105 protein-coding genes and 1 pseudogene (2 of these 106 cut by a window edge) are annotated in these 115343 nt (G+C 39.0%); 75 read left to right on the forward strand and 31 right to left on the reverse strand.

Features of this window, described 5'->3' with window-relative positions:
• On the forward strand, positions 1 to 1906 hold the 3' portion of the coding sequence (locus tag ACRRSQ_RS14350) for a hypothetical protein (protein WP_440876447.1). It extends 62 nt beyond the left edge of the window; 1906 of the gene's 1968 nt are visible here — the last part of the coding sequence; its start codon lies off the left edge, out of view; its stop codon occupies positions 1904 to 1906.
• A 417-nt stretch (positions 1907 to 2323) separates the two neighbouring features.
• Here ACRRSQ_RS14350 and ACRRSQ_RS14355 read toward each other — a convergent pair whose 3' ends face one another.
• Positions 2324 to 3184: a hypothetical protein gene (locus tag ACRRSQ_RS14355; protein WP_440876448.1), complete on the reverse strand. Its 861-nt coding sequence runs from the start codon at positions 3182 to 3184 to the stop codon at positions 2324 to 2326.
• A gap of 491 nt (positions 3185 to 3675) precedes the next feature.
• On the opposite strand from ACRRSQ_RS14355, the gene ACRRSQ_RS14360 reads away from it, so the two are divergent.
• Entirely contained in the window at positions 3676 to 4644 is a 969-nt protein-coding gene (locus ACRRSQ_RS14360) for a DUF438 domain-containing protein (RefSeq protein WP_440876449.1), read from the forward strand.
• 296 nt (positions 4645 to 4940) lie between these two features.
• The gene (recA, locus tag ACRRSQ_RS14365; RefSeq protein ID WP_440876450.1) at positions 4941 to 5969 is read left to right on the forward strand and encodes a recombinase RecA; all 1029 of its coding nucleotides are present in this window, start codon (positions 4941 to 4943) and stop codon (positions 5967 to 5969) included.
• Positions 5970 to 6045: 76 nt separating this feature from the next.
• On the opposite strand, the gene ACRRSQ_RS14370 is transcribed toward recA, so the two are convergent.
• Positions 6046 to 6855 (reverse strand): hypothetical protein, encoded by an 810-nt coding sequence (locus ACRRSQ_RS14370; protein ID WP_440876451.1) that lies wholly within the window; start codon positions 6853 to 6855, stop codon positions 6046 to 6048.
• A gap of 710 nt (positions 6856 to 7565) precedes the next feature.
• On the opposite strand from ACRRSQ_RS14370, the gene ACRRSQ_RS14375 reads away from it, so the two are divergent.
• The 6 genes from ACRRSQ_RS14375 to rplS all read left to right on the forward strand — a co-directional run bounded on the left by ACRRSQ_RS14375 (position 7566) and on the right by rplS (position 14542).
• A complete protein-coding gene (locus ACRRSQ_RS14375) occupies positions 7566 to 8528 on the forward strand; it encodes a homoserine O-succinyltransferase (protein WP_440876452.1) in 963 nt (320 codons plus the stop codon).
• Positions 8518 to 12222, forward strand: coding sequence for a methionine synthase (gene metH / locus ACRRSQ_RS14380; RefSeq protein WP_440876453.1), 3705 nt, complete (start codon positions 8518 to 8520; stop codon positions 12220 to 12222). Before ACRRSQ_RS14375 ends, metH begins: the two co-directional genes overlap by 11 nt.
• Before the next feature lie 314 nt (positions 12223 to 12536).
• Positions 12537 to 12785: a 30S ribosomal protein S16 gene (gene rpsP / locus ACRRSQ_RS14385; protein WP_440876454.1), complete on the forward strand. Its 249-nt coding sequence runs from the start codon at positions 12537 to 12539 to the stop codon at positions 12783 to 12785.
• A gap of 39 nt (positions 12786 to 12824) precedes the next feature.
• A complete protein-coding gene (rimM, locus tag ACRRSQ_RS14390) occupies positions 12825 to 13355 on the forward strand; it encodes a ribosome maturation factor RimM (protein ID WP_440876455.1) in 531 nt (176 codons plus the stop codon).
• A gap of 36 nt (positions 13356 to 13391) precedes the next feature.
• Positions 13392 to 14153 carry a tRNA (guanosine(37)-N1)-methyltransferase TrmD gene (trmD, locus tag ACRRSQ_RS14395; RefSeq protein WP_440876654.1) on the forward strand — a complete coding sequence of 254 codons (762 nt, stop codon included), beginning with the start codon at positions 13392 to 13394 and terminating at the stop codon, positions 14151 to 14153.
• A gap of 35 nt (positions 14154 to 14188) precedes the next feature.
• Complete coding sequence (gene rplS / locus ACRRSQ_RS14400; RefSeq protein WP_440876456.1) at positions 14189 to 14542, forward strand: 50S ribosomal protein L19; 354 nt, start codon at positions 14189 to 14191, stop codon at positions 14540 to 14542.
• Between the two features lie 129 nt (positions 14543 to 14671).
• On the opposite strand, the gene ACRRSQ_RS14405 is transcribed toward rplS, so the two are convergent.
• Entirely contained in the window at positions 14672 to 15427 is a 756-nt protein-coding gene (locus tag ACRRSQ_RS14405) for a substrate-binding periplasmic protein (protein WP_440876457.1), read from the reverse strand.
• A 782-nt stretch (positions 15428 to 16209) separates the two neighbouring features.
• Between ACRRSQ_RS14405 and ACRRSQ_RS14410 the strand changes: the two genes are divergently transcribed.
• The 3 genes from ACRRSQ_RS14410 to ACRRSQ_RS14420 all read left to right on the forward strand — a co-directional run bounded on the left by ACRRSQ_RS14410 (position 16210) and on the right by ACRRSQ_RS14420 (position 19236).
• The gene (locus tag ACRRSQ_RS14410) at positions 16210 to 17292 is read left to right on the forward strand and encodes a 3-deoxy-7-phosphoheptulonate synthase (protein ID WP_440876458.1); all 1083 of its coding nucleotides are present in this window, start codon (positions 16210 to 16212) and stop codon (positions 17290 to 17292) included.
• A 37-nt stretch (positions 17293 to 17329) separates the two neighbouring features.
• Complete coding sequence (tyrA, locus tag ACRRSQ_RS14415; protein WP_440876459.1) at positions 17330 to 18463, forward strand: bifunctional chorismate mutase/prephenate dehydrogenase; 1134 nt, start codon at positions 17330 to 17332, stop codon at positions 18461 to 18463.
• 281 nt (positions 18464 to 18744) lie between these two features.
• Complete coding sequence (locus ACRRSQ_RS14420; protein ID WP_440876460.1) at positions 18745 to 19236, forward strand: TlpA family protein disulfide reductase; 492 nt, start codon at positions 18745 to 18747, stop codon at positions 19234 to 19236.
• Positions 19237 to 19356: 120 nt separating this feature from the next.
• Here the strand turns inward: ACRRSQ_RS14420 and ACRRSQ_RS14425 are convergent, their stop codons facing one another.
• Together ACRRSQ_RS14425 and ACRRSQ_RS14430 are read right to left on the reverse strand one after the other, a co-directional pair.
• Entirely contained in the window at positions 19357 to 19965 is a 609-nt protein-coding gene (locus ACRRSQ_RS14425; protein ID WP_440876461.1) for a hypothetical protein, read from the reverse strand.
• A 209-nt stretch (positions 19966 to 20174) separates the two neighbouring features.
• A complete protein-coding gene (locus ACRRSQ_RS14430; protein ID WP_440876462.1) occupies positions 20175 to 20798 on the reverse strand; it encodes a hypothetical protein in 624 nt (207 codons plus the stop codon).
• 375 nt (positions 20799 to 21173) lie between these two features.
• Here ACRRSQ_RS14430 and ACRRSQ_RS14435 point away from each other — a divergent pair, with 375 nt between their 5' ends.
• Entirely contained in the window at positions 21174 to 21575 is a 402-nt protein-coding gene (locus ACRRSQ_RS14435) for a hypothetical protein (RefSeq protein WP_440876463.1), read from the forward strand.
• A 61-nt stretch (positions 21576 to 21636) separates the two neighbouring features.
• On the opposite strand, the gene ACRRSQ_RS14440 is transcribed toward ACRRSQ_RS14435, so the two are convergent.
• The 3 genes from ACRRSQ_RS14440 to ACRRSQ_RS14450 all read right to left on the reverse strand — a co-directional run bounded on the left by ACRRSQ_RS14440 (position 21637) and on the right by ACRRSQ_RS14450 (position 25939).
• On the reverse strand, positions 21637 to 22812 hold the full coding sequence (locus tag ACRRSQ_RS14440; protein ID WP_440876464.1) for a chorismate mutase: 1176 nt from the start codon (positions 22810 to 22812) through the stop codon (positions 21637 to 21639).
• Positions 22813 to 23089: 277 nt separating this feature from the next.
• Positions 23090 to 23479, reverse strand: coding sequence for an MAPEG family protein (locus ACRRSQ_RS14445; RefSeq protein ID WP_440876465.1), 390 nt, complete (start codon positions 23477 to 23479; stop codon positions 23090 to 23092).
• Positions 23480 to 23557: 78 nt separating this feature from the next.
• A complete protein-coding gene (locus tag ACRRSQ_RS14450) occupies positions 23558 to 25939 on the reverse strand; it encodes a penicillin acylase family protein (protein WP_440876466.1) in 2382 nt (793 codons plus the stop codon).
• Between the two features lie 407 nt (positions 25940 to 26346).
• Here ACRRSQ_RS14450 and ACRRSQ_RS14455 point away from each other — a divergent pair, with 407 nt between their 5' ends.
• A complete protein-coding gene (locus ACRRSQ_RS14455) occupies positions 26347 to 27168 on the forward strand; it encodes a PEP-CTERM sorting domain-containing protein (protein WP_440876467.1) in 822 nt (273 codons plus the stop codon).
• Between the two features lie 294 nt (positions 27169 to 27462).
• On the opposite strand, the gene prsT is transcribed toward ACRRSQ_RS14455, so the two are convergent.
• Positions 27463 to 30270, reverse strand: coding sequence for an XrtA/PEP-CTERM system TPR-repeat protein PrsT (gene prsT, locus ACRRSQ_RS14460; protein WP_440876468.1), 2808 nt, complete (start codon positions 30268 to 30270; stop codon positions 27463 to 27465).
• 268 nt (positions 30271 to 30538) lie between these two features.
• Between prsT and ACRRSQ_RS14465 the strand changes: the two genes are divergently transcribed.
• From ACRRSQ_RS14465 to ACRRSQ_RS14495, 7 genes are all read left to right on the forward strand, one after another.
• On the forward strand, positions 30539 to 31090 hold the full coding sequence (locus ACRRSQ_RS14465) for a DUF2058 domain-containing protein (RefSeq protein ID WP_440876469.1): 552 nt from the start codon (positions 30539 to 30541) through the stop codon (positions 31088 to 31090).
• Between the two features lie 57 nt (positions 31091 to 31147).
• Entirely contained in the window at positions 31148 to 31510 is a 363-nt protein-coding gene (locus tag ACRRSQ_RS14470) for a glutaredoxin family protein (protein WP_440876470.1), read from the forward strand.
• A gap of 485 nt (positions 31511 to 31995) precedes the next feature.
• Positions 31996 to 33003, forward strand: coding sequence for a protein-methionine-sulfoxide reductase catalytic subunit MsrP (gene msrP, locus ACRRSQ_RS14475; protein WP_440876471.1), 1008 nt, complete (start codon positions 31996 to 31998; stop codon positions 33001 to 33003).
• 36 nt (positions 33004 to 33039) lie between these two features.
• Positions 33040 to 33639, forward strand: coding sequence for a protein-methionine-sulfoxide reductase heme-binding subunit MsrQ (msrQ, locus tag ACRRSQ_RS14480; RefSeq protein WP_440876472.1), 600 nt, complete (start codon positions 33040 to 33042; stop codon positions 33637 to 33639).
• 253 nt (positions 33640 to 33892) lie between these two features.
• Positions 33893 to 35272, forward strand: coding sequence for an amidohydrolase (locus ACRRSQ_RS14485; RefSeq protein ID WP_440876473.1), 1380 nt, complete (start codon positions 33893 to 33895; stop codon positions 35270 to 35272).
• An 11-nt stretch (positions 35273 to 35283) separates the two neighbouring features.
• Positions 35284 to 36537, forward strand: a complete 1254-nt coding sequence (locus tag ACRRSQ_RS14490) for an amidohydrolase family protein (protein ID WP_440876474.1) — start codon at positions 35284 to 35286, stop codon at positions 36535 to 36537.
• 224 nt (positions 36538 to 36761) lie between these two features.
• Entirely contained in the window at positions 36762 to 37658 is an 897-nt protein-coding gene (locus ACRRSQ_RS14495; RefSeq protein WP_440876475.1) for a D-hexose-6-phosphate mutarotase, read from the forward strand.
• Positions 37659 to 37766: 108 nt separating this feature from the next.
• Here ACRRSQ_RS14495 and mutH read toward each other — a convergent pair whose 3' ends face one another.
• Entirely contained in the window at positions 37767 to 38435 is a 669-nt protein-coding gene (gene mutH / locus ACRRSQ_RS14500) for a DNA mismatch repair endonuclease MutH (protein ID WP_440876655.1), read from the reverse strand.
• 142 nt (positions 38436 to 38577) lie between these two features.
• Between mutH and rppH the strand changes: the two genes are divergently transcribed.
• The 9 genes and pseudogenes from rppH to ACRRSQ_RS14545 all read left to right on the forward strand — a co-directional run.
• On the forward strand, positions 38578 to 39084 hold the full coding sequence (rppH, locus tag ACRRSQ_RS14505) for an RNA pyrophosphohydrolase (RefSeq protein WP_440876476.1): 507 nt from the start codon (positions 38578 to 38580) through the stop codon (positions 39082 to 39084).
• A 102-nt stretch (positions 39085 to 39186) separates the two neighbouring features.
• The gene (gene ptsP, locus ACRRSQ_RS14510; RefSeq protein WP_440876477.1) at positions 39187 to 41460 is read left to right on the forward strand and encodes a phosphoenolpyruvate--protein phosphotransferase; all 2274 of its coding nucleotides are present in this window, start codon (positions 39187 to 39189) and stop codon (positions 41458 to 41460) included.
• A 174-nt stretch (positions 41461 to 41634) separates the two neighbouring features.
• Positions 41635 to 42474 (forward strand): prolipoprotein diacylglyceryl transferase, encoded by an 840-nt coding sequence (gene lgt / locus ACRRSQ_RS14515; protein ID WP_440876478.1) that lies wholly within the window; start codon positions 41635 to 41637, stop codon positions 42472 to 42474.
• On the forward strand, positions 42474 to 43325 hold the full coding sequence (locus tag ACRRSQ_RS14520) for a thymidylate synthase (protein WP_440876479.1): 852 nt from the start codon (positions 42474 to 42476) through the stop codon (positions 43323 to 43325). Before lgt ends, ACRRSQ_RS14520 begins: the two co-directional genes overlap by 1 nt.
• Positions 43326 to 43353: 28 nt before the next feature.
• On the forward strand, positions 43354 to 43527 hold the full coding sequence (locus tag ACRRSQ_RS14525; protein ID WP_440876480.1) for a hypothetical protein: 174 nt from the start codon (positions 43354 to 43356) through the stop codon (positions 43525 to 43527).
• Positions 43528 to 43699: 172 nt separating this feature from the next.
• Positions 43700 to 44956: an HlyD family efflux transporter periplasmic adaptor subunit gene (locus ACRRSQ_RS14530; RefSeq protein WP_440876481.1), complete on the forward strand. Its 1257-nt coding sequence runs from the start codon at positions 43700 to 43702 to the stop codon at positions 44954 to 44956.
• A 195-nt stretch (positions 44957 to 45151) separates the two neighbouring features.
• Positions 45152 to 45331: a hypothetical protein gene (locus ACRRSQ_RS14535; protein ID WP_440876482.1), complete on the forward strand. Its 180-nt coding sequence runs from the start codon at positions 45152 to 45154 to the stop codon at positions 45329 to 45331.
• A gap of 620 nt (positions 45332 to 45951) precedes the next feature.
• Positions 45952 to 48126 carry a peptidase domain-containing ABC transporter gene (locus ACRRSQ_RS14540; protein WP_440876483.1) on the forward strand — a complete coding sequence of 725 codons (2175 nt, stop codon included), beginning with the start codon at positions 45952 to 45954 and terminating at the stop codon, positions 48124 to 48126.
• 87 nt (positions 48127 to 48213) lie between these two features.
• Positions 48214 to 48501, forward strand: a pseudogene (locus tag ACRRSQ_RS14545) (thymidylate synthase); the annotation flags it as partial.
• Positions 48502 to 48649: 148 nt separating this feature from the next.
• On the opposite strand, the gene napH reads toward ACRRSQ_RS14545, so the two are convergent.
• Both napH and napG read right to left on the reverse strand, forming a co-directional pair.
• Entirely contained in the window at positions 48650 to 49492 is an 843-nt protein-coding gene (gene napH / locus ACRRSQ_RS14550; RefSeq protein ID WP_440876484.1) for a quinol dehydrogenase ferredoxin subunit NapH, read from the reverse strand.
• Entirely contained in the window at positions 49489 to 50238 is a 750-nt protein-coding gene (napG, locus tag ACRRSQ_RS14555) for a ferredoxin-type protein NapG (protein ID WP_440876485.1), read from the reverse strand. The genes napH and napG overlap by 4 nt, the downstream gene beginning before the upstream one ends.
• 298 nt (positions 50239 to 50536) lie before the next feature.
• Between napG and ACRRSQ_RS14560 the strand changes: the two genes are divergently transcribed.
• The 21 genes from ACRRSQ_RS14560 (at position 50537) to ACRRSQ_RS14660 (ending at position 68164) form a co-directional block, all read left to right on the forward strand.
• Positions 50537 to 51256, forward strand: a complete 720-nt coding sequence (locus ACRRSQ_RS14560) for a beta-ketoacyl synthase chain length factor (RefSeq protein ID WP_440876486.1) — start codon at positions 50537 to 50539, stop codon at positions 51254 to 51256.
• Positions 51253 to 52020, forward strand: a complete 768-nt coding sequence (locus ACRRSQ_RS14565; RefSeq protein ID WP_440876487.1) for a lysophospholipid acyltransferase family protein — start codon at positions 51253 to 51255, stop codon at positions 52018 to 52020. Before ACRRSQ_RS14560 ends, ACRRSQ_RS14565 begins: the two co-directional genes overlap by 4 nt.
• A complete protein-coding gene (locus ACRRSQ_RS14570) occupies positions 52017 to 52277 on the forward strand; it encodes a phosphopantetheine-binding protein (RefSeq protein WP_440876488.1) in 261 nt (86 codons plus the stop codon). Before ACRRSQ_RS14565 ends, ACRRSQ_RS14570 begins: the two co-directional genes overlap by 4 nt.
• Before the next feature lie 10 nt (positions 52278 to 52287).
• A complete protein-coding gene (locus tag ACRRSQ_RS14575) occupies positions 52288 to 52536 on the forward strand; it encodes an acyl carrier protein (protein ID WP_440876489.1) in 249 nt (82 codons plus the stop codon).
• Positions 52536 to 53105 carry a hypothetical protein gene (locus tag ACRRSQ_RS14580; protein ID WP_440876490.1) on the forward strand — a complete coding sequence of 190 codons (570 nt, stop codon included), beginning with the start codon at positions 52536 to 52538 and terminating at the stop codon, positions 53103 to 53105. Before ACRRSQ_RS14575 ends, ACRRSQ_RS14580 begins: the two co-directional genes overlap by 1 nt.
• The gene (locus ACRRSQ_RS14585; protein ID WP_440876491.1) at positions 53092 to 54432 is read left to right on the forward strand and encodes an AMP-binding protein; all 1341 of its coding nucleotides are present in this window, start codon (positions 53092 to 53094) and stop codon (positions 54430 to 54432) included. The genes ACRRSQ_RS14580 and ACRRSQ_RS14585 overlap by 14 nt, the downstream gene beginning before the upstream one ends.
• Complete coding sequence (locus ACRRSQ_RS14590; protein ID WP_440876492.1) at positions 54425 to 54784, forward strand: ApeI family dehydratase; 360 nt, start codon at positions 54425 to 54427, stop codon at positions 54782 to 54784. Before ACRRSQ_RS14585 ends, ACRRSQ_RS14590 begins: the two co-directional genes overlap by 8 nt.
• Complete coding sequence (locus tag ACRRSQ_RS14595) at positions 54785 to 55516, forward strand: glycosyltransferase family 2 protein (protein ID WP_440876493.1); 732 nt, start codon at positions 54785 to 54787, stop codon at positions 55514 to 55516.
• Positions 55516 to 56472 (forward strand): LpxL/LpxP family acyltransferase, encoded by a 957-nt coding sequence (locus ACRRSQ_RS14600; protein WP_440876494.1) that lies wholly within the window; start codon positions 55516 to 55518, stop codon positions 56470 to 56472. The genes ACRRSQ_RS14595 and ACRRSQ_RS14600 overlap by 1 nt, the downstream gene beginning before the upstream one ends.
• Before the next feature lie 11 nt (positions 56473 to 56483).
• Entirely contained in the window at positions 56484 to 58019 is a 1536-nt protein-coding gene (locus tag ACRRSQ_RS14605; RefSeq protein WP_440876495.1) for an HAL/PAL/TAL family ammonia-lyase, read from the forward strand.
• Positions 58012 to 58446: an acyl-CoA thioesterase gene (locus ACRRSQ_RS14610; RefSeq protein ID WP_440876496.1), complete on the forward strand. Its 435-nt coding sequence runs from the start codon at positions 58012 to 58014 to the stop codon at positions 58444 to 58446. The genes ACRRSQ_RS14605 and ACRRSQ_RS14610 overlap by 8 nt, the downstream gene beginning before the upstream one ends.
• Positions 58428 to 59000, forward strand: a complete 573-nt coding sequence (locus tag ACRRSQ_RS14615; RefSeq protein ID WP_440876497.1) for a LolA family protein — start codon at positions 58428 to 58430, stop codon at positions 58998 to 59000. Before ACRRSQ_RS14610 ends, ACRRSQ_RS14615 begins: the two co-directional genes overlap by 19 nt.
• 9 nt (positions 59001 to 59009) lie before the next feature.
• Positions 59010 to 61247: an MMPL family transporter gene (locus tag ACRRSQ_RS14620; RefSeq protein ID WP_440876498.1), complete on the forward strand. Its 2238-nt coding sequence runs from the start codon at positions 59010 to 59012 to the stop codon at positions 61245 to 61247.
• Entirely contained in the window at positions 61244 to 62485 is a 1242-nt protein-coding gene (locus ACRRSQ_RS14625) for an NAD(P)/FAD-dependent oxidoreductase (RefSeq protein ID WP_440876499.1), read from the forward strand. The genes ACRRSQ_RS14620 and ACRRSQ_RS14625 overlap by 4 nt, the downstream gene beginning before the upstream one ends.
• A gap of 3 nt (positions 62486 to 62488) precedes the next feature.
• Complete coding sequence (locus tag ACRRSQ_RS14630; protein ID WP_440876500.1) at positions 62489 to 63055, forward strand: DUF3261 domain-containing protein; 567 nt, start codon at positions 62489 to 62491, stop codon at positions 63053 to 63055.
• Position 63056: 1 nt separating this feature from the next.
• Positions 63057 to 64244, forward strand: a complete 1188-nt coding sequence (locus ACRRSQ_RS14635) for a beta-ketoacyl-ACP synthase (RefSeq protein ID WP_440876501.1) — start codon at positions 63057 to 63059, stop codon at positions 64242 to 64244.
• The gene (locus tag ACRRSQ_RS14640) at positions 64244 to 64699 is read left to right on the forward strand and encodes an ApeP family dehydratase (RefSeq protein ID WP_440876502.1); all 456 of its coding nucleotides are present in this window, start codon (positions 64244 to 64246) and stop codon (positions 64697 to 64699) included. The genes ACRRSQ_RS14635 and ACRRSQ_RS14640 overlap by 1 nt, the downstream gene beginning before the upstream one ends.
• A complete protein-coding gene (gene fabG / locus ACRRSQ_RS14645) occupies positions 64696 to 65421 on the forward strand; it encodes a 3-oxoacyl-ACP reductase FabG (RefSeq protein WP_440876503.1) in 726 nt (241 codons plus the stop codon). The genes ACRRSQ_RS14640 and fabG overlap by 4 nt, the downstream gene beginning before the upstream one ends.
• The gene (locus ACRRSQ_RS14650; RefSeq protein ID WP_440876504.1) at positions 65421 to 66647 is read left to right on the forward strand and encodes a beta-ketoacyl-ACP synthase; all 1227 of its coding nucleotides are present in this window, start codon (positions 65421 to 65423) and stop codon (positions 66645 to 66647) included. Before fabG ends, ACRRSQ_RS14650 begins: the two co-directional genes overlap by 1 nt.
• 3 nt (positions 66648 to 66650) lie before the next feature.
• Positions 66651 to 67463 carry a MipA/OmpV family protein gene (locus ACRRSQ_RS14655; protein ID WP_440876505.1) on the forward strand — a complete coding sequence of 271 codons (813 nt, stop codon included), beginning with the start codon at positions 66651 to 66653 and terminating at the stop codon, positions 67461 to 67463.
• A gap of 68 nt (positions 67464 to 67531) precedes the next feature.
• Complete coding sequence (locus ACRRSQ_RS14660; protein ID WP_440876506.1) at positions 67532 to 68164, forward strand: hypothetical protein; 633 nt, start codon at positions 67532 to 67534, stop codon at positions 68162 to 68164.
• 60 nt (positions 68165 to 68224) lie between these two features.
• Here ACRRSQ_RS14660 and ACRRSQ_RS14665 read toward each other — a convergent pair whose 3' ends face one another.
• Entirely contained in the window at positions 68225 to 68605 is a 381-nt protein-coding gene (locus tag ACRRSQ_RS14665) for a hypothetical protein (RefSeq protein WP_440876507.1), read from the reverse strand.
• Between the two features lie 308 nt (positions 68606 to 68913).
• On the opposite strand from ACRRSQ_RS14665, the gene ACRRSQ_RS14670 reads away from it, so the two are divergent.
• Both ACRRSQ_RS14670 and ACRRSQ_RS14675 read left to right on the forward strand, forming a co-directional pair.
• The gene (locus ACRRSQ_RS14670) at positions 68914 to 69552 is read left to right on the forward strand and encodes a 4'-phosphopantetheinyl transferase family protein (protein ID WP_440876508.1); all 639 of its coding nucleotides are present in this window, start codon (positions 68914 to 68916) and stop codon (positions 69550 to 69552) included.
• Positions 69549 to 70292, forward strand: coding sequence for a hypothetical protein (locus ACRRSQ_RS14675; protein ID WP_440876509.1), 744 nt, complete (start codon positions 69549 to 69551; stop codon positions 70290 to 70292). Before ACRRSQ_RS14670 ends, ACRRSQ_RS14675 begins: the two co-directional genes overlap by 4 nt.
• A gap of 273 nt (positions 70293 to 70565) precedes the next feature.
• Here the strand turns inward: ACRRSQ_RS14675 and ACRRSQ_RS14680 are convergent, their stop codons facing one another.
• Positions 70566 to 71399 (reverse strand): LysR family transcriptional regulator, encoded by an 834-nt coding sequence (locus tag ACRRSQ_RS14680; RefSeq protein ID WP_440876510.1) that lies wholly within the window; start codon positions 71397 to 71399, stop codon positions 70566 to 70568.
• A gap of 190 nt (positions 71400 to 71589) precedes the next feature.
• Here ACRRSQ_RS14680 and ACRRSQ_RS14685 point away from each other — a divergent pair, with 190 nt between their 5' ends.
• The 8 genes from ACRRSQ_RS14685 to ACRRSQ_RS14720 all read left to right on the forward strand — a co-directional run bounded on the left by ACRRSQ_RS14685 (position 71590) and on the right by ACRRSQ_RS14720 (position 80995).
• On the forward strand, positions 71590 to 73113 hold the full coding sequence (locus ACRRSQ_RS14685) for an arylsulfatase (protein WP_440876511.1): 1524 nt from the start codon (positions 71590 to 71592) through the stop codon (positions 73111 to 73113).
• Positions 73114 to 73179: 66 nt separating this feature from the next.
• Entirely contained in the window at positions 73180 to 74511 is a 1332-nt protein-coding gene (locus tag ACRRSQ_RS14690) for an anaerobic sulfatase maturase (protein ID WP_440876512.1), read from the forward strand.
• Between the two features lie 114 nt (positions 74512 to 74625).
• On the forward strand, positions 74626 to 75621 hold the full coding sequence (locus ACRRSQ_RS14695; protein ID WP_440876513.1) for an AAA family ATPase: 996 nt from the start codon (positions 74626 to 74628) through the stop codon (positions 75619 to 75621).
• Positions 75622 to 75635: 14 nt separating this feature from the next.
• Complete coding sequence (locus ACRRSQ_RS14700) at positions 75636 to 76580, forward strand: DUF58 domain-containing protein (protein ID WP_440876514.1); 945 nt, start codon at positions 75636 to 75638, stop codon at positions 76578 to 76580.
• On the forward strand, positions 76580 to 77083 hold the full coding sequence (locus tag ACRRSQ_RS14705) for a DUF4381 domain-containing protein (RefSeq protein WP_440876515.1): 504 nt from the start codon (positions 76580 to 76582) through the stop codon (positions 77081 to 77083). Before ACRRSQ_RS14700 ends, ACRRSQ_RS14705 begins: the two co-directional genes overlap by 1 nt.
• Positions 77083 to 78099 carry a vWA domain-containing protein gene (locus ACRRSQ_RS14710; protein ID WP_440876516.1) on the forward strand — a complete coding sequence of 339 codons (1017 nt, stop codon included), beginning with the start codon at positions 77083 to 77085 and terminating at the stop codon, positions 78097 to 78099. Before ACRRSQ_RS14705 ends, ACRRSQ_RS14710 begins: the two co-directional genes overlap by 1 nt.
• Before the next feature lie 2 nt (positions 78100 to 78101).
• A complete protein-coding gene (locus ACRRSQ_RS14715) occupies positions 78102 to 79760 on the forward strand; it encodes a vWA domain-containing protein (RefSeq protein WP_440876517.1) in 1659 nt (552 codons plus the stop codon).
• A gap of 8 nt (positions 79761 to 79768) precedes the next feature.
• The gene (locus ACRRSQ_RS14720) at positions 79769 to 80995 is read left to right on the forward strand and encodes a hypothetical protein (RefSeq protein ID WP_440876518.1); all 1227 of its coding nucleotides are present in this window, start codon (positions 79769 to 79771) and stop codon (positions 80993 to 80995) included.
• A 132-nt stretch (positions 80996 to 81127) separates the two neighbouring features.
• Here ACRRSQ_RS14720 and ACRRSQ_RS14725 read toward each other — a convergent pair whose 3' ends face one another.
• The 4 genes from ACRRSQ_RS14725 to ACRRSQ_RS14740 form a co-directional block, all read right to left on the reverse strand.
• Positions 81128 to 81376 (reverse strand): YfhL family 4Fe-4S dicluster ferredoxin, encoded by a 249-nt coding sequence (locus ACRRSQ_RS14725; RefSeq protein WP_440876519.1) that lies wholly within the window; start codon positions 81374 to 81376, stop codon positions 81128 to 81130.
• Between the two features lie 205 nt (positions 81377 to 81581).
• Positions 81582 to 82049: a bacterioferritin gene (gene bfr / locus ACRRSQ_RS14730; protein WP_440876520.1), complete on the reverse strand. Its 468-nt coding sequence runs from the start codon at positions 82047 to 82049 to the stop codon at positions 81582 to 81584.
• A gap of 1 nt (position 82050) precedes the next feature.
• Entirely contained in the window at positions 82051 to 82524 is a 474-nt protein-coding gene (gene bfr, locus ACRRSQ_RS14735) for a bacterioferritin (RefSeq protein WP_440876521.1), read from the reverse strand.
• A 297-nt stretch (positions 82525 to 82821) separates the two neighbouring features.
• A complete protein-coding gene (locus ACRRSQ_RS14740) occupies positions 82822 to 83016 on the reverse strand; it encodes a (2Fe-2S)-binding protein (protein ID WP_440876522.1) in 195 nt (64 codons plus the stop codon).
• Between the two features lie 188 nt (positions 83017 to 83204).
• Between ACRRSQ_RS14740 and ACRRSQ_RS14745 the strand changes: the two genes are divergently transcribed.
• Together ACRRSQ_RS14745 and ACRRSQ_RS14750 are read left to right on the forward strand one after the other, a co-directional pair.
• Positions 83205 to 83636, forward strand: coding sequence for a hypothetical protein (locus ACRRSQ_RS14745; protein WP_440876523.1), 432 nt, complete (start codon positions 83205 to 83207; stop codon positions 83634 to 83636).
• 89 nt (positions 83637 to 83725) lie between these two features.
• Positions 83726 to 84049: a hypothetical protein gene (locus ACRRSQ_RS14750; RefSeq protein WP_440876524.1), complete on the forward strand. Its 324-nt coding sequence runs from the start codon at positions 83726 to 83728 to the stop codon at positions 84047 to 84049.
• Between the two features lie 124 nt (positions 84050 to 84173).
• Here ACRRSQ_RS14750 and trhP read toward each other — a convergent pair whose 3' ends face one another.
• Positions 84174 to 85532, reverse strand: coding sequence for a prephenate-dependent tRNA uridine(34) hydroxylase TrhP (gene trhP, locus ACRRSQ_RS14755; RefSeq protein WP_440876525.1), 1359 nt, complete (start codon positions 85530 to 85532; stop codon positions 84174 to 84176).
• A 237-nt stretch (positions 85533 to 85769) separates the two neighbouring features.
• On the opposite strand from trhP, the gene ACRRSQ_RS14760 reads away from it, so the two are divergent.
• Positions 85770 to 86612 (forward strand): HDOD domain-containing protein, encoded by an 843-nt coding sequence (locus tag ACRRSQ_RS14760; RefSeq protein ID WP_440876526.1) that lies wholly within the window; start codon positions 85770 to 85772, stop codon positions 86610 to 86612.
• Positions 86613 to 86730: 118 nt separating this feature from the next.
• Here ACRRSQ_RS14760 and rdgC read toward each other — a convergent pair whose 3' ends face one another.
• Together rdgC and ACRRSQ_RS14770 are read right to left on the reverse strand one after the other, a co-directional pair.
• Entirely contained in the window at positions 86731 to 87654 is a 924-nt protein-coding gene (gene rdgC, locus ACRRSQ_RS14765) for a recombination-associated protein RdgC (RefSeq protein ID WP_440876527.1), read from the reverse strand.
• Positions 87655 to 87799: 145 nt separating this feature from the next.
• Positions 87800 to 89557 (reverse strand): ATP-binding protein, encoded by a 1758-nt coding sequence (locus ACRRSQ_RS14770; protein ID WP_440876528.1) that lies wholly within the window; start codon positions 89555 to 89557, stop codon positions 87800 to 87802.
• A gap of 353 nt (positions 89558 to 89910) precedes the next feature.
• On the opposite strand from ACRRSQ_RS14770, the gene ACRRSQ_RS14775 reads away from it, so the two are divergent.
• The 4 genes from ACRRSQ_RS14775 to ACRRSQ_RS14790 all read left to right on the forward strand — a co-directional run bounded on the left by ACRRSQ_RS14775 (position 89911) and on the right by ACRRSQ_RS14790 (position 94343).
• Positions 89911 to 90900 carry a porin gene (locus ACRRSQ_RS14775; RefSeq protein WP_440876529.1) on the forward strand — a complete coding sequence of 330 codons (990 nt, stop codon included), beginning with the start codon at positions 89911 to 89913 and terminating at the stop codon, positions 90898 to 90900.
• 230 nt (positions 90901 to 91130) lie between these two features.
• Entirely contained in the window at positions 91131 to 91823 is a 693-nt protein-coding gene (gene phoB / locus ACRRSQ_RS14780) for a phosphate regulon transcriptional regulator PhoB (RefSeq protein WP_440876530.1), read from the forward strand.
• 108 nt (positions 91824 to 91931) lie between these two features.
• The gene (gene phoR, locus ACRRSQ_RS14785) at positions 91932 to 93239 is read left to right on the forward strand and encodes a phosphate regulon sensor histidine kinase PhoR (protein WP_440876531.1); all 1308 of its coding nucleotides are present in this window, start codon (positions 91932 to 91934) and stop codon (positions 93237 to 93239) included.
• A gap of 162 nt (positions 93240 to 93401) precedes the next feature.
• Entirely contained in the window at positions 93402 to 94343 is a 942-nt protein-coding gene (locus ACRRSQ_RS14790; RefSeq protein ID WP_440876656.1) for a PstS family phosphate ABC transporter substrate-binding protein, read from the forward strand.
• Positions 94344 to 94584: 241 nt separating this feature from the next.
• On the opposite strand, the gene ACRRSQ_RS14795 is transcribed toward ACRRSQ_RS14790, so the two are convergent.
• The 9 genes from ACRRSQ_RS14795 to ACRRSQ_RS14835 all read right to left on the reverse strand — a co-directional run bounded on the left by ACRRSQ_RS14795 (position 94585) and on the right by ACRRSQ_RS14835 (position 105081).
• Entirely contained in the window at positions 94585 to 96129 is a 1545-nt protein-coding gene (locus ACRRSQ_RS14795) for a Ppx/GppA phosphatase family protein (protein ID WP_440876532.1), read from the reverse strand.
• A gap of 16 nt (positions 96130 to 96145) precedes the next feature.
• Complete coding sequence (gene ppk1, locus ACRRSQ_RS14800) at positions 96146 to 98254, reverse strand: polyphosphate kinase 1 (protein ID WP_440876533.1); 2109 nt, start codon at positions 98252 to 98254, stop codon at positions 96146 to 96148.
• An 88-nt stretch (positions 98255 to 98342) separates the two neighbouring features.
• Positions 98343 to 98843, reverse strand: a complete 501-nt coding sequence (locus ACRRSQ_RS14805; RefSeq protein WP_440876534.1) for a glycine cleavage system protein R — start codon at positions 98841 to 98843, stop codon at positions 98343 to 98345.
• A gap of 54 nt (positions 98844 to 98897) precedes the next feature.
• Positions 98898 to 99260, reverse strand: a complete 363-nt coding sequence (locus ACRRSQ_RS14810; protein WP_440876535.1) for a PilZ domain-containing protein — start codon at positions 99258 to 99260, stop codon at positions 98898 to 98900.
• Positions 99261 to 99402: 142 nt separating this feature from the next.
• Positions 99403 to 101082 (reverse strand): energy-dependent translational throttle protein EttA, encoded by a 1680-nt coding sequence (gene ettA, locus ACRRSQ_RS14815; RefSeq protein WP_440876536.1) that lies wholly within the window; start codon positions 101080 to 101082, stop codon positions 99403 to 99405.
• A gap of 151 nt (positions 101083 to 101233) precedes the next feature.
• The gene (locus ACRRSQ_RS14820) at positions 101234 to 102838 is read right to left on the reverse strand and encodes a diguanylate cyclase domain-containing protein (RefSeq protein WP_440876537.1); all 1605 of its coding nucleotides are present in this window, start codon (positions 102836 to 102838) and stop codon (positions 101234 to 101236) included.
• Positions 102831 to 103265, reverse strand: coding sequence for a hypothetical protein (locus ACRRSQ_RS14825; protein WP_440876538.1), 435 nt, complete (start codon positions 103263 to 103265; stop codon positions 102831 to 102833). The genes ACRRSQ_RS14820 and ACRRSQ_RS14825 overlap by 8 nt, the downstream gene beginning before the upstream one ends.
• Positions 103262 to 104485, reverse strand: a complete 1224-nt coding sequence (locus ACRRSQ_RS14830; protein WP_440876539.1) for a hypothetical protein — start codon at positions 104483 to 104485, stop codon at positions 103262 to 103264. The genes ACRRSQ_RS14825 and ACRRSQ_RS14830 overlap by 4 nt, the downstream gene beginning before the upstream one ends.
• Positions 104486 to 104640: 155 nt before the next feature.
• Positions 104641 to 105081 (reverse strand): CBS domain-containing protein, encoded by a 441-nt coding sequence (locus ACRRSQ_RS14835; protein ID WP_440876540.1) that lies wholly within the window; start codon positions 105079 to 105081, stop codon positions 104641 to 104643.
• Positions 105082 to 105347: 266 nt separating this feature from the next.
• Between ACRRSQ_RS14835 and ACRRSQ_RS14840 the strand changes: the two genes are divergently transcribed.
• The 7 genes from ACRRSQ_RS14840 (at position 105348) to ACRRSQ_RS14870 (ending at position 114675) form a co-directional block, all read left to right on the forward strand.
• Complete coding sequence (locus tag ACRRSQ_RS14840) at positions 105348 to 106793, forward strand: coniferyl aldehyde dehydrogenase (protein WP_440876541.1); 1446 nt, start codon at positions 105348 to 105350, stop codon at positions 106791 to 106793.
• Positions 106794 to 106884: 91 nt separating this feature from the next.
• Positions 106885 to 109113 (forward strand): ABC transporter permease subunit, encoded by a 2229-nt coding sequence (locus tag ACRRSQ_RS14845; RefSeq protein WP_440876542.1) that lies wholly within the window; start codon positions 106885 to 106887, stop codon positions 109111 to 109113.
• A gap of 23 nt (positions 109114 to 109136) precedes the next feature.
• Positions 109137 to 110774, forward strand: a complete 1638-nt coding sequence (gene pstA, locus ACRRSQ_RS14850; RefSeq protein WP_440876543.1) for a phosphate ABC transporter permease PstA — start codon at positions 109137 to 109139, stop codon at positions 110772 to 110774.
• A 78-nt stretch (positions 110775 to 110852) separates the two neighbouring features.
• Positions 110853 to 111677: a phosphate ABC transporter ATP-binding protein PstB gene (gene pstB, locus ACRRSQ_RS14855; RefSeq protein ID WP_440876544.1), complete on the forward strand. Its 825-nt coding sequence runs from the start codon at positions 110853 to 110855 to the stop codon at positions 111675 to 111677.
• A gap of 43 nt (positions 111678 to 111720) precedes the next feature.
• Positions 111721 to 112422: a phosphate signaling complex protein PhoU gene (gene phoU / locus ACRRSQ_RS14860; RefSeq protein ID WP_440876545.1), complete on the forward strand. Its 702-nt coding sequence runs from the start codon at positions 111721 to 111723 to the stop codon at positions 112420 to 112422.
• A gap of 297 nt (positions 112423 to 112719) precedes the next feature.
• The gene (locus ACRRSQ_RS14865) at positions 112720 to 113400 is read left to right on the forward strand and encodes a TIGR00153 family protein (RefSeq protein WP_440876546.1); all 681 of its coding nucleotides are present in this window, start codon (positions 112720 to 112722) and stop codon (positions 113398 to 113400) included.
• Between the two features lie 9 nt (positions 113401 to 113409).
• Positions 113410 to 114675, forward strand: coding sequence for an inorganic phosphate transporter (locus tag ACRRSQ_RS14870; protein WP_440876547.1), 1266 nt, complete (start codon positions 113410 to 113412; stop codon positions 114673 to 114675).
• A gap of 245 nt (positions 114676 to 114920) precedes the next feature.
• Here ACRRSQ_RS14870 and suhB read toward each other — a convergent pair whose 3' ends face one another.
• A protein-coding gene (gene suhB, locus ACRRSQ_RS14875) for an inositol-1-monophosphatase (protein ID WP_440876548.1) crosses the window boundary here: on the reverse strand, positions 114921 to 115343 show its 3' portion. The gene runs 381 nt beyond the window's last position; only the last 423 of its 804 coding nucleotides appear in the window; its start codon lies beyond the right edge, outside the window; the stop codon is at positions 114921 to 114923.

Below are 115343 nucleotides of genomic sequence, written 5' to 3' on the forward strand. Positions count from 1 at the left end.
CCTTGATAAGCAGAGACCAATATTTTTACGAATTGATTGCTCTGAGTCGCTCACAAAAGCTCAAGTAGAAAATCAGATTAAAACAGCGACTAATCAGCCTTTGTCTCAGCTGATCTTCCTTTTCAGCACAAAAGCGGACGAAGAGGTGTATTTCATCATTTTTGATAACATAAAGAGCAAAATGAATGCAGACGCTCTTATGTATCTCGCCAACTTACCTGACTCGCTTCCTGAATTTGGTAAAAACATTTTTTTCATTTTTTCATCAAGTGTTACCATAAAGCAGTTCAGAAATTTTCATGTAGAGTTAGAGGCACTTACTTTGCACGAGAGTCAGCTGATTTTGAACGATAGATTTGACTGGGCACAGTTTACTCAATCGCAAGTAGCGCAGATCCATGACCGATCCGAGGGTGTAACTGATAAGCTTGAACAAATAATGGATTTCCTTGAGAATAGCTCTGTAGAAGAAGTTCTGGCTCATGATGATATCTTTGATGATGATTTTCACCTTGCTCACATTCCTAAAACAACGCTTAACCAGATAGATATACTGTTTACTGAACCATCGAAAGAGTTGACACTGAAGATGTTAAATATTCTTTCAATTTTGAAAAGTGGAGAGACTTTAACCAATCTTACGAGAGACAAGCTGGGTGCTGGACTCAACCCTAAACATGTACAGGAATTGGTTAGGTTTGAGTTAGCCACGACTTTCAGGATTGATTCTTCGACCACCATCATCAAAATTAACCCTATCATTAAAGACTACATACTTAGCAAAATGTCTAAAGAAGATATTTTCAGAATCTCCACTGCTTACTTGAAAGTGACTGTAATTCCCACAAAGTCTGGAGTAAAACTTAGCTCACTCAATCGAAAGGTCTACCAAACTGGCTACAGCACAGAAGAAGATAATACAGGTACATTGCTTCTTTACAATATTGAATCTTGCTTGCAGAACATGAGATACAACGAAAGAGTAGGAGATAGTAATGAGATGAACGAAAGGAGGTTAAATAAACTCCGTTTCTATAGTAGCTCTTATATTTACATACTACGTAATTCCGATCGCTATTCTGAAACGATTTCGGCTGCAGAACTATTGCTCGATACTGTCAAAGAAATCGATCAAGACAATCTATACAAGTATTACATGCATATGGCTTCAGCGTACAGGATGAAGGCAAACTATACTGAAGCAAAGAAGTATCTAGACCTCTGTGAAGAGCTATGTCCTGATGATGATAAAGGGACACTTGATACTATTTTCATTGAGCGTTTATATCTCCTTGAAAGTACGGATATTGACGCGGCGATTGCTTTCGCCAAAACACACAAAAGCGAATATCACAAGACATCAGTAGCCTTCATCTTATCCGATGTAATTCTTGCTGAAACGAAAGGTGCCGATGAACGATTTAAAACTTTAGTCAGATTGGAGAAACGTGCAAGAAAACTTAAGCATTTCACTTTAGCCAACAACATCTTGTTCACAATTAACAATGAGCGCAGCAATGTTGAAAAAATCAAGCAACTAGATAAGGCTATCGAGTCAGATAGGAGTGGTTACAATTTCTGTCGGGCAACTATTTACAAGCATCAAGCGCTGGTGGAAAGTGGTATGTATGATCGTATCAAAGATCAAGATATCAATGACTTATCTAATATCTATAATTACTTATTTAGGCAGAAATTCGATACACTGTTCACCAAGTGCCATAAACTATTGTGGGATATTGCAGCCTATCGTCAGCGCCAAGATATTATCTACACGATTTATTATAAAGGTACGATTGTTTGGAGACTGAACTCAGACCTTAAAAATGAAGAAAAGTACCTTACTCTATTTCAAGATTTTGAAGCGATGACACCGCTAAATGGTTTAGCACACAAGACTGGATGATTCTGGCAGAATACTCTTTTACCTTTTTCTAGGGTGTTTTCATATTTAAATTAAGTGATAGATTATTTTTTGACTCAATTTTTCCAAACGTGCTAGGGCTAAGATCCGCAGTTCGCCAGAGCTGCTTGTCAGATTAGATAAACCTGCTCATCAAAACTTTTTGTTTTTTATCTATATAAATTTTAATGTGTAGGTGTAAGTGTGTGTTTTCTAGGTTTTTATTTTAAGTTATTGTTATTTAATGGGTTTGCTCCTGCGCATCATAGGTGTGTGTGAAGATAAATCGGGTGTTGAAATAGTCATGAATAAATGAGCAAAGTCTTTTAATTATTAGCAAATGCAATGGGTAATTATGCCACAGCCAAGCGAATAAAATCATCGCTAATTGTGTTTAATCACTCGATAAAATGTCGCAATTTAATTTATTGCCATTGAGTTGTTAGCGAAGTTGACCCAAAGTTCGGTTCGTTGTCGTGGTAGGTCTTCTATAATTAAAGGGTTTTTCAGGTGGATAGCAGTTCTTTTTTGCGCGCTAACTTTACTGACAATATCGCCATAATAGTGATTAAATAACTGCTGAAAACTGCCGTCATTGATTGCCATTTCAAAACCAAGTGCAATATCGCTAGCAAGTTCGTTATTGTCTTTGTTTACGTAAAACACTGACGCGGTAGGGTAATGGATTAAAACATGGGGCTCGATGGCTATTTGAAGATCTTGATGCGCATCATATTCCCAAAATACTTCTAATACTGAGCGAGGAAAATAATCAAAACGCTTCTTATTTAGCATGTGAAATAAGCCTACATAATCGCTGCCTTTTTCGACGCGAATATTGTTATGTTCAATTATTTTGGTGTCGGACCAACTGTGTAATTGTCCGGGGATATATTTTTTAAACTGTGATAGTGATGGCGCAGGTGAAAACAAATGTTCGTTGTCTTGGTGAACAAGCGGAATACGCCAGCCAAACAAACCTTTATAAATTGGATACCTAATGGGTTTTAATATTTTTTCGCGTGCCTTGGTAGCACCAGCGACGATTATATCGACATCTTCGTTATTAGCGATCATTCGAAATATGCGCAATTTAGGGACATCGACATTTTGAAATGTTAGTCGATAGTTTTTATTTGGGGAATAACTTAGTAAATGACTAAGCAATGCGGTGCTGTAATCTTCGCGCTCGTTACCTGACATCACAATATCTTTGGCATTAGTTATAGGGCTAACCGCAGCCGTTAATAATGTCACTAAGATACAAACATATAATCGCACAGATAATTCCTTCCAAAAAAATGAGTATGCACTATTGGTTAGCATCAGATCAAGCCGAGCGACTATTTAGTTGGGCGTAGGTTAGAGCGTGTTGATCTTTCAAGTTTGTTTTTGCAGCAGTTTGTTGGGTATTTATACAAGGCGGTGCTTTTGATGTGTGGTTATTCCACATGATAAAGCACCAACACCGTATAAATGACAACAAACGCTGTCCGAAGGATTCGGCTAAAAGCTTTTTACTCTTTGTTACCTACATGGATGCAGGTACTTAGGTTACGTCTGGAACTTGTAACCTGTGTGAGGTGTTTTGCTTAGATGACTAGGCAACAAACCTCACGCCGCGATTAAAACGCTTTTATCTCGAACAAAATTCAAACAGCAAAGATCAACACGCTCTAGTTAAACAAATAATGATCTATGGCAAAGCATTAACCTGCGGCTACCGTTACATTAGCCGCCATTATTTAACTATCAAATTCAGCATTGCAATTATGAGAGTCATTCCACAATATGCCGAAAAATTGGCTGATGGTCATCCGGTAAAAGTTTACTTTCAAGAAAGTGAATTGATTATATCAATACTTAAAGAACTACTATCGGTAGAGATAAGCGAAGATTTTCAGCAGTTCTATAACTTATTTAATCAGCTAGCCGATATTGAAAAACGCTTTGCCCGTAAAGAAAATCAATTATTTCCGTATTTAGAAAAACATGGTTGGACAGGCCCAAGTAAGGGCATGTGGGCATTTCATGACAAAATACGTGATACATTTCGTAGCGCTCGAACAGCCATAGAGCAAAAAGATTATGATCGAGTTAATCAATTAGTCTATTTAATTACTGATGACCTGCAAGGTTTGCTTCATATTGAAGAAGTTAGGTTATTTCCTAATGCACTTGAGCTTTTATCAGAACAAGAATGGCAAGAAATGGGTGCAGGTGATAGTGAAATTGGCTGGATGTTAGCGCACGAACCAGCGCCATATCCCGAACAAGACTATGTTCACCCAGGAGAAGATCGCCGTAAAAGACGATTACCTTTTTCGACACAAGACCTCATTAAAATGGATGAAGGCTACATGAGCACAGAGCAGCTTAATTTAATGCTGAAATTCATGCCGGTCGATCTCACTTATGTTGATGAAAATGATCATGTGATTTTTTATAACCGAGGTGAAAATCGAGTCTTCCCACGTTCGGCAGGCATTATTGGACGTGAAGTTAAATTTTGTCATCCACCTAAGTCAGTTAATGTTGTGCTTGATATTGTTGAAGCATTTAAAGCGGGCACGCAAGATAACGCTGAATTTTGGATAGACTTTAAAGATCGTAAAATTCATATTCGTTATTTTGCCATTCGAAATGAAGAAGGTGATTACAAAGGCGTTATTGAAATGTCGCAAGATATCACTGATATTTTAAAAATTGACGGTCAAAAGCGATTACTTGAATGGCAATAGGCAATCTGCAGAGTTACAGCATTTATTAAGAAACTCATACTGTAACTCATACTGTACTTAACACTGTAAGTAATACTGTGTATCTCGAAAAAAAGACATTAGTAACTTTTTAACTGAAAATTTTAAAAAGTTACTAATGTCTTTTTTTTATTTATTTTTCAATGAAATAAAAGTATCGTCAGTTTGATTTTTTTTAGGAAATAAAAAAGTTTGATAAAAAACTTGATACTGTACGACTATACAGTATACTTTGCTTCATCAAACAGATTAACCCTATCGTAAATGTGGAGCGATACATGGACAACAATAAAGAAAAAGCACTTTCAGCTGCGTTAAGTCAAATAGAACGTCAATTTGGTAAAGGTTCAATTATGAAGTTGGGCGAAAACCGCAGCATGGACGTTGAAACAATTTCAACGGGCTCACTAGGGTTAGATATTGCTTTAGGCGCAGGCGGTTTACCATTAGGTCGTGTAGTCGAAATTTACGGCCCAGAGTCAAGTGGTAAAACAACGCTAACTTTAGAAGTAATTGCTGAAGCACAACGTAACGGAAAAATTTGTGCCTTTGTTGATGCTGAGCATGCGCTTGACCCAATTTACGCTGAAAAGCTTGGTGTAAATATTGATGAATTATTAGTTTCTCAACCTGATACCGGTGAGCAAGCATTAGAAATTTGTGACATGTTAACTCGTTCAGGCGCTATTGACGTAATCGTGGTTGACTCGGTTGCAGCACTTACACCAAAGGCTGAAATTGAAGGCGACATGGGCGACTCTCACATGGGCTTACAAGCACGTATGTTGTCTCAAGCAATGCGTAAATTAACCGGTAACTTAAAACAGTCAAATACCATGTTAATTTTCATTAACCAAATTCGTATGAAAATTGGTGTTATGTTTGGTAACCCAGAAACCACCACAGGTGGTAACGCATTGAAGTTCTACGCTTCAGTACGCTTAGACATTCGCCGCATTGGTGCGGTAAAACAAGGTGATGAGATCGTTGGTAATGAAACCCGTGTGAAAGTGGTTAAAAACAAAATTGCGCCTCCGTTTAAACAAGTTGAATTCCAAATTTTATACGGTGAAGGCATTAACAGCCTTGGCGAGTTAATTGACCTTGGCGTGCAAAACAAAATGGTTGAAAAAGCTGGTGCTTGGTATAGTTATAACGGTGACAAAATCGGTCAAGGTAAGGCAAAAGCGGTTGATTATTTAAAAGAAAACCCAGCTATTGCACAAGAAATTGACGGTCGTTTACGTGAATTGTTTTTATCAAAAAATACCGGTAATGAAACTCAAGAAGAAGCTGTAACTGAATAATCACTTAAATTACAGTGTTCATCTTAAAGAAAACCAACGAGCAATCGTTGGTTTTTTTTATGGCTAAGTTATTATTTTATTGCAAAAACCGGTCAAGATCTGACGTTAAAATTTTATGTTTTTCGTCAACCACTCCAGCTTCAATAAGTTGCCGATAACTAGTAGTTACTTTTTGGCATATTTCTTTACCACCAATAAAGTTCTTTGGTGTTGTTATCGGATAGCCGAGCAGGGTATACAAAGGGTAGCTTTTTAATTGGTAGCTATTTAGCGGAAAAAAATGTTGTTGAGCATTTATCATCATATTGTCAAAGACAATAAAATAATCGCCCCTGCCAGTAACTAATCCTTTTATCGCGGCTTTTACTGAACGAGGTCGCATAAAGCTAATGCTTTTATTGGTTTTTAAACTTTCATAGTTACCCAGTGGTAAACCATGCAATATGATAAGGTTTTGCTCATCAAAGTCTTCAATATTAATTATCTCTGGTAAGGTTTCATCTAGGTAATATACGCGTAAGGTAATTTCTGTTGGTGGTACGCAAACATGCAAAATATCGTTGGTATATACTCCGTCAACTTCGCCGTAATTAATAAAGGCTATGTCACCTTGTGTCGCTTGTTGCTGCATTCTGCTATAAGGCACATTAACAAATTCAACGTCTAAATTTGCGTGTTTATACAGAGCTTTGGCCAGTCGATAATGTACTCCGGAGAACTTATCATTACTGTTTTCCCAATAAGGCGGAAAGGTTAAAAAGTATTGTTGTAATGGCTTTTTGGCTGAAGTGTCAGGCGCAGCGGACCAACTTTCAGAGCATGCATAATGAGAAAGTAGTAATGCAAGCCAGCAAAACCAAGACAACAAAAACTTGTGCACCTGCATTCGTTTTAATCCCATCAATAAAAATAGACATTTAATTTGAGTATAGAAGAAAACTACGCTTTAAATCATTTAAAAATACCTAATACCAATTATATTAATAAATTAGTCAACTTAGAACTCGATTAACGACCTTAGAACAAACAAAATTACTTAAACATAGTTATTCTATATTTCTTTAATTTTGAGCCGTTATCAGTTCGCTAATCAGTTCCCAAAGGGCGATTTTAAAAGGCTTATATCCATCGTTATTGATTTTGACAAGGTTATTACATGGATGTAATACATTAGGGTAACGCAGGAGCAGTTACCGAGAATAACCATTCTTTTCAATCAATGCCTTGCCTACATGGATGTAGGTACTTAGGTTATGCATGGAGCATATAACCTGTGCCTATAAGCCTTTTAATTGTCGCTAAGTGATCAATTAATTAATGCACTTGGTATAACGTTAAGCGAGAGCAATATTTTCGCAGTTAATACGGCAGTTGTTAATAATCACTATAAGTTCAGTGGATATAAAAAGTGCCGCTATAAGAATACAGTATAAGACCAGATTAAAAGTTTTAGCCATCTAAACGTTTAGAAGTTGACATTTCTAGCGTTCCAAGTCACATTAGTCGCTATAGAATTGCCTATAATAAACTTTTAATGTTTATCTGCATTGTTTGATATTTCATTATTAGTGTGACTACTTCAAGAGGTTGAGAAAAATGCCGATTAAAATTCCTGATCAGTTACCAGCACTTTCCATATTAGACAAAGAGAACATTTTTGTAATGTCTGAGCACCGTGCTGCTAATCAGGAAATTCGCCCGATGCAAGTAGCAATACTTAACCTGATGCCTAATAAAATTGAAACAGAAGTGCAGATATTGCGCATGTTGGCGAATACGCCATTGCAAATTAATGTTGAGTTTGTGCGTATCCATAAAAATGTTTCAAAAAATACCCCAAAAGAGCATTTAGATAATTTCTATTGTTTATTTGATGATATTAAAGATAAGCAATACGACGGCTTAATTATTACAGGGGCGCCGCTAGCATTACTTGATTACAGTGAAGTTAAGTTTTGGGATAAAATTTGTGAAGTATTTGATTGGGCTGAAAAAAATGTAACTTCAACTATGTTTTCATGTTGGGCAGCTCATGCGGCGATGTACTATTACTACGGTATTAACCGAAAACTGCGTGAACAAAAGCTTTCTGGAGTGTATCAGCATCGCCCACTTGACGCGCACGAAGAGTTAACGCGTGGCTTTGACGGTAGTTTTAATGTGCCACATTCGCGCTATGGTTATATCAGTGTTGAAGATTATCAATCGGTTCCCGATTTGACAATTATTGCTCAATCTGATCAAGCAGGTGCCTATGTGGTTGCCAGTAAAAATAAACAACAGGTCTATGTAACGGGTCATCCGGAATATGACGCAACTACCTTACATGAAGAATACCAACGAGATTTAAAAGCGGCCGGTGACAACGTCCAAGTCAAAATGCCGTCGGGCTATTATCCTAATAACGACGCAAGTGCAGAACCGGTGAGCTCTTGGCGAAGTCATGGTAGTTTATTATTTACCAATTGGCTTAATTATTACGTTTATCAAATTACCCCTTATCAGTTAGACGCTGATAACATTCAAGCTATACATCCAGGAGCAAAAAGTGGCCAGTAGTATTTTGCGATCAGCATCGTTTGACTTATTAGAGCAGCAATTACAAGAGCGTATTTTGATCCTCGATGGTGCTATGGGCACCATGATCCAAGCGTATAAACTTGAAGAACAAGATTACCGCGGTGAGCGTTTTGCTGACTGGCATCTCGATGTTAAAGGCAATAACGATATGTTAGTGCTTACTCAGCCTGACATTATCAAAGCCATTCATAAAGAATATTTAGCCGCTGGTGCCGATATTCTAGAAACTAATACTTTTAACGCGACCACTATTGCGATGGCCGACTATGATATGGAAGCGCAAAGCGCAGAAATAAACTTAGTGGCAGCGCAATTAGCACGTGAAGTTGCCGACGAATATACCAAGCAAAATCCAGATAAACCGCGTTTTGTTGCTGGAGTTTTAGGACCAACAAACCGCACCTGTTCAATCTCGCCTGATGTGAATGATCCAGCTTATCGTAATGTTACTTTTGATCAGCTAAAAGACGCCTATATTGAGTCAACCAAAGCGTTGATTGAAGGTGGTTCAGACATTATTTTAATTGAAACTATCTTCGATACCCTAAATGCAAAAGCGGCAATCTTTGCGGTTGAAGCGGTATTTGAAGAATTAGGCAAGCGTTATCCGGTAATGATCTCGGGTACCATTACCGATGCCTCGGGTCGTACCCTTTCAGGACAAACCACCGAAGCGTTTTATAACTCACTACGACACGCCAAACCGATTTCTTTTGGTTTGAACTGTGCGTTAGGTCCGGTAGAGCTTCGTCAATATGTGGAAGAGTTAAGCCGAATTTCTGATGTTGCGGTTAGTGCTCACCCCAATGCCGGTTTACCCAATGCTTTTGGTGAATACGATTTTAGCATTGACGATATGAACAGCCATGTTAGTGAATGGGCTAATTCTGGCTTTTTAAATATTATTGGTGGTTGTTGTGGTACCACGCCTGGGCATATTCAAGGCATGGCAAATGCGGTTGCTAATATTAAGCCACGAAAGATAAAACCACGTGAAATTGCCTGTCGTTTATCGGGTTTAGAAGCATTAACCATTACAGAAGATAGCCTTTTTGTTAACGTCGGTGAACGTACTAACGTGACCGGCTCAGCAATTTTTAAACGCTTGATCACTGAACAAAAATTTGATGACGCTATTGCCGTTGCACTGCAACAAGTTGAAAACGGCGCGCAAATTATTGATATCAATATGGACGAAGGCATGTTGGACTCAAAAGCGGCAATGATCCGCTTTTTGAATTTAATTGCTGGCGAGCCAGATATTGCCAAAGTGCCGATCATGCTTGATTCTTCTAAATGGGATATTTTAGAAGAAGGCTTAAAGTGCATTCAGGGTAAAGGGGTTGTTAACTCGATTAGCCTTAAAGAAGGTGAAGATAAATTCCGTGAGCAAGCAGAACTTTTAAGGCGTTACGGCGCCGCAGTTATTGTGATGGCGTTTGACGAAGTAGGTCAAGCCGATACACGTGAACGTAAATTTGAAATTTGTCAGCGCGCTTATCACATTTTGGTTAATGAAATCGGCTTTCCTGCTGAAGACATTATTTTTGACCCCAACATTTTTGCCGTTGCCACAGGTATTGACGAGCATAATAACTACGCGGTTGATTTTATTGACGCGGTAAAAGACATTAAAGACAATCTGCCGTACGCGATGATCTCTGGTGGCGTTTCTAATGTATCGTTCTCGTTCAGAGGTAATAACCCAGTACGTGAAGCGATCCATGCGGTATTTTTATATCACGCCATTAAAAACGGCATGGACATGGGCATAGTCAACGCAGGTCAGTTAGCTATTTATTCAGACATTCCTGAAAACCTGCGCCTTGCCGTTGAAGATGTTATTCAAAACAGTGACGACGGCGCTACCGAGCGTTTGCTTGATGTTGCTGAAGAATATCGTGGCCAAGCAGGTAGTCAAAACAGCAAAACAGATCTCGCTTGGCGTGAATTACCGGTTAATAAACGCTTAGAGCATTCCCTTGTAAAAGGCATCAATGAATTTATTATTGAAGACACTGAAGCTGCACGTCTTGAAGCGACTCGCCCATTAGATGTTATCGAAGGTCCATTAATGGACGGCATGAATGTCGTTGGCGACCTATTTGGCGCAGGCGAAATGTTCTTGCCACAAGTGGTAAAATCGGCGCGAGTAATGAAACAAGCCGTTGCCCATTTAAATCCGTTTATTGAAGCGGAAAAAACCGAGGTTAAGTCGAACGGTAAAGTGCTACTTGCTACGGTTAAAGGTGACGTGCACGATATAGGTAAAAATATTGTTGGCGTAGTACTGCAATGTAATAACTACGACATTATTGATTTAGGCGTTATGGTGTCTTGCGACGATATTTTACGTGTCGCTAAAGAAGAAAATGTCGATGTTATCGGTTTATCAGGCCTTATCACGCCATCGCTTGATGAAATGGTCCATGTCGCAAAAGAAATGAAGCGCCTAGACTTAAAATTGCCGTTATTAATAGGTGGCGCAACGACATCTAAAGCACATACCGCAGTAAAAATAGAACCACAATATGAAAACCCTGTCGTTTATGTGCCTAATGCATCACGTTCGGTATCTGTGGTGAGTGCACTGTTGTCAGACGAATTACGCCCAGCCTTTATGGAACGCCAAAAAGCTGAGTACGTTAAAGTACGTGAACGCCATTATAAAAAAGGCCCACGTTCTAGCTTAATTGCCCTTGAAGATGCACGCGCTAATGCCACGCCAATAAGTTTTGAAAATTACACCCCTAAAGTGCCAAACAAGCTCGGTGTTACTGTACTTGATAATATCGATTTAAATGAAGTACGTAATTATATTGATTGGACGCCGTTTTTCATGACTTGGCAGTTATCGGGCAAATACCCGCTAATTTTACGTCATGAAGTGATTGGTGAAGAAGCGACTAAGTTATTTAACGACGCCAACGCCATGCTTGACGATGTTATTAACAATAAAAAGCTGAGTGCTAAAGCGGTATTTGGTTTATTCCCCGCGCATCGCGAGCAAGACGATTTAGTGTTATTTGAAAATGATAATCGCGACGCGCCGTTAATGAAATTGCATCAATTGCGTCAGCAAAGTAAAAAGCCTGCCGGGCAATTTAATCGTTGTTTAGCTGACTATGTTGCAGACCAGCAATCAGGTGTTAAAGATTATATGGGCGCCTTTGCTGTATCTGCAGGCTTTGGTTGTGATGACTTAGTTAAAGCATTTGATGCACGGCATGATGATTACAACAGCATTTTAATTAAGGCGGTTGCCGATCGTTTAGCTGAAGCGAGTGCTGAATACCTGCATGAAAAAATTCGTAAAGAATATTGGGGTTATGCGCCTGATGAAAACCTAGATAACGATGCGCTTATTCGCGAAAGCTATCAAGGTATTCGTCCTGCACCGGGTTACCCTGCGTGTCCTGAGCATACCGAAAAAGGCTTATTGTGGAAATTGCTTAATGTTGAAGAAAACATTGGCATGGAGTTAACTTCAAGCTTTGCCATGACACCGGGAGCAGCAGTCAGTGGTTGGTATTTTGCACACCCTGACAGTAAATACTTTGCTGTCGCCAAAGTGGCTAAAGACCAAGTGGAAAGTTACGCAGTGCGCAAAGAAATGACCATGCCTCAAGCTGAACGTTGGTTGTCGGCTAATTTGGATTACGAGCCAGAGTAATTTCTACTCATCACTATTATTTTAAGGCAGTCAGTAGATTGCCTTTTTTATGACTTGGTTCCCCGCATATTTTTTTAGCTTATTTTCTCGGCTTATTTTCTCGGCATAGTTTAATAATAAAGCACACTCTACTTAAATTATATTTGTGTAATAGCGCTAAGTCGCTAATTCACTGGCGTTGTTTTGTTAAACTCGATAGTCGATAAATCTTGCTTTTTGTTTAAAAAAGCGTAGAATACGCGAGCTTTTCTGTCACCTTGGTGATGGAAGTGTCTGGAAAATTCGTTTTAACACTTAAATAAATAGAGGACGATATGGTTACCATTCGTTTAGCTCGTGGCGGCGCTAAGAAGCGTCCATTCTATCAGGTTGTTGTTGCAGATAGCCGTAACTCTCGCGATGGTCGTTTCATCGAGAAAGTTGGTTTCTTCAACCCTACTGCACAAGGTCAAGCAGAAAAATTACGCTTAGACCTAGATCGTATCAACCATTGGGTTGGTCAAGGTGCAACAGTATCTGATCGTGTGGCCAAATTAGTTAAAGACGCTCAAGTAGCAGCTTAATTATTAGGCATAAGATAAAGGTAGGCTTTAGGAGTTATTGTGGAAGTTATTGGTAAAGAAGTGATCTTAGGTAAAGTAGGCGCAGTTTACGGCATCAAAGGTTGGTTGAAGATCCATTCGTTCACAGATGATCAAGAAGCTATCCTTGACTATTTTCCTTGGTCATTAAAATTAGGAAATAACACCAAACCAGTAGAAGTTACTGATTGGCGTAAACATAACAACGGCTTAATTGTTCAAGTTGCTGGTATTACTGACCGAGATGTTGCACAAACATTAGTAGGTTCAGAAATTTTAGTAAACGAGGACATGTTACCAGATTTACCGGAAGGTGAATTCTATTGGCGTGACTTAATTGGCATGGCAGTTGTTAATACTCAAGGCTATAACCTTGGGGTGGTTTCTGACTTAATGGAAACCGGCGCTAACGATGTACTGGTGGTAAAAGCTAACCCTAATGACGGTTTTGGTAAAAAAGAGCGATTAATTCCGTATCTTTTTGAACAAGTTGTTGTTGAGGTAAGCGCTGAAAATAAACAAATTTGTGTTGACTGGGACCCAGGTTTCTAGCTCGTGAGCACTAACGATTCTTCTAATAAGAAGAAAATGTGGATTGGGGTGATAAGCCTTTTTCCAGAAATGTTTGATGCAATAACCGAGTATGGGGTGACAGGCCGCGCTATACGCAATGGGTTAATTGAATTTCACAAGTGGAATCCAAGAGACTTTACTCATGATCGACATCGTACCGTTGATGACCGCCCTTATGGTGGTGGTCCGGGAATGTTGATGATGGTGCAACCATTACGTGACGCTATCAACGCAGCAAAAACCGCTGCACAAGTTGATGGTAAAAAAGCGAAGGTTATTTATTTGTCGCCGCAAGGACGAAAGTTAGACCAAGCTGGTGTACGCGAATTAGCACAGCATGACCGACTGATATTTATTGCAGGACGTTATGAAGGCATAGACGAGCGACTAATCGAGTCAGATATTGACGAAGAATGGTCGGTTGGTGATTACGTATTAAGTGGTGGGGAATTACCTGCTATGAATGTAATCGATGCCGTAGCACGCTTTGTGCCGGGTGTTTTGGGACATAATCAATCTGCAGAGCAGGATTCATTTTCTGACGGCTTATTAGATTGTCCACATTACACGAGGCCTGAGGTACTTGATGACGGAACCGAACAGGGGAAGTCTGTACCCAAAGTGCTGCTAAGTGGTAATCACGAACATATTAGACAGTGGCGTCAAATGCAGTCTTTAGAAAGAACATGGACTAGACGACCAGAACTATTAACTAACCTAGCTCTGACAGCTGAGCAGGAAAAGATGTTAGCTTCAATTAAAGCTAATAAAACTTAACTGCAAAAGACTGTGAACTCTAGGAAGAAGGTATTATGAGTAAAATTATTGAAATGCTCGAACAAGAGCAAATGAAAACTGACGTACCAGCATTCGCACCAGGCGATACTGTTGTTGTACAAGTTAAAGTTACAGAAGGTGACAAATCACGTCTTCAAGCATATGAAGGTGTTGTTATCGCTGTTAAAAATCGCGGCATCAATTCTGCATTCACTGTTCGTAAAATCTCAAACGGTGTTGGTGTAGAGCGTGTATTCCAGACACATAGCCCAATTGTTGATTCAATTGAAGTGAAACGTCGCGGTGATGTTCGTCAAGCGAAACTTTACTATCTTCGTGAGCGTTCAGGTCGTTCTGCACGTATCAAAGAGAAATTGGCTAAGAAGTAAACTGTTAATCAGTGAACTTTTAGTTAACTCTGAAGATAAAAAAAACCTGAATAACTTAGTTATTCAGGTTTTTTTGTTTTTAGGCGTTGGCTTTTCTTATCATACGGCTTTCGGGGAGATTCATTCAACTTAGTGATTAATGTCTTGCCATTGTTGCCCATAATAATGAGTCATAATTTCATCTAGCTTTCCTAATACCTGCAACTCTTCTACCCCTTGGCGTAAAAGTTCTATCTTGTCTAGGTGTCGACTCTGTTTTGATAATTGTAGCCATTGTTCTTTTTCTCCTACGACAAGCTTATTCTCTAGGTCGACTTTATCGATAATATCGTGCTTATTGAGCTGATAGCTTAATACCAGTGCGCTGCCTGCAATGGCATCGATACGACCAATGTTGATCATTTTTGCCGCTTGATCGTAGTTGTTCAATTCGATAATTTTAAGGTTTTTATTTTCATCAAAGGCCTTACCTAAGTGTGTGCCACGTGTTTTGCCAATAATAATATTCTCAAGTGTTGCTGGGTTTTCAAGAGAAACACCATTAACAGGTATTACAACCGTCTTAACGGTTCGAATAAAGGCTGTATAGTCAACTAATTCAGATCTCGAGGATGATTTAAATACAATGCCACCATCGTGATTTCCGTATTTAATGTTTTGCCATATTCTGGCATATGGCATTAATTCTTTATTGATGCATAAACCGGTTTGTTGGGCTATTGCTGTTAAATAGTCCCAATGCACGCCACGTGTTTTGTGAGTTGAGTCGGTAAAACCTAATGGCGAGTTTTCAATTACATGGAGGTTTAAACAGTCTGTTGTTTGTTCTGCTTGGCTAGTAAAGCATAAAAGGAGAGGGAATAGCGAGACAACTAATTTTTTCATGAATAGCCTTGATTCAAAATTCAGTAACATGCGAATGAGAATAATTACTTACTTTTAATTGAAAGTGTAAACCATTTTCTGAGTAATTATTAGCGCATGTTTATCTTTGGTGTATATTTTTGCAGCAGTATATTGCGTATTTATACAAGGCAGCGGCTATGTAGTGTGGTTGTTCCACATAAATAGGCGGTAAAGACTTTATGCTCCTGCAAAGTCACCTTACCCCACATCCATGTGGGGCAACGTAGTAGAAATACGCAATAAACGCTGTCATTAAGATTCGATTAATCGTGATTTACTCTGTGTTATAGCTCATTTATATAGAATAACTATACACCAATCGCTATGCATCTTTATCTTTTTCAAAAATAAGAATCACGTTTGATTCGAACAAAATTAATACCGCAAAGGTTAATCTGCTCTAGTTACAATGGTACGATGAAATATACCTATCAACCCTAGAATTGCGTGTAAAGATATCGATACAATTCGTGTTCATTTAATTTTACGAACCTCTTTAATGTTAATTATTATAAAAAATGACTTATTTATGGTTTTTTGCTAAATAAAGCTTGCTATTGAACCTTAAAAGCTGATAAAAAGTACCTATTCAGGCGATTTTTTATATTTTATTCGTAATATTAAGTTTTATAGACCCATGACATTTCCTCAATTTCGATATTATTGCCAATACCCTCTTTTTAAGTAAGCTTCGCTTGCTCGCTCTTTATACTTATTTTTAACCATATTCAAATTCATTAATTTTTAAACCGGAACATATTATGTCTAATACCACTCATAAAAGTACGTTGAATGATATTCACGTAAATTCAGAAGAAGTACTTATTACTCCACAACAACTTCGTGAAGAGCAACCGTTAAGTACAGAAGGAAGAGAGTATGTAGAGGCAGCTCGTCAGGTTATTTCTAATATCATTCACAAAAAAGATCATCGTTTATTAGTGATCAGTGGCCCATGCTCAGTGCATGATGTAGACGCAGCAAAAGAATATGCCCGTAATTTGAAAAAGTTACATGACAAGTATCAAGATAGCATGTACATCGTAATGCGTGTTTACTTTGAAAAGCCAAGAACAACCGTTGGTTGGAAAGGTTTAATTAATGATCCTCATATGGATGGCTCATTTGATGTGACTTCAGGTTTACGAAAAGCCCGTGAATTACTGATTTACTTAACTGAGCTAGGTTTACCTTTAGCAACAGAAGCACTTGACCCTATCAGTCCGCAATATTTAGCCGAGCTATTTAGTTGGTCAGCAATTGGCGCACGTACGACCGAGTCACAAACTCATAGAGAAATGGCTAGTGGTTTATCAATGCCGATAGGTTTTAAAAATGGCACTAACGGTAGCTTAGGTGTTGCGATCAATGCATTGCAATCTGCTGCATCTTCACATCGTTTTATGGGGATTAATCGTCAAGGGCAAGTTGCGTTAATTAAAACCTCGGGTAATCCAGATGGTCACGTAATATTACGTGGTGGTTCACAGCCTAATTACGATTCAGTTAATGTAGCCGTTTGCGAACAAGAATTGTCAAAGCAAGGTTTAGTTCCAGGCATTGTTGTTGACTGTAGCCATGGTAATTCAAATAAAGATTACACCCGTCAGCCATTAGTTGCAGATAATGTTTTTAATCAAATTTGTGAAGGCAATACATCTATTATTGGTATTATGCTAGAAAGTAACTTAAAAGCAGGCAACCAAAGCACTAATTTACCAAAAGAAGAGTTGGTTTATGGTGTTTCAGTGACAGATGCATGTATTGATTTTGACACCACGGATGCGTTAATAGCTAGTGCCCATGAAAAAATTGCAGATGCACTTGTAGCGCGTATTAAGTAAAATCTATACCAATTAGTACTAGGGAAAAGTAAGAAAAATGAGCAGCTTTGATGAAAAGTTACATGCCTTGCGCGATCAAATTGATGATATCGACAGCCAATTAGTTGACCTGTTAGCAAAGCGACGCGCCGTTACAACGCAAGTTGGCGAGTTAAAAAGCCAAGTAGGTATGCCCATTTATGCTCCCGATCGCGAAGCGCAATTGTTGTTAAAACGAAGAAACCAAGCAATAAATGCCGGAATATCTGCTGACTTAATTGAAGATATTTTGCGTCGCTTAATGCGTGATTCTTATGTCAGCCAAGATGCAAGTGGTTATCAGTGCATTAATCCAAGTTGTAAAAAAGTCGTCGTCGTTGGCGGTAATGGGCAATTGGGTGGCATTTTTGTTGACTTATTTCAACGCTCTGGCTATTTGGTTGAAATTATTGGCCATGAAGACTGGCCAAATGCTGAGCAAATATTAGCCGGTGCAGGTGCTGTGATTGTTGCAGTGCCTATTCGTTTAACTAATGACATTATTGCCAAGCTTAATGGTCTTGCTGAAGATTGTATTTTGGCCGATGTGACCAGTGTTAAAGTCTCACCACTTAAACAAATGTTAGCTATTCATAAAGGCCCTGTTGTTGGGTTACATCCAATGTTTGGGCCTGATGTTGCTGGCTTAATCAAACAAACCATTATTACCTGTGAAGGTCGTATGGCTGAGCAATATCAATGGTTACTGCGTCAATTTCAGGTGTGGGGCGCTAAAATTTACCCTGTTGATGCGCAAAGCCATGATCAAGCGATGGCGATGGTGCAAGTAATGCGTCACTTTTCAACAATCGCTTATGGTTACCATCTTATGGAAGAGGGAGCCGACATTGCCCAGTTGGTTGATATGAGCTCGCCAATTTATCGCTTAGAATTAAGCATGGTTGGCCGTTTATTTGCTCAAGATCCTATTTTGTATTCAGATATTATTTTTGCAGAGCCAGATAATATTGAGATGATGAAACGTTTTGCTCATCGCTTTTTAACTTTATTAGAAGGGGTTGAAGCAGGAGATAAAAACGGATTTGTGCAGATGTTTAATCAAGTTTCAGATTGGTTTGGTGATTATGCTGATATCTTTTTACAAGAAAGTAAATTAATGTTGGTAAAAGCAAATGAGGTGAAAAAAGACTAGGGACTGTTGAACTTTCGAGGTTAAATTTTGTTCAAAGTAAACGCTTTTTGTTCAAGGCGTGAACAACACAGCATGGTTGTTCCATGTAAGTTGTAAGCAACGATGAAGAAATAGCGTTTAGTTGAACCCCAAGGGCAGCGTTTCTAGGCATTTATACATCATTATTGCGCTTTCATGTGGAATAACCACAAAGCAATCGCAATGCTTTGTCTAAATACCTATAAACTGCAGCAAAAATAAACACGAAAAATCAACAGCCCCTAGCCTCTAATGGAGACTATATGTATTTCAAACCTTATTTCTTAATAATCACTGTCATTCTTAGCTTTGCTATTGCTGCATGCTCAAGCCAATCAGCACCTAAAATGTTGGTTGGCGAAACAACTGCCAATGAATTACTCGCTAATTACAATAATTTTGCGAAACCCTATCAGCGTTATCAAAAACTTCAATTAAATGAATCATCGGTAAAATCTTGGCCAGAAGATTTACATATTGATGTGTTTTTTGGTACTTGGTGTCATGACAGCGTCCGAGAGGTGCCTAAATTTTTAGCGCTAATGAACGCTAATCCTCAGGTAAGTTATCGGTTGATAGGCTTAAACTACAATAAACTGGACCCACACAATATCGCGCAAACTAATAAGGTGAAATTTACGCCAACATTTGTTGTTACAAGATCTGGCCGAGAAATTGGACGCATTGTTGAATATACGGCAGAAAGTTATATTAAAGACATTAATGCAATGCTTAAAGCTGCAGCTAGAAGCTAGAAGCTAGAAGCTGCAAGGAGTAGCTAAAAGCTAGAAGCTGCAAGATAAAAGCTAAAAGCTAAAAGTTAGAAGCTGCAAGATAATAGCTAAAAGAAAGAAGTTAGAAGCTGCAAGGAATAGCTAAAAGCGATAAGCGATACCGATAGAAATTGAGGTATCGTACCAAAGTGCCTCATCAAACTGCGCTGCGCAGCTATCATTTGCACAAAACAGCTGTTCGTCTTCGTCAACCAAAGTCGCATAAGTTCTTAGCTCGGTTACCAAGGCCATGTTATTGGAAAACTCGTAGCGTGTACCAATCGCAATTGTTGCAGATGGGTAAATATCGTCGGCTAGATCACTATCCATATATGCACCACCTAAACCAATCGAAAATGTTGTGACGTAATTTTGTTGTTTAAATTGGGCAATACCATTGAAATGTGCGTAAATAATATCAAGGCTATGCTCTTGATCGCCGGCAAGGTTTTCAAAGTCATGGCTTACGTAATTAATCAGTACTTGTCCTTGTCCTCTAGGGGTATCTTGCCACGCAATACCTAAACCTATACTGGTGGCAGAGTCTACTGCCAAGTCAGTGTCACTTGTACCATCACGAAGATCAGAACTAAACATTTGGCCGACATAAGGCGTAATTTCGACAGCTTGAACTTGAGCAACGCTTAACGGCAAACAAACGCACGCGAATATATAAACACCATGGCGTTTTATTTTATTGAAAAAGTTCATAGAAGTGTCCCTTAGTTTTTTGCTTTTATAGTATGTAATTCATGCTTAAAAAGTTACGCTGTACTGGCTGTATTTTTGTTATTTTACTTAATTAGTTTGAGCGCTAATGCTCGCTACTATTTAACTGCCAATAAGCATAAGTGCGTTAATATACAATGTAGTTAGTTTTATTAAATATATCAACGCTTAAAGCCGGTTCTTACCAGACATTATTTTTCTGGTATTACTTCATAATTGTTTAGTGCAACTAAGCTCTGCTCTAAAATATTAGCAAATGCTAAGCTCATCGACTGCCCTTGCTCGTCCACTATTGGCTCTAATGTGAGTTGTTTAACATCTATTTGCCCTGTTTTAGCATTGGTTAATACAATGCGTTTTATCTGCACATAAGGTTCAACTTGGTGTTCAGCTGCGTTTAACTGTGATGCGATTTCTTGAACATTTTCTTTCATCGTAGCAATTAAGTTAGTTACTTCAGTTTTGTGGTTCTCGGTAATAGCAAGTTTGGCTTGATCAACAACGACCTCAGTTATCACCATAGGTGATGTTTCTAAGCTTTCTAAGGCGACAGTAAAAGAGATAGTGCTAGCAGTAAAAATTGCATCGTTAGCTGATTGCGCGTTAGGCAATATCGTGAAGTTTGTAACTTCGCCTTTACCTTGTGTCGTTTGAATATCAACTAGGTCAACACTAATCGTTTGTTCGGTTAACTGCTCGCCAACAACAACGATTTTTGATTTGATAAAGCTATTTAATGAGCCATCGGCTAAAAACCATAACGCACCGCTAAGTATTAATAAAAGACCGAAGGCAAAAGGGGCAAGTTTGTTCAAGAAAAGTTCCTAATTGAAGATAAATAAGCAAACACCGATCATACCGCAATTTGTTGAGCTTAAGAACCTTATTCAGATGATTAAAGCGTTACTCAAGTTAAGCAACTAAACGTTAATTTGCTACTAATAGCTTGGTGTGTAAAAAGGGAGTGGAAGTGTGGTTCAAGAGTCTGATTCTTGAATTTGAAGCTAAATGGCAATAGTTCGCGTTGACTAATATTTGATCACTCGGTATAACTAACTGGTTTGAATAAAAAATGTACACAATAAAAAGAGTCATTTAACGCGTCAAAAGTAAGAGAAATTAACTTTTTGTCTGCAGTCGTTAAATCAAAATTATAAAAATAATGATAATAACAACAAGGATTAACGCAAATGTTTGTCGTCAATAAAAAGATGTGGTCTTTTAATTTTGGCTGTATTTTATCAGCCTCGTTTGTTTGGATTATGGCGCTGGGGATGAATTTTCCTGTGCTTAATGTACTTAACTTATCGCCTGAGTTTATTCAGTATTATTATGCCAATACGGTGGTGGCGATTAGCTCTACGTTATTTACTGTATTGTTATTAGCGGTTATGAAAAAAGGTTTTAATATCTCGACCCGCGATCATATTTTTTGGTTACTTTTACCTACCGCTGTTTTTGTCATTATGGCTGTGTTAACAGGTGTTGAACTTTATTCTTCATTGCTTGGCGCAGCATTACCTTCATCTGCAGTGGTCATATTAGCGTATTTGTTTTCAGCAAGTGCGCAAAAATCGCCATTGGCAGCTTAAATTAAAAAAGCCAAAAGAAAGTTATCTTTTGGCTTTTCAGTTGAATTATTTATTCGATAAATTACAACTCAGTGCTTGGTACACTCGTTGGGCTAATATGCTCAATAGGGTAACAGCCTAATACCTTAATGAAGTTCGTCATTTCAGTAAGTTGTGCGACAGTATCGCGTAAAACAAAGCTTTTAAGGTTTTCTTCTACATCTATGTAGAACATTTCTTCCCACGGACGACCTTGAATTGGGCGAGACTCAAGTTTGCACATGTTAATGCCTTTCTCTTTTAAAATAACAAGACATTCCACTAGCGCACCTGGCTTTTGTCCGGTCGCTAAAATAATGGTAGTTTTCGCTGGAATTTGTTCAGCAACATCAACAGGTTTACGGGCAACTAAAATAAATCGGCTATGATTTTCGGTTTGATTGGCAATCGATTTTTCTAACGCATGCAGTTTATATAACTTGCCGCCTTCTTCACTACCGATCACAGCAACGCTGTCGCTTTGTAATTCATACACTTTTGCCATTGCATCAGCAGTGCTGTCACAATATTCAATGCGAATGCCACTTTGCTTGTCTAAAAAGTTACTGCATTGCGCAAATGGCTGGCCATGCGCATAAATTGTTTTAATATTTTCTAACTTGCTATTCACCGCTGTTAATAAACAGTGCTCTATCGGTTGGGTGATTTCACCAACAATCGAAAGGTTAGTATGCTGCAATAGGTCATATACTTCATTAATACTGCCAGAGCTGGTATTTTCAATGGGTAGCATGCCGTAGTCGACATGACCTGACTCAACTAACTGCATAACTTCAGAAAAGTTTTTACAACCCGACTCAATAATTTTTTCAGCACGACGAGAAAAGTAACGGTGGCTAGCAAGGTAACTGTAAGAGCCTTTATCGCCTAAAAATGCCACGCTAACTGTTGGTATTTGAATATTAGGGTTCGTTAATTGCTGCAAGTACGCTTGCTGATTGAGCACCGAATCTTCAATAATCGTTTGAAAAACACTGGTGACGTAATGCGCGTCTAAACCTAACTCTTTACCTTGTTTGATCAGCCTAACTAATAACTCTTGCTCGCGTTGTTGATCTCTAATTGGGCGAACTTGATGAACCTTGCTTTTAGCAACGTTTGTTGTAAGGGCACGGCGCTTAGCAAATAACTCGAGCAGTTGTTGGTCAAGCTCGGTAATTTGTTTTCTAATTTCATTTAAATCGAGTGTTTCTTCCACCGTGTGATCCTTATCTTCGTTTCAATAGTTGGTAGTGCATTTAGGCTATATATAAAAAAACCTCCGAAGGGGAGGTTTTTATCATTGTTATCGCGACAAAAACTCCCTTAATTAATTAAGGAAAAAAAAGAAGCTAAAAAAGGCGATAACAAAGATATTTTTCATAACGTTAATGTATCGGTCTAAGCCCAATAGTGTCAACCACTTCCTTATAATGATTTTGGTGAATTTATATTGAAATTGCGGGTATAGAACAAGTTTTCACTTATTGACTTACTTAAACTGGTAACGACAAATAAATTATCGCTAAAGATGCGCCCAAACCAAAGGCCCAAACTAGGCTTCTAAGCCATGCAATATTTGCTAAATACAAAAGATTATAGAGCACTCGTGCTACTACATAAGTCATCGCTAAGGTTTGTATGGTTGAGCCTGTGTTATGGGTAAATATTGCGATTAAAATAGCGGGCGCAAATATAATAAGCGACTCAAATGCATTTTGATGTGCAGCTAATGCTCTTGCGCCAAAGCCATGCAATTTTTCTTGTTGTGCTCTAGGGTGGTTATTGTCGTAGCCACCTTCTTTGTTCATTGCAATTGCAACGGGGATCTTTGCAAGAAAGGGTAAAAGGCATGCGATGAATAAACACCAAATTAGTACGCTCATAGTTTTTCCTATTATTGTTGATTTAGATAATCATTGTTAATGAATTTATTGCTAATGAATTTATAGGTGACGAATTTTTTAGTAACCCAACAAGTGTAATGTGTATTTGGTTTCACCAGGTAAAAATGGCGAAGCATTGCCTTGTTCCCAATCTCTGTGTCCTTTTTTGTAATAAGGGCTCCACGGGTGACCTGCTTGGCTTGTTGGCATATGAAAAATACCTTGAGCCTCATTTCCTGGTGACACCACCATACGTTGTGAAGCGCCAAAATCTGCACCTTGCACTTTAGGCATATAACTATCGCCTGAAAGTGGCGTTGCTGGCATGTCTAACCAGTAACCTAAAAAGGGTACCGCTTGGCTTAATGGGTGTGCAATTTTGGTGGTGTTTTGTTGGCCCCACGTTGCTGCTGATAAATCTTGGTTTATGGTCATATCTGCTATGGTTTGATTTAGTGCTTTAGCAAAAAGACTGTCCCAATCTTGAGGCTGTTGCCATAAATAATTGTCAGGTTGTTGGTTAACAAGTTGCCACAAAGGTATTTCCATTTGATGGCGTAAGGCGTGAAATTTAAAACCTTGATCTAATGCTGTTAGCTTTTCGTTTAATGGCGAAAATAATATATCCCGTAAGGCAATTCTAAAATTTCTGACAATGCGATAAGCCACTGAATCAGTTGTTGCTTGAAGATTTTCTACGGTGAGTTGCTGTTTAACTTCTTGCCAATGGGGATGATTAGCCAACTGCTCAGTCGTGAGTACCTTGTCTTGTAAAAATTTATGCCATGGCGTTAAAAATTTAGCATTATCGTCTAAGGCAATTTCAAGTAGGTCTTGCTCGGAGAATTTCTCTTTTGCAAATAATCGCTGTTGTATTTGTTGAGATCTAGCGCCAAGCGCATATCCGCCATTGCCGATTTTATTTAGCATTTCGCCGCCAACAACACGAGAGTTTGCCGTCCATAGTCGTTGTTGCTGCGGATTTTTCACGTGAGGGTATTCTTCTGGCGATAAATAACCTTGCCAGCCATTTTCACCTGTTGACCAACTCACAGGTGTTTCGCCCACTTGCCCTATTTTTACTGGAATTGGCCCCATTATGGTCCAACCTATATTACCCTCTTTATCGCCAACCATTAGGTTTTGCGCAGGCATGCCCGATTTAGCTGCCACGACAAACGCGTCATCAACACTCGTGGCAAGTTCAAGTTCAATTTGATTTAAGTTCACCGCTTGACTATCATGAGCGACCCAGCGATAGGCAAGTAATTGCCCTAAATGGTTTTCACCAATAACAGGTCCCCACTGCGTTTCTAAACTGGTAAACTCAGTTGGTTGCTGTCCTTTAATTGCGATAAGCTGTTTATACTTATTGAAATTTTTAAAGCCATTTGGCGTTAAATACTGGCTCTTATCCGCATTTGTTTCTAATACAATGACATCACTCCAATCGCCGTAACTATTGGTAAACCCCCATGAAATATCACCGTTACTGCCAACAATAATATTAGGTGTACCAGGGAGCGTAGCACCGGTAACTTTAACCGGCTTGTTATCTTGTAAGTATTCAAACGATGCGCGGAACCAGGTATTAGGTACTCGTATACCTAAGTGCATATCATTAGCAACGATAGCACTGTTGTTATGACTGAGTTTTCCTGACACTGCCCAGTTATTAGAACCCGGAAATTTTTCACTGTTATAATCAATATTTGCAGTATGTGATAAATTACTGTTATTGGTCCCAGCTGATGGCCAAGGCACGGTAGGTAATGGCGAAGAAGGAAATGTGGTACCGTCAATTGTGGCATCCCACTGGCTTCCTTTAGGGTTTAAGAATTGATAAACCTCATCAGAAAATACGGCTTTCATTAAGCCAAGGCTGCGCTCTCGCTTTCCCTCGGCAGGTTGTAAGTCTAAATACATGCTCAGCACAGTTAAAATAGTATCTTCTTCTTGCCACTCAACAGGATCTTGTTGCAATAGTAAGTACTCAAAAGGTGACGATTTTAGTGAGTGCAGCCCTTGATTAACCCCTTGGGTATAAGCTTTAATAATTGCTAACTGTTCATCAGTTAGTTGCTTGGTGATCAAACGTGCGCGGTCGCGAAAGCGATGTATGCGTATTGACTTGTCATAATTAAGTGCCGCGCTACCAAATAAACTTGAAAGTTCTCCTGCTGAGTTTCTTCTCAGTAAATCCATTTGAAAAAATCGCTCTTGCGCGTGAATAAAGCCAGTTGCGACGGCAATGTCTAATCGTGTATTGGCTTTTATCGTGGCTATGCCGTGCAAATCACGCTCAACAATCACTTTTTCATTGATGCCATAAATGGTTAATTTGCCATCTATAATCGGTAGGGCACTATCAATACGACTGTAAATCCAAGTTACTGCTGTTATTAGGATAAAAATAAGAATAAAAGCGCAGCCAAAAAAGATATTTTTATATTTATGCATGAGTTATCAATAGTTAAAAGCGTCAATCTAGGGTAACTGATTTGGTATGAGTTTAAAATCATCTAACAAGTTCATTTTTTAAGTGGACTTATTAAAACATTTTACCGGCATTGTAGTTGATATATTACTATCGATTGTTAGAATAACTCACATGTAAAATATATGTAACAGTTCAACCACTTAGCAAATAATTTTCATACTGATTTTTATGTCAGATTTTTTTACACTGACTGAATTTACAAGCATTATTGGGTCTAACGTGTTAAATGTTTGATGCTAGGCTTTGTTTTTTTTATAGTTTAAAATCAATACCTTAGTTTTTATGTGTTTGTTTTTAATTTAGGTTGTTGATATTGGCATGATATATGTATGAATCGTCGTAGTTGTAGTAGCAGGGAATGAATATTGTGAACAAAAGTAAAATTATTGCATTAGCATGTGTCTTAGTTGGTTTTTCCCAGTTTGCACAAGCAAGCGTGACAAGCTGTGCAAGTAAATCAGGTAATAGCTTAGATTACGGTGATGCGCCAAGCGATTATGGGCAAGCGTGTCATGATACGAATAGATGGCAGCAGTTAGGTGATAGCTGGGATACTGAATCAGCAGGCGCAGCGGCTTCTGTTGGTCACGACGACGGCACTGATGACGGTGTTGTTTGGAAAACATCTTCTGACGGCGGTGCTACATGGAGTAGCTATTCATCAGATAATGTTATTACCCAAGGCGATAAAGTTAAATTTAAATTTACCATGAATCGCTCGACTAACGGTAATCATGAATACGATGCACTAAGAGCTTGGGTTGATTGGGATCAAAGCAACTCTTGGGATAAAGATGAAAAGTTAAAAACCGTGAAGTGGTATAAGAATATAGATGCTGACGGTAACCTTGACACCAGTAGTAATCAATCAAATAGTGCTACAGGTATGAATAATAGTGCTGATACTACAGACGTTTTTTATAAAACATTGAACATTGCCGATGACGCTACTACAGGTGATTTTTGGATGCGAGTTCGTGTGGTATGTTCAGAGTCTATTGAAAATTGGGGCGGTGGTAAGTTATTACCAACTGGCTACTTGTACCAAGGTGAAGTTGAAGACTATCAGTTAAATATTGTGTCTAAGTCAGTGAAACCAGTTGTTGGTGTTCCAGAGCCTTCGACCTTATTTATCTTTGCTTTAGGCTTAATTGGTTTTGGCGTTCAACAACGCAGAAATCAAAAATAGATAATAACAACTAAACGTTAAATTATTAAATAACGCCGTGCCAACTTTGGTACGGCGTTTTTTTATGCTGAAAAAGTTCAAAACAGGAAGTCAAAAACTACAAGATAAGAGTTTCAAGTTGGAAGCTGCAAGAAACAAGCTGCAAGAAACAAGCTGCAAGATAAGAGCTACAAGATAAGAGCTAGAAGTTCAAAGCTGCAAGATAAGAGCTACAAGTTAGAAGTTATAAGCTACAAGCTAAGAGTTTCAAGTTAGAAGCTTATCGCTTGTCTCTTGAAGCTTTCCGCTTTCAGCTTATTCACTCATTAGTTGACTTAAAAGTGATTGTGCAAGTGCATGCTCAGGGAATTCATTAGGTAAAGCGACCACTTTTTCTAGCATGTTTTGCGCTTCTTCTTTGCGGTTGAGCTTCGCCAATGTATAGCCAATATGGTATTGAATATCAGGGCTACTCGATGCCATGGTATACGCTTGTCGTAAATACGTAAGTCCTTGGTTATTATCACCTGATAGAGTATGCGCCCAACCTAGGGTATCAATAATTGAAGGGTGCGAAGGTAGCATGCTTAGCGCGTTTTTAGAAAACTCAATAGCACTTTCATAATCTTGTTCGGCTACGTATATATTTGCCATATTATTTAACGCTAAAGCTCGCTTAGGCGTGGGAATATCTTTAGTTAGTAATTGCTGGTATTGAAATTTAGCCTGTACATAATCTTTTTGCAGCATTAGGTGGTCAGCAAGCATATGCTGTTGAAAAGCGCGATCTGGGTATTTATTTACGAGGTCGGTTAATAGCTGAGTAAACTTTGTTACTCTCGGCGCTAGGTTACTGACACTGTTCAACTTCATTAATGCCACAGTATTACGGTCGTCTTTAGTTAGGGCTTTTTGATATAAGCTAAAGGCGGCATCAAATTCTTTTTCAGCGCTGGCAATATCACCTGCTAAAATGAGTAAAGCAGGATGGTTTTTGTGACTCGTTTTTTTCAACGCTGATAGAAGCGCACTGGCTTCGCCGTATTTACCGAGCTGCGTTTTTAGCTTTATGGTGGCGATATTAATATCAAATGCGTTCGGTAATAATTTCTGAGCGCGGGTTAAGTTTTCTTCAGCACCGGCTAAGTCATTCACTTGCCTTTGCATTCGACTTAATTGCAGTAATTTTTCAGGGTTGTCATTCCACAAGCCTTGCAAGATAGATAGCTGATGCTTAGCGTCTTTCATCTGACCTAAGGCAAACAAGTTTTGATATTTTAAGGTGAGTGCATTGGTATCTAGGCGATTGGCTTTTAAGGTTTGCTTGACCACAAGCAGGCTTTGTTCAAACTGTTTTTCTTGAAAGTAAATTCGGCCTAATTGATGCAACGCATCTGCTCTTACTTCGGTATTTTTGGTGAGCGTTTCTAGGGCAGAAATTGCCTGTTCAACTTTGCCTAATTGGTAGTCGATTTGCGCTAAGGTCAACTGATATTCACCATTGTTTGGTTGCTCTTGTGCCAAACTTTTAAATAAATCGTGCGCTTTATCTGTTTCCCCTAAATTCAATTGTAAAGTGGCAAAGCTCGCTTTGGCTTTAGGGTTATTAGGATTTTTTTGATAAACCTCAGTGATAACCGCTTTAGCATCTGCATATTGTTGCAAGCTTATTAATATGCGTGCATGCAATAATTGATAGCTTATATTATCGGGAAACTGGTGGGTAATACTTGTCGTTTTTTCGAGACTTTTTTGCAATTGTCCAGACTGATAATAAAGAATAGCCAAACTATGATTAATGCGGTCATTGTCTGTTAACCCTGATTGCTCTAATAGCTCAAGCGCTTCATTGGTTCTAGCGGTTTTGTCCATCACGCGTGCTGAAAGTATCAGCACGTCGACATCGTCTTTGTACTGGTTACGTAATTTTGACAAAACATAATCGGCTTTAAAATTTTGTTTAAACTGTAAATATAAATCAGCCAGTACGAGGGTGTTTTCTTTACTTCTCAGTACGTGAGTTTCGTTATTGCTTAGCAAGGTGAGTGCTTTTCTCGGTTGCTCTAGCTGCATATAAGCATCAGCTAATAGCATAGTTGCATTCATGTCTTGCGGTTTTTGCTCAAGATATATTTGAAACTTAATGCGTGCTTGCTCCCAGTTTTGTTGCTGGTAGCTGGTCATTGCATCAATTAACAATAATTGCGGCTGAGAATGCAGGTATGACTCATCTATCGCTGACAGTTGATTGGTCAATTGCGTTAATACTTTACTTGAGTTTTCTGCTTGTTCTAGTTCGTTTAAGACACTGCTTTTTAATAATTGAATTTGCGGATTTTTTGGCGAAATCGCTAAAATTTTATCGATATAATTATTCGCTTGTGGGAATTTCCCTAAGCTGACATAGCTATTGGCGATACCACGGTAGTTGGCGATATTATTCGGCGCTAATTTGTCAGCGCGTTTAAAGTGCTCAAGTGCTTGCTCAATTTGGTTAAGCTGCGTCGCCATAATGCCTTTTAAGCGCCAAAACCTGGCGTTGCCTGCAGCAAGTGGCGCGGCTTTTTCAAGAAAGTGTTGCGCTTGCTGGCTATTTTCAAGGTAAATATAAACAGACACCAGCCCTAACATCGCTTCAGTATTATTAGGCGTTTGAGAAAGTATTAAATGATAAGTTTGTTCAGCTTGGTCAAATTGCTCTAAGCCTTGATATGCCTTAGCTTTAATTAAGTTAAAGTCGCGTTTTCCTTGGTTATTAAGCTCGTTGGGCTTAACAAGTGTTAGCGCTTGTTCAAATTTTGTTTGTAACAATAGGCTTGTGCCTAAGGGTTTGATAATAAGATTGATATCTACGTTTTGCTGTTTTGCGTCAAGCAGCTCTTGCTCAGCTAATTCGTATTCACCTTGTTCGATAAATATTTCAGCAAGCAATAGTTTCGCGGGTAGATTATCTGGGTCGCTTTTGAGTGCATTTTTAATATGAATAAAGGCGTCATCAATATTTTTTTGGTGAAAAGCTTGTAGTGCATTTTCGTAATGTTCGGCATGATTCGATAGTGCCAAGCTATTCGCGCTGAAAACTAGTGGTGTGATAAAAGACAATAATACTGTGCATTTATTCAATTTGAACATTCCCTTTGACCCTTTAATCGTTAACTTGGCATTTTAGTAAGCACTTAATAAATAAGTAGCAAGATAATAAGCGAATATCACAAATAACGCGACTGTCCATTGGCGAAATTCGACGTGAAACGGTAATTTAGCCAACAAGCTCGGCACATTTTTCTCTAAATAAAGCCTTTGTTGATAACCTCAATGACGGCTTTTTGTTTTAGTCGGCCAATATTTCTTGATACAATAATCACATTGTTAATTAAATTACGGCGAAACAATGGCGTCATTACAAGATCAGTTATTAAAAGCAGGGTTAACGACCAAGCAAAAAGCGCGTCAGGCGAATTCAGATAAACGTAAAAAGAACAAACAAAAGCGCAGTGGCGCTGCAGTTGAAACGAGTTTGCAAGACAAAGTTAAACAAGACTTAGCAAAAGCACAAGCGGAAAAGCAGGCTAAAGATAACGCGCTGAACGAACAGAAAAAACAAGCGTTAGCGGCAAAAGAGCAGCATCACCGTATTGCCCAAATTCTAAAACATCATCATTTAAAAAATGTTGATGGTGAAACAGAATACAACTATACCTTTGGCAGTAAAATCAAAAAGTTATTTGTTGATGAAACCACGCATAAAGCGCTTGTTAATGGTCGTTTAGCGCTATGTGGTCAAGACGATGTTACTTATATTGTTACTGCCGAAACCTCAACGAAATTAGCTGAATTAGAGCCGAGTATCGTATTAGTGCAAAATGAAAAAGTGGTCAGTGAAGAGGTTGATGAAGACGACCCATACGCAGATTTTCAAATTCCAGACGATTTAATGTGGTAACCATTGTTTAAATCACCACGTTAACTATATTTTAAAATTATTTTTACAAGGGCAATTATGTTTATTATCCGTTGGATCTTAGGCCGCATTATTTTATTACTCAATTTTGTTTTTTCACCACGTTCACCGAAAAGAACGGCGCAAGCGCAAGAAAAAATTGATCAAAGTACTCAGCACTTAAATTTATATCAATTACCGGCGTGTCCGTTTTGCGTAAAGGTGCGCAGAACGATGAAACGCAATGGTTTAAATGTCGCTTTAACTAATATTAACTCTGATCAAAAATACCTTGATGAGTTGATCAAAGAAGGCGGTAAGCGCACTGTGCCTTGTTTGCGCATTGCGAAAGAAAATGAGCCAGTGCAATGGTTATATGAGTCAAAAGAGATCGTGCAATATTTGCAAAAATTTGCCGCTTAGCACGTCCAACTCACTACTTTTACCTAACTGAAAAACGCATAATGTTTAAATTATGCGTTTTTTTATGAATATTTTTTGCTGTATCTAGGTCTTATAATTAGAGCGTGTTGATCTTTGGTGTGTGTTTTTGCAGCGAATTGTTTGCCATTTATACAAGGTAGAGCGATTGTCGTGTAGTTATTCTACATAAATGAGTGATAACGCAGTAGCAAATGGCAAACAAACGCTGTCCGAAGGATCCATTTAAACGCTTCCTGCTCTTTGTTACTAACTTTAGACGTAGAACCACTATGCCTTCAAGTTAGTGCCGCGATCAGAAAACGTTTAAATTGGACAAAATTCATACCACAAAGATCAACACGCTCTAGAAATTGCATTTTCAATGATGCGTTAATTTAGCTTTTGTTGAATTGTTAATGGTTAATAAATTTCGATTTAACTAGGTTTCAGCCAGTTCACGTTTTAAGGTAGGGGATAAATGTATTATGTTGATCAAAAATAAATCGCCACATGAGTTGTCAGAGAACGATGTAACTGATGAAAGCATTTATCATGACCGTCGAAGCATTTTAAAAAAGCTCGGTTTTCTTGGCGCAAGTGCGTTATTGCCAAGCCAAGCTAATGCACAATTCTTAGATTTTTTTGATAAAGAAGAAGCGCAAGCAAGCTTTAAAACAAGCCCGTTAACCTATAGCGCAGCACCTGCAGATCAACAAATACTAACGCCTGAAACTAAAGTGATCACTCACAATAATTTTTATGAATTTGGCAGTAAAAAAGATCAACCTGCAAAACTTGCGCAACAATTTAACGTGAATCCGTGGACGTTAAAAATTTCCGGAGAAGTTGAGCAAGAAATTACCCTAGATTACGACAAGCTATTTAGCCAATTTGCGTTGCAAGAGCGTATCTATCGACTGCGTTGTGTTGAGGCGTGGTCAATGGTTATTCCGTGGATAGGTTTTGAGCTCAGCAAAATAATTGCCTTAGCCAAACCAACGTCACAAGCAAAATACGTTGCTTTTGAAACCTTGTTCGATCCAGAACAAATGCCAGGGCAGGCGAATCGTCGACTTGGCGGCGGCATAAAGTACCCGTATGTTGAAGGTTTACGAATTGATGAAGCTGAAAATCCATTGAGCTTTTTAGCCGTAGGTTTGTATGGTAAAACGCTGCCACCACAAAATGGTGCGCCTATTCGTTTAGTTGTACCATGGAAGTACGGTTTTAAAAGCATTAAATCGATAGTGGGTATTCGCTTACTTAAAAATAAGCCGCCAACAACATGGAATAAGCTTGCACCCAATGAATATGGCTTTTACGCCAATGTTAACCCTGAAGTCGATCACCCAAGGTGGAGCCAAGCCAGTGAACGTCGTATAACAACCGGCGGCTTATTTGCGCGAAATCGCATTGATACTTTGCCATTTAATGGTTATGGCGAACAAGTTGCTCACCTATATAAAGGGATGAACTTGCGTAAGCATTATTAACCCCTGTTGCTCGCTAATGAGTTGTTAATTAAATCTATGAATACTCGCAATAAAGTTTTGTTGTTAAAAATTTTTATTCATCTATCAGCGATGTTGCCGCTTGTGTATTATTATTATTTGGCCATTGCTGATGACTTAGGTGGCGATCCGGTCGAGGCTATTATCCATTTTACCGGCATCGGCGCCTTTAATTTGTTGCTGATTACGTTGTTGGTATCGCCAATGGCGAAAAAAATTAAGCAAGGCTATTTACTGCAAGTTAGACGGTTGTTGGGGATCTATACCTTTGTTTATGCGTTTTGCCATGTGGTTAATTTCTTTGCTTTTGAAGTGCAATTTGATGTGGCGTTGTTTGTTGAAGAAGTGATTAAAAGACCGTATGTCTTAATTGGTATGTTGGCTTTTGTTTTGTTAATTGCTTTAACCATTACTTCGCTTTCTCGATTGAAAAAGAAAATGGGTAAGCGCTGGCAAACACTGCATAACAGTATTTACCTTGTGGCGATATTGATCGCTTGGCATTTTTATTGGTCGGTAAAATCTGAAATCAGTTCACCTCTATTTTATGTTTTCCTCACTTTACTTGTTTTAAGTATGCGTAAAAGCAAAATTAAAAAAATCTTATTTACTTCCTAATTTCATTTACAACATATTGTCATGTGTAGATGACTTTCATGGCGTTGCAATATTTTAGCGATTAGTCGCAACTTACTGCCGATTCGTCGTAATTATTGTTTCCCTTGCAAGTGACGACTTGTTGCTTTAGTTGTTTCATATTATGGTATTTGTGTTAATACTTGTTTCAGTAATTCTACTGGTTATTAGTGTATCGCCCAGATAAAACTGTGCAGTGCTATACACATACCTAGTTCCATCAAGGAAATTCATAATGAATAAAATTTTGCCATCAACATTGATGGTGATTTCATCGCTTGCGCTAAGCGGCTGTTTGCAAACCGAGCAAGATGAAAAAGTCACTATAAATAAAAATCCGTATCCAAGCACATATCAAGCACTGCCAGGAAAAACTACCTTGTTTACGCAGGCAACGGTATTAACAGGCACCGGTGAAAAGTTAGAAAATACCGACGTATTGATAGCCGATGGTAAAATCGTAAAAGTTGGCAATAATTTATCGGCTGACAATGCGATAGTCGTTGACGCCCAAGGCAAGTGGATAACACCGGGGATCATCGATGTGCATTCTCATCTAGGTGTTTACCCAAGTCCGTCAGTAGAGTCGCATGCTGATGGCAATGAAATGACGCAGCCTAATACCTCTGAAGTTTGGGCAGAGCACAGTGTTTGGCCGCAAGATCCGGGTTTTCAAAAAGCACGCGCCGGCGGTATTACAACCTTACAAATTTTGCCAGGTTCAGCCAACTTATTTGGTGGTCGTGGCGTAACGTTGCGCAATGTGCCAAGTGAAACTATGCAAGGCATGAAATTTCCAGAAGCGCCTTATGGGTTGAAAATGGCCTGTGGCGAAAATCCAAAACGAGTTTACGGTGGCAAGAAAGTTGCGCCTTCAACACGTATGGGCAATATGGCTGGCTATCGTATGGCATGGGCTGAAGCAACCGAATACAAACGAGCTTGGGAAAAATACGATCGCGATTACGCCGCCGGAAAAAATCCAACACCACCAGCACGAGATATCGAGCTTGATACTTTACGTGGCGTATTAGACGGCGAAATTCTCATTCACAATCATTGTTATAAAGCCGAAGAAATGGCAATGATGATTGATTTAGGCAAAGAATTTAATTATCACTCAGGCACATTCCACCATGGTATTGAAGCCTATAAAATTGCTGACCTATTAGCTGAAAATGGCAACTGCGCCGCTATGTGGCCAGATTGGTGGGGCTTTAAAATGGAAGCCTACGACATGATCTTAGAAAATGTTGCCTTAGTTGACGCGGTGAAAAATTCCTGTGCTGTGGTGCATTCAGATTCAGGTAAAACCATTCAACGCTTAAACCAAGAAGCGGGTAAGGTATTGTACCGCGCACAAGAGAATGGTTTTGACTTAACAGAACAAGACGCCATTGTTTGGATCACCCACAATGCCGCTAAATCATTAGGTATTAGTGATAAAACAGGTAGTCTAACTGAAGGTAAACAAGCTGATCTTGTTTTGTGGAATAGCAACCCATTTAGTGTTTATGCCCAAGCAGAGCAGGTATTTGTTGATGGTGGTAAGGTTTATGATCGCTTCGATGCTGCTTATCAAGCGAAAAGTGACTTTATGTTAGGCCAACAATAAGGATTTATACCATGAAAAAACTAACCAAAACCTGTGTTGCCTACATCAGTGCGCTGTTGCTTAGTTCAGCAAGCTCTATCGTTTTAGCACAAACAATCGCAATTACTAATGCCACTGTGCATACCGTGTCTGACCAAGGCACATTAACTAATGCCACTGTTATCGTTGAAAATGGTACCATCAGCGCAATTAACCCGGCTGAGGTTTCTGCCGATCAAATTATCGACGCGCAAGGTAAAATACTTACTCCTGGCTTTATCGGTAGCGCCAACCAATTAGGTTTAGTTGAAGTGAATGCCGTTTCAAATAGCCGTGATTATAGCGATAAAAAAGCGGATATTACTTTTGATGCCAGTTATGCATTCAACCCTAAAAGCACGCTCATTCCTTTTGCCCGCAAAGGTGGTATTACGCGTAATATTGTGACACCTAAAGGTGGCGACAGCGACTTTAAAGGACAAGTGTTTACGGTTGATTTAAGTGGTGAGTTCGACAGCATAGTTGCCAAAAATCAAGCCATTGTTATTGGTCTAGGTTCACTAAGCAAAGGTTCTCGCGCACAACACTTAATGAATTTACACAATACCTTAGAAGATGCGCAAAAGAAGCTTGCAAAAAGTGCTGATAAAAAAGGCGATAAAAAAGCCGCTGAGCCAAAACGTACTGAGATAGAAGTTAATGCGTTGCTCTCGGGTGATAAGCCTTTATTAGCGCATGTTGACCGTGCTAGCGATATTTTAGCCTTGCTAGCGCTTAAGCAAAAATTTAACTTTGAGCTTATCTTAGTTGGCGCAGCCGATGCTATTTTAGTGGCAAAAGAAATTGCTGATGCCAATGTGGCGATTATCCTTGACCCTATGCGTAACTTACCGGGCAGTTTTGATTCGTTACACCTTGCGTTAACTAATGCCGGCAAACTAGCGAAAGCCGGTGTGCAGTTAATTCTTACCGTTGAAGGTGACAGCCATAACTTGCATCAATTACGTTATAACTTAGGTAATGCGGTTGCTAACGGGTTAACGCCAGAGCAAGCACTTGCAGCGGTAACCTTAAACCCGGCCACGTTATTTAACTTAGATAGTGGTCAAATATCCGTTGGTAAAAATGCGGATTTGGTTTTATGGAGCGCAGACCCATTTGAATTAAGTTCACGCGTAGAAAAAATGTGGATTAACGGCAAAGAAGTGTCAACTTATAGCAGGCAAGATGCGCTTAGAGATCGTTACTTAAGTTCTGGTCCACTGCCAAAAGCCTATAGCAAATAAAGCGATAACAAGTTAATCAATAATAAGTAAACTGAGAGATAGTTAAATCGTAATTTAAAAAGCAAAGTGTTCGCACTTTGCTTTTTTTATCGCTGTTAATGCCTATTTACGTGAAAACAGTACAGGGTTTAAGCAGTTGTTGGTGGCGAATACTTTTATACTTTCTTACAAGGATGTCATCGCATACTATAAGAAAATTATTTCCACTAAAGCTGCTCTCAAACATGAATCAACCACAATTAACTGTCCCTAAATTGCCAATGAAAAATGAATTTGGCCAAGTCGAACTAGCCCATTTAAGTGACTCGCACCAAGCACTTGTCATTAAGCATGCTTTCTGCACAGCAAAAGTGAGCCTGTATGGTGGGCATGTATTGGCGTGGCAACCTCAAGATCAGCAACCGGTATTTTGGTTAAGTAATGACGCGACTTACACCGAAGGCACTGCCATTCGTGGTGGCATTCCTATTTGCTGGCCTTGGTTTGGTCCGCATAGCAAAGGTGACGTGAAAGGTAATCATGGCTTTGCACGTCAGTCGCAATGGCAATTAACTGCGGTTGATATTGAACAAGCACAAGTAAAAATTGAACTTACCTTTACCGGTGAAAACAAGCATGCCTTATGGCCAAATGAGTTTAGTGTGAAACAAGTGCTTATTTTTGCCGAACATTTTGAGCAGCGTTTACATATAACAAATTTATCTGATGAAAGCGTTGAATACACCGCAGCCTTACACAGTTATTTTCAAGTGAGTTCACCTTCAAACTGCCAAGTCTCAGCATTAGAGCCGGCAGACTTTGATGATAAAATTACCGGGCAATATAGCGCAGCAACGGCGCTAGAAAATTGTGTTGGTCCGTTAGATAGAATTTATTACACCAATGAAGTGTGCACCCTGAGCGATAGCCAGTGGCAGCGCGCCATTGAAGTAACGCCTTTAAATACTCAGCAATGGGTATTGTGGAACCCCGGCACGGAAGTGGCCAATGCTATGGCGGATGTTCACCAAGGTGGTGAGCAAGAATATGTCTGTTTGGAAGCGGCGAATACCAAGTGGCAACAAATACAGGCGAAAAGCACTGTTGTTATTGGTCAAAAAATTCGTATCATCAACTTATAACTTGCAGCTTTTAGCTCTTAACTTGTAACTTGCAGCTTGTAACTTGTAACTTGTAACTTGTAACTTGCAGCTTGTAACTTGTAACTTGTAACTTGTAGCTTAGAGCTCTCAACCTAAGCGTAAATGGTTTTTTAATAATTGATGAGTAAAGTGGGTTTTTAAATAAAAGCCACGTGGCAAGGTCATAAAGGGTTGGCCGTGGCGATCAAAGGCCTGAGTTTTTGCCTGACTATTGGCCGCTTTAGGTCTAAGCTGCAAAACTTGACCCACTTTACCATTAATTTGTTCCACTTCACCGAGTACGATCATATCGGTTAATTCTTGCCAATCATCTGCTAATAACTTTTCTTCATCTGCGTTCGGCGACCAAATAAATGGCGTACCTATCATACGTTCACCAATGGCAATGGTGCGCTCTGATACCACCGGCACCCACAATACCCGTGCTAGCTTGTTGCGCAAGTGGCAATTTTGCCAAGTCACTCCCGTTAACCCCGTTAGCGGTGCAACACAAACAAACGTGGTTTCAAGTGGTTTGCCGTGCCTATCTATCGGCAGCGATTTTAATTCAATGCCTAAGTGGGGAAAGTCGGGCTCTGGCTTAGAGCCAGCTGATGCACCTAAACATTGTTCCAGTAATAATCCTATCCAACCTTTTTCGCGATTAAGGTTCTCTGGCACTGCAATATTAGCTTGCTGCGCAATCTCTTCGAGGGTAAATCCGGCTAAGGCTTGTGCTCGTTCCAGTAGCTCGTTTTCGGAATGTGGGATCTGAATATTGATATCAATAGCAGTTATTTGAAAATTTTAACTATTATCCTAACCCAGTCCTGAGCTGGCAAGTGAAATATTTATTTGCTCATGGTGCAAGTTTGTGGAAGAATCAAGGACATATTCTAAAGATTTGTCAGGAGTTCCTGTGATAGATGCCGAAGGCTATCGAGCCAATGTCGGCATAGTTATAATCAACGACAGGGGACAAGTATTTTGGGCAAGGCGATTTGGTCAGCATTCATGGCAATATCCGCAAGGCGGTGTTGACAAAGGTGAAAGTGCAGAGCAAACCATGTATAGGGAATTACATGAAGAAGTCGGTTTAAAACCCGAACATGTAAAAATTGTTGCATCGACCAAGCATTGGCTAAAATATCGATTACCAAAACGTTTAATTAGGCACGATAGTAAACCTGTATGTATTGGGCAAAAACAAAAATGGTTTTTGCTAAAACTTACCGCTAAAGAGTCAGCCGTTGATCTACTGCATTCAGATCATCCTGAATTTGATGATTGGCGCTGGGTTAGCTATTGGTATCCTGTTCGTCAGGTAGTGTCGTTTAAGAAAGAAGTTTATCGCAAAGTGATGAAAGAGTTTGCCTCTGTGGCATTACCTACTTATCGTCACGACAAACGAAAACGACGTTCGTGATTATTATTATGTTGAAGCAGCTTATTTCATATAAGCTGCCTTTTTATTGTCATATTATTTAGTTAATCTCAAATTTCTCGTTCGCCCTAATTAAGGATTTATATGCTAACCATTTTACGCCGTATCGTACTCGAATTCAGTCAAGAGCCTGAACTTGAGCGTGGGCTGTTGCACTTGGTTAATCAGATAAAACACGCCTTATCCACCGACTGCTGTTCCGTTTACCTTGCCGATTATGCCAAAGAGCATTTTGTTTTAATGGCATCAGACGGTTTAGCTAAAAACTCGTTAGGACAAACCACCATTGGTTTTTCTGAAGGTATTGTTGGCTTAGTTGGTCAACGAGAAGAGCCGATTAATATCGCCAATGCGCATGATCATCCGCACTTTTATCATGCACCCGAAGTTGAAGAAGAGGACTTACAAGCGTTTTTAGGTACGCCAATTATTCATCAACGTAAAGTGCTGGGTATTTTAACCATTCAGCAAAAAGACGCGCGTTTTTTTACCGAAAATGAAGAAGCATTTTTAGTCACCTTATCTGCACAATTGGCAACTGCTATCGCCAATGCTGAAGCGCGAGGCGTGATTGCGCGTCAACAAGATACCGGTTGGTTAAAACAGCTTAATGGTATTCCGGGCGCGCCGGGTATTGCATTGTGTGAAATTGTCGTAAGTCAGCCTAAAGCCGACTTACGTACGGTGACACTGGAAAAAGTTGACAATAAATCTGAGCAAAAATCGCGTTTTGATTTGGCGGTAAAACAAACCCGTAAAGACTTTGAAAAACTGGCGTTAAAGCTTAGCGATAAAATATCTGATGACAGTTTAGATATTTTTGAAGTGTATAAACAACTATTAGACAGCTCGCATTTAAGTGAAGAAATTAGCGCTAAAATTAATTTTGGTTGGAGCGCAGAAAGTGCGTTAAAGCAAGTTGTTGATAACTACGTAGTGCAATTTGAAGCAATTGAAGATGGATATTTGCGTGAACGTGCCAGTGATATAAAAGACTTAGGCAATCGTCTTTTAATGAACTTGCAAAGCCCGTCAAAAGTAGTAAAAACCTTTCCAAAAGAATTTATTTTACTGGCGGAAGATGTTACCGCTAGCATGTTAGCTGAATTTCAACATCGCGGCTTGAAAGGCATAGTATCGCTGACCGGCTCAAATAACTCGCATGCGGCGATATTAGCCAGAGCCATTGGTTTACCTGCCATTATGGGCATTGAACGTGTCCCGTTAGCTCCGTTAAATAAACACATTGCGATTTTAGATGGTTATAGCGGTGAGTTATTTATCGACCCACACGAGAGTTTAAAAACCGAATATCGTCACCTGATCACCGAAGAACATGCGCTTGCTGATAAAGTACAAAAAGTTAAAGACTTACCTGCACTTACTAAAGACGGCAAAGCGATTGAGCTGCATTTAAATGCCGGTTTATCGTCAGGGTTTGAACATTCTCAACATGCCGGCGCGGTAGGCATCGGTTTATATCGTACCGAAATTCCGTTTATGAATCGCAGTTGCTTCCCGTCAGAGCACGAGCAAACTGTGCTTTATCAACAAGTGCTAAGCGCATTTCCGAGCAAGCCGGTAACCATGCGTACCTTAGACGTTGGCGGTGATAAATCGCTGCCGTATTTTCCTATTTCAGAAGATAATCCTTTTCTTGGTTGGCGAGGCATTCGCATCACCTTAGATCATCCTGAAATTTTCTTATTGCAAGTTCGCGCAATGATGAAAGCAAGTTTAGGAAAAAATAATTTAGAGATCATGCTGCCGATGATCTCAGGTATTGCCGAAGTTGATGACTCTTTACGGTTAATTAATCAAGCCTATTATGAGCTATCTGCAGAGCTAAACTTAGATGATACGGTTAAATTAGTACGACCTCGTATTGGTATTATGATTGAAGTGCCGTCGGCTATTTTCTTATTAAAAGAGCTTGCCGGGCGAGTGGATTTTTTCTCAGTCGGCAGTAATGACTTAACGCAATATTTATTGGCAGTCGATCGAAACAATGCCCGAGTTGCCAACTTGTACGACTCGTATCATCCTGCGGTGTTAAGGGCGCTTAATACTATTTCACAAGAGTCGAGTAAATATCTGGTGCCATTAAGCATTTGTGGTGAGCTTGCCAGTGAACCTGCTGGTGCGATTTTATTACTTGCTATGGGCTACGATAAACTCAGTATGAACCCACACAATATCGCACGAATAAAATGGGTGATCAGACATATCGATTTTCAGCGTGCAAAAGTGATTTTATCGCATGCGTTAACCTTAAGTACCGCTAAACAAGTGCACAGCTATTTAAATGAACAACTTGAACATTTAGGTTTAGGTGGCTTTATTCGCGCAGGTATTTAAGCGTTTCTCGATTTTTTCTTGATATGATTAATTACACTTAACGTCATTTTTTGCCAAAGCTTCATTAGTAATTTTCGCGATTATTAGGCATAATTTGGCATCGAAAAATTAGCCGCTTGAGGTATTACCATCTTACCAGCGGTTAACACATGAATTTACGGAATATTAACCCTAATGACTGATACTTTTATCCAGTTTCCTCAAATTGATCCTATTATTTTTAGCATAGGTCCTATTGCCCTGCGTTGGTACGGCATGATGTACTTAATTGGCTTTGTTGCAGCAATTTTTATTGCCAATAAAGAAGCCGATAAAAGCAATGGCTTATGGACGCGCGATCAAGTTAGTGACTTATTGTTTTACAGCTTTTTAGGTGTAATTTTAGGTGGCCGTGTTGGTTACGTATTCTTTTATCAATTTGATTATTTTATTGCTGAGCCTCTTTATCTGTTTAAGATTTGGGAAGGCGGTATGTCTTTCCACGGTGGTTTATTAGGCGTAATTACTGCCATCTTTATTTTTGCTCGTAAAACCAATAAACACTTTTTAGCGGTAGGCGACTTTGTTGCGCCATTGGTGCCAATTGGTTTAGGTATGGGGCGAATTGGTAACTTTATTAACGCTGAACTTTGGGGACGTGAAACCGACGTGCCGTGGGCGATGGTATTTCCTACCGACAGCTTACAAGTGCCGCGCCACCCGTCTCAATTATATGAATTTTTCTTAGAAGGTTTAGTGCTGTTTGCCATTTTATATGCACTAACGCGTAAACCAAGAATGCTAGGTTTAGCTTCTGGTGTGTTCTTAATGGGTTATGGCGGATTTAGAATGATCGTTGAATTATTTAGAGAGCCAGACTCGCACTTAGGTTTCTATTTTGATTTTATCTCTATGGGGCAAATTCTGAGCCTGCCTATGGTACTTGGTGGTATTGCACTTATGTATTGGGGCTATGTCGCGCAAAGTTCACAATCAATCGGTGCGAATAACAAAGCCGTTAAAGGAGCGAAATAATGCAAGCTTATTTAGATTTATGTCAACGCATTGTTGACCAAGGCGAGTGGGTTGAAAACAAACGCACCGGTAAACGTTGTTTAACCGTAATTAATGCCGATTTAGAATATCGCGTTGATAAAAACGAATTTCCGATGATCACTACGCGCAAAAGCTTTTACAAGTCGGCCATTGCTGAGTTTCTAGGCTATATTCGTGGATACGACAATGCCGCCGATTTTCGCAAACTCGGTACTAAAACTTGGGATGCTAATGCCAATTTAAATGACGATTGGCTTAACAATCCACACCGTAAAGGTGAAGACGACATGGGCCGTGTTTATGGCATACAAGGTCGTTCGTGGGCGAAAGCGGGTGGCGGCACCATAGATCAACTGAAAAAAGTGGTTGATAACTTAACTAATGGCATTGATGACCGCGCTGAGATCATCACCTTTTACAATCCCGGTGAGTTTCATATGGGTTGTTTAAGACCTTGTATGCATACTCACAACTTTTCATTGTTAGGTGATACATTGCACTTAACTAGCTTTCAACGCTCGTGTGATGTGCCACTAGGTTTGAACTTCAACCAAATTCAGGTTTATACCTTTTTGGCGTTAATGGCGCAAATTACCGGCAAAAAGCCAGGTATTGCTTATCATAAAATTGTTAATGCCCATATCTATGAAGATCAGCTTGAATTGATGAAAGAAGTGCAGCTAAAACGTGAGCCTTTCCCATCTCCTAAGCTCATCATCAACCCTAAGATCAAAACCTTAGAAGACTTAGAGACTTGGGTAACTATGGATGACTTTACGGTTGAAGGCTATCAATGCCATGAGGCAATAAAATACCCGTTTGCGGTATAACGATTAAAAATAGTAATAAAGGAGCAAGTTGCTTCGAGATCTGGGAATTAAAGTACAAACACGTAAAAAGCAGCTTGCTGATATCGACAAAGCGCATGATTTATTTGAAGCAATACTGAATGATTTAAATGTAGAAGGTGAACTACTTAAATTTCTTGAACAATATTTAGGCAAACAGAAGGTAAGTGAAGTAAAAAGTTAAAATTTATTAGAGGATGGATAAATCTTTATAATACAATTTGTTAAGTTTGATATAGGGGGGTAAAAGCTTACTTCATTTAAATTTTATAAAATAGTTGCTTGACGAGGTGATTTTAAGTGGATTAATATCCTCATCGTAAAATATTCAAAGGAATGAATAACTCAAGGAAAGTATGTCGTTATTTAGAAAGGAAGCTGTTTCACATCAAAGTGAGCGTTTAACAGGTGCAATTACCTTAGCTCAACCATTATCTATCAAGCTAACTGTACTAATTTTAGTATCTGTTGCTGTTGTTATTATCGCTTTCCTTTTTAGTGCTGAATATTCTCGTAAAGAAACCGTGCGTGGTTTTTTAATGCCCAATAAAGGCGTTATTAAAAGCTTTGCTAATCAAGGTGGCACCATAGAAAAACTATGGGTTAGAGAAGGTGATAAAGTTCTTAAAGGGCAATCATTAGCAACACTTTTAGTACAGCAAAGTAATAGTGAAGGTATAGATTTAAGCACGCAACTTGCTGAGCAAATTAATATGCAAGCAAATCTATTAAGTGATGAAATCAATCAACACCAAGCATTAAAAGCGCAAGAAGTACTTAACTTACAAGCTCAACATACAGCGTTAGAAAGTGAGCAAATAGCACTTGAAAGTCAATTAACATTGGCTGAAGAAAAGTTAGCATTGCTGAATGAGCAGCAACTAGACTTTAATCAACTCAATAAAAGTGGTTATTTATCTAACTTAGAAAAAGAGCGTCAACAACAGGCTTTACTTGAAGCAAAACAAGAGAAACAAAATATAGCTCGCCTTTTGCTACAGCAAAAAAACAAATTAAACCAAGTTACCTTTAATATAAAAAAAATTCCTCAACAATACACTTTACGGATTAATAACCTTAAACGTCAGCAAGCAGATCTTCAACGTCAATTAGCCCGAGTCGCAAGTAATTATCAGTACACTATCACTGCTAGTAATAGTGGCGTAGTAACGGGGATTCAAGTAGTTGAAGGGGAAACACTGTCGCAAAGTAAAGCGCAATCAAAACCTTTGCTGCATATTTTACCTGAAGGTTCAGAGCTAATTGCTGAATTGCTATTGCCTACTCGTTCTGCTGGCTTTGTTCAGTTAGGCAATAATACTCGATTACGATTTGATGCCTTTCCTTTTCAACGCTTTGGCTTTATTGAAAGTGAAATAACCCGTATTGATCAAACCTTAATATCTCCGAATGAAGTACAACTACCTATTAGCTTGCCAGAGCCTGTTTATCGTTTGCGTGCAAAACTAAATCAACAACAAATGCAGGCATTTGGCAAAGCATTTGATTTAAAAAGCGGTATGCTGTTTGAGGCGGATATTATGCTTGAACAACGCACCTTAATTGAATGGCTACTTGAACCCATTTATAGCTTAAAAGGTAGAGTTAGCTAAGTGTGGGGGAAATAAATTAGAAGAATTTTTCTGGCAAGGCATTAAATTAATAAGCTTTGTTAGGAAATAAGAGTGGCTGACTTTAGTTTACTTTAGCGAGAATAGCTAAAGCCAGCCTATTAACCGCTAATTCAAATGATTGAGTTAGCACTTAACAACCCGGCAATTAATGTCGGATATTTGGAGTATAACAGAATGCGTGAATTAAACGTGAATGAAATTGAACAAGTGAATGGCGGTGTAGTTGCACTTGCATGGGCGGTTTATGGAGCATACCGAGCATATCAAGCATATAAGGCTGTAAGATTTGTCACAAATGCTGTTGCTGGTGGTGCTTTATATGACGGAATTAAGTCAGGACTTGGCGATCAATAATAGACATTAAATGTTGAATAGCTCTATTTTCTATAGAGCTATTCAATATTTAATGTTTTGGAGTCCAAATGATAAAAAAGATAATATCTAGAAACTGCCCCAATTGCGCATCTAATTTGAGCTTTAAATTGAGATTAAGGCTTATAAAAAAAAGCCTTCTTCAATGTCCTAATTGCCATTTGTATTTAACCCCAGATATTTTAACTACATCTGTTAGTGCTATGGTTGCAGGAGCACCAGCTTGGTATCTTGTTGATATATATTCGCAATCACTTTTTAGAGTTTCTGAACCATATTCACTTTTTCTTGGGTTCATCACTTGTATGTCGATTGTTAGAATTTGTTACCCTTTAGCTAATTTAGCCATAGTGAGTGTGGATTGAAAATAAATAATTTATTTAAACGAATTAGGTTTATTAGGCATGGCATTTTAAAATGGTATGGATGATTTAATATATTACAAATTTAGCAACGGGTATCCAAGTGGTTGAAGGGAAACATTGTCGCAAAGTAAAGCGCAATTAAAACCTTTACTTCATATTTTACCTGAAGGTTTAGAGCTAATTGCTGAATTGCTATTACCTACTTGTTTTATTTTATATTATTAATATTTACGACTTATGCCTATATCAGAAGAACACCAATTGCTGAAGTTTTCATCATCAAAAACAGTACCACTTATTTTACAATCTGAAATTGCTGAATGTGGCTTAGCGTCACTAGCTATGGTTGCCAGTTTTCATGGGCATCAACTTGATATGCCCGCTATGCGTAAACGCTTTTCAGCAAACTTAAAGGGTATGAGTCTTCAACAACTCATTGAGTTAGGTGATAGTTTAGGATTGGCTAGTCGAGCATTACAATGCCCCATAGATGAAGCGCATAAGCTAGCTACTCCTTGTATTTTGCATTGGGATTTAAATCATTTTGTGGTGCTTACCAAGGTTTCGGGAAAAGGCTCCCACCCAACTAAAGGCGCTAAATTCTCTATAAATGATCCTGCAATGGGTAAGCGCACCCTAAATACCGAAGAGTTTAGTAAACACTTCACAGGTATTTGTTTAGAGTTAACCCCTACCAGTAAGTTTGAGGTAAAAGAAGAGCAAGCACAAATGAAGTTTACTCAATTGTGGTCTTCAATGTCTGGTTTAAAATTAGGGTTGGTGAAGCTCATCGGCCTGTCTTTGGTACTACAACTATTTGCCTTAATGACGCCCTATTATATGCAGTGGGTAGTGGATGAAGTATTAATTAGTTTTGATAAGCCATTACTTACGGTATTAGCAATTGGTTTTGCACTAATAGCCATAATTTCGGTTGTAACGAATGCGGTTCGAAGTTGGTTGATTTTACGCCTTTCAAGCTTACTCAATATGCAAATGGGTGTAAACCTTCTTAGACACCTATTACGCTTACCAATGAACTATTTTGAGTCTCGTCATATCGGTGACATAGTTTCTCGTTTTGGTTCTCTTGCTCAAATACGTGAGCGTATTACCACAGGTTTTGTTGAAACCTTAGTTGATGGTGTAATGGCTATCACCGTATTGATCATGATGGCGCTTTATTCATTAAAGCTTACCGCAGTGGTACTTGGCGCAATTGCTCTATATGCCATAGTGCGTTTAGCGTTATATCGTCCTCTGCATCAAGCCACTGAAGAAATGATTCAAAGTTCAGCCAAGGAGCAATCTAACTTTTTAGAAAATATTCGTGGTATTCAAACTATTAAATTGTTTGGTAATGAATCACAACGTCAAGGAATATGGCAAAATCGTTATGCTGAAGTCATTAATAGTGAAATCAGATTAGGTCGTTTAAATATCAGTTTTGATTCCTTTAATAAACTATTGTTTGGTTTAGAAAATGTCTTGGTAATTTATTTTGCAGCCCTTATGGTGATGGCAAATAGTTTATCAGTGGGTATGGTATTAGCTTTTATTGCTTATAAAGGGCAATTAACGGGAAGGTTTGCTAATTTAATTGAGCAAATAATTCAATTTAAAATGATGCGTTTACACCTTGACCGTATTACTGATATTGCTTTAACTGAGCAAGAAGCTAATAGAGAAGGTGAAGCTACTTTTTCAAACAGTGAAAATCAAGAGCCCAAAGGCCAATTAACGCTAGAAAATATTTGTTTTAGTTACAGTGATGAGCAAGCGCCAATTTTAAATAATGTAAACCTCAAACTTGATGCGGGAGAGTCTATTGCTATTACTGGCCCGTCTGGGGCTGGTAAAACTACATTAATGAAAATTATGTTGGGTTTACTACAGCCAACTTCAGGTAATGTTTATCTTGATGGTAAAGATATCACTCAAGTTGGCCTCAAAAATTATCGTAAAAAAATAGCGGCAGTGATGCAAGACGATACACTGCTTGCTGGCTCTATCGCTGATAATGTTAGTTTTTTTGATCCGCAACCTAATTATCTTAAAATTGAACAATGTGCTCATTTAGCCGCAATTCATGACGACATTACTAAAATGACAATGGGTTATAACTCACTCGTTGGCGATATGGGGTCTAATCTATCAGGTGGTCAAATACAGCGGTTATTACTTGCTCGTGCGCTTTATCAATCTCCTTGCGTTTTATTTATGGATGAGGCGACAAGCCATCTTGATAAAGACAATGAAGCTAGAATTAGCGAACAAATACAGCATTTACCTATGACACGCATTATGATTGCTCATAGACAAGAAACTATTAATATGGCTGAGCAGGTCTATCATTTAGAAAACGGTATTTTAGTTAATTTATCAGATGAACATTGTAAAACTGCCAGTTGAACATGAAATGTGGTACTGTATGGTTATTAAGATTAGGCTTTGGTTTTGTGCGAAACGTTTTTAGATATAACCCCCAATGTCACAAAAAACTTCAACCAAATTCAGGTCTATACCTTTTTGGCGTTAATGGCGCAAATTACCGGCAAAAAGCCAGGTATTGCTTATCATAAAATTGTTAATGCCCATATCTATGAAGATCAGCTTGAATTGATGAAAGAAGTGCAGCTAAAACGTGAGCCTTTCCCATCACCTAAACTTATCATCAACCCTAAGATCAAAACCTTAGAAGACTTAGAAACGTGGGTGACTATGGATGACTTTACGGTTGAAGGTTATCAATGCCATGAGGCAATAAAATACCCGTTTGCGGTATAGCGTATTGCAGTTAGTATAACTGCAATAAAAAGCGCTTAACTTTACCAGCTTTGTTTAACAGCTATAAAGTTAAGCGCTTTTTTATTTCTACCATTTTTTATTGCAAAATATAGCGTATCAACCACAAAGTATAGGCAATATAAAACGATTAACGCTGCATGGTTATTTTAAACACATCGGGCGCGCAAACATCGATACAACGACCGCAATTAGTACAGTCATTATCAGATATCAATGGGCCAATGCCTTTACTTTCGCCTTTAAGTGGTCCTTTAAGCACCTGAGGTTCAGGGCAAACCATATAGCAATCACCACAATTGTCACATTGCTCTCGGTTAGCGGCAGTCACCTTGGTACGACTCGCTTTACCTATCAAGCCATAAAAAGCGCCCATAGGGCAAATATGACCACACCAACCATGTCTAACAACAAATAAATCAAACAGAAAAATCGCCACTAATACTAACCAGCCATAACCAATACCAAAAATAATGCCTCGGTTAACCATCGACACTGGGTTGAATAACTCCCACGCGACAAAGCTGATCACCAAGGGGGTTAATAAGGCGGCAGCCAGAATGACTAAACGTAATCCTTTGGGGATACTGGTGTGAGTATTAATGGAAAATTTTCGTCTTAGCCAAGCGGCGGTATCGGTAATAATATTTATCGGACAGACCCAAGAGCAGTAAGCTCGGCCACCAACAAGAAAGTAAAAGAATAAGACAATAGCAACGCCAATAATGGCATTTGCTTCAGGAATATGGCCAGCAAAAAGCAACTGTATAAAAATAAAAGGGTCAGAAAGCGGTACGGTATCTAAAATAAGGCTGTTGGCTAAATTACCTTTTATTAACCAAATACCAAAAACAGGGCCTAGTAAAAATAATGCGATAATAAATAGCTGAGAAATACGTCGCAAAATTAAGAATCGGTGTGCATACCAAAAACCATGCTTTGCTACTGCTGCGGTGCCAATCGGAGCTTTCATGATTTATCCTCCGGTTTTGCTATTTTAATGCCGGGTAAGTTAGGGTTACCTTGTTGCTCTTTTGCTTGATCTGTTTGCCAATAGAGCTGGTAATGATCTTGAATTTTACCTTTGGCTAGCGCAAGCGGTAATACTTTTATCGCTGCTTCTTCGGTAATACAGGCATGTTCACATTTACCGCAACCTGTACAAAACTCTGAATGCACCACAGGTTCAAGCACCGCATGATAATCAATACGTTCGTTTTGGCGCCTCTCCAGCGTTATTGCCTTATCAATTAACGGGCAGACACGATAACAAATATCGCATCGCAAACCATGAAGGTTAAGACATGTTTCGCGGTCAACAATTACCGCAATGCCCATTTTAGCGTCGTCGATGTCAGTTAATTTGTGATCTAATGCGCCCGTTGGACAGGCCGGTACACACGGAATATCTTCACACATTTCACATGGGACTTTGCGAGCGTCGAATATTGGAGTGCCATTAGGGGCTGAGTCAAGCCAACTGGCTAATTTTAATGTATCGTAAGGACAGGCTTGAACACACAAACCGCAACGTGAACAAGCAGATAGAAAGTCTTCTTCTGGTAAAGCTCCCGGTGGTCTTAATGCACGAGCCTCACTAGCACTGGAATTACTTGCGTAGCCGCCAAGAAAACTTGAAACAACACCCACCGAACATGCCGCTTGTGCTGAGTCAACGATAAATTGACGACGTGTCTTTTGTTTAAATTTTTTCACCATTAATCACCTTAAAAGCATGGCTACAGCGTAATTATAGAACTCAGCGGTGATTAAAGGTTGATCTGCATCAAGCAAGTCACTTAAAGGAAAATATGAGGTTTATTTCGCATTAATATAGGTTAAAAATTTTATAGACGATAAGTCGATTCACTTTATCTATTACAATAGAGTTACAGTGTTTCTGCCCTTATTTAAACAAACGTTTATATAATTGATATTATCTGGATAACCGATATAATTCGTCAGCTTTAATTTCTTTAGCTGAACCCCATATATTCTAAGTAGGGACACTGTTTAATTGATAGAATTTTGTGTTGAAAATTTCACTTTTTTAACTGCTGGCGAAGCAACGTCAGAACAAGCTGATTGTTACTGTTTTGATAAAGGTGATTTGCCTGTGCTTGATTGGGTTCCTGCAATGCAGCGAAGACGTTTAAGTGCTTTTGCTAAAATGTCTTTGTTTTGTGCATATAAAGCCAGTAATGCCAGCAATTCTATGCCAGTTGTTTTTTCATCTCGACATGGCGATTTACATAAAACTTCCGCACTGTTAGATACCTTAGCTGAAAAAGACAGTTTATCTCCCACCGCCTTTAGCATGTCGGTACATAATGCTTCTGCGGGATTGCTGAGTATTTTGACAGGCAATAAATCTGCATCAAATACGATTTCGGCTGGTAGAGATAGCTTATTCATGGCGATTTTAGATGCCTACGCCAGACTAATGACAAGTACTGACGATAAAATATTAGTTGTCCATTGTGACCAAGCATTACCAGAGGCGTATCGAAATTTTAGTGACGAAATACAAATTGATCATTGCATTGCTTTTGTTATGACAAAAGCCGCGGCAGATAAATCTCGAATTCAATTGAGTATGACTGAAGATGACACTAAACGCACTTTATTGAGAAAGCCTCAAGCGGTAGACTTTATTGACTTTTTACAAGGCGATAAAAATACTACGACGAAGATCTTAGGAGATTCAATGCTATGGACGCTTAGGGCAGTAGCATGAAAAAATTAAATTATTGTTGGCGTTTATTCGCTACCGGTTTTTGTTTTAGTGTATTTGGCCTAGGTGGCTTAATTATTTCCATCTTTGTTTGCCCGATACAAGTATTGATTTATCGTAATAAATCAATAAGAAAACAAAAGGCGTTAACTATGGTGCATCACCTATTTAAGTTTTTTGTTTTTCTACTCAAAGTTACTGGCGTTTCACACTTTACCTTTTCTGATGAGCAAAAACTTACCCAGTTAAAAGGTCATATCGTGATGGCTAATCATCCGTCATTGATCGATGTTGTTGTGTTAATTTCACTGATCCCTAATGCAGACTGTGTTGTAAAAGCTAATTTATTTAGAAACCCTTTTATTAGAAGCGTACTTAAAAATACCGGTTATATTAGTAACGATAGTGTTGATGGCTTGATTGAAGATTGCAATAACTCGCTAAAACAAGGCAATAACCTTATTATTTTTCCGGAAGGCACACGTTCAACGCCGGGAGAGAGCATCAGCTTTCAGCGTGGAGCGGCCAATATCGCCTTACGTTGTAACGCACCAGTTACAACGGTGTTAATTAAAGTAACGCCAACGACCTTAACTAAGGCGGAAAAGTGGTATCATATTCCAGAAAAGCGTTTTGAGTTTAGCTTAAGGCTAACGCAAAAACAGCCATCGTTTAAAATAACTGATGATACCGCTATGAGTAAATTAAGTCGCCAGTTTACATCTGCCTTGGAGCAGCATTTTATAGAGGAACTAGAAAGAGTATGAGTAGTTTAGCGCTTGACATTAAAACGTTAATCATAGAAACCCTAGATCTTGAAGATATTACTGTAGATGATATTCAAGATGAAGAGCCGCTGTTTGTTGATGGCTTAGGGTTAGACAGTATCGATGCGTTAGAGCTTGGCTTAGCCATTAAAAAGAAATTTGATATAAAACTGGATGCAAATTCAGAGGAAACAAAGCAACACTTTGCCTCAGTAAGTAGTTTATGTTCGTTTATCGAAAGTGTTCAAAGTAAGTAGGTGTGAATAAATGAAGTCTAGAGAAGAAATGTTAGCAACATTAACTGAAATCTTAGTTGAAGATTTTGAAATAGAAGCAGAAGATATCGCCTTAGATACACACCTATATGAAGAATTGGAATTAGATAGTATTGACGCGGTTGATTTAGTGGTGAAATTAAGTGAAATCACCGGGAAAAAAATTAACCCCGACGCTTTTAAACGAGTCAGAACGGTCGGTGATATTGTCAATGAATTAGAGGCGTTGTTGCTTAACTAGTGAAAACTGCACTGAATATAGCTATGGGTATGGTATTAATATCGTACCCATTTTTAATTTTTATTGGCTTACAGCATTTCGAACCACGTTGGTTAAGTGTTTTAATCTTGGCGGTTGTTGGCGCTCGGCTCATGCTATCAAAAGCTTTGATAGCTAAGATGCCATGGTTGCCTGTGGCAAGTTTATTAGGTGCACTAACCCTTATATTTTCAATAGTCGCTAATAATCAGATTGGCGTTTTGCTTTATCCTGTTGCCATCAATATTGCATTATTCTCTGTATTTAGTTTTTCATTGTTTAAAAAGCCTAGTGTTATAGAAAGTTTTGCTCGTATCTCAGAACCTAACTTAGATGAGCATGGCGTTAAATATACAGAAAAAGTCACGTTTATTTGGTGTGTGTTTTTTGTTTTTAATGGCGCTATTTCATTATATACCGCGATATATGCTTCACCCGAAGTGTGGATGATATATAACGGCTTGATCGCCTATATCGCGATGAGCACACTTTTTATATTGGAATGGCTAGTTAGACAAGTCGTTAAGAAAAGATCAAATGACCAATATTAAACTAGCTGACAGCCCATTATTTGCCGGGAAAGACTCATATTCAAAGAAAGAGTTTTGGCATCACGTTGCCTTATATCGGCAAGCATGTGCTAGTTTGGTTAAAGATAATAGCCAAGCCAACGTTTTATTATTTGATAACAATATCTTTCGATTTCTTGTTCGTCTAATTGCGCTAGGTTTAGAAGGATGCACCGTTGTATTACCGCCTAACGATCAGCAGGGCACAATTGAGGACATTTTACCTGATATTGATTACATTGCTGGCGATATTTTAATTGATCATCAAACTTCTTTAGAAAAGCAAACTGACAAGGTGAACGCTCGAGTTGATGCTATTAAAGGTTCAATGTGGCCAACAACCGGAGAGCTCATCTTTTTTACTTCGGGTTCTTCAGGAAAAGCCAAAGCGATTACTAAAAGCTGGACGCAAATTAATAATGAACTAAGTGTATTACAAACCCAGTTTAGGTTTGCTACCAATAGCGTTTTTATTTCAACAGTATCCCATCAGCATATTTATGGCTTGTTATTTCGAGCGTTATTGCCACTTAAATTAGGCAATACCTTATATGAGAGTTTTGAATACCCTGAACATATTGCTGCTGTTATTTCAGATAAAAAGCACTGTGTTTTAGTTTCAAGTCCTGCATTTTTGAGTCGGTTAGTGAAAGACAATGTCCTTGAAAAGCACAATAGCTGCTTTGACTACATTTTTAGTTCAGGTGGAAAGTTAATTGACTCCGATGCATTTTTGTTATTTAAACAAATGAAGCAGGGAGTGGTTCAAGTATACGGCAGCACTGAAACTGGCGGTATTGCACATCGACAAGTTGAAACATCTGCTGATGAGCTATGGCAGTTTTTTCCAAATGTCTCTTGCCAAGTTGACTCAGAGACAAAACAGTTAATATTAACGTCTCCTTTCATACAAGAAAATCAATTACTACTAGAAGATTTAGGTGAAATTCATTCCGGCAAGCTTCGCTTATTAGGGCGTATTGACCGCACCATTAAGTTGGAAGAAAAGCGAATTAACTTAACCCTGATGGAGTCATTGTGTGAGCAGCATGTGTGGATTAGCCAGGCGCGATTTTTATTGCTAGAACAACGCCGCACTATCTTAGTGGCAGTGATAAAGTTGAATGAATTAGGGAATAAGCAACTTGAAGAAAACGGCACTCGATTTATTAATAATCAGCTTAAAGCGCATCTTTTGACACATTTTGAGTTGGTTACTTTGCCAAGAAAGTGGCGTTATGTTGAGGAATTTCCATATAATGCACAAGGTAAACTTCCTGTTGCTGAGTTGGAGAAATTGTTTGTCTAAATTAACCTCTGTATTACCTAAAGTGATTGATAGTGAATTAGTGCCAGACGGCATTAATGTAAAATTATATATTGATGAAAATATTGATTACTTTAAAGGGCATTTTCCTGAGGCTCCTGTGCTGCCAGGTGTGGTGCAACTTGACTGGGCAATTTACTTTGCACGTAAACACTTAGATATTTTAGATAGTGACGTAAAAAATGTTGAGGTACTTAAGTTTCAAGTGATTGTTCGCCCTAATATGGAAGTTCAACTAAATTTGGTGAAAAAATCTGACACTAAATTTACCTTTACCTACTTATCTGAAAAAGGTGCACATGCTTCTGGTCGCATTGTGCTTGAGGAAAAGTAGGTGTCGTATTGTTTTATCATCCCGAACTATAACCACATTGGTTACATTGAAACACTGATCCAATCGCTAGAGCGTTATAACTTTCCAATTGTAATGGTTAACGATGCCAGCGAAGCTTCGGTAAAAGAAAAGCTAATTGCCATTGAAGCGAACACGCCACAATTAACCTTGCTCAACCATGAGGTAAATCAAGGTAAAGGCGGAGCAGTGCAAACTGGCCTTCTGTACGCAGAACAACAAGGGTATGACTTTGCTATCCAAATTGATGCTGACGGCCAACATTGTTTGGACGATATTGATACTATGTTATCAATGTCGAAAACCTATCCTGAATATGTCATAAGCGGTAAGCCGATATATGATGAGTCTATTCCTAAACACCGATATTGGGCGCGCTATATTACCCATTTTTGGGTGATGATCGAAACCTTATCAACAAAACTCAAAGATACTATGTGCGGCTATCGAGTTTACCCCGTTAAAGCGAGTGTAAAACTCATTCAAGAAGTGAGTTTAGGTAAACGTATGGACTTTGATATTGAAATTTTAGTACGTTTGTTTTGGCGAGGAGTTGAAAGTAAGTTTGTTGATACAAAAGTGATTTATCCTGAAGCAGGTATTTCTCATTTTAGGGCGTTTGAAGACAATGTTCGTATTTCATGGATGCATACTAAGCTGTGCATTGGCATGCTAGTTCGCTCTCCAATGCTGCTTAAAAGAAAGTTTCAATAATGTCATCAAATCAATCTCATTGGTCAAAAATTGACGAACGTGGCTCAGTGCTTGGCTTAAAGATATTACTCTTTTTTTACCGATTTTTAGGGCGCAAGTTATTGTGGTGCGGGTTATTTCCTGTCGTTTTATTTATGTACGTTACCGGTAAAAATGCGCGAACAGCGTCACAACAGTTTTTTCTAAAAGCCCATAACATTGATAAGAGTGTGCCTAAGCCAACGTTTTTTGTTTCATTAAAACACTTTTGTCAATTCGCTGACTCAGCGTTTGATAAGCTAGACGCGTGGTTAGGCCGTATAACGCAACAAGATATTCGTTATCAAAATCAAAATATCTTCCCCAAATTAGTCGCTAAAAAGCAAGGGGCGATTTTTATTGGTTCGCATTTAGGTAACTTAGAAGTATGTCGTGCTTTAAGTCATCAAAAATATAGTAGTCGGATTAATGTCTTAGTGTTTACTGCCAATGCCGTGAAGTTTAATCAAATCTTACAAGAGGTCAATCAGCAGGCTTCGGTAAACTTGATTCAGGTTGATAGTATGTCACCAAGTTTAGCTATTGATTTACAAGAAAAGGTCGATAACGGCGAGATGGTGGTTATCGTTGGCGATAGAACCAGTGTAACTACAGCAGGTCGGGTTGAGTATATTCCATTTTTAGGTGAACCCGCCCCTTTTTCACAAGGGCCATTTATTCTCGCTTCATTGTTATCATGTCCGGTATATTGGTTCTTTTGCTTAAAAGAAGAACAGGGGTTTAATGTTGTTTTTGAACATGTTGCAGACAATATTGAATTACCTCGAAAGCAACGCAAAGAAGTGTTAAATGGTTTGATCACTGAATATGTTAGGCGCTTAGAGTATTATGCTTTGCGTTATCCGTTTCAATGGTTTAATTTTTTTAATTTTTGGCAAAAAGATGATGCTGTGCAGCGAAATCACAAAAAAGTGTAATTAAGGTAAAAATGAATTCAGTCGTATTTGGTCATAACAGACTCACCATAGAAGATATTGTGTCAATCGCACAAAATGAAGCGCAAGTTGAAATAAGTAACGATGAACACTTCACACATAAAATTAATGCTGCCCTAGCGTTTTTAGATACGTTACTCGCAGAAGAAGGTGTTATTTATGGCGTAACAACCGGCTATGGTGACTCAGTTACTACTGAAATCCCACTTAACTTAGTACAAGAGTTACCGCTACATTTAACGCGATTTCATGGTTGTGGTTTAGGTGACTACTTTAATACCACAGAAGGTAAAGCGATTTTAGCAACTAGGCTAGCGTCTTTATCTCAAGGCTATTCAGGTGTTAGCTGGCAGTTATTGAATTTATTAAGTAACTTTATTAACTTAGATATTATTCCTGTTATACCGCAAGAAGGTTCGGTTGGGGCGAGTGGCGATTTAACCCCATTGTCCTACGTTGCCGGCGCATTAATTGGCGAGCGAGATGTTTATTACCAAGGTGAACAGCTCAATAGCAAAATAGTGATGGAACAATTAAACCTTGCGCCACTAACGCTAAGACCTAAAGAGGGATTGGCGATTATGAACGGCACGGCAGTAATGACGGCTTTGTCTTGTTTAGCCTATTCGCGTGCTGATTATCTAGCTAAACTGGCGACCCGAATTACTTCTTTAGCGAGCATTGCACTAAAAGGCAATAGTCATCATTTTGATGAAATTTTATTTTCGGTTAAACCGCACTTAGGTCAGCAACAAATTGCCGCCCGAATTCGTGATGATCTTAATCATCATGAGCACCCTAGAAATGCAGACCGATTACAAGACAGGTATTCAATTCGCTGTGCGCCACATGTGATCGGTGTATTACAAGACAGTTTACCTTTCTTTAAAAACATCATCGAAAATGAACTAAATTCGGCTAATGACAATCCGATAATTGATGGCATAGGTGAGCATGTGCTTCATGGTGGACATTTCTATGGCGGCCATATTGCTATGGTGATGGATAACATGAAAACCGCGGTTGCTAATTTGGCAGACTTGGCAGATAGGCAAATTGCCTCGTTAGTGGATTCAAGATACAACAATGGTTTGCCGACGAATTTGTCGTCGAGTTGTGATAAAAGGCGTTTTATCAATCACGGTTTTAAGGCGGTGCAAATTGGTGCCTCAGCTTACACCGCTGAAGCGTTAAAACTCACAATGCCAGCGAGTGTCTTTTCGCGTTCTACCGAATGCCATAATCAAGATAAAGTCAGCATGGGCACCATTGCTGCACGAGATGGCTTAAGAGTATTGCAGCTTACCGAGCAAGTTTTAGCCAGTACGTTACTTGCCGCTGTTCAAGGTGTTCGAATTAGGCTTACCAATAACGAAATCTCATTAAACTCACTTTCACCGTCGTTAGTGACTATGTATCAAGATATTGCCGATTATTTTGAAGACTTATCAGAAGATAGGCCATTAGAAGCAGTACTTCGCCAAACCGTAAATTATATTCAAACCCAGCGTTGGTCATTATATGAATAGCAAAAACGCCATAATGTCAGCCGTTGCAACGGTTGATATTCCGTTTCAAGATTGTGACCCAATGCAAGTGGTTTGGCATGGTAATTATGCGCGCTATTTGGAAGAAGCTCGCCGAGAACTATTGCGCCAAATAGATTATGACTATATGCAAATGCAGGCATCCGGTTATGTCTGGCCAATTGTCGATATGCGCGTGAAATATATTAACTCAGCGGTGTTTTCACAGGTTATTCGCATTGAAGCTTACTTAAAAGAATACGAGTCTCGATTGAAAATCGACTATGTGATTTTTGACCAAGCAACAGGAAAAAAGTTAACTAAAGCCTACACCGTACAAGTTGCCGTTGATATTGAAAGTAAAGAAATGCAATTTGAAAGCCCGAGCACACTTACCGACAAGGTAGAGACATGGTTAAAACGTTCTTAATATTGACGGTGGGCATCTTCTGTCTTTTGCTGATGTCACCACCAGTGCAAGCAGAAGAGTTAAGCGCTAAAGAAGCTGAAACGTATTTAAATTTGCCTGCACAATTAGGTGAGCAAGGTGTTTTTCTACAGAAAAAATATTTTAAACAACTCAGCAAGCCATTTACCTCTTCAGGTAGTTACCATATCTCAGGGGAAACGTTTCTTTGGCGAACCCTTGAACCTGCGCAAAGCCAATTAGTGTTTGACGGCGATACGCTTTGGCAAGAGTCTGCTATTGGTAAAAAAGAAAAGCTGCCGGTAGCAGGTCACTATATTGCAATAATTAAAGCGCTGATAACGGTTGATTTAAACGCGTTAACCGAAAGTTTTACCTTAGGCAAAGTCCCCGAAAAGCAATGTCTTTTACTTACACCGAAAGAGCAGCAGCTTACGATATTGGCCAACACCATTGAATTATGCGTCAATGGAGAAACATTAACTGTTCAACTTAATGAATCTAGTGGCAATTACAGCCAGATTTTAATATCTCAAACATCAGTCGATAAGAAGTAGAAGGGCTAAATGCAAGCAAAGAAAGGATGCACGATTTTACTTGTTGGCCAAATAACAATTACGCTGATCTTATTGGTTATTTCACTTCGCCAAGGTATTAGCTTACAGGCGGATATGTTAACTGCGTTGCCAGAGTCAAATTTTGACAAACCTATTTTACATGCAGAAAAACAGCTTTTTAACCGCGCCAGCTCCCATGTGGTAATTTCGTTTAGTGGCAGTGATAAAGAGCAAGCTTACCAAGATTTTTTACCGAAAATTATCAAACATGGTTGGCAAGCGCAGCTTCCCGATACTGAAAAACTTAATCAGTTAGCCAATTTTTATGTCGATTACGCCGGCTATCTATTAAGCGAACAGTACTCAACCAACATAGCGGATGAGCAACGTTTTAGGCAATACTTTACGGCGCAAATGTCACAATTTTCGAATCCGTTATTGTCTCAAACCTTTGAAAAAGATCCCAGTTTAGCAACGGCAAATTTCATAGATGAATTAATCGCCAAACAGTCAAATTTACAAACGAAAAACGGTTATTTTTTTGCTGACCATGTAACCGAAAAGCCGATAGTCTTAATGCTTGATGTGGGCTTGAAGGAGGAAGCATCGCAAGGCATTAACTTTGCTATTTCAACCCGAAATACCTTACTTGCGCTAATCGCCGCTAACAAGCAAGCATTCCCCGAAGTGGCAATAGAGCTCTCTGGCATACTTATGCATTCAGCTGAAAATGCAGAGCAAGCCAAATGGGAAATGAGCTTTTTTGGCACGTTGAGCTTAATGGCAACAATATTGTTGGTGGTGTTTGTATTTCGAAGTATGACACCACTTATTTGGATTGTATTAACGGTATCAAATGCCTTATTAATGGGCTTTACTTGCCTAGTTTGGGTGTTTGAAAGTGTTCATATAATCACATTAGTTTTTGGTACAACTTTAATTGGGCTTGGTGTCGATTATTGCTTACATGTTTTGGCTCATAAAACCTTTGCACGTAAAACCTCAATTACTAACACGATACTGTTTGCCTTTCTCACGACAGTGCTCAGTTACAGTTTGTTGTTCTTAACGCCATTGGCGATATTAAAGCAGGTTGCTGTGTTTGTGTGTTCAGGGTTATTTGCCGCTTTAATTGTAAGTTTATGGCTAGAAAAAACAGGTATGTTGCGTCTGAAAATGTCGGGCGATGATATTGCCAAAGTCAATAGCACCAAACATTTAAAAGCCGTTATGTTCATAGGGCGTAAGCTTGCTGTAGTTATTACGGGCTTATTAGTTATATATTCTGTCGTTAAGCCGTTAAGTTTTGATGATAGCATTGCCAAGTTAAATGCAAGCTCGGCTGAACTGGTTGCCGCTGAGCAATATCATCGTTCGTTATTAGGTTTTCAAGATAAGAGTCGTATTTTTGTTTATGCTAACTCTTTGCAACAATTGCTTGAAAAAGAAGAGCGGCTTGCTCAAAAAATTCAAACGCATTTACCTAATACAACAATTACCAAATTAAGTGACTGGCTACCTTCTGCCGCGACTCAAAAGCAAAACATTACCCTCTTTGAACAAGCGCATGGCAATAAGGTTTATTTAGCGGTGCAAGAATTCTTGCCTGAATATAGGTTTAATCAACCAGCAAAACTTTTGACTTTAGAAGATTTAGTGGCTGTTACGGGGCAGCAGCTTGTGAATGCTAAATATGTCACCTACCAAGATTTTCATGTTTCTTTAATAGAGGTTAATAGCACTGATACTGCTCAGCTTGGCGCCATTATCGACGATAGTGAAAATGTCGCACTATTTGATAAGCAGCGTTCACTAAGTAAAGTGCTTTCTTCGTTTAGAATAGAGTTATCTTATTGGTTAGTTGCGGCTATTGTTGCGATTTTAGCGATGCTTTACATTCGGTTTAAATGGCATACAACAGTCGTTGCGAGTTATGTTATTTTGGCAAGTTTAAATGCTGCGCTTGCACTAGCTTGTCTCATCCAAGGTTCACTTAATGTTTTTAATTTGCTCAGTGCGATTTTAGTTATTGGCCTTGCGGTCGATTATTTGATTTTTTATCGAGAGAAAGAGTTCTCTGATGCTAATGTGATTGCAATAAGCTTGTCGGCAGCGTCTTCATTTTTTGTGTTTGGCATGCTTGCGTTTAGCCAAACCCCTGCAGTTCAAAGCTTTGGCATTACAGTCACGATAGGACTCTTATTAATTTATTTGCTCGCCCCCTTAGTGGTAAAAGGAAGAAAATGAAAAAAGAAGTATTTGATGTTGTTATCATCGGCGCTGGGCCTTCTGGTGCTGTCGCTGGGGCAATGTTGGCTCAATTAAATCGTAAAGTACTTATCATTGAAAAAGAATATTTTCCGCGCTTTTCTATTGGTGAAAGTTTGTTACCTCAATGTATGGCATTTTTATCTGATGCAGGGCTTGTTGATGCAGTGCATAGCGGTGCTGAAAAGTTTGCTTTTCAATTTAAAAACGGTGCCGCGTTTAGTAAACAAGGACAAGAAACATTTTTTGACTTCACGCAAAAATTTTCAGAAGGTCCAGGAACAACGTATCAAGTAAAGCGTGCAGACTTTGATAATTTGTTAGCACAAGGCGCGCAAGACAAAGGGGTTGAAATTCGTTATGGACATCAAGTTTTAGCGGTTGATGTTGACGATGAATTGCCAAGTGTAACGGTAAAGAGTGAGTCTGGTGAGCACTACACAGTTGAGGGTAAATTCTTATTGGATGCCAGTGGTTTTGGTCGTGTACTGCCGCGTTTATTAGACCTAGAGCTACCTTCTAGTTTTCCGGTGCGCCATTCTTATTTTGCTCATTTTCAAGATAATATTTGTGATGCAAACTTTGACCGCGATAAAATTTTAATTACCGTTCACCCTGAGCATCAAGATATTTGGTATTGGTTGATCCCTTTTTCAGACGGTACGGCAAGTGTTGGCGTGGTTGGCGAGCCAGAAAAATTCGACCAAACGCATACTCCTGAACAAGTCTTATTGCAATTTATTGAACAAGCGCCGAACCTCAAGCATTTATTGGCTGATGCTAAGGTTATCAATAGTGTTCAAACAATTAGAGGCTATTCCGCCGATGTAACCCGTTTGCATGGTGATAATTACGCCTTGTTGGGCAATGCTGGCGAGTTTTTAGATCCTGTTTTCTCCTCAGGTGTCACCATTGCGTTGAAGTCAGCGTCCTTGATCGTACCTTTAATTGAAGACAAGCTTAATGGTAAAAAAATCGATTTAGCTAAAGACTATGCTGCGCCATTAAAACAAGGTGTTGATTGTTTTAGAACCTTTGTTAGTGCTTGGTATGATGGGCGTTTTCAAGATGTTATTTTTTTCAGTGAGCAAGAGCCTCATGTGAGAGGTATGATTAGCTCCATTCTTGCAGGTTATGCATGGGATCTAGACAACCCTTATGTCGCTCAAAGTGAACGCCGGTTTAATGTTCTTCATCAGTTATGCAAAAGTGAATAATCAATGACTTGCATAATTGATCAAATAAAAGCCTGTATTATTGCATGGTTGTTATTGTTAAGCTTAGGTTGCACTGCTGTGTATCAAGCTGAACGTGTCGTTATAGCCGACGGTGTTTTTTGGCAACTTCAGCCAGCTGATGCGCTGGATAAAATTAATCAGCAGACGGTTTTGATCACCGCAAATTATCAAAATAATGCCCAGCAATTGTTAGTGACTACTGAATTTCGAGAAAATGTAATGCACCAAGTCGCTATTTCACTACAAGGACTGCCTCTATATGAATTATCATTAGATAACTCGGGCATGGTGACATATCAGCAATATATACCTTCTTCCATTAAGCCGAAATATATACTGTCTGATATGCAGCTGGTGCATTTACCGTTAAATCATTTGAATGCGATGTTAACGGGAGCAATTGTGACCGAAACCACGACTGAAACTGGACGACAGCGAATGGTGTTTCAAGGTCAAAAAATTATAATGACTATCGATTATCAAGCAAGTGGTATTACCATGGTTCATCATCAAAGAAATTACCAATTAACGATAAAGGAAGTTGAGTAACATGAGTTACCTACATGACCTTGGCATAGTCTGTTCGTTGGGAAAAGATAAGTTATCTGTCATCGACTCTTTATTAAATCACCCTGAAAATGAGTACCTAACGGCATGGCAACAAGCTGTCGACTCAGAAAAACAGTTTATTTGCGGACAAGCGACTGTTAGCCAAACTGAATTACCTAATTTATCGGAATTTTCATCAAAATATCAAAGTCGAAATAATCAATTGGCGATGTTAGCTTATCAGCAAATTTCACCGACGTTATTCTCTTTGACAAAGCATAGTACACCGGCGCGTATTGCTGTTGTTATCGGTACGAGTACCTCCGGCATCAAAGAAGGTGAGCAGGCTAAAGCTTGTTTAAATAGTGATAATCAATGGCCACAAGATTATCACTATCATATGCAAGAAATGGTATCGCCGGCAGAGTTTCTCGCTAAAGTTTCTGGTGCTAAAGGTCCTGTGTATAGTATTTCAACTGCCTGTAGCTCTAGCGCTAAAGCAATGGCGAGTGCACAAGCATTACTTGAAGCTGACTTAGCGGATATTGTCATTTGTGGTGGGGTTGATACATTAAGTCATTTACCAAACAATGGTTTCAATTCATTGGAATCTATCGCTAGCCAGTATTGCAATCCTTTATCTGCCGAGCGTGATGGCATAAATATTGGTGAAGGCGCAGCATTGTTTGTTATGGCCAAGCAGCCCGCTGAAATTAAGTTGTGTGGCGTTGGTGAAACCTCTGATGCACATCATATTTCTGCGCCTCATCCAAGCGGAGAAGGTGCTCAAGCGGCAATGCAAAAAGCATTAGAGCATGCGTCATTGAGTCCATCTGATATTGATTATATTAATTTGCATGGTACTGCGACGATTAAAAATGATGAAATGGAAGCGCTAGCGGTTCATTCTCTGTTTGGCGCTAAGGTGCCATGCAGCTCAACGAAGCGCTTTACCGGTCACACTCTTGGTGCAGCTGGTGCAATTGAGTCAGCAATTTTGTGGTTGCTACTGTCAAACTTTAACAAAACTTGTGCGCTGCCTGTCAATAAAAGTGATTTTGGTATTGATGCAAAACTTGCTAATATTTCAACCGTTAAAAACCAAACTAATATAAAGTTACGTTATTGCTTGTCCAACTCTTTTGCTTTTGGCGGTAATAATATCAGCGTAATAATAGGTAAATCTTAATGAGTAAATACGCCATCGAAGAGCTGATAGCCCATAAGTCACCCATGGCTTTGCTAGCAAGAATGGTTAGCTATGATGAAGCGAGTGCGGTTTGCGAAGTGGATATTAGCGAAAGTTCGCCTTTTTTTCAGTCTAATTTAGATGGCGTGGCAAACTATGTTGGTATCGAATATATGGCACAAACCATCGCCGCGTTTGCAGGTGCTAAGGCACTAGATAAAGGCAAGGCTATTGATATTGGTTTTTTATTAGGCAGTCGTAAATATCAAACTTATCAACCAAATTTTACCAATGGCACCACTTACCAAGTCAGTGTCAAAGAATTATATAAAGAAGATTCCGGGTTAAGTGTTTTTGAATGTGATATTAAAAACCAAGAGCAATTAATAGCATCAGCAAAAGTGAATGCTTTTCAACCTAATAATCCTAAGGAATTTCTTGAGGAACAAAAATGAATAAACGTGTTTTAGTGACTGGGTCTAGTCGAGGTATAGGACGCGCAATCGCATTGCGACTTGCTAAACAAGGATTTGATGTAACGGTGCATTGCCGAAGTCAACGATCGCTTGCACAAGACGTGGTATTAGAGATTGAGTCAATGGGAAGACAAGCCAATATACTTCAGTTTGATGTATGTGATCGCAATGGTGCTAAAGAAGCGATTGAACAAGATATTAAAGAACGTGGTTATTACTACGGCGTGGTTTGTAATGCTGGTATTACTCGAGATATGGCATTTCCTGCGATGTCGGGCGACGATTGGGATGATGTTATCAAAACGGGTCTAGAAGGTTTTTATAATGTCGTGCATCCAACCGTTATGCCTATGGTGCAGTCTCGTCAAGGCGGGCGAATTGTTACTATGGCCTCGGTTTCTGGCGTTGCTGGTAATCGTGGTCAAGTCAACTATAGCGCTGCTAAAGCGGGTGTGATTGGCGCAACTAAAGCATTAGCTTTGGAGCTTGCTAAACGAAAAATTACGGTGAACTGTGTTGCACCTGGGCTAATTGAAACTGAAATGACAGAAGACTTACCAGTTAAAGATATTGTAAAAATGATCCCGTTAAAACGTATGGGTAAAGTCGACGAAGTTGCTGGAACGGTTGCTTTTTTAATGTCTGATGATGCCTCTTATATTACCCGTCAGGTACTTTCAGTGAATGGCGGATTAGTCTAATGAATCGTGTTGTTGTTACTGGTATGTCAGCAATTACCGCTCTTGGCCAAGATTGGGAGACATTTCAACAAGCGTTAAAATCTGGTCAAAATGCTGTTGTGACTATGGATGAATGGGACTTTGTTGAAGGGGTAAATACGCGCTTGGCGGCACCGGTTCCTGACTTTGAAAAACCTAAGCATTATAAGCGCCAAAAAGTACGTTCAATGGGACGCGTATCGTTAATGTCTACATTGGCAACTGAACGAGCACTTACACAAGCTAACTTACTAGATGCACCTTGTTTAACTGATGGCTCTACCGGTATAGCTTATGGTTCTTCAACGGGCTCTACTACGCCTATTGTTCCTTTTGGAAATCTGCTTCAAACCGGCGAAATGAAAGGTGTTACGGCCACTAGCTATATTCAAATGATGGCACATACCACAGCGGTTAATGTCGGGGTGTTTTTTGAACTTAAAGGTCGCACGATTACTACTAGCTCGGCGTGTACTTCTGGCTCGCAAGGTATAGGTTATGCCTACGAGGCAATTAAATACGGTAAACAAAAAGTCATGGTGGCAGGTGGTGCCGAAGAGCTATGTGTAACGGTGGCGGCCGTATTTGATACCTTATTTGCGACCAGTACAAAAAATGATTCGCCCAAATCAACCCCTCGCCCTTTTGAAAAAGATCGTGATGGCTTAGTCATAGGTGAGGGCGCTTGTACGTTTATACTTGAAGATTTAGCCCATGCTCAGGCACGAGGCGCGACTATTTTGGCTGAAATTGTTGGCTTTGGCACAAACGCAGATGGCGTACATGTCACCCAACCAACCAAAGAAACCATGGCAGCGTCTATGCGACTTGCTTTAGACGATGCAAATTTGTCAGCAGACAATATTGGTTATGTAAATGCTCATGGCACTGCCACTGAACGTGGCGATATTGCTGAAACCAATGCTACTGAAGAAGTTTTAGGTAATGTTCCAATCAGCTCTCTTAAAAGTTATTTAGGTCATACCTTAGGTGCTTGTGGTGCCATAGAGGCTTGGGCGTCGATTAATATGATGAATGAGCATTGGTTTGCACCAACACTCAATTTAGATGTTATTGATGAAAACTGTGGCAATCTCGATTATATCCGCAAGGAAGGGCGAGCAATCGATACCGACTATGTGATGAGTAATAATTTTGCTTTTGGCGGTATTAATACATCACTTATCTTTAAGCGGTGGCGGAACTAGTTCATGAAAATACAGGGATGTATCGCTTTTTTTATTTTCGTTTTGTTATCTTTTAGCGCTAAATCGGAAAATTCAGAGCGAATTTTCGAATACGGTATTGGCACTTTTGCGTTTAGTTTACCTGAATATGCCGGTGCAAAAGATACCAAAAACTATATTGTGCCGCTGCCTTACTTTTACTACCAAGATAAGACTAATAAAGTTGATAGAGAAGGATTGATAAGCAGTTTATGGCAAGTTGAAAATTGGTATCTAGATTTTTCTGCCTCAGCCCAAATACCTGTAAACAGCGACGATATCGATATTCGAACCGACATGCCAGATATTGATTGGACCTTTCAAGCTGGCCCTGCACTCAAGTATTACTTTTACGGCAAACCGCGAGATGATGACAAAACTTTTGTCTCATTTTATACACGTAAAGCCATAACGACTGATTTTAGCTACCTAGATGACGCGGGTTGGCAATATGGTTTAATCGTTTCTTCTCAACGTGCTTTTTCTAATTGGTTTGGTGGTAAATTAAAGTGGCAAAATAGAGCTTCAGTTAACTTTGCCTCGACTAAATTTCATCAATTATATTATGATGTTGAGAAAGCTTATAGCACAGAAGAACGCTCTGAATTTAAGTCGTCTTCTGGCTATCATAGTAGTACCCTATCTAGCGGTTTAACCTATCGAAAAGGTCGTTTGTGGCTAGCCGGCTTTGTATTGTACCGGAATATGAGTGGGACAAAAAACGAAGCAAGTGCGCTAATACAAAAGAGAGAAAATTTTTCGGCTGGCTTGGGCGTCGCGTGGATTATTAATCAATAAAAACTCATATAACAAATTAGTTATATGCAAAATAATTATTTATCAATGCACAATAAAAGGAAGAAAAAATGAAGCATTATTTAAAACTCGTCGGTATTATTTCAATACTTATCTTAAGTGGTTGTAGTGCAACGGGGAAGTACTCTAATCCCGTTGTTGAAACCAATAGTAGTATCGTTAAAAGTGATAAAGCCGCGATTGTATTTTTAAGGGCGTCGAGCTTTGGTGGTGCAATAACATCGCCACTAGTCAAAGTGGATGACAAAGGAAAAAGTGAAATTGTCGGCATTTTAGGACCAAAAGAAAAAATGGTTGAATATGTAGAGCCTGGTGAACATATGTTTATGATCATTGGTGAAAATGCTGACTTTATGAAAGCACACGTTGAAGCTGGCAAAGTGTATTACAGTATAATCAGACCAAGAATGGGCGTATGGAAAGCTCGATTTGCATTAACGCCTTTTAAGCAAATTTCAGAAAGTAAAGATTTTGATGTTAATGGTGAAAAGCTGAAAAAGTGGCTTAAAGAGTCTTCGATGACAGAGCCAAATGAGCAAGTATTTGCATGGCATTCTAGCAAATCTGGCGAGTTGTTAGACATGTTTAATGAATATAGCCCTATTTGGCACAACAAAGATCAAAGCAAGCGTGACTCGGTAACTTTACAAGTTGACGATGGCTTAACAAAAGCTATCCAGTAACTAACAAAAAGAGCCCAACAGGGCTCTTTTTTATGTAAAAATCAATTAGAGTTTATGGCATTATTTTGCCATAAGTAGGTTTCTTTCAATTTCTTGCTCTAACAGCATTATCCACTTATTGTAATTTCTATGAATGCCTTGTTTTTCACTATCGTAATCTAAGTTAATGCTGCGTACATAATCGATATTGTAGGTGTTTGCATTGTAACTAATTTTGACTTCGGCATAATGGCTTCTAACATGAATTCCTGCAGTGATTTCATTGTCTTGTTGAGAGACCAATTTCCATCGCTTATAAACTAAAGCGGTTTTAATCGACTTCTCCATGACTTCTGTTGATACATTTACCGGAACGGTTGCCGTTGCATTGTAGATTGGGTGTGTTGTTTTACAGGCGGCAACAAGTAAAACTGTGAGAATAGCGATATATAAATGTTTCATATTTTTCCTTAATAAGCACATATTGCTCGGCATTATAGCTAGGTTAATTTTTCAATAAAGTGCAAATCAATTAAAAACTGAAAATTATAACTAGGTAACCTGAGTTCGGTTTAACAAATATTTCTCTAGCGGCTACTTTTACTTACTTCCGCGTTAAATTCACTTGCAATAGGCCAGCTATTGACGCGTAAATTTGCCTTGAATTAAGCAAAACTAACAAGCTAGATGTTAACATGAAAAATAGAATGATATATTTTAACTGGTTAAACATCTCTTAAACCGAGCTCAGGTTAGGTAGTAAAATTTAAATGGAAAATGACGAAATATTTTTAGCAATAACAAGCGCGGCTAAGCAGTATTTATTGCTACCTGAGCAATTAAGTAAGCGAGAATTAGCTACCTATAAACATAAAAAAAGCACCAAAGCTCAGCAGCAGTTTTTAGCAAGCAGAGGTTTTATTAAATACCACTTAGCTAAACATTTTTCGAAAACTACGAACGATATAGAATTGGTATTTGACTATGAAAATAAGCTGATTAAAGCGATACATTCCGGCTGCTTTTTGGCATGGGTTTCACTTAGTCATTCAGGTACTCATATCGCTATTGCCTATTCTAGGTCAATAAGCGCGCGGTTAGGCATTGATATTGAGTGCTTAGCGCGTGAACGTGATTTTTTAGCGCTCGCTGAAATTAGTTTTTCTACAAACGAGCAACGTCAGGTTGCGGGTGCCGACAATCTTAAGTGTGCGTTTTATTCCTATTGGACAGTAAAAGAAGCGTTGGCAAAAGCAACTAAAACGCCGTTAACACAATTATTTTTAAAAGATAGCCATGAGTTTCTATTACGACAGGGAGTGAGTGCGTTGACCATTAAATTAAAAAACGCTATCTGTACGTTAATTTACCCTGCTAATAAAAAGTTAACTTTTGAGAGTATTTCATGATGCGAACTCTTTTTATTTATGGGCGTAAGTTTTATCAACGCCACCCTAATGCTATTACCTTCTGGTTGCTGTTTTTTGCACTTTATTTTCCTATAGTCTCATTTCTAGCTGTTTCGTTAGTGCTTTTTCTCTATATTTTTTGGCCTTTTCAGTCATACAGTATTGAGGTTCCCAAAATAACCTCTGAACAGGTGATTGTTATTTCCCACGGCTTAAAAGACTCAGATCAAACATGGGCACAAGCATTGAAAACTAGCTTAGAAACTGAGCATCCTAATAAACAGGTAATAACAATTAATTGGTCAAATTATGCCGACAATGCTTTTACTTGTGCGGTAAATGGCCGGAGAATTGGCAATAAATTGGCTAAACAGATGGCAAGTCATGTTACTTTAAAAAAAATAACCGCCATCGGGCATAGCTGCGGGGCTTTTGTCAATTATGGAGTGTGTGAAACATCTAAGGCATATGCTCCAAACGTATTAGTGGAAACGATTTATTTGGATCCTGTGTCAATATACGGTGGTTTGTTTTGGAACTATGGGCTTAATCATTTTGGTGGTTGCGCCGATAAAAGTACCACCTATTATGACACTGAAGATAATGTGCCTGGCAGTGGCCGAGCGCCAGTTAATAGTGATGGTGTCGATGTAACAAAGTTCAAGAAAGATTATGACTATCAGGGCTCAGCCCATCATTGGCCTATTTACTATTATCAATATAATCACGCTATGTTGTAACTAAACTATGTTGTAACTAAACTGTGATAACTGATTGAGCTATAGGCTAATTACGACATAAGTTAGGTAAGGCGTTGATTTTATTGCTACTTAGGTCGATAACGTTTTTGCAGCGCAGCTGGAGTAATGGCAAAGTATTTTTTACCGTATTCTTTATTTTCTATAGTGTCGTTTTTAACTAGGTTTTGTTAAATAAAGGTTAAGTTTTTAGTAAACATCTGTTTTACCACTTTGGTAGCGAGCAGCAATTAGTTGTATTAGTACCTAACTGTTTTAATGCTTGGGAATGCGCGCCTTAATCTCTTCCCGCAATTTTTTATGCTCTTCATTATGTTCGTAGCGGCGATGATAAATTAATTGATACGGCGCTTTTTGTATTTCAAATGGGATCGTAAATGTTTTTAAATTTAATGCTTCCTTCCACATATCAACAATAATTCTAGGCGCAACACAAATAGTACTATGGTCAATCGATACATAGGTCAGCATCGTCATGGCAGAGTCAGCAATGTATTTTTCGTGACGAGGCCTAGGCGATTCAACCAGTAAATCAAAAAAGCTCATGCCGTGGCGTGTAGACTTGGTTAATACATGTTGCAATGAATAAAATGTTTCTTCATCAAACTTAGATATTTGATTATGTTTTGACGTAACCGCGACCATTTCTGTTTCCCCTAAGGTTTCAATAACAAAAGAAGGATCATTGTCAGTAACATGATCGATGGCTAAATCAGCTTTGTCTGCTCGTAGATCCTCTATCATTTTAGATTGACTCGAAGGTGGCGATAAGAACTTTATTGGCAAGCCATTTAAGTGAAATAATAACCCCTCATGGCAATAGATAATAAATTGCTTTTTGGTATCGACAGAGTTCTCAATAATATTAATGGCGCTTTCAAAATCGTTGGCTAACATTACTGCTTTATTGGTAGGGGTAATTCCTCGTCCTTTTTTGACAAAGAGTTTGTAACCAAGTGTGTCTTCTAAACGGTGAATTGCGCGGCTAGTTGCTGGTTGACTTAAGCCGATAAGTTCAGCTGCTTTACTGTAACTCAACTGATGATATACCGCGAGAAACGGTTTGATCAAATTTAAATCAAATAACATTTTCACCTCTAGTTGTAAGTAAAGTGTAAGGTTTTTTCGATGTATGCGTCTCAAGCATATATCATATGTTCTGGGGCTTCTAGTTAAATTTGGTTTTATAGTTTATCTTTACTTACGAATTTATAGAAAACAGATTTAATAAGTTTTAGTTCTGTTTTTAGTTATGAACTGACATATAAGTGAGATTCAAATGACACCAACTAACGGGAAATTTCCGATGAAAAAAATGGCACTAAGTGCTTGCGCTTTAGCGATGGGCGCAACCTCTGTTGCAGCTACAGCAGCAGACCAACCAAACATCCTAGTAATTATGGCTGATGATATCGGTTACTGGAACATCAGTGCTTACAACCAAGGCATGATGGCTTACAATACGCCAAACATTGATAGCATTGCTAAAGAAGGTGCAAAGTTCACTAACTTCTACGCACAACAAAGCTCAACAGCGGGTCGTAGTGCTTTCATCACAGGTCAAATGCCAAAGCGTACTGGTTTATCTAAAGTAGGTATGCCAGGTGCTAAAGAAGGTTTAACGGAAAAAGATCCTACATTAGCAACTATTTTACGTGACTTAGGTTATGCAACAGGTCAATTCGGTAAAAATCACTTAGGTGATCGTGATGAGCATTTACCAACTAACCACGGTTTTGACGAATTCTTCGGTAACTTATACCACTTAAATGCGGAAGAAGAGCCAGAGCATGAAGATTGGCCAAAAGATCCAGAATTCTCTAAGCGTTACGGCCCTCGTGGTGTAATCAAGTCTTTCGCTGACGGTCGTATCTCTGATACTGGTCCATTAACTAAAAAGCGTATGGAAACTGTTGATGGTGAATTCATCGATGCAGCTTCAGATTTCATGGAACGTCAAGTAAAAGCTGACAAGCCTTTCTTTACTTGGGTTAACCCATCACGTATGCATAACTTCACTCACATTGATGATGAAGCTAAAGGTAAAACTGGTGCTGGTTTCTACGCTGACGGTATGGTACAGCACGATGAGCAAGTTGGTGACATTCTTAAGAAAGTTGAAGACTTAGGTATTGAAGATAATACTATCATTATCTACACAACTGATAATGGTCCTATGATTGCTACTTGGCCTGATGCTGGTATGACACCATTCCGTGGTGAGAAAAACACAGGTTGGGAAGGTGGTTTCCGTGTTCCTGCTATTGTTAAGTGGAAAGGTCAAATCGCTGAAAACACAAACTTCAACGGCATTATGTCTTTAGAAGATTGGTTACCAACATTAGCTGCTGCCGCTGGTGACACTGATGTGAAACAAGACTTACTTAAAGGTAAGAAAATTGGTAAGCGTGACTACAAAGTACATTTAGATGGTTATAACCAATTACCATACTTAACAGGTAAAACTGATGAGTCAGCACGTAAAGAATTTGTTTACTGGAGTGACGATGGTGATTTATTAGCACTACGTTATGAGCAGTGGAAATTCCACTTCATGATCCAAGAAACTGAAAAAGGTATGGATTTATGGAAAATGCCATTAACTAAATTACGTGCACCGTTTTTATTCGACCTAAGCATTGACCCATTCGAACGTGGTGATTCAGGTATCGGTTACCAAACTTGGTACTACGAGCATGCGTTCTTAATGTCTGGTGTTGCAGCGCGTGAAGCAGGTAAAGTAATGCAATCTTTCGCAGCTTTCCCTCCACGAATGAAAGCAGGTAGCTTCGTTCCTGAGTAATATGTTTTAATGATGATAAGTGGCGCTATAGAGCGCCACTTTTATAATAAGTAGTAGAGGTTCTATATGAAAACCCATTTAACTAAACAGTCTACCAAATTAAGCGTTACCCCTTTAAAAACTGCTGTAAAAGACTTATCTGCAAACCCAAGTTATGAACGCCGCTTCCATGTTATGGCAAAGCCGGGTGGTTCTAAATGTAATATTGACTGTCAATATTGCTTTTACCTTCATAAAGAAGACTTGCTTCATCAACCAAAAGAAGTGCGTATGGATGACGCCACCTTAGAAGCATTTGTTAAGAGCTATATTGAGAGTCAAGATGGCGAAGAAATTGTATTTTCTTGGCAGGGTGGTGAACCTACCTTATTAGGGCTTGATTACTACAAAAAAATTGTTGAGCTGCAAAAGAAATATCAGCCTGCTGGCGTGAAAATTGGCAACGACTTACAAACCAATGGCATTTTATTAAATGACGAGTGGTGTGAGTTTTTAGCCAAAAACGACTTCCTTGTAGGTATATCAATTGACGGTCCACAAGAGTTACACGACAAGTATCGCGTCACACGAAGTGGCAAACCAACCTTTCATTTAGTGATGAAAGGCGTGGAAAAATTGAAAAAGCATAAAGTTAACTTTAATGCCTTAGCGGTGGTGAACCGTCACAACGTAAAATATCCGTTAGAAGTGTATCGCTTTTTAACCCAAGAGCTCGGCGCTACCTACGTGCAATTTACGCCTGTGGTTGAACCGACAGACTTTAAAACCACTGCGCCACAGTTTTGGAATGAAAGCATGATCCCAACCCAAGGCAGTGAGTTGGCTAAACCTGGGCATTTAATGTCAGTCGTTACTGATTGGTCAGTTGATGCTGACGACTGGGGGCAGTTTTTGATCACTGTGTTTGATGAGTGGGTCAATAACGATTTAGGTCGTGTATTGGTTAACTTATTTGAAACGGCAGTTGCCCAGCAAATGGGTAAACCTTCACAATTGTGCACAACGGCTGAATTTTGCGGTAAAGGTTTAGCGATTGAACACGACGGCGCAGTGTATAGCTGTGATCATTATGTTTATCCTGAATACAAATTAGGTAATGTTAACGAGCGTCCTTTAAATGAAATGGCGATTTCTGTTCGTCAACATGGCTTTGGTACAGCAAAACGTGACTCACTGCCAAAACAATGTCGTGAATGCCCGCACTTAAACTTGTGCTGGGGTGAATGTCCTAAAAACCGTTTGTTAAAAACTCACGATGGTGAAGAAGGTTTAAATTATTTATGCAGTGGCCTAACCGCTTTTTATGACCACTCTAAGCCTATTTTAGCCGGTATTGGTGTCTTGCTTGAAAAAGACAAAGATGCCTTAACTAAAATCGCACAAATGACTAATAAATAACTTTTCTAATCGTCATCCTAAAATTATTGGCTAGCAATTAAATCACTAGTAATTAACGTGTTAGCCAATATAATTTTATTCACTAAATAATTTTGTTAAAGAGTAGAGTGGTAAATGAATTCATCACAACAAGCCATTGCGCAATTAATTCAGCAAGTTGAAAGCTCTGTCGTTGGACAAAGCCATGTGGTTAAAGCTTTAGTATTAGGCTTATTAACCAATGGTCATGTTTTACTTGAAGGTTTACCTGGTACCGCGAAAACGCGTTCGGTTAAAGCGCTTGCTCAAGCCTTACAAACTGACTTTGGCCGTGTGCAATTTACGCCTGATTTATTACCGTCAGATGTTACCGGCACTGAAATTTATCAAGAACTTGACGGCAAGCCTGAATTGCATTTTCAACAAGGGCCAATTTTTAATAATATTATTTTAGCGGATGAAATTAACCGTGCGCCTGCAAAAGTACAAGCTGCGTTACTTGAAGCCATGGCTGAAGGCACAGTAACCGTTGGCGATAAAAGCCACATTCTACCGCGTTTATTCATGGTATTAGCCACGCAAAACCCCATAGAGCAAGAAGGTACTTATCCGTTACCTGAAGCGCAAATGGACCGTTTCATGTTAAAGGTTGCTGTAGATTACCCTGACGATCAAGCCGAGCAAGATATTATTCGCTTAGTACGCGCTGAAGAAAATGCTGAAAATAATGCTTCAGATGAGCAAAAAGAAACTCAACAGCCTGTAACTATTGATCCTGAAAATATTTATACAGCACGTGCTGAAGTGTCAAAAATTGAAGTATCAGAGCTTGTTGAAAAATATATGGTTGCCCTAGTCATGGCGACACGTAAACCGGAACGTTACCCGAATGCTAATTTGTCAAAATGGATTGCGGTTGGTAGTAGTCCGCGTGCAAGTTTAGCCCTTGATAAATGCGCACGTGCTCACGCTTGGCTTGCTGGTCGAGACCATGTATTACCTGATGATGTGCGTGCTATTGCCGATATGGTATTTACCCATAGATTAATCCTTTCTTATGACGCATTAGCTGATGGCGTAAGTCAACGAGATGTCGTCACAGAATTACTTGATCATGTAGAAGTTGGTTAAGGGGTTAATGGGCAGTGGGAGAAACGGCAAAGTTTGATGCTCGAATTTACTGCAACTATTCGCAGTTAATGCGCCTACAGGCACAGGGCGAGCGCATGCAAGGGATGAATAAACCATCCGGCAGCATAATGTCAGGTCGCCATGTCGCTAACTTTCGAGGTCGAGGTTTAAACTTTGAGGAGTTACGTCACTACCAATTGGGCGATGACATTCGTAATGTTGACTGGAAAACAACCTTTCGTATGGGCAAACCGTACGTGCGCAGTTACAGTGAAGAAAAAGACCAAAACGTTATTATCTGCGTAGATCAGCGCAGTAAAATGTTTTTTTCCTCTGTTGAGGTGATGAAGTCGGTGGTTGCCGCTGAAATTGCCGCAGTACTTGCGTGGCGAGTTTTAAAAGACAGTGATCGTTTAGGTTGGTTTATTGCCAGTTCCGATAAAATCACCTCGAGCAAATCATCGCGTTCTAAGCACCAATTATTGGCAAACCTTAAACAGTTAAGTGAAGCCAACCAAGCTTTAAACGTAAAAAGTAGTGATGCTGACAATGTCAGCTTTAATGATTTATTACAATCGATCAGCCGCTTAAAACCTCGTGCTTCCACCCTAGTGATCATTAGTGATTGGGCCGATTGCAATGAAGATGATATTAAGTGTTTGAAACACTTACAAGGGCATAACAATGTCTTGAGTTTAATGGTGACTGATCCGTTTGAACAAGCGATCCCGAAAAACTTGCAAAGCAAACCTTGGGTAATGGGCGATGGTACACACCAATTGCAGCTCGACTCACACCATAAAATTAATAAAACGAACCAGCAGCTTATCGAGCAGCATCAGCAAAAACAGTTTCAGTTAACGCGTTTGATGGCAATGCAACATTTACCTTTAATTGAATTGAACACCTCTGGCGATCATATTGCGCAATTTATTCGCGCCTTAGGGGGTAAGAAATAATGGAACACAAACCACCAAGTTCCTATCTATTAAAAGATTTTTTTGATGTTACCGTACCCGAATCTGTCAGTTGGTTACCACAAACCATGGGTTGGAAGATTTTACTGGTAGCTCTTTTATGCGGGCTTGGTTACGTCATCTATCAACGTTTTTTGCTCTGGCGAAAAAATAAATACCGCCGTGATGCCATATCAGCTATTGGTCAGCTTGATAGCAGTTTACAAAATGCAAGCAACGAATTATTTTCAATTATGAAAAAAGCACTGGTGCAAATAAATTCATTGCATGCGCCACTTTTTGGTCGTGACTTTTTGCTTTGTTTAGATCAATACCAAGCAACTAATGCGCAAGTGGGCGAACTTAACTTTAGCTCTTCCTTGGGTGAACATTGGTTAGACTCGTTACTCGTTTCTTCAATTACCTTAACGCCAGAGCAAAACCAGCAACTTACACAACTTTGCCTTACCTGGCTTGAAAGCCATCAAGTAAGGAGCGAGCAATAATGTCGATGAATATTGAATTTACGTATCCGTTATTTTTTTTATTGCTGCCGCTACCTATATTGATCCACAAATTTGTACCAGCATATAAAAGCAAACGCAGTGCGATTAAAGTCCCGTTCTTTTCTGCCGTTTTAGAAGCGTTAGGGGAAGTACCAACAGAAGGTGCTAGCCAACTTAAACGTGCATGGTGGCAGCAAGCAACGCTATTAATTTCTTGGTTATTATTGGTTACGGCCTTAGCAAAACCGACCATTTTAGGTGAAGTGCAAAAACGTGAGCGATATGGTCACGACATCATGGTGGTGGTTGATTTGTCAGGTTCAATGAGCGAGGAAGACTTTACCACCTTAGATGGCAAAAAAAGTAGCCGATTAGCTGCAGCGAAACAAGTATTGGCAGAGTTTCTTAAAACCCGTGAAGGGGATCGTTTAGGGCTTATTTTATTTGGTGATGCCGCGTTTGTGCAAACTCCGTTTACCCCCGATCAAGATGTTTGGTTAAATTTACTGAATCAAACTGAAGTTGCTATGGCCGGACAAAGTACCCACTTAGGTGATGCAATTGGTCTTGCGATCAAAACCTTTGAAAAGGGCACGCAAGATAAAGCTAAAGAAAAACTGATGATCGTATTAACCGACGGTAACGATACCGGCAGCTTTATTGAGCCGGTTGATGCCGCCAAAATTGCTTCAGTAAAAGGCATTCGCATTCATATGATCGCAATGGGCGACCCAAATACTGTCGGCGAACAAGCCATGGATATGAATACCATTAATCAAATAGCCCAAGAAGCTGACGGTAAGGCGTTTGAAGCGATTAATAACGATCAGCTGGCGCAAGCGTATGCACAAATTAGCTCGCTTGAACCGCTTTTATATGAAAGTAATTCTTACCGTCCGAAAGAGTCTATCCATCATTTTCCTGTGTTAATTGTTGTGATAATGCATTTAGCGGCTTTTTCTGCTGCTGTATATAAACGTCGTAAAGCGATGGCAAATAAGTTAACGGAGGTGTAGTTGTGGAATTACCGTTATGGATCAGTCAATTTCATTTTATTCGCCCGTTGATGCTTTTGCTGTTAGTACCACTTGCTTGGTTAATTTATTTACGCTGGCAAGAAGCGTCAGAGTCAGATATTAGTGCCAATTTACCTGCGCATTTACGTGACGCATTAACAATTAATGAACAAGGCTGGCGTAAACAATTGCCGCTTAAATTGCTTACCTTAATTGTTATTTTAGGTGTTGTAATCACAGCAGGACCAACATGGCAGCGCGAAGCTTCTCCTTTTGGTGAAGATAAAGCGGCGATGGTGATCGTGCTTGATAATAGCGATTCGATGTTAGAAACCGATTTAGCGCCTAGTCGTATTGAGCGGGTAAAACATAAAATTGAAGAACTGCTTGAACTAAAAAGTGGCGGTAAAAATAGCTTAGTTGTCTTTGCCGGTAGTGCTCACACAGCCATGCCTGCAACACAAGACAGCGCAGTATTTACGCCATTTCTTGCTGCCATTGAGCCTAGCATTATGCCAAGAAAAGGTAAGCTCGCCCAAACGGCTCTGCCGTTAATTGACCAGCAGCTCGACAATGTGGCTGGCAGTAGCGTGTTATTTATCTCTGATGGCATAAGCCCAGAGGCGCTTAGCGAATATGAACAGTTTTTTGCCCAACGCCCTTATCAACTGGTTATTTTAGCGGCGGGTAATGAAGATGTTGTTTCACAGCGACCTGTTGATATCGACTCATTAAAAGCACTTGCCAGCGCAACCAATGGTAAGTTAATTGAGGTCACTGTTGATAATCGTGATGTACACAAACTCAATAGTGCCATTGAAAAGCAAATGCAACTAACAGGCGAGTCTGCCATGCCATGGCAAGATATGGGCTATATGCTTTTATTCCCAAGTTGCATACTACTGTTGTTTTGGTTCAGAAAAGGTTGGTTAGTGCAATGGTGTTTTGTTGGCGCTTTACTTTTACCGAGTATGACACCCATTGACGTTATGGCAGCGTCAACGTATTACAGAGCTGAGCAAGAAGTGGTGGTTAAAGAAGTGACAACTTTTGATAAAGCCTATCAGTTTTGGCTTGATTTATGGTTAACACCCGATCAGCAAGCGCAACGTTTATTTGAACAAGGTGATTATCTTGGGGCTGCAAAAAAATATACTGATCCAATGCAAAAAGGAAAAGCGTATTACTACGGCGCAGAATATACCATTGCCCATAGCTACTTTATTCAGGTAGACAGCCAGTTAGGGCAATTTTATACCGCCTCAGCTTTATCTCGCCAACGGGAATATTTAGCCGCTAGAAAAATGCTGAGCGATCTATTAGCGCAAGATACGCTTGATGCGGCATTAAAAGTGAAAGTAGCAAATAATTTTAAGATACTTGATGATCTTATTGGTGAAATTAATCGCTTTAGTAAAAGTCAAAAAAGCAACCAAGAAGTGACATCATTTGAGTTAGCAGAAGAAGATGCACAAACCGCTGAAGGTGCTGATGAAGAAGTATTTGAGGAGCAAGTTTTAAAACAAAAAATTGGTGCTGCTGACTTGATGCAAGACCCACAAATGGTTGAGCAATGGTTTAAGCGAGTGCAAGCCGATCCAAGTCGTTTTTTGGCGTCTAAATTTCAACTGCAGCTTCGTGCGCAAAATGCGGGTAAATAGGGGATAATATGTTGCACAAAATAAACCTCGTCATTATCAGCTTAGTTGTTGTTATCCTTAACGGACTTTTCTCGCCTGCGCATGCAAACAGCAACGACCTAGATTTGACTCGCCAAGGCGATGTTACCTTAACTGCGTGGATTGGGCTTGAACCACAAGAAGCTATGCAAAGTTACAGCGTTAAAGAGCAAGTTATTTTAACGTTAGAGGTAGCAACCCCAAGGCGTTTTAGTGAGGGCACAAGAATTAGTTTGGTTGATGTGCCGAATGTGTTGATAAAACAGCGCAATCAAATGGCGATGAACTATACCGAACGTGTAAAAAACACCACTTGGTCTATTCAGCGCTGGGAACTGGTGATGTACCCATTAGCGTCAGGAAAAATTACCCTGCCAGAGTTTCCGGTGCATGCTCAAGTTATCGACAAAAATGGCAAGCCGTTAGACGTTACCTTATTTACTAAACCTCTATCTTTTAATGCCCACCTGCCCAGTGGCCAGTTAACTGAGGGGAAAAAATGGCTTGCGGCAAAGTCGTTAGCCGTAGAGCAAGAATGGCAGTTCTCGAGCGAAAAGCTCAAAGTAGGTGATGCGGTAACTCGTACCATAACCATGGATGCCAGCGACGCGATTTCGGTGTTATTACCGGAGTTAATGACCGAAAAAATAGATGATAATTATCAACGCTATAATAAACCAGTACGCTTTATTGATAGCGCAAACCGCGGTGAGTATAAAGCGAAGAAAACCGAAGAAAGTGTTTATATTTTACAAGAAGGTGGCTCAGTAACCTTACCAGAGCTGAGTATTTCATTCTGGAATACTGAATCAGAAACCTTAGAAACGATAACCTTAGAAGGACAAACACTTGCGGTAGCGCATACCTTCAGTTCGCTAGTGAAAACCTATTGGCAACAAGCGGTTGTCATTTTTCTTACTATAGCTGGAATACTTGCCAGTATTTATGCGATTAAACGTTATTATAAAACGCGACCATTACCGCCGATTATTATTTTGTTGGCGACACTGAAAAGTAAGAAATGGAACGTAGCGCGCACCTTGTTGTATCGTCATAACCGTATGGTTACTGGCAGCATGCAACTTATCAATGACGAGCAGGCGCTGGCTGAGCAAGCCCAGAAAGTTGAGCTGCAAATGGGCAAAGAGAAAACATCGCTGTTTTTATCTATTTGGTTTCAAATTAAGAAAATAGGCCGTTCGCGGATAATTAGCTAAAAGGAAAAAGCTACAAACAGGAAGTTAAAAGTGGAAAGCTACAAGCGGGAAGTTAAAAGTGGAAAGCTACAAGTTAAAAGCTTCAAGCTTAAGACTTATAGCTTCAAACTTGTGACTTACAGCTTACAGCTGTTAGTCACCGTGCATTAGCATAAATTTAGCTAATAAGGTGACTTCATCTTCTTGGTGGTCGGGATCAGGTTTTACGCAATCTATTGGGCATACGCTAACGCAAGTTGGTTTATCGTAGTGGCCTACACACTCAGTGCACTTTTCAGGATCAATCTCATATATCTCTTCGCCTAAGGCTATCGCTTCATTAGGACATTCAGGATCACACATATCGCAGTTGATACACGAGTCTAATATTTTTAATGCCATAAGTTTTGTTGTTCCAAGCGATAATTAAGATAAATTGATGTTAGCGAGCTAAAATCGGGCGCGTATTATAGCATAGCCGATGTATGTATAACCAATAGAAAATCTGTTGCATAAACAGGTGGTAAGGGCGTTATAGCAAGTATAAAAAAGGGCTAGTGATATTTTCACTAACCCTTTGAATTTTTTAATTGCAGCGCTGCTATGCTTACATTTGCGATTGAATATAATTAGGCAGGCCAATTTTCTCAATCAAACCTAAATGTTGCTCAAGCCAATAAATGTGATCGGTTTCGGTATCATTTAACAGTTCTTGCAGGATATCGCGTGAAATATAGTCTTGCTCTTGCTCACACACGGTAATAATGCTGCGTAAACTGTTTGCGACGATATGCTCGGCGGCAAGGTCGTTTTCTAGCATTTCTTTAACATTGCTACCGACGTTAACTGGTTCACGAGACACAGTATCGGCTTTACCTTCAAGAAATAAAATACGCTCAATTAACCGTTTGGCGTGATCTAATTCTTCTTCATGTTCATGGTTTAACTGTTCATGAAGTTTGTTAATACCCCAATCTTCATAAATTTTAGCATGGGCTAAATATTGATCCATAGAGGTTAACTCAAGGGTTAACTGCTTATTTAGCAGGTCAATAATTTTTTGTTTACCTTGCATGTTATTTCTCCTCCATCATAGATTGTAAGTAATTTTCTAAGCCCGTATTACTGATTAAAGACAGTTGTGTTTCAAGCCAATCTAAATGATCTTCTGCGGTATTTAAACGCTCGCGAAGTAACTCTCTGCTAACATAGTCTTGTTCTTGCTCACATAAAGCGACGGCATCGCGTAGTGCGTCTATTTGCTCTTGTTCGAAGGCTAAATCGCATTGCAGCATTTCTTCGCTGTGCTCGCCTATTTTTAACTTACAAAGCTGTTGTAAATTAGGCAGACCCTCTAAAAATAAAATGCGTTCAATTAAATCGTCTGCTTGTTTCATGTCTTTAATTGATTTTTTATAAGCTTTTTTATTTAAGCTTTCTAAGCCCCAATTTTTAAACATGCGGGCGTGTAAAAAGTACTGATTAATCGATGAAAGTTCGAGTGTGAGAATTTGGTTCAGTGTTGAAATAACACGGGCATTGCCTTTCATGCGTGTGTTCCATTATGTGATAAATGTCATGTTAGTATAGAGGCATATTTAAAGGCTGCAAGATTAAATAAACCTAATAAAAACATTGATATAACATCAGTAAATAAGTGAGTAGAAATGATAATTATTGCTATTGCTGTTCATTGCAGTTAGTACGTTGTTTTAACGTGAATCTAAACTGGAATGCAGGTGGTAAACACTGAGTAAGTGAAAAGTATTAGGTGGTCTTTATTCGCGGTACAAAGTAGTTATTGCTGTTAAAGAAGGAGCAAGATTATGAGTGGAGAGCAGTCGATGTTAAGCAACGTTAGGTTGTGCTTCCGCTATTTGCATTAATTTATTATTAAGCACTTTTTTGGCACAACAACAACATTGGCCGCATTGCGTACCAACTTTTAATTCTGCCGCTAAATCGCGCATAGTTTCATTGCCGTTATCAACCGCAGCTTCTATGTGTGAATCAGTAACACCATGGCAAATACAAACGTACATATCTTTTCTCAACTCGTTTAACTTGGGTCTAATGCTAAACTAAACAAGAATGATTATCAATAAGAATAAGTTGATTAAGGTCAATAAATCAACACTGAGATATAAATCATTAAATGATAATGATTCTCACTTGTGTTTGGGTTTTATAGAGAGTATTCTTTTATCGTAAGATCAAAATTAAAGGAAGAATGATGCAACCTTGGCAAACACTGTTAGTGGCAGGAAATAACTACTTAAACCAGCAACAATGGCATTTGGCTGAAAACGCTTATCGAGCAGCAGAGGTCATGCTAAGTGAGTCATGGGAAAAAGACGCTACCAATGAACAGCTGTTAAATGCTTGGATCACAGCCAATCATAACCTTGCTATTTTGCATGAAATGCAAGGTGAGCATAAAACTTCTTTTCAATACTTAGTATTAGCGCATAAACGCGTACTGTTGTTAGCTCAGGCTCGCCATTTACCCAAACATACAATGACGATGATTATTGAAGCGATTAAAACAACGTTAACGCCAATTACGCTTTTTAGAAACAAATACCCTATTTGTGATCATTGCATTACTGCGATAATGGAAGTGAAGCAGTTAGTTAATGAAAGCGATGTTGGCATTCACTAACAAGTAAGCTATGTGCTTTTAATTTCTAATTTTTAATGGAATAACCCGTACTTAAAGATGCTGAATAATACGTTAGCAAGGAGTTTAAAATGAGTTTTTTAGGATTTAAAATTTTAAAAGTTACTGATAACAATATGGCACCGATTATACCTCAAGGCAGTCGTATTCTTGTTAATCATTGGTTTAACTCACTTTTTGTTAGTGTAAATAGTATTATTGTCATTCATCACCATTTTTATGGTGAAGTGCTTAAGAAAGTTACTGTGATTGATAAGTATGGTTTTATCTGGAGCCGAGATGAAAACGATAACTACCACAGTATTGAAAAAATCGGACCGGTAAGTAAAAGGCAGGTTTTAGCTAAGGTTTTATATGTATTTAAAGGTGAGCAAAAACAAGCAGTAGAAAATTGACAAGCTGCAAGTTAAAAACGCGAATAAATGGCGCTAGCTGCCCATAGCTTAAGGTATTTGGGGAGTGAAGGACTTAGCTAACCGCTGAGTTTATCGAAGACAAATTCAGCGGTTATAAAGTAGATCATTTATCGGCTTGATTTTGAGCAAACGGATGACGAGTTGTGCCACCTTCATCTAAATAGCGCATGATAATGCCAAAGGCTAAATCGAGCTCGGTATCGAGTTTTACAAATACTTTATGGCCAGAGCCTTTGGCGTCAGTCACTTCTTCACCCTTTTTATTTTCCATATATTCTAAGGTAAAGGTAACATTGCCTTTTGGCGTCATTAGCTCAAGTTGGTCGCCGGTTAAAAACTTATTTTTAACATCAATTTCAATTAAGCCTTGTTCATTTTTACCGACAACTTCACCAACAAATTGTTGAGTATCACTTTTTGAATAACCGTAGTCATAATTTTGTGTATCACCATGGCGGTGACGCTGTAAGAAGCCTTCGGTATAACCGCGGTGAGCAAGATGCTCTAAATCGGTATTTAACTGTGGGTTAAATGGCTTTTCACCCATCGAATCTAAAATTGCTTGGTTATAGATTTGCGCGGTACGGGCACAATAATAAAAAGACTTAGTACGGCCTTCAATTTTTAGTGAGTGCACACCCATTTTCACCAAGCGATCAACATGCTCAACGGCACGTAAATCTTTTGAATTCATAATGTAAGTGCCATGTTCATCTTCAAAAGCTGGCATGTATTCGCCAGGGCGGCCTTGCTCTTGTAATAAAACAATATCGTCGATTGGCTTTTCTTCCGGCATGATAATTTCAACAGGGTTGGCAATAACATCACCGGTTTCTGTTTCTGAAGCTGAGTGCACGTCATACTTCCAACGACAAGAGTTAGTACAGGTACCTTGGTTAGGATCGCGTTTATTGATATAGCCAGATAGCAAGCAACGTCCTGAATAGGCCATGCATAATGCGCCGTGCACAAATACTTCAATTTCCATTTCAGGGCAGCGCATACGAATTTCTTCAATTTCATCAAGGGATAATTCACGCGATAAAATCACCCGTACAACACCTTGTTGATACCAAAATTTAACCGTTGCCCAGTTAACCGTATTTGATTGCACCGATAAGTGAATCGGCATGTCAGGAAACTGTTCACGTACCATCATGATCAAACCAGGATCAGACATGATCAAGGCATCTGGCCCCATTTTTACTACTGGTTCAATATCTTTTAAGAAGGTTTTAAGCTTGCTGTTATGTGGCGCAATGTTATTAACTAGGTAGAATTTTTTACCTAATTCGTGTGCTTCGTTAATACCTATTTGAATATTCTCAAGGTTAAATTCGTTATTACGAACGCGAAGTGAATAACGAGGTTGGCCTGCATATACGGCGTCAGCGCCATAAGCAAAGGCATAACGCATATTTTTAAGGCTACCAGCAGGAGAGAGAAGTTCAGGTTTTAACATAAGGGTACTAACTCGACAAATTTGCGCGTATTTTAAGAGCAGCGCACTATTTACGCAAGTTTAGCGGTTGATTCAGCGCAATAAATTGTGCAACTAATTGTACGAAAAATGCACACCAAAACAGTTTGTTTAAAATTTAATGATAATTTGTTGAAAAATTAGCAAATTAAATGATGACATTGAAAATTTTGTGCTAAGTTTTTAATAGTAGCATTAAGAATAATAAGGATACTATTTATGGGCACTGAAAACGCGCTGTATACAATTTTAGTTGAGAAAATCAATCAAGATGCTTTAGTTTTACCAACGTTACCTGAAGTAGCACTTAAGGTTCGTCAAGCAGCTGATGATCCGGAAGTTAACTTGAATAAAATGAGCGATATTATTGCTCAAGATCCCGCACTGTCATTAGGCATGTTAAAAGTGGCCAATAGTGCAGTGTTAGGGCGAAGTGTTAAAGTTGAGACGGTAAACCAAGCCGTTACACGTATCGGCCTAAGGCAAATTAAAAGCATTGCAACCGCGATGGCATTAGAGCAAGTCTTTGTTTCTGAGAATGAAATTGTTGCCAGTTACTTGAAAAAATCGTGGGCAAAAACCATAGATATTTCATCAGTTGCCATCGCATTGATGACCTTATATGTACAAAAACATAAACATACTTCAATGACATTAGATGTCTTAACGTTAGCAGCATTGGTGCATAACATTGGGGTGTTGCCGATATTAACCGAAGCGGAAAAGCATGCTGATGTATTTGCTAATCCAACCTTCTTGCAACAAGCTATTATTAAGCTGTCGAGTAAAATTGGCGCTGAGGTAACTAAAAAATGGGGCTTTTCTGAGGAGTTTACCGCTGTAGTTGAAAACTGGAGTGACTTAACCGTGCTACCAAAAGAAGTGCACTATCTAGACTTTATTCGTGCCGGTGCCATTTATCATGATATTTTCAAAAATGCGTCAACTAAAGAAGTGTTATTGAAAAATTATGTGGCTAAAGAAATACTGCCAGATGAAAATTATATGCAAACACCTGAATTTTTAGACTTGGTAACCGATATTAAAACGATGTTCTCTTAAATGAGCTTGCTTTGGTCGTTTAAGCGTTAACTCTTTAATCATTAGCTCTTTAACAGTTAAGCCTTATATACCCGACTTGATATGGTAATAAGGCTTAACTTAAGCAAAAATCGCTAGATTACTCTTTTTCTAGGCAGTCGGTAGCCTTTAATGAAAACTCAGCTAATAAATCGCCAATAAAGCGGTTTAACTCACCCGCCATTAAGGCGAAATCTGCGTCAATTCGCGCAACAATATCGTCTTTATCAATATCATCATTTTGTTCATGCAATACGTCATAAAATTTTAAACGTTTAATGGCTAAGTCATCGCATAAAATAAACGACATTGCTTCATCCCACTCTAATGCAAGTTTTACTACATACTTGTCTGCATCTAAGTGCGCTTTAATTTCATCACTGCCCAAGTCTTGATTTTTAACACGTACTACCGCGCCATCGTCGCCAAGAGCGTTAAATTCAGCTTCCATTCCTAACTGAAAATTTTCACCTAAGTTGTTTTCTGTTAACCAGTCTGTCATTAATTCGTCTGGAGCTTGCTCAGGCGATAAACTTGTTACTGGTAAAGTACCTAATACTTTTCTTAATAATGCCAAAAAGTCTTCAGCTTTGCCGCGACTGCTGGTATTGATAACAACAATATTGTGCTCAGGATTGATGTAAGCATGGGTATCAGAAATACGAGAAAAAGCACGTGGCAATAACTCAAAAATAATATCTTCTTTAAATTGCTCTTTTTCTTTCTTGGTGGCGTTTCGGCTTTGCTCTTCTTCTAATTTAGCAATTTTTTCTTCTAACTGTTCTTTGATAACAGGCGCAGGTAAGATTTTTTCTTCTTTGCGTGCACACAATAAATAATTGCCGTTAACCCCATGAACACAGGTATTACCGTGCTTACCAAGTGCATTGACCCAACCAAAATGCGACTGCTCAGTTGACCCACAAGGCGTAAATAAGTGTTCACTTAAGTGTTTTTCTAAATCTTGTTCAGACCATTCAAAAGGGCGAGTAAAGGCGAAAAAATAAAGGTTTTTAAACCACATAAAGAAATATCCTATTGACCCTAAAAATTTGGGGCTGTATTGCAAATAATGTAAGAGGGCAATATTAACGTAATTAAGAACCTTAGGTACATCTATTTATAAGAGGAGTTGTGTTTTTCTCTGCTTGAGGTGTAACTGCGTTTAGCTAAAAGCTAGCTTGTTGCATGTCTGGAAATTCAATATCGTAACTTAAGCCCTTACCTAATTCGCTCTCTACATTGATACTACCGTTAAGGGTATCTTGAACTAAGTTTTGAATAATATGAGTGCCTAAGCCTGTGCCGCCTTGGCCAGCTTTAGTGGTATAGAAAGGGTCGAAGAACTGCTCTAAGCCCTCGGGAGAAACACCAATGCCATTGTCGTGATAACGTATCAATAAGTTGTTATCTTTTTCTTGTACTTTAATGACAATTTCACCTTGGTTGATACCTTCAAAACCATGAAAAATTGAATTGATGATCAGGTTGGTAATAATTTGCGCGATAGCACCAGCGTGGCAATAAATTTCAACATCATTTGAGCAGTCAACGGTAACAATATGATTGGTCTTTTTTAATTTTGGGTGCAGTGATTGAATAATTTCACTTAAATATTGTTTGATGTTTATTTTTCGAATTTTGTCATTGGTTTGGTCAACGGCAACTTGTTTATAACTGGAAATTAATTCAGAAGCGCGATTTAAGTTATTGACCAATAATTCAATACTATGGCTAGCATTGTTAGTGAAATCTTCCAGTGCACGTTTTGATAATCTTTGTTGCTCAATATTATCTTTAAGTTCGTTTAGTAAGTCTGATAAATACGTCGTTGAAGTTATACTGACACCAATCGGTGTATTTATTTCGTGTGAAACCTCAGCCGATAACATACCGAGTGATGCCATTTTCTCAGCTTCAATTAGCCTGTCTTGTGCTTTATTAAGCTCGTGAATCGAACTTTTAAGATTTTGGTTGGTTTCTTTTAAAGTTTGTTCTGTTTTACTGCGACGCTTGTTTTCTTCTTTTAATTGCGTTTGTTGAGCAATAAGCTCACGTTGCTGAGTTTCCATTTTTAACATGGTCGTGCTTAATGAAGAGGTTTTTTTAGCAACCTCTTGCTCTAGCATTAAGTTATGCTCGTCGAGCTTATCATTGGCGGCAATGGTTTCTTGTTGGGCGAGAGCAAAGCGCTCTTTATACAGTACCAGTTCATCAATCAAATTATTGTAGGAGTTCTTAAGTACGTTAAGCTCATTGCGTTCGTAACCAATAGAATGCAGTTTTGATGCTTCAGGATCGTCAAGATCAAACTGATTAATTTGTTGGGTAAGCTGATTGAGGGGATTGGTCAATAATTGGTTAAACGCGAGCGAAAACAAAAAGATCAATGCGGCCGTTTTTACCATAGCGTTGCCGATCAAAAAATAAATACCCACTTCGATGCGGTTAAATATAACCTGATTGCTTGATAATAACGTGACAGTGCCAACACGTGTTGTGCGCCCTGAAAATTCAAATATTAACGGGAAAGTATGCCCAAATAACCCTTGGTCGGTTGAATTAATGTTGAGGGCATTCACTTGAGCATCGTCAGTAGACTCGTATATATAGCTACCTGTGTCACCAATTTCACCTAATTGAGCGATAATTTGATCGTTTTCATCACTTACCGTAATGCCTTTGATCATTGGAATAGCGACTAAGCCGTCAGCAATATCTAGCGCTTGTTGAGTATTAAGTTCCCATACCGCTCTCGTTAAACTGCCACTGAAGGTTTTTTCTAATGTTAATAGCTCACTAATAATATGGCTTTTGGTATTGAAGTACTCCGCACCAATCTGCACGCAGGTAACGATAAAGGTCAAAATAAAATAGAAAGACAAAACGCGAGTTAGTAGCTTTCTAGATATGCTGGTTACTTTCATGCAAGTGTCGTTTTTTTAGTACTTTATTTGATTTTAGACATTTTATGGCCTGATAAAAGTTTTTTTTAGAAATATTTGCTTTTTTGTATAAAAAATAACGTTTAGCATAAAAATGCAGCTATATATAAGTAGCAAACCAATAAAAATAAAAGAAAAACTCAGTGCCTCGCGTATTAAAAACTTAATAAATGTGTAACTTATTTGTAAAGCGAAGACTGTATATTTCCAAATAAGATGGGAATTTATTCGTCTTTTTTAATTTGTGTCATTAATCTGTAATAAAACGTTAATATTATTGCCGGCATTGAAACTTTGAACAAAAAAATAGTATTTATCAATTAAGGTATAACAACATGAAATTTGTAAAAAACGCTCTATCAATAGCTATGTGTTCATTATTCACATTACCTGCATTTGCTGCAGATAAAGATGCTGAATTAGTAGATTTTTACGGTAAGGTTAATATTTCTGTTCAAGCAACAGATGAAGGTGACTTTAAAGAGAAAGAATTAAAAAGTAACGCTTCTCGTGTTGGTGTGAAAGGAAAGTATGAATTAGCTCATGGGTTAACTGCCATTTACAAGTTAGAGTTTGAAGTTAATATCGACGGCGACTCTAGCGAAACATTAAAAGCACGTAACCAATGGGTTGGTGTTCAAGGTGATTTTGGTGAACTAACGGTTGGTCGTTCAGATACTACCTTTAAAGTAGCTCAAGGTAAGTTTGATTTATTTAACGATTACGAAGGCGATATCAAGCACTTGTTTGTTGGTGAAAACAGACTAAGCGATACCATTTCATATAAATCTCCTGTGTACTCAAATGTTCAGTTTTTAGCAACTTACATTTTAACTGAAGATTCAGACTCAGATGATTCACTTTCTGTTGCGTTAACATATGGTGACTTAAACCTGAAAAAAACGGATTACTTTTTATCAGTAGCCTACGATAACAAAATGGCGGTAAACAAAGGTTCTAGCAGCGGTATTAAAGGTGTTCAGTTAAACAATACCCGTATTACTGGTATGTACAACTTCGGAAAATTACGTCTTGGTGGGATGTTAGTTGATACTGAACTTGAAAGAAGTGGTAAGTCAGAAAATGGTTACGCGGTAAACGTAGCGTATAAATTTGATAAAGTTCAAGCTAAAGCACAGTTTCAAGAGTTTGCTGGTTCTAATGCAGTTAGCCTTGGCGCCGACTATAAGTTAGGTAAATCAACTAAAGTATATGCTTGGTATACCGACCGCGAAGGCCTTTCGTATGTTGACTCTGACATGACAGTTAACTCGATTGCCACTGAAGGTGATTACTTTGCGATTGGTATGGAACAGAAGTTCTAAAATAACACTATAGTCTCTTAAATAGATTAAGGTCAGTAATTAGGTTTACTGGCCTTTTTTGTTAGTGCTTTTGCATTTTTCCCTGTTTTTCTTGGTTTATTAGCCTCTCGTTGATCAATCCTTGGCGTTATTGATTATAATTAGTTTTATCCCTGTCATAAAATTGTCACAAATATTTAGCACAATGACGTTAATTCAGACATTTATTATAATCTTTTTTGGACTTAGGTATGAGTAGACAAATTTTAGTGGTAGAAGATGAAGCCCCAATTCGAGAGATGATTTCTTTTGTATTGGACAATAACGGTTTTAATCCTACTGAAGCAGAAGATTATGATGCCGCTTTGGCAAAAATTCACGAACCTTACCCAGATTTAATTTTACTTGATTACATGCTACCTGGTGGCACGGGTATTAAATTGGCGAAAGCGTTAAAGCGTAATGAATATACACGTGAAATCCCGATCATCATGTTAACAGCTCGCACTGATGAAGACGATAAAGTGCAGGGATTTGAAGCGGGTGTTGATGATTACGTAACTAAGCCTTTTTCACCAAAAGAATTAATTGCCAGAATTAAAGCGGTTATTCGCCGTGTTTCGCCAACATCGCTCGAAGAGCCAATTGAATATCACGGCATGGTGCTAGACCCTGTCGCTCACCGAGTTGCGATTTCTGATCGTAGTTTAGATCTGGGGCCAACCGAGTTTAGATTATTACATTTTTTCATGTCGCACCCTGAACGTGTTTATTCTCGCGAACAATTGTTAGATAATGTCTGGGGTACAAATGTTTATGTAGAAGATCGTACCGTAGATGTGCATATTCGACGTTTACGTAAAGCCATTACCGGTGAAGGGCATGAGAACTTCATTCAAACGGTACGTGGTGCAGGTTATCGTTTTTCTGGTAAAGTAAGCTAGTTGTAAGTTTAATAGTCAATTGCCAAATAACTTTGCAACCCAGGGTCAGCTAATTATGTTAGTTTGAATATTACTTAATGATGCAAGTTCAAGTGTTCTTTACCTTATATGCAATTTGATTTTTCAGCTCGCCAACTTATTACACGATTAATTTTTTGGCTGTCAGTGAGTAGCTTTGTTGGTTATCTCATTGGTCATGTTTGGGCAGCAATGACCTTAGTAAGTGTCTCTTTATTAATTTGGCATTACTTACACTTAAATAAATTGGTGACTTGGCTGTGGAATAGCAAGTCATTGTCTCCTCCTATGGCAGAAGGTGGTTGGGGTCGAATTTACGACGGCCTTTATCACCTTATTCGTAAACACCGCAACAAACAAAAGGCGCTTAATGAACGTATTCGTCGTTTTCGTGATGGTGCCGAAGCCTTACCTGATGCCGCATTAGTATTGTCGAACGACCTAACTATTTTGTGGGGCAATAAAAAAGCGCAAAACCTCATTGGTATTCAATGGCCTGGTGATGTTGGTCAGCGCATTGATAACCTAATTCGCTTTCCTGAATTTGCCAAATACCTTGAAGCGGGAAATTTTGAATCACCGTGTAATGTGCCGTCACCGCTTGATGCAGAGAAACAGCTAGAATTAAGAATGATGGCTTACGGAAGCGACCAAGTTTTATTTTTGGCACGTGATATTTCTAAAGTGCATCGTTTGGAAGAAATGAGGCGCGACTTTGTTGCTAATGTGTCTCATGAACTTAAAACCCCGCTAACCGTTGTACGTGGTTATGTGGAAATGATCCAGCTTGCTGAAAACGACTTTAGCCCACAATGGTTGAAGGCGTTTTCAACTATCGAAGGGCAAGTATCACGCATGGATCGCTTGGTTGAGCAGCTGTTAGTGTTATCGAAAGTTGAAGTTAACTCTGATGTTGAAAATAGCGATATCGTTAATATGCCTGAAATGTTGGGGCAGCTTATCGAAGACTCTCAATGGTTAAATGTAGATAAAAAGCACGAAATCACGTTTGATATTGCTCCTGATATCGCCATGCTTGGCAGCGATACTGAGCTAAAAAGTGCCTGTTCTAATTTACTGTCGAATGCGATTGGCTATACTCCGGAAAATGGCAAAATTCACGTGTCGTGGCAATATGATGGTGAGCGCGCAAAGTTTTCTGTTACGGACAATGGCCCTGGCATTAAAGCCGTTGATGTGGCACGGTTAACCGAACGATTTTACCGAGTTGATAAATCCCGTTCGCGTGACACTGGTGGCTCTGGTTTAGGTTTAGCGATTGTTAAACATGTGGTCAGTCATCACCATGGCGAATTAGTGATCAAAAGTGATTGGGGCAAAGGTAGCGAATTCTCTATTTACTTTCCTAACGAAGTTATTTCCTCTCTGAAAAATTAATTCAATATATTACAGTAGCTTATGATTTTGCTGATTTAGGCTCTGTCATAGAACTGTAATATTACTTCAATATAATTGTCATATTAAGTTCTTATAGTTATCACAATTAAATAAAGATGACTCTTACTGGAGAAAGAAATGAGTTTAAAGCGTACTTTAACCATGATTGGCTTTACAGGCTTACTTAGCTTTGCAAGCCATGCTGTTGATAGTGATTTACCAGAATATAAAAAAGTGAGTGGCGTATCTGGCAACTTATCGTCAGTAGGTTCAGACACTTTAGCAAACATGATGACTTTTTGGGCTGAAGAATTTAAGCGTACTTACCCAAATGTTAACGTACAAATTCAAGCGGCAGGTTCTTCTACTGCGCCACCAGCATTAACTGAAGCGACTTCAAATATTGGTCCTATGAGCCGTAAAATGAAGTCTCGTGAAATTGAAGCATTTGAAAAGCGTTACGGTTACAAGCCAACGGCTGTTCGTGTTGCAATTGATGCCTTAGCAGTATTTGTTCACAAAGATAACCCAATTAAAGGTTTACGTATTGACCAAGTTGACGCGATTTTCTCAAATAACCGCAAATGTGGTGCAAAGAGCGATGTTGACCGTTGGGGTGATTTAGGTTTATCAGGTGATTGGACTGGTAAAGACGTTCAGCTTTACGGCCGTAACTCAGTATCAGGCACATACGGTTACTTTAAAAAGAAAGCACTATGTAAAGGTGACTTTAAAAATACAGTAAACGAGCAACCAGGTTCAGCATCAGTTGTTCAGTCAGTATCTGCGTCATTAAACGGTATTGGTTACTCAGGTATTGGTTACCAAACATCAGGTGTTCGTGCGTTGCCATTGTCTAAGAAAGACGACAACTACATTGAAGCGAACATGGAAAATGCAGTAGCTGGTAAGTACCCACTTTCTCGTTATCTATATATTTACGTTAATAAACATCCAAGCAAGCCATTAGCGCCGATGGATGCTGAGTTCTTAAAATCAGTTTTATCAAAGCAAGGTCAAAAGATTGTTGAAAAAGACGGCTACATTCCTCTTCCTGCATCAGTTGTTGCTAAAGAATTCAAAAAGCTAGGTTTATCTTTATAAGCTAAGCAAAAAAATTGATAGAAATGCCTGGCTTGTTCAGGCATTTTTTTTGCTTTTTTTTTTGGGGGGGGGGAAATAAATAACTAATGACATGTCGTTTAGAACTTAATAGTTAATTCTTATCGCTAAATTCTTGCAGCTTTTAACTTTCTTCCGCTTACCGCTTAAATCTTGTCGCTTTTAATTTTCCGCTAACGGCTTTCTGCTTAATCTTGCAGCTTTTAACTTTTCCGCTTACGGCTTAACTATGGGCTTCAATCGCTAAGGTAATGCCGACTTTTTCTAAATACTGCTGCTCATGAAATAATTCCGTATCAACTAACGGACGTTCTAACAACCAGCTTTGTTCGCAATGTAAGTAAAGGGTTTTCTTTTTATAGGCGAGGTTAAAGGGCGGCAATTCATTTAAATGGCGTTGCTGATTAAGTAAAACTGATAAGCGTAAAATAATGCAGATCGCTAACAAGGATTGTGGATCTAGCATGTACCACTCAAGTGCTTCAATGTCAGAAATCTTTTTCCGTTGATTGCCAACTAGCCAAGCAAGTGCTTGCTGCTGCTCTTGGTTAAAACCCGACAAATGGGCATTATTTAAAATATATTCACCGTGTTTTTGATAACCACCGGTATTAATATCGGTGCCTATTTCGTGAATTTGCGCAGACCATTGCAATAATTCTTGATAAATACTGTCGGTGAAGTTGAATTTTTTGGTGATATCTTCAAAAAAGGTGGTTGCTAGCTGACTGACATTATCGGCTTGTACTTGGTCGATGGTAAACCTTGTGCCTAAGCTGCCAATTGTGCGCTGCTTAATATCGTCACAACGGATCTTATCAAGCTGTTGATAGAGTACACCTTCACGTAGGGCCTGCGAGCAAAAATCAAGCTCGCTGATACCAAGCATCTCAAACAGCGCGATTAATATGGCAACACCAGAGCAAATAAGCTCGCGTCGGTTTTCTTTTAAACCAGCTAGTTTGATATTGGCTGTTGTTTGCGCCTTGATTAACTCGCTTTTAAGCTTTTGTAATTGCTTAAGCGTGATCGGCTTTTTGATTGCTTCGTCATAATTTAGAATATTATAAATTGCTTTGATGGTACCTGAGGTGCCAATAGCCGCTTGCCAGCCCTTTTTTTGAAAACGTTTAACCAGTGGCTCAATTTTGTATTTTGCTTCGTTAATGGCTTTTTTAAAGTGTTTTGAGCTAATGTTTTCGTCTGGAAAATATGCCTTTTGGCAACTAACACAACCGATATTTAAACTGGCGAGGGCTTTTACATCAAAGCCTTCACCAATAACACATTCAGTACTGCCACCACCAATATCGATGATCAGCTGTCGTAAACTCGACTCACTGTTGTGAGCCACCCCTTGATAAATCAAACGGGCTTCTTCATGGCCCGAAATTACTTCAATATCAAATGGAAAAACTTTCTTTGCCGCCTGTAAAAAGCGTTTAGCATTTTTGGCTTTTCTAAGGGTATAGGTTGCGACAACGCGAAAATTTTCAGCGGTTAAGTTTTCGGTGCTTGACAGTAAATTTTCTAACGTTGCTACGCCGCGACTAATCGCCTCGTCACTTAACATGTGGTTATCATCAAGACCGCTAGCCAGTTTTACCTGATACTTCTCGGTATGTAAAACTTGTAAGTTATCATTGCTTAAACGGGCATAGACATAATGAAAACTGTTGGAACCTATATCGAGCGCCGCCAAAAATTTTTCTGGGCTAGTATCAACATTCTCAGGTGTCGCACTGGTCTGCGGATTTTGTTCACTCATATATTGGTTTCAATTATTAGTCGTTAGCTAATAAGTCCTCATTGCTTTGTTCTTCTTGGCTTAAATAATCAAAAATGGCAAGTTGCGAGCGAATTTTTTTGCGGTTGCCGCGAGCAACATAGCGATTGTTTTGACTTTGATTGATCACTCTTGCCTTAGTGGTATCTTTAAAGTGTAGATCAAGGGTGTGAATAATTCGTTTTTGCAAGGTTTCATCATAAACCGGGCAGGCGACTTCAACACGGTGATCTAAATTTCGTTCCATCCAATCGGCTGAGCTGATAAATACTAGCTTATTTTTATTGTTTTCAAAAACCATAACGCGTGGATGTTCTAAAAACTGATCGATAATCGAAATGGCTTTAATGTTTTCACTTTGCCCTTTAACACCTGGCACTAGCGCGCACATACCTCGCACAATTAAGCGAATTTTCACTCCTGCGTTATTGGCTGCATAGAGTTTATTGACTAAACCTTTATCGACTAAGTTGTTTACCTTTATGGTAATTTCGGCTTTGAGCCCTTGCTCAGCAAAAGCGATTTCGTTATCGATTAACTGGTAAAGACGTCGGCGAGAGGTCAGCGGAGAAACAATTAAATGATTGAAGCGAAACCGTTTATAACTATGAGAAATAAACGAAAATACCTGTTCAACTTCTTGGCATATTTCTTTGTGCTTGGTAAATAAGGCAAAATCGGTGTAGATGCGGGCATTATTTTCATGAAAATTACCGGTGCCGATATGGGCATATTGCACTTTTTTCTCTTGCTCGATACGGGTGATGACACAAAGTTTTGAATGGATCTTTAAGGTGTCGATGCCAAAATCTACGTGAATGCCAGCATCTTTCATTTTTTTAGCCCACTCAATATTGGCCTGCTCGTCAAACCTTGCCCGTAGTTCAACGACCACGGTGACTTTTTTACCGTTTTTAACCGCCTCAATCAGTGAATTAATGATACGGGAGTCTTTGGCGACGCGATAAATATTAATTTTAATATCAATCACTTTTGGGTCGTACGACGCTTGGCGAATAAACTCAGTAAAATGGCGAAACTTGTAATACGGGTAATACAATAAAATATCTTGTTGGCTAATCGACTTAAATACCGATGAGTGCTCTAAAAATGCTGTTGAGTCGAGCGCTTTAATTGTTGGGTTTTCAAGCTGCTTACGACCCAGGTTTGGAAATTGGGTGAAATCTTTAAAGTTACGGTATTTAACCCCCGCTTCGAGTTTTTCTGAGGCCTTAATTTTTAACGACTTTTTAATGAACTTTAACATGTAATCGGGCATGTTTTTGTCGTGCACTAAACGCACCACATCAGCTTTTAGTCGCTGCTTTAGCCCTTTCGACATTTTATCAAGTAAGCTTTTATCAAGCTCGTCTGTCAGGTTGTATTCCGAATCACGGGTCAGCTTTATTGAAAAGGCCTCAATAGTGTCGTATTGGAATAAGTGGGTAAATATATCATTGATGAAAAAGTGCACCACATCATCAAGCATCACGATGTACTTTTCTTTTTTACTGCCTTTGTTTGGTAAAACAATGAAACGTTTTTCTTCGGTCGTGGGTATTTCAACTAACGCATATTGAATATTTTCGTTGTGCTTTAAAGCGGCTAAAAAGTATATCGACTCATCGTCAATCACATCTGAAAAGTTGGTATCGGCGGTAATAATAATCGGGGCAATATGACGAATAATACGATTGTCGAAGTAGGCTTTAAGCCATTTAAGGTGTTCGTTTGTTAAGTTGTTAGTGAAACTCGAGTCAGGTGTGCTGTTGAAAATAACATGAATATGGTGACGATGTAATTGTTCAAAAATATCATCGGCAATTGCTTTAAATCGGGTACTTAAGTGATTTACCTTTTTATTGATGTCGGCGAGCAGTAACTCTTTATCGTTTTGGTTAGACTCTTTAGCACGCTCGACCAGTACTTCTCGACGAATACTAGCGACACGCACTCGAAAAAATTCATTTAAATTTGCAGAGTAAATACCGAGAAATTTAATGCGTTCTACAATCGGCACCGACGCATCGGCAGCCTCTTGTAAAACGCGTTCATTAAATGAAAGCCAACTGAGTTCTTTATCAAAATATTGGGGCAAATCTGTCATGGGGGAATTTCCAACTACATCAGTTTAAATTATTGATATCAGTAAGTTATAACCAGACATTGTCTCAAAGTATTATGACGTTTTTATGTCATCGTGAAATATCGACCATTAAATCGTCTGCTAGGTTTTCTAAGGCATCAATTAAATTATCTGTTGCTTGATCGCCTGAAACGGTAATAGTGGCTTTTGCTTTAAATAGCTCTTGCCCACTGTGAGCTGCGCTTTCTTGTTTAGTGACTAGCTTTAATAAGTTACCACCTTGTTGATGTACTGTTGACGATATTTCTTGAATAATGCCAGCGCGGTCGTTGGCGGTTAATTCTAGAACAATACTTGGCTGTAACTTTTCTGCTGATGCTTGGGTTATGGTGCTAACCGCTTCAAGGTTTTCGATTTGTTTAATTTCATTGACTATTGCGCTGGTATTTTCTTCGCTAACTGAAATTTCTATAACACCGGCAAAAGTATTGGATAAATGATGCAGGCTACTTGCTTGCCAGTTGCCTTGGTGTTTTTTAACGATGTTTGACAATGTGTCTACTAAGCCTGGGCGGTCTGGGCTAACAAAAGAGATCACAAGGTTGTTCATAATGCGTCCTTAAATTATTAAATGAATATCATAGGGAATTTTATTTGAGGGGTATTAGGCAGAAGCTCCAGTCAATTGAGATAGCTCTTTATTGAGCTGACTTTCGTCGCCTAAATTAAGTTCAACTAAACGTCTTAAAGAGGTAATGCTGTCAATGTCGATGGCATTGCAACGTAACCCTGTTTCGCCGTTTTCTTGATGAACAACAGCGATATGCATAACAACTTCTTCTTGGTCGTTTAAGTTAAAACTTAATACGCCCAGTTTGTTAATTAATGGTAGTTCACTTTCAGGAGTATTGATTAACGCTCCATTTAACGAGATGTCGAGAATTGATACCGGATATTTTCTTTCTTCAATTTCCACATTCGCTTCAATCGAAAATAATATGCGGGTAAATTGCCGTCTGTTTTCCATTAGTTATCATCATCTAGTTGTTACATACTCTTAGCATAGACTTGTTTTAAAAAAAAGGCACCTTAAACAGTAGATTAAGGTGCCTTTTTTGATAAAAAATAACTCATTGCTGAAAGTATCAACAAAGGTCAATACGCTCTAATTAGCTAATACGTTTGTATTTAATGCGATGTGGTTCCATTGCCGCAGCGCCTAACGTTTTCTTCAACCATTCGTCGTATTCAGTAAAGTTACCTTCGAAAAAGTTAACTTGGCCTTCATCGCGGTAGTCAATGATATGGGTCGCAATACGGTCTAAGAACCAACGGTCATGAGAAATTACCATCGCACAACCTGGGAATTCTAAGATGGCTTCTTCTAAGGCACGTAATGTTTCAACATCAAGATCGTTGGTTGGTTCATCAAGTAGTAATAAGTTACCGCCAGTTTGCACAAGCTTAGCTAGATGTACACGATTTCGTTCACCACCTGATAAATCCTTAATGAATTTTTGTTGGTCGTTACCTTTAAAATTAAAACGGCTACAGTAAGCACGGCTTTGAATTTGGTAATTACCGATTTCGATAATATCTAATCCGCCAGATATTTCTTGGTAAACGGTATTGTTTTCATCCATATCGTCGCGGAATTGGTCAACGCTGGCAAGCTTAACGGTTTCACCTAATACCGCGTCACCTGAATCGGCTTGCTCTGCGCCTGATAAAATTTTAAATAAGGTTGATTTACCCGCGCCGTTAGCACCAATAATACCGACAATAGCGCCTTTAGGAATGCTAAAGCTTAAGTCGTCAATTAATACACGACCATCAAACGACTTCGTTAAGTTGGTGACATCTAATACTTTGTCACCCAAACGTGGTCCAGGTGGAATATAAAGCTCGTTGGTTTCGTTACGTTTTTGGTGTTCTTGGTTATTCAATTCTTCAAAACGTGCCATACGGGCTTTGTTTTTAGATTGACGCGCTTTCGGATTTGAACGCACCCACTCAAGCTCTTGCTTGATGGTTTTTTGTAGGGCATTTTCGCTTCGGTTTTCTTGCTCTAAACGCGCGTCTTTTTGCTCTAACCAAGAAGAGTAGTTACCTTCCCATGGAATACCGTGACCACGGTCAAGCTCAAGTATCCAACCAGCAACGTTATCTAAGAAATATCTATCATGGGTAATGGCAACCACAGTACCAGAGTAGTCATGTAAGAAACGTTCTAACCAAGCAACAGATTCTGCATCTAAGTGGTTGGTAGGTTCGTCAAGCAATAGCATATCTGGCTTTTGCAGTAATAAATGACACAGTGCAACGCGGCGACGTTCACCACCACTAAGTACGGCAATTTTTTGCTCCCAAGGTGGTAATCTTAGGGCATCGGCAGCGCGTTCTAAAACGTTATCGATGTTGTGGCCGTCTTGGCTATTAATGATGTCTTCTAATTGACCTTGCTCTTTAGCGAGTGCGTCAAAGTCAGCGCCTTCAGCAGCATATTCATTATAAACTTCATCTAAACGCGCGAGAGCGTTTTTAACCTCAGAAACCGCATCTTCAACAACTTCACGTACGGTTTTAGTGTCATCCAGTTCTGGCTCTTGTGGTAAGTAACCAATTTTTGTTCCAGCAAGGGCGGTTGCCTCGCCTTCAAAGTCTTTATCAACACCGGCCATAATACGTAAAAGTGTTGATTTACCTGAACCATTTAAACCTAATACGCCAATTTTGGCGCCTGGGAAAAATGATAAAGAAATATCTTTTAAAATAGTACGCTTAGGAGGAACAACTTTGCTCACTCGGTTCATCGACATGATGAATTTATCTGGTAACGGCTGAGCCATGGGGAAACCTTTTGCTTGGTAGAATTTATGGCGGTTATTTTAGTTGATTCATCAGTGATTAAGCAAATAACTCGGTACGCTTTATCAGAAAAAGTTTATTAATGAAAATAGTATAGGTATTGGTAATGTTAATAAGGATGAAATTAGTTAGTTACTTGGTATTATCTGATGCTGATGTTTGTTGCAGGTAATCACTATATAAGCAAAAATAACCATGTTCATCTGACTCATGTCGCGCTTTGGCGTGATACATAGCTTTGTCGGCAACGCTAATTAATCCCGCTAGTGATTGCTCATCTTGAGGGTAGAAAGCACATCCCATTGATGCGCCAACAGCAACACTTTTATTCACTTGTGCTAATTGGTAAGGCGTTGCAATGGCACCATGTATTTTTTCTACGACATCAAGCACTTCTTTTTGTTTTAAGTTTGGTAAAATAATAATAAATTCATCACCACCCCAGCGAGATAGCAAATCACGTCGACGAAGCGCTTTTATTAATTGCTGGGCAACGTGGATCAGAATTTCATCACCCGCGTCATGGCCATATATATCGTTGATTGGTTTGAATTTGTTTAAGTCGAGTAAAATTAGTGCAAAGGGAGTATGGTTGGCGATAAATTTATTTAAGGTTTGCTCAGTACCTCGTCGATTTAAGAGCTGCGTTAATTGATCGGTATTGGCTTTAAAGCCAAGATCTTCTAATTGTAACTTTCTTTTGGAAATATCATGTAACGTAACTTGATGATATTCATTGTTATCTTCTGAAATATTGGTACTAATGATCGCTTGTACCCAAATGTCGGGTTTATCGAGTTTGCTATTAATTAATTTAAATTCGCCAGAAGCGGTTTCGTTGCTGTCAAAGGCAATTTTAACCAAAATATTCAAGGCTTCTGTTTCTTCAAATAATTGCGTTAAATAAGGTCCAAAACTGTCTTGCATTGGCAGCTTTAAGTGTTGAAGTAACTTGCTAAAGGCACTGTTATATAACAAGAGCTTACCTTTAGGTTCCATCAGAACAATAGGGGACGTTGAATTTTCAAATAACATTTGAAAATGCTTACTTAGTCTTTCAATTTCACTACGTAAATTTCGCTCTTCGATGATATGCACTTCTGCTTTAGTTAATACATAATTAATATCGGTAACTAATTCACCTAGCTCACTGTTGTCGTGTCGATTAGGGTAGTCGAGCCTTGCCGGTGTACCGGGCGTAATATTGTGCAGTTGTTTAGCTATTTTAATAATTGGGTTAGTGATTACGGTAATGGCGACAACAATAAGCACTAAAGTGACGATGGCTGCTTGAACAGCAATGGCGATGCTATTGTCAGTACTGATTTGTGCGGCACGGTTTTGAATATAATTGATATTAGGGGTGATGATTAAAGTGCCCACTTCTCTGTCGGCTTCAAATGGGGAAAACAATTGAAAGGTAACCGCGTCTTGACTAGGTGTAAATTTGTTAGACTTAATTGATAGATTGGTCGTGGTAATACTGACACTTTCAACAACATTATTTGAAACTAAGCCATTAACGGCCTCATTTAATAACTCTTCGTCTTCTAAATAACTGGCAATAGAGGTGGTCGCGCTAATGGTGGTATGAAGTTGTTCGATTTCTTGTTTGCTGATCGCTAATTCATGATGATAAGTAATGCGGTGAAATATTTGAGTTGATAAAAAGCCTACAACCGCTGCTGCAACCGTTATTAAAAATGCTAGCCGTGTAACTAAACCATGTTTATTCATGCAATTCGTAAACAATTTTTAAGTTTTTATTTAACATAGATTTGGGAATGTAACCTATGGCAGTAACGTTTTCTTCAATCGAGCTGATAACACTTGCTTCATTGGCTTGTTGTAAAGATGCTCTCATTCTGCCGCTAAAGCGAATTCTAGACCAATAAGCATTGATACTTGGCAATGAGCGACCGACTAATAATTGATAAAAGCGTCGTTTGGTTTCTTGCTCACTGTCTAAATCGATGGCAACAGCTTTTTCCCCGTTAGGAAAAGCGACATATTTCCCCATAAAAATATCAATCACTTCAGAGCGGTTCATTAACTTAGTTGGGTTGTTTGCATTAACGACGATTACAATCGGATCTTCTGATTGCGCCAGTGCCCAAACCTCTGGTGACATAAGAATGATAAATATGAGTAAAAGTTTGTTCATAGAGCGAAACTCACATTAAACATATAAGTGTTCACGCGTTCACTAGGGCTTTGGTTTGAGTTATTTAGCCATAAAGTATCACCCTGTTCGTCGATCAACGTGTTGTTCCATTGTAAATAAGCCGCTACTTTGGCATTTAAATCCCAACGCATACCCAACGAAAATGTATGTTGGTTTGAAGAATAATAGTTTAGTGCGCCTTCAATTCCGTAAACTAATTCAGGTATTAACGCTTGGTTTACATTGGTTTGGTTAAAATGGAAATTGTCAGAATTGGTTTGAGCTAAAATACTATAGAAGGTGTACTTATTATGTTGGTAGGCTGCACTAACATAGGCATTTCGTAGTTTGCTTAAGGTTATTGTATCGGATGATATTTGCGCAAACTCAGACGTAAAAATAAAATTATTTAGGTAAGCTTGACCATTGATTGAACTGTAGGTTATTTTTTTTCCTTTTACTGACATGTCTTCAATAAATTGTTCTGGGTTTGGCCAAATGTAGTCAGGTAAGCTTTTTATTTGATCAATAATATATTGATTAGATTCAGTTTCATTAGGAAATTTAGTCTGCGTATACTTAGCTTGTAAGATCCAGTCGGTATGATCAAGTGTTAACGACACACCATAAACATCTTCAACTTTAACCAACTCAGGGGTGTCTGTGTAAGTTATATCAGCCTCACTTACCCCCGTAAAAAACTTGCTGCTAAAAGTACTACCTGCGATGCGTGTGGTGTAAGTAATATCTGCGCCGTCAATATGTCGATAGGGGATAAGGCCGTAAATTTCATTAGGGACAGAAGCCCAACTATAGGCAATATTAATATCACGATATTCTGTGATTAAAAAAATGTCGGGTGAGGTTCTGCCTACGCGTATTGTCCAATTGGCTGAGGGGGTATAACGAATAAATGCTAAGGTGAAATATTTATCTAAACTTGGATCTGCCATGTCTCGCAGTACAGCCTGACTGACAAAATCAAAATTGTCAGCTATCGACGCTTCAAATTGAATGCCAAGCAAGGAATTATTTTTCCAGTCAATATCGCCAGAGTAAACGCCTTCATCGACACTGATATCTTTTCGGTAACCGTAGCGCTCAGAGTCTGAAACCGTTATGCCTAGTGTGCCAAAACTACTCCACTCTAAATGAGTTTGAGCAACTGCTGGCATGCAGGCCAAGGTTAGCGTAATAAAAGGCAATATATTTTTAAACATTGAATCACTTGAGTAATAGACATGTTTCATTTAACAGTAGGATAAATGTACAGATTTCTCAAGGTGGATAAACAATAAAGCTAACAATATGTTAAGTGAAATAATCTCTTAAAGGAATGTGCTGTTTTCATTGTGTTTTTAAAAACGAAAAGTGGTTAACTAGGCATGTCGCTGGCTTGTAGTTTTTTTCGATATTGCAAGGCAACCACTTTAATAATATCGCGCCAGGTAATAATGCCAACAGGGTGTGAATGTTGGTTAACTATCGGCAAACAAGATAGGTTGTGATCGTAAAATAGTACAACAGCTTCGTTAAGGGAAATATCATCATGTGCAGTGATGAGATCCTTTTCCATAATTAAGTTTAATTTCTTTTGCAAAAGCAGTGTATCGCTATGGGTTTCTTTACGCGTACCGATAGCAGGGCTTAAATGTTGATAAACATCTCGGTCGGTCACTAAGCCAACTAATTTGTTTTCTTCGGTGATTAAAATGTGGTGAATTGAGTTGGTATCAAATATTTGTTTAGCTTGTTCAAGTTCTTCATCTAAGTCTAATGTCAGTAATTCTTTAGACATCAATTTGTTAACACTCATAGATAGACCTTTATATACTTAAATCAAATGGTGGATTTAAACGCTTGTTTAAAAGTTGTCGTCAATTGCCCTAAAATATGTTTTCATAGGGAGATATGTAAGGCAAAAATCAACTATATTTTAGTGGATTACTGCACCGCTTTGCAATTGTATAACAACAATATTAATAGCGCTTATAGTAAAGTATAAACCTGATTTATATAAAAACTAAACAAGTCGTAATCGTCAAGACAACAATGTGTAAAATAGTAGTGAAAGGATAAAAAATGGCCGACAATTTATATACCCCAGAGCAAGACCAGCAACAAATTCAAGATATAGATAATTTACTTGCAGCGCAGCGCGTGGCATTTAATCAAGACCGTTTTCCTTCTTACGAATCTCGAGTGGCAGATTTAAAGCAACTAAAGTCTGCCATATTAAAATTTAAGCAACCACTTATAGAAGCGCTTTCACAAGATTTTGGTTGTCGCTCAGAAGATGACTCGACTATTGCTGATATTTTACCAACGGTTATGGGCATTAATTATGCGATAAAAAAAGTCAAAAAATGGATGAAACCGTCTAAGCGTCATGTCGGCCCAATGTTTCAACCGGCAAAAGCCTATGTAGTTTACCAACCGTTAGGGGTTGTTGGTGTTATTACGCCGTGGAACTATCCTATCTTTTTGGCACTTGGCCCGCTTACTACCGCATTAGCGGCAGGTAACCGAACTATGATCAAGATGTCTGAGTTTACCCCACATACCAATAAAGTATTACGCGAGTTGCTTGCCAGTGTGTTTGAACAAGAAAAAGTCGCCCTCATTGATGGTGGGCCAACGGTTGCAGCGCACTTTTCAAAACAAGCCTTTGATCACTTATTGTTTACCGGCTCTACTCGGGTTGGAAAAATGGTGATGGCAGCAGCATCAGAGCATTTAACGCCAGTAACGCTAGAGCTTGGTGGTAAATCACCCACGGTTATCGATGATGAAATAGAAATAAATGATGCGGTATCACGCTTTATTTTAGGTAAAACACTTAATGCTGGCCAAACATGTGTCGCGCCAGACTATATCATGTGTCCAAAAGCTCGCATTAATGAGCTCGTGCAAGCCTGTGCGGAACAATTCAAAAAAATGTACCCAAGTATTGCTGATAATAAAGATTATGGCAGCATTATTAACGATGCCCAGTTTGAGCGTTTACAAACATGGCTTGCGGATGCCAAAGATAAAGGGGCAACGATTGTCAGTGCAACCAATGACAATATAGATAAATGTCTTGCGCAGCGAAAATTACCGTTAACTATCGTTAGCGATGTCAATGAAGATATGACCATTATGCAAGAAGAAATTTTTGGCCCTATCTTGCCAATTGTTGGTTATGACTCAATCGATGACGCGATTACCTACATTAATGAAAGACCACGTCCGCTAGCGTTATATTTATGTAGCCACAATAAAGCTTTACAAAAGCGGTTTGTTGAACATACCCACGCCGGCGGCATGTGTATCAATGAGGCAACTTTGCAAGTAGGGCAAGATGATATGCCGTTTGGTGGTGTTGGCGCGTCAGGTATGGGTCACTATCATGGTCATGAAGGCTTCTTAACCTTATCAAAAGCTAAATCTGTGTTAGAAAAAGGTAAATTTAGTAGTTCATCAATGGCATTTCCGCCTTATGGCAAGTTAGTGCATAAACTTATTTACACCTTTTTTATGAGATAAAATCTCTCGTTACTGCTACTGTCACAAAAGTGTCACATTACTGTCTTATAATCGCCGCGTTGAAAAATTTGCACGTAATTAAGGTAGTGAAGTGGCACTTTTGTCTTTTGACGTAAATAAACGACAGTTTAAAAATAAACTCGCTCAGTGGTTAATTACCCTGGGTGGCGTTAGTGTATTGTTTACACTGATCCTTATTTTTCTGTATTTACTTTATGTAATTAAACCTATTTTTGAGTCAGCTACGGTTGAACCTGTGACTCAACTACAATTAGCAAGCAATGCAGAAGTACTTACTGCAGGTAGTGATGAACTATCCGAAGTTGCTTACACCCTTGATAAGCAAGGTCAATTAAACTTTTATCAAGCAAAACAAAGTGACTTTAGAGAAGTTGGCGCTAAGATTTCATCTTACCCTGTTAGCAACTCTGCTAATGTTGAGTTACTGCTTGAAGCTGATACCGGTCAAACAGTGCTTACCAATGCTGAAGATCACGTCTTTGTTTTTGAAAGCAAGTTCACTGCCAGTTATATCGGTGACCAACGTGATATCGCGCCAAGCTTAAATTACCCGCTTGGTGAAGACAGTATTGAAGTCGACGAGCAAGGCGCTAGGTTAACTCAGTTAGCTTTTGCCATGAACGAAGAAACTGCGGTATTTGTTGGTTTTACTCAAGACAAGCGCTTAATTAAAACCACGCTAGTTGCAGAAGACGACTTTAATTATGACCCAGAATTTGAAGCCATTTATCAAGAAATTGACTTCAATGAACAACACGTCGACGATATTCTTATTAGCCCAGATTTAACACTTGCCTTTGTTCGTGTTAATGACATTGTGTCTGTGTTCGAGTTAGACGATGAATACTCGGTCACTAAACGCAGTGAAATCGACGTGGTACCAAATAACAATTATCAAATATCTAGCATGTCGCTGCTTTCTGGTGGTAGCTCATTATTGTTTGGTGATTCACGCGGTAAAGTTTCTCAGTGGTTTGAAGTTTCAACTGAACAGGGGCGTTTATTTAAACAAGTGCGCGACTTTGAAGTTAGTGACTCAGAAGCCGTTGTTGAAATTCATACCGAACAATTTCGTAAGAGCTTTTTCACATTAACACCGTCAGGTGAAATGGGCGTGTTCTACACCACCAGTGACGCAGACTTGTGGCGCGGCGAAATTTCATCAAAGCTTCCACATGCCTTTGGTATTACGCCACGAGCCAATGGTTTAGTGATCGTGCAAGGTCAAGAGCTGCAAATGTTTGCGGTTGAAAATGAACACCCTGAAGTGACATGGAACGCGTTATGGCAAGAAGTTTGGTACGAAGGTTACCCTGAACCAGACTACATTTGGCAATCAACATCAGGCTCTGATGACTTTGAAGCGAAATTCTCATTAGTACCAATTTCATTTGGTACGATAAAAGCTGCATTATATGCAATGCTATTTGCTGTGCCGATTGCAATTACAGCGGCAATTTATACCGCTTACTTCATGACCCCAGGTCTACGTAAAAAAGTTAAGCCGACAATCGAATTAATGGAAGCCTTGCCAACGGTTATTTTAGGTTTCTTAGCCGGTTTATGGTTAGCGCCAATTATTGAAAACTATTTACCTGCCATGGTCTTGCTGCTGATATTTTTACCGGTATCAACACTCATTACGGCGTTTTTGTGGCACAACTTGTCGCAAAATTTGAAAAACAAAATACCTGAAACGCTAGCGCCTATTATTTTACTGCCAGTGCTTATGCTAGCCGCTTATTGTGCGTTTGCGTTATCACCAGTGTTAGAAGTGTATTTCTTTGGCGGCGATATGCGTCAATTCATTACTAACGATTTAGGTATTTCATTCGACCAACGTAACGCATTAGTGGTCGGTATTGCGATGGGCTTTGCTGTTATTCCAACTATTTTCTCGATGGCAGAAGATGCAATTTTCAGTGTGCCTAAACATTTAACCAGTGGTTCACTTGCTTTAGGTGCGACACCTTGGCAAACACTGATTAAAGTTGTTTTGTTAACGGCAAGTCCGGGGATTTTCTCGGCCATTATGATGGGCTTAGGTCGCGCTGTTGGTGAAACCATGATTGTACTTATGGCTACCGGTAATACGCCAATTCTGGATTGGAGTATCTTCCAAGGAATGCGTACCTTAGCAGCGAATATCGCCGTTGAAATGCCAGAGTCAGAAGTGGGTAGTTCTCATTATCGTATTCTGTTCTTAGCAGCATTCGTATTGTTTGTTTTCACATTTGTTTTTAATACTTTAGCTGAATTTGTTCGCCAACGTTTGCGCGAAAAATACAGTTCGTTGTAATTGGCTAAGGTAAGGATAATTTAATGAATACTTGGTTTAAATCTGGTTCTCCGTGGGTATGGTTGTCTGCTGGCGGTGTAAGTATCAGTTTAATTTCAGTAATAGGCTTATTATTGTTAATTGCGTCAAATGGTTTATCGTATTTTTGGCCATCGGAAATTCATCAATTTAGCTTAAAAGATACTGAAGGCAAGAACAGTGTTGTTATTGGTGAAATCTACGATCGTGAGCAAATTCCAGCATCGCAGTTATCACATACTAACCTGGTACTACCTGAAGGCACTGAAACCGTAGAGCGCTTATTAGTTAAAACCGGTAACCGCGAATTAGTGAGCTTAGATTTTCGCTGGTTATTGGTGCCACAAATTACAGAGCAATCTACACCAGAAGATTTAGCGGTCATTGAACGTCGCACTAACGGTAACTTTTACGGTCGCATTGAAAAAGTGATTAAAGACGGTCAAGAAGTTGCTATAACTGAGTTGCCTGTTTTGCTTGAACGCGTCTCCGACTTTCAAGAAGAGATTGACGAATTACAAAAAGATAATATCGGCGCGATTAACTATCAGTTAGAACGTCAACGTTTAAAAGAGCGTAAACATGCGCTTGATGAAACGTTAACCGATGAACTAAAAGCGAAATTTAGTGCTGAAAATGCAAAACTTGAAGCTGATTATCAGGTATTAGAAACTGAGCTTTTAGCCTTAAGAGCAAAGTTAGCGCGTGATCAGCTTGTAATGGTTGCGATGGGCGGCGAGCGCGTCACCATCAACTTTGACCAAATATTAAAGATTCACTTTAATAACCAAATGAGCATTATTGAGAAAACCGGCGTGTTTTTCTCACAAATTGGTGCATTCATTGGTGATGAACCACGCGAAGCCAATACCGAAGGCGGTGTATTTCCGGCCATTTTTGGTACCGTGCTTATGGTATTGCTAATGACGGTAATCGTTTCACCTTTTGGTGTGGTTGCAGCCATTTACTTGCATGAATATGCGGGTAAAAATGTGCTAACTAAAATATTACGTATTGCGGTAATTAACTTGGCCGGTGTGCCATCGATTGTATATGGTGTATTTGGTTTAGGCTTTTTTGTTTATATGATTGGCGGCAGTTTAGATCAATTGTTTTACCCTGAAACCTTACCAAGTCCAACATTTGGTACGCCAGGTGTACTTTGGTCAGCAATTACCTTGGCTATTTTAACCTTACCAGTGGTTATCGTATCAACCGAAGAAGGTTTATCACGTATTCCATCGTCGATGCGTTTAGGTAGCCTTGCACTAGGTGCAACAAAAATAGAAACCTTATGGCGTATTATTTTACCGATTGCCAGCCCAGCGATTATGACGGGTATTATTTTAGCGATTGCTCGTGCTGCTGGTGAAGTTGCACCGTTAATGTTGGTTGGTGTCGTGAAAATGGCGCCGAATTTACCACTTGATGGTAACTTCCCGTTCTTACATTTAGATCGCAAATTTATGCACTTAGGTTTCCACATTTATGATGTTGGTTTCCAAAGCCCTAACGTAGAAGCGGCAAGACCTTTGGTTTATGCAACAGCATTATTATTGGTAACCATTATTGTTGCCTTGAACATGACGGCGGTGTCTATTCGTAATAGATTACGTGAAAAATACCGTATGTTAGAGCACTAAGCTGCACACCACTATTGCCAATAACGCACTATATGTGCGTTATTGAAAACAAATTAAGTATTAAATAAAGAGTAAATTATGATCACCGTAACCCCGAGAGTTCAACAAGGTAGTCAACCGATTATAGATTTGAACAATCTTTCTCCAGAACAAGTGGCATTAAACATTAATGATTTAAACTTGTTCTATGGTGAAAAACAGGCGCTGCAAAATATTTCTATGTCTATTCCTAAAGGCCAAGTAACGGCTTTTATCGGCCCAAGTGGTTGTGGTAAGTCAACGTTATTACGTTGTATTAACCGCATGAACGACTTAGTTGATGGTTGTAGTATTCAAGGCGAAATTAATTTACACGGCGAAAACATTTATAATAAAAATGTTGATGTTGCACAGCTGCGTCGCAAAGTTGGTATGGTATTTCAGCGTCCGAACCCATTTCCTAAAAGCATTTATGAAAATGTTGTTTATGGCTTGCGCATTATGGGCGAAAATAACCGCCGCGTATTAGATGTTGCGGTAGAAAAAGCATTACGCAGTGCAGCATTGTGGGATGAAGTTAAAGATCGCTTAAATGAAAGTGCGCTTGGTTTGTCAGGTGGTCAGCAACAACGTTTGGTTATTGCTCGTGCGATTGCCATTCAACCTGAAGTATTATTACTTGATGAACCAACATCAGCACTTGACCCAATTTCTACTTTAGTGATTGAAGAGCTGATTAACGACTTAAAGAAAAACTTTACCGTTGTTATTGTTACCCATAACATGCAGCAGGCGGCAAGGGTTTCTGACCAAACAGCATTCATGTATATGGGCGAGTTAATTGAATATAACGACACCAATACTTTATTTACTACACCAGATAAAAAGAAAACCGAAGACTACATCACCGGACGATACGGTTAATTTTTTTTAGGCAAAACCTAACAGCAAAATTAAGAGATAAATTATGGATAACGTTAATGTTGGTCGACATATTTCAGGCCAGTTTAATGAAGACTTAGAACGTGTCATCAACCATGTTATGCAAATGGGTGGCTTAGTTTCAAAACAAGTAAGCGACGCATTACAAGCCGTTAGCGAAACAGACGAAGCTTTAGCGAAACATGTACTTAACCAAGATTATAAAATTAATAACTTGGAAGTCAGTATTGATGATGAATGTACACGTATAATCGCAAAGCGTCAGCCTGCAGCTGGTGATTTACGTCTTATTATGGCGATCGTCAAAACCATTGCTGACTTAGAGCGTATTGGTGATGAAGCCGAAAAAATAGCGAATGTTGCCTTAGAAAACTACTCAAGCAAGCAAAAAGATTTACTGCTAAGCCTAGATAACTTAGGTCGTTTAGTTTTAGATATTTTACAGCGCACTCTCGATGCGTTTACACGTATGGACTTTGATGCGGCACTACAAACTCACGGCGGTGATGCCAAAATTGACCGTGAATATGAAGCCTTAATGCGTCAGTTAATGACTTACATGATGGAAGACCCACGTTCAATTCCACAAATTATGAGTGTCATTTGGTCGGCACGTGCATTAGAGCGTATTGGCGATCGTTGTCAAAATATTTGTGAATACATCATTTATTTTGTTAAAGGTAAAGTGGTACGCCACACTACCGCAGAAGATATGAAAAACCTGTAGAAAGCATAAAAGCTTTTTACCGCGTTTCATTAACAAAAACGCTATTAACTTTTTAATAAGTTAATAGCGTTTTTACTTGTAAAGTAGACAAAACTTGCTTCAATAGGCTGCATTTTTTGTCAAGTAAAAATGGCATGTAAGACGTAAATTCAACACTTATTTACGTTTTTTAGGTGTCTTATTAAATGATAGCTACACTCTGTGCAAACCAATAAGAAAAAGTCTTTTGTTAATGGTTGTAAATGGGGTACTATCCGCAACGAATTTAAACAAAGAGATTTCTCCTGGAAAATTATTATGGCCAGAAATTCAATTCTTGGTGTTTTTGCAAAATCACCAATCAAACCGTTAGAAAAGCATATTCGCTTGGTAACAAAATGTTGTAACCAACTAGTACCATTTTTTGAAGCTTGTACTGAAAAAGATTGGACTAAAGCGGGTAAAGTTCGCAACAAAATTTCAAAAATAGAACAAGAAGCCGATGCGCTAAAACGTCAATTACGTTTAGAGTTGCCGGGCGGTTTATTTATGCCTGTAGATCGTGCTGATTTACTCGAGCTATTAACTCAACAAGATAAAATTGCTAATAAGACCAAAGATATTGCTGGTCGTATTATTGGTCGTGAATTGGAAATTCCAGCAAGCATTCAAGCTGACTTTGCACTTTACGTTCAACGTTGTATTGATGCTACGGAAAAAGCAGCCGATGCAATTAATGAGTTAGACGACTTATTAGAAACAGGTTTTAGAGGTCGTGAAGTTGATTTGGTTGAAAAGATGATCAATCAACTAGACGAAATCGAAGATGACACAGACGGTATGCAAATTAAACTACGTCGAGAATTACTGGAATTAGAAAAGGATTTAAACCCAGTTGATGTAATGTTCTTATATCAAATCATTGAATGGGTAGGCGATCTGGCTGACTTAGCTGAGCGCGTAGGTGCCCGTTTAGAAATACTATTGGCTAGAAAGTAGGGCTATATTGTGGATATTTTAATTTCAAATGGCTCTTTATTAGTCATGATCGCGGCCTTTGTTGGCTTTTTTATGGCTTGGGGCATAGGTGCTAACGACGTTGCAAACGCAATGGGTACCTCAGTAGGTTCAAAAGCATTAACGATTAAACAAGCAATTATCATTGCAATGATATTCGAATTTGCAGGGGCTTACTTAGCCGGTGGTGAAGTAACATCGACCATACGTAAAGGCATTATTGATGCAGGCGCGTTTGTTGATATGCCTGAATTACTTGTATTTGGTATGATTTCAGCATTATTAGCGGCGGCAACTTGGTTGTTAATTGCTTCTTACTTGGGCTGGCCTGTTTCTACGACTCACTCAATTGTGGGTGCCATTATTGGTTTCGCTGCGATTGGCGTCAGCATGGATACGGTTGTATGGGGCAAAGTAGGCGGCATTGTTGGTAGTTGGATTATCACACCGTTAATTTCGGGTGTTATTGCATTCATCATTTTCAACAGTGCACAGAAACTTATTTTTGATACAGAGAAACCACTAGAGCAAGCAAGACGTTGGGTGCCATTTTATATGTTCCTAGCGGGCTTTGTATTGTCGTTAGTGACTATCAAAAAAGGTTTAAAACATATTGGTTTAGATATTCCTGCTGTTGATGGTTACTTATACGCAATTGCAGTTGCTGCGTTGGTTGCCTTTATTGGTAAAATCTTTATTGGTCGTTTGAATTTTGACGAGAAAGCTGACAAAAATACACACTACGCTAACGTAGAAAAAGTTTTTGCAATTTTGATGATTGTAACGGCTTGTTGTATGGCATTTGCTCACGGCTCAAACGATGTAGCTAACGCGATTGGTCCACTAGCAGCGGTAGTAAGTATTGTTGACAACGAAGGTCAAATTGCGGCGAAATCGGCTATTGCTTGGTGGATTTTACCACTAGGTGGTTTTGGTATTGTTGCTGGTCTTGCGATATTTGGTCATAAAGTTATTGCCACTATCGGTAAAGGCATCACTCACTTAACACCAAGCCGTGGTTTTGCTGCTGAACTTGCAGCGGCATGTACAGTAGTTATTGCTTCAGGTACTGGTTTACCTATTTCAACTACGCAAACGCTTGTTGGCGCCGTATTAGGTGTAGGTATGGCGCGTGGTATTGCTGCGATTAACATGAGTGTTGTTCGCAACATTGTGGTTTCTTGGGTAATTACCTTACCAGTAGGCGCAGGCCTTTCAATTATATTCTTCTGGATTATGAGCGCTTCGTTTAGCTAATTCATAAGAAAATAACTTAAATAAAAACCAGCATTTATGCTGGTTTTTTTATGGCAAAAATTTAGGTGTCTACTTTGGGGTTATCAAACGCTCATAGTGACTATGGCTCTATCGTTGCAAAGCTAATGTTTAATGGCAAAAAGCAAGCTACTAATTAGTAAGTGACAAAAGGTGGAATAAATATTAGGCACAAAAAAGGCGCTGACTGTTAACAGTCAGCGCCTTTCAACAAACATTTTAGCTTATTACTTGCTTAATGCTTCGCCTAAGTGAGGACGCATATCTTTAAGCATTTCTTTTAGCAAACGGCTGCTCGTTGCAACCGTGTTGCCTGATTTAGCATGGCCGTGACCGCCAGAGAAGTCAGTCACTAAACCACCTGCTTCAATCACTAATAATTCACCTGCTGCTGTATCCCATGGTTTTAAACCAATTTCGAAGAAACCGTCAACACGTCCTGCGGCAACATAAGCAAGATCTAGTGCTGCAGAGCCTGCACGGCGCATGTCAGCCGTTTTGGTAAATAATGCCTTGAAAATATCTAAGTAAGCATTGGTATGTTGTTTATGTTTAAAAGGGAAACCCGTTGCTAAAACAGCGCCACTTAATTCTTTGTGTTGTTTTACACGAATACGAAAACCGTTTAATTGTGCACCTTTACCGCGACT

Source organism: Thalassotalea sp. PLHSN55, from assembly GCF_052030545.1.
Taxonomy (GTDB): Bacteria; Pseudomonadota; Gammaproteobacteria; order Enterobacterales; family Alteromonadaceae; genus CANMXU01.

Bases quoted from the DNA above. Each gene is read 5' to 3' on its own strand.
- ACRRSQ_RS14485 (WP_440876473.1), top strand. From the start codon at position 33,893: ATGAATAAAATTTTGCCATCAACATTGATGGTGATTTCATCGCTTGCG.
- ACRRSQ_RS14425 (WP_440876461.1), bottom strand. From the start codon at position 19,965: ATGAACTTTTTCAATAAAATAAAACGCCATGGTGTTTATATATTCGCG.
- ACRRSQ_RS14805 (WP_440876534.1), bottom strand. From the start codon at position 98,843: ATGAACAACCTTGTGATCTCTTTTGTTAGCCCAGACCGCCCAGGCTTA.
- ACRRSQ_RS14750 (WP_440876524.1), top strand. From the start codon at position 83,726: ATGAGTTTTTTAGGATTTAAAATTTTAAAAGTTACTGATAACAATATG.
- tyrA (WP_440876459.1), top strand. From the start codon at position 17,330: ATGAGCAGCTTTGATGAAAAGTTACATGCCTTGCGCGATCAAATTGAT.
- ppk1 (WP_440876533.1), bottom strand. From the start codon at position 98,254: ATGACAGATTTGCCCCAATATTTTGATAAAGAACTCAGTTGGCTTTCA.
- ACRRSQ_RS14825 (WP_440876538.1), bottom strand. From the start codon at position 103,265: ATGAACAAACTTTTACTCATATTTATCATTCTTATGTCACCAGAGGTT.
- rpsP (WP_440876454.1), top strand. From the start codon at position 12,537: ATGGTTACCATTCGTTTAGCTCGTGGCGGCGCTAAGAAGCGTCCATTC.
- ACRRSQ_RS14615 (WP_440876497.1), top strand. From the start codon at position 58,428: ATGGTTAAAACGTTCTTAATATTGACGGTGGGCATCTTCTGTCTTTTG.
- ACRRSQ_RS14660 (WP_440876506.1), top strand. From the start codon at position 67,532: ATGAAGCATTATTTAAAACTCGTCGGTATTATTTCAATACTTATCTTA.
- ACRRSQ_RS14745 (WP_440876523.1), top strand. From the start codon at position 83,205: ATGATGCAACCTTGGCAAACACTGTTAGTGGCAGGAAATAACTACTTA.
- pstB (WP_440876544.1), top strand. From the start codon at position 110,853: ATGATCACCGTAACCCCGAGAGTTCAACAAGGTAGTCAACCGATTATA.
- phoR (WP_440876531.1), top strand. From the start codon at position 91,932: ATGCAATTTGATTTTTCAGCTCGCCAACTTATTACACGATTAATTTTT.
- ACRRSQ_RS14405 (WP_440876457.1), bottom strand. From the start codon at position 15,427: ATGAAAAAATTAGTTGTCTCGCTATTCCCTCTCCTTTTATGCTTTACT.
- pstA (WP_440876543.1), top strand. From the start codon at position 109,137: ATGAATACTTGGTTTAAATCTGGTTCTCCGTGGGTATGGTTGTCTGCT.
- ACRRSQ_RS14540 (WP_440876483.1), top strand. From the start codon at position 45,952: ATGCCTATATCAGAAGAACACCAATTGCTGAAGTTTTCATCATCAAAA.
- ACRRSQ_RS14585 (WP_440876491.1), top strand. From the start codon at position 53,092: ATGACCAATATTAAACTAGCTGACAGCCCATTATTTGCCGGGAAAGAC.
- ACRRSQ_RS14375 (WP_440876452.1), top strand. From the start codon at position 7,566: ATGCCGATTAAAATTCCTGATCAGTTACCAGCACTTTCCATATTAGAC.
- ACRRSQ_RS14835 (WP_440876540.1), bottom strand. From the start codon at position 105,081: ATGAGTGTTAACAAATTGATGTCTAAAGAATTACTGACATTAGACTTA.
- ACRRSQ_RS14655 (WP_440876505.1), top strand. From the start codon at position 66,651: ATGAAAATACAGGGATGTATCGCTTTTTTTATTTTCGTTTTGTTATCT.
- trhP (WP_440876525.1), bottom strand. From the start codon at position 85,532: ATGTTAAAACCTGAACTTCTCTCTCCTGCTGGTAGCCTTAAAAATATG.
- ACRRSQ_RS14690 (WP_440876512.1), top strand. From the start codon at position 73,180: ATGAAAACCCATTTAACTAAACAGTCTACCAAATTAAGCGTTACCCCT.
- napH (WP_440876484.1), bottom strand. From the start codon at position 49,492: ATGAAAGCTCCGATTGGCACCGCAGCAGTAGCAAAGCATGGTTTTTGG.
- ACRRSQ_RS14770 (WP_440876528.1), bottom strand. From the start codon at position 89,557: ATGAAAGTAACCAGCATATCTAGAAAGCTACTAACTCGCGTTTTGTCT.
- ACRRSQ_RS14625 (WP_440876499.1), top strand. From the start codon at position 61,244: ATGAAAAAAGAAGTATTTGATGTTGTTATCATCGGCGCTGGGCCTTCT.
- lgt (WP_440876478.1), top strand. From the start codon at position 41,635: ATGACTGATACTTTTATCCAGTTTCCTCAAATTGATCCTATTATTTTT.
- recA (WP_440876450.1), top strand. From the start codon at position 4,941: ATGGACAACAATAAAGAAAAAGCACTTTCAGCTGCGTTAAGTCAAATA.
- ACRRSQ_RS14790 (WP_440876656.1), top strand. From the start codon at position 93,402: ATGATTGGCTTTACAGGCTTACTTAGCTTTGCAAGCCATGCTGTTGAT.
- phoU (WP_440876545.1), top strand. From the start codon at position 111,721: ATGGATAACGTTAATGTTGGTCGACATATTTCAGGCCAGTTTAATGAA.
- trmD (WP_440876654.1), top strand. From the start codon at position 13,392: ATGTGGATTGGGGTGATAAGCCTTTTTCCAGAAATGTTTGATGCAATA.
- ACRRSQ_RS14695 (WP_440876513.1), top strand. From the start codon at position 74,626: ATGAATTCATCACAACAAGCCATTGCGCAATTAATTCAGCAAGTTGAA.
- ACRRSQ_RS14630 (WP_440876500.1), top strand. From the start codon at position 62,489: ATGACTTGCATAATTGATCAAATAAAAGCCTGTATTATTGCATGGTTG.
- ACRRSQ_RS14450 (WP_440876466.1), bottom strand. From the start codon at position 25,939: ATGCATAAATATAAAAATATCTTTTTTGGCTGCGCTTTTATTCTTATT.
- ACRRSQ_RS14720 (WP_440876518.1), top strand. From the start codon at position 79,769: ATGTTGCACAAAATAAACCTCGTCATTATCAGCTTAGTTGTTGTTATC.
- rdgC (WP_440876527.1), bottom strand. From the start codon at position 87,654: ATGTGGTTTAAAAACCTTTATTTTTTCGCCTTTACTCGCCCTTTTGAA.
- ACRRSQ_RS14665 (WP_440876507.1), bottom strand. From the start codon at position 68,605: ATGAAACATTTATATATCGCTATTCTCACAGTTTTACTTGTTGCCGCC.
- fabG (WP_440876503.1), top strand. From the start codon at position 64,696: ATGAATAAACGTGTTTTAGTGACTGGGTCTAGTCGAGGTATAGGACGC.
- ACRRSQ_RS14420 (WP_440876460.1), top strand. From the start codon at position 18,745: ATGTATTTCAAACCTTATTTCTTAATAATCACTGTCATTCTTAGCTTT.
- phoB (WP_440876530.1), top strand. From the start codon at position 91,131: ATGAGTAGACAAATTTTAGTGGTAGAAGATGAAGCCCCAATTCGAGAG.
- ACRRSQ_RS14490 (WP_440876474.1), top strand. From the start codon at position 35,284: ATGAAAAAACTAACCAAAACCTGTGTTGCCTACATCAGTGCGCTGTTG.
- rplS (WP_440876456.1), top strand. From the start codon at position 14,189: ATGAGTAAAATTATTGAAATGCTCGAACAAGAGCAAATGAAAACTGAC.
- ACRRSQ_RS14370 (WP_440876451.1), bottom strand. From the start codon at position 6,855: ATGCAGGTGCACAAGTTTTTGTTGTCTTGGTTTTGCTGGCTTGCATTA.
- ACRRSQ_RS14680 (WP_440876510.1), bottom strand. From the start codon at position 71,399: ATGTTATTTGATTTAAATTTGATCAAACCGTTTCTCGCGGTATATCAT.
- ACRRSQ_RS14445 (WP_440876465.1), bottom strand. From the start codon at position 23,479: ATGAGCGTACTAATTTGGTGTTTATTCATCGCATGCCTTTTACCCTTT.
- ACRRSQ_RS14520 (WP_440876479.1), top strand. From the start codon at position 42,474: ATGCAAGCTTATTTAGATTTATGTCAACGCATTGTTGACCAAGGCGAG.
- ACRRSQ_RS14360 (WP_440876449.1), top strand. From the start codon at position 3,676: ATGAGAGTCATTCCACAATATGCCGAAAAATTGGCTGATGGTCATCCG.
- ACRRSQ_RS14610 (WP_440876496.1), top strand. From the start codon at position 58,012: ATGAATAGCAAAAACGCCATAATGTCAGCCGTTGCAACGGTTGATATT.
- ACRRSQ_RS14725 (WP_440876519.1), bottom strand. From the start codon at position 81,376: ATGGCATTAAAAATATTAGACTCGTGTATCAACTGCGATATGTGTGAT.
- ACRRSQ_RS14670 (WP_440876508.1), top strand. From the start codon at position 68,914: ATGGAAAATGACGAAATATTTTTAGCAATAACAAGCGCGGCTAAGCAG.
- ACRRSQ_RS14570 (WP_440876488.1), top strand. From the start codon at position 52,017: ATGAGTAGTTTAGCGCTTGACATTAAAACGTTAATCATAGAAACCCTA.
- ACRRSQ_RS14830 (WP_440876539.1), bottom strand. From the start codon at position 104,485: ATGTTTAAAAATATATTGCCTTTTATTACGCTAACCTTGGCCTGCATG.
- ACRRSQ_RS14650 (WP_440876504.1), top strand. From the start codon at position 65,421: ATGAATCGTGTTGTTGTTACTGGTATGTCAGCAATTACCGCTCTTGGC.
- ACRRSQ_RS14470 (WP_440876470.1), top strand. From the start codon at position 31,148: ATGTTTATTATCCGTTGGATCTTAGGCCGCATTATTTTATTACTCAAT.
- ACRRSQ_RS14600 (WP_440876494.1), top strand. From the start codon at position 55,516: ATGTCATCAAATCAATCTCATTGGTCAAAAATTGACGAACGTGGCTCA.
- bfr (WP_440876520.1), bottom strand. From the start codon at position 82,049: ATGCAAGGTAAACAAAAAATTATTGACCTGCTAAATAAGCAGTTAACC.
- ACRRSQ_RS14435 (WP_440876463.1), top strand. From the start codon at position 21,174: ATGTTTGTCGTCAATAAAAAGATGTGGTCTTTTAATTTTGGCTGTATT.
- ACRRSQ_RS14535 (WP_440876482.1), top strand. From the start codon at position 45,152: ATGCGTGAATTAAACGTGAATGAAATTGAACAAGTGAATGGCGGTGTA.
- ACRRSQ_RS14410 (WP_440876458.1), top strand. From the start codon at position 16,210: ATGTCTAATACCACTCATAAAAGTACGTTGAATGATATTCACGTAAAT.
- ACRRSQ_RS14795 (WP_440876532.1), bottom strand. From the start codon at position 96,129: ATGAGTGAACAAAATCCGCAGACCAGTGCGACACCTGAGAATGTTGAT.
- ACRRSQ_RS14495 (WP_440876475.1), top strand. From the start codon at position 36,762: ATGAATCAACCACAATTAACTGTCCCTAAATTGCCAATGAAAAATGAA.
- ACRRSQ_RS14675 (WP_440876509.1), top strand. From the start codon at position 69,549: ATGATGCGAACTCTTTTTATTTATGGGCGTAAGTTTTATCAACGCCAC.
- ACRRSQ_RS14840 (WP_440876541.1), top strand. From the start codon at position 105,348: ATGGCCGACAATTTATATACCCCAGAGCAAGACCAGCAACAAATTCAA.
- ACRRSQ_RS14760 (WP_440876526.1), top strand. From the start codon at position 85,770: ATGGGCACTGAAAACGCGCTGTATACAATTTTAGTTGAGAAAATCAAT.
- ACRRSQ_RS14605 (WP_440876495.1), top strand. From the start codon at position 56,484: ATGAATTCAGTCGTATTTGGTCATAACAGACTCACCATAGAAGATATT.
- ACRRSQ_RS14575 (WP_440876489.1), top strand. From the start codon at position 52,288: ATGAAGTCTAGAGAAGAAATGTTAGCAACATTAACTGAAATCTTAGTT.
- msrP (WP_440876471.1), top strand. From the start codon at position 31,996: ATGTTGATCAAAAATAAATCGCCACATGAGTTGTCAGAGAACGATGTA.
- ACRRSQ_RS14635 (WP_440876501.1), top strand. From the start codon at position 63,057: ATGAGTTACCTACATGACCTTGGCATAGTCTGTTCGTTGGGAAAAGAT.
- ettA (WP_440876536.1), bottom strand. From the start codon at position 101,082: ATGGCTCAGCCGTTACCAGATAAATTCATCATGTCGATGAACCGAGTG.
- ACRRSQ_RS14710 (WP_440876516.1), top strand. From the start codon at position 77,083: ATGTCGATGAATATTGAATTTACGTATCCGTTATTTTTTTTATTGCTG.
- ACRRSQ_RS14565 (WP_440876487.1), top strand. From the start codon at position 51,253: ATGAAAAAATTAAATTATTGTTGGCGTTTATTCGCTACCGGTTTTTGT.
- ACRRSQ_RS14465 (WP_440876469.1), top strand. From the start codon at position 30,539: ATGGCGTCATTACAAGATCAGTTATTAAAAGCAGGGTTAACGACCAAG.
- ACRRSQ_RS14865 (WP_440876546.1), top strand. From the start codon at position 112,720: ATGGCCAGAAATTCAATTCTTGGTGTTTTTGCAAAATCACCAATCAAA.
- msrQ (WP_440876472.1), top strand. From the start codon at position 33,040: ATGAATACTCGCAATAAAGTTTTGTTGTTAAAAATTTTTATTCATCTA.
- ptsP (WP_440876477.1), top strand. From the start codon at position 39,187: ATGCTAACCATTTTACGCCGTATCGTACTCGAATTCAGTCAAGAGCCT.
- ACRRSQ_RS14820 (WP_440876537.1), bottom strand. From the start codon at position 102,838: ATGAATAAACATGGTTTAGTTACACGGCTAGCATTTTTAATAACGGTT.
- ACRRSQ_RS14685 (WP_440876511.1), top strand. From the start codon at position 71,590: ATGACACCAACTAACGGGAAATTTCCGATGAAAAAAATGGCACTAAGT.
- napG (WP_440876485.1), bottom strand. From the start codon at position 50,238: ATGGTGAAAAAATTTAAACAAAAGACACGTCGTCAATTTATCGTTGAC.
- bfr (WP_440876521.1), bottom strand. From the start codon at position 82,524: ATGAAAGGCAATGCCCGTGTTATTTCAACACTGAACCAAATTCTCACA.
- ACRRSQ_RS14810 (WP_440876535.1), bottom strand. From the start codon at position 99,260: ATGGAAAACAGACGGCAATTTACCCGCATATTATTTTCGATTGAAGCG.
- ACRRSQ_RS14705 (WP_440876515.1), top strand. From the start codon at position 76,580: ATGGAACACAAACCACCAAGTTCCTATCTATTAAAAGATTTTTTTGAT.
- ACRRSQ_RS14740 (WP_440876522.1), bottom strand. From the start codon at position 83,016: ATGTACGTTTGTATTTGCCATGGTGTTACTGATTCACACATAGAAGCT.
- ACRRSQ_RS14640 (WP_440876502.1), top strand. From the start codon at position 64,244: ATGAGTAAATACGCCATCGAAGAGCTGATAGCCCATAAGTCACCCATG.
- ACRRSQ_RS14620 (WP_440876498.1), top strand. From the start codon at position 59,010: ATGCAAGCAAAGAAAGGATGCACGATTTTACTTGTTGGCCAAATAACA.
- ACRRSQ_RS14530 (WP_440876481.1), top strand. From the start codon at position 43,700: ATGTCGTTATTTAGAAAGGAAGCTGTTTCACATCAAAGTGAGCGTTTA.
- ACRRSQ_RS14775 (WP_440876529.1), top strand. From the start codon at position 89,911: ATGAAATTTGTAAAAAACGCTCTATCAATAGCTATGTGTTCATTATTC.